Origin of the sequence: Palleronia marisminoris (assembly GCF_900172315.1) — a bacterium.
Classification (GTDB): domain Bacteria; phylum Pseudomonadota; class Alphaproteobacteria; order Rhodobacterales; family Rhodobacteraceae; genus Palleronia; species Palleronia marisminoris.
Genome location: NZ_FWFV01000003.1, coordinates 224,308 through 336,421, shown reverse-complemented (window position 1 = coordinate 336,421; position 112,114 = coordinate 224,308). Strand labels below are relative to the sequence as shown.

The following is a 112,114-nucleotide window of genomic DNA, read 5'->3' as shown; positions in this document are numbered from 1 at the left end:
TCGATCCCGATACCGCAGCCGAATTCGACAGACTTGCGGAAGAGGAGGGCATTGTTCCGCCATTTGACTGAAGCCGCGCGGAAAGCCGCGCCGATGAAGGGGGAGGAGACCCGACATGCAGACCAGAGAACTCGTACTTCACACAGGTGCCGCGGCGCTCGCGCTGGGCCTGATGGCCACGACCGCCGACGCGCAGGAAAGCTACAACCTGCGGTTCAACCACGTGCTCGGGCCGAACGAGCCGTTCCACCAGGGCTTCCTGGACTGGGCCGAGCGCGTGGAGGAGCGCACGGATGGCCAGTTGACGATCGACGTGTTCCACTCGTCGCAGCTTGGCGTGGAAGAGGACATCATCGAGCAGATCCGCCAGGGCGCCAATGTCGGGCAGAACACCGACGCTGCGCGCCTCGGCAACTACGTGCCCGGCATCGCCGTCGTGAACGGGCCGTACTTCCTCGAGGACAAGGAGCAGGCCTTCCAGCTGTCGGAATCGGAAACGATGCAAGGCTGGATGGATGAGCTTGCCAGCGAGCATGGCATCCAGGTCGTGTGCTTCGACTGGGTCCAGGGTAACCGCCACTTCTTCACCAATACCGACGTGCGCACACCCGAGGATCTCGGCGGGTTGCGGATCCGGACGCCCCCGGCGCCGATCTGGCAGGAATCGATCCGCGCTCTCGGAGCGGCACCGACGGCGATGAATTTCGGCGACATCTATACCGGCCTGCAGAGCCGCGCGGTCGACGGGGCCGAGCTCGTCTATCCCAACATCACGGCGGCGAACCTCAACGAGGTTCTCGACTACGCGATCGAGACCGGTCACATCCTGCTGACCAACTTCCAGGTCGTCAGTTCCGAGTGGTTCGAGGGCCTGCCGGACGACGTGCAGACCGCGCTGGTCGAGGAGTGCCGGACCGCAGGGCAGGAAACGTCCGAGGTTATCGCGCAGGCGGTCGAAGAGGCGAAGTCGCAACTTCAGGACGCAGGCATGACCGTGATCGAGGACGTCGACATCGACGCGTTCCGCGAGGCCGGCATGGGCGCCTACGAAGCGCTCGGGCTCACGGATGCGTACGAGACCGTCCGCGGCGAACTTGACGCCATGGGCGAGTGATCCCGCGAGACGGGTAGTGGAGGACGTGGTGGTGCGAAGGTTCGAACGGATCGAGGTCGCCGTGGCCGGAACCTTCCTGGTTCTGATGGTCGCGATGATCTTCACCGGCGGCGTCGCGCGGATGATGCGCATGCCGCTGAACATGACCATCGACCTCGCCACCTGCTTCTTCGCCTGGGCCACCTTTCTCGCCGCCGACATCGCCTGGCGGCGGGACGGGCTGATCGCCATCCGGATGCTTCCCGACAACCTGCCGCCGCGGGCGGCCTTCTGGCTCGGCATGGTGAACTTCGGGATCGTCCTCGCGATCCTGGCCTACGGCATGTACGCGGGGTGCTGGCTGGCCTGGGTCAGCCGCGCGCGCAGCTTCCAGGGGATGCCGAACGTGTCCTATTCGTGGGTGACGCTATCGCTACCGGTCGGCTCCGCACTGATGTTCGGAACCACCCTGACCAAGATCCGCGACCACTGGCGGGCGCGACCGTGATCCTGGTCACCATCGCTTTCGTCATCCTGCTGATCTGCGGCCTGCCTGTCGCATTCGCCATGGCCGCTGCCGGAGCGGTCTTCTTCATGCAGCACCCCGAGCTGCCGTTCACCCAGCCGGCGCAGCAGACGATTTCCCAGACCCAGAACTTCACCCTTCTCGCGGTGCCGCTTTTCATCCTCGCGGGAAGCTTGCTGAACCGGTCGGGCATCACCCAACGCCTGCTGGACCTTGCAACAATCCTGACTGGGCGCATGCGCGGCGGGCTCGCGCAAGCGTCGCTCGCGCTGTCGGCCCTGATCGGCGGGGTCTCGGGATCGGCCATCGCCGACGCGGCGATGCAGTCGCGCATGATCGGGGGAGAGATGATCGCGCGCGGCATGCCCCGTGGCTTCGTCGCCGCCATCCTGTCCTTCGGCGCGGTCCTTACCCCGATCATTCCGCCGGGCATCGGCATGATCCTGTTCGGGACGATCGGGCAGGTTTCGATCGGGCGCCTTTTTGCCGCGGGCCTCGTGCCCGCTCTGCTTCTCTGGATCGCACTGGGGATGGCGACGGCGATCACCGCGCGCCGCAACGACTGGAAGCCCGAGCGCAAGGTCCGACCGACGGCGAAGGAGACCGTTCGGGCACTGGGCGCGGGTTTCTGGGCGCTTCTGTTCCCCGTGGTGCTTCTCTTCGGCCTTCGGAGCGGCTTGTTCACGCCGTCCGAGATCGGCGCGTTCGCCGTGGTCTACGGCATGATCGTGGGTTTCGTCATCTACCGCGAACTGGATCTGCGGGGCTTCGGCGACAGCGTGGCGATCTCGTTGGGTGACATCGGCGCCGTCATGCTTCTGATCGCGATGAGCGCGGCGCTGAGCTACGGCATCGTGCTGGAGCGCGTGCCCGAAGCGGTTGCGAATGCCGTTCTCGGAGTGACCGAGAACCTTCAGCTCATCATGGTCATGGTGGCGTTGCTGGTTCTGATTGCCGGCTTCTTCATCGACGCGACCGTCCTGATCATCATGCTGACCCCCATCGTCCTGCCATTGGTGCGCGCCCAGGGCGGTGATCCGGTGCATTTCGGGATCGTCTTCATCGTCGCCGCGACGCTGGGGAACTTCACGCCGCCAGTGGGCGCGGCGATGTACGCGGTTTGCACGATCCTGAAGGTTCCCGTCGGGGCTTATACCCGCGCCTCGATCCCCTTGCTGATCGCCGTCACGCTGGCGCTGATCGTGATGATTTTCGTCCCGGGCCTGATCCTGTTTCTTCCGAACCTGATCTTCTGAAGCGACGCGCATGGGGAGCCGGATCTGGAGCATCCTTGCGCTATCGCCTCGCGCGCGGCTTTCGCCTTTACCCTGCAGGAACCAGGCGCCAAGATGGCATGAGGTCGAGGCGGGCCGCCCCTCTCGTGCGATGAATTGCATCGCTGCGGTCGAGTTCGCCCAAGGAAGTATCGGAGCAGTTCATGGACTTTTTGGCACGAGCGACGTCCCTCGTCGGCGGCACGATGGTCGCGCTCAGGCGCGTCGGCGCACCCAAAGCGCAGGCGGTTGGCACGTCGCCTACCATTCCCGACGCCAAGAAGCAGGGGATCATGACCCTGAAGATGCCGACGGCGCGGGGCTGGGAAGCGGGACACGTCCCCGAGGCGGCGCCGGGCCTGAAGGTGAATGCCTTCGCGTCCGAGCTCGAGCATCCGCGCTGGATCGAGGTTCTGCCGAATGGCGACGTCCTCGTGGCCGAGTCGAAGGAGCAGCCGGGCCCCCCGAAGACACTGTTCGACCGCGCCGCACAGGCGACCATGCGGCGCGCCCGCGCGATCGGGGATAGCGCGAACCGCATCTCCCTCTGGCGTGACGAGGACGGCGACGGCGTGGCCGAGCGTCGCGAGGTCTTCCTCGAGGGGCAGAACCAGCCGTTCGGGATGGCGCTGGTCGATGGCACCTTCTACGTCGGCAACACGGACGGGATCGTTGCCTTCCCGTATCAGGACGGTGCGACCCGCCTCGACGGGCCGGGCCGCAAGCTCGTCGACTTCAAGCCGCACGGCCACTGGACGCGCAGCCTGATCGTCTCGCCCGACCGGACGAAAATCTACGCCGGCGTCGGATCGCTCAGCAACATCGGCGATGCCGGCATGGCGGCAGAAGAGGGGCGGGCGGCGATCTGGGAACTCGACCTCGCCTCGGGCAAATCCCGCATCTTCGCCAGCGGCCTGCGCAACCCGGTGGGCCTGGCGTGGGAGCCGACGACCGAGGCCCTTTGGACGGTGGTGAACGAGCGCGACGGCCTGGGGGACGAGACGCCGCCCGACTACCTCACCTCGGTTCAGGATGGCGGCTTCTACGGCTGGCCCTATTGCTACTGGGGCAAGATCGTGGACGACCGCGTCGACCAGGATGCGTCGCTGGTCTCGCGCGCGATCAAACCGGACTTCGCGCTCGGCGGTCACACGGCCTCGCTGGGGCTGTGCTGGATGCCGGAGGGCACGCTGCCCGGCTTCCCGGACGGCATGGTCATCGGCCAGCACGGGTCGTGGAACCGCTCGACGCTGAGCGGCTATAAACTGATCTTCGTGCCATTCCAGAACGGCCGCCCTGCGGGACAGCCGCGGGACATCCTGTCGGGCTTCTTGTCCGAAGACGAAAAGACCTGCTTCGGACGTCCGGTCGGCGTCACGATCGGGCCGGACAAGAAGTCGCTTCTGATGGCGGATGACGTCGGCGACGTGATCTGGCGGGTGACCGGGGATACGTGACGCTGGAGTTGGCGGACTTGGCTTCGCGCCGACGGGCACTATCCCCGACGCGCTGAAGCGACGTCGGTGTCGCCGGGCAGCCGGTGAAGGCCGCGCCGCAGGCCTCGGGCATCACGGACGATGTGCGAGACTGTATTCGCCGCAGGACGGCCTCGCATGGACCCGCGAGGCGCAGTTTTCTGCGACGCGCCATTCTCTGTTCAGCCGTCCCGGGTCGCAGCGCCCGTCTCGCGGTCGATCCACGCCATGAGCAACGCCACGACCTGCCCCTCTTCGGTTTCCGTCAACTCGCGGCCGCGTCCGATGTCGTGCCACTTCTGCAGGCATCCACGACAGCAGGTGGCGGTGGCGTGCTGTGCCACGAAGACGGGGTGCCCGCGCATCGGCGTCTGTCGTCCGTCGTTGCGCGGCGAGGCGGGGGCCAGCCTTTGCCGGATGAAGTCGCGGGCATGCTCTTCGATGGTGCCACGGCCCTTTGCTTCAGCGTAGGCACGCTCGCGCTCGCCGAGGCGGAAGCGGGCTCGAAAGCGCGAGGTCGCCAGCCTCGCGAAGATGTGGGAGTGCTCGCCCATCCGTGGCCTTCCCGGACCTCTGTTCCGAAGGGCTTTGGGTTACCATGTAGAGTTCTGCAACACCACCGACGCCCTTACCGGCCAGCGGCAAGTGGGAACTGACGATGAAGGAACGACCGATGACCATCTTCGAAATCGCGATCGAGACGCGTTTCGCGGCAGCGGACGAATGCGGAGGCGTGGGGTGCGTCGTCTACGGGATGTTCGACGACGACATCGCGCCAGAATACGACCTGGAGTTCGCGGCGCACCTGCCCGAGCCGGTCGGAGCGTTCGGCACGTTGGCGGTATGCGTCGAGGCCCTTGCAGCGCTGCGCGGTGACGTCAGGCCTGGGGATCACATCGACATCGCGCTGCCCACCAGCATCGCGGCGATCACCGTCGACACGCTCGGTGCCGCAGACGCCGCCGAGATGCTGGACGAGTTCTCCGACGCGGTCGCCGACCTGCGGCGATCGGGCATCGGCGTCCGTGTCACCCGCCACGATCGCGCGAACGAGGACTCGCTCGCGCGCGCCGCGGCGCTGGCCGAGCTTGCCGTCGACGTGACCGCGCTGGCCGCCTTCGAGGCAAAGCGGGACTGAACCACCGGCGCCGGCTCAAGGCGCGAGGTTGGGCTCTCTCAACCATCCCGGCGCGTGGACCACCCGGTCGCAGCGGGCCAATCGCGCCAGCCGCAGGAGTTCGGCGTCGAGACGCCCGAGCCGCCGGTTCGGCATCGTCACACCGGGTTCCGGCCAGAAGGCCGTGACATGCAGGGCGCCCTCTGCTCGCCGCGCGCGCGCATCGAGGCGCCCGATCAGCCGGTCTCCCTCGAGAACCGGAAACACGCAATATCCATACCTGCGGCGCGGTTCCGGCACGAAGACCTCGATGCGGTAGTGGAATCCGAAGAGCCGCTGCGCGCGCGCGCGGTCGCGTAGCATCGGATCGAAGGGCGACAGGATGCGAACCCGGTTCGGCGGCGGGGAAATGTCGGCAGCTGCCTCGGCGAGGCCGGGCCGGGCGACATGGCGGCGGAGGGTGCCGTCCGCGCCCTCGACCTCCACCGGCTCGACCTCTCCGCGCTTCAGAGCCGTGGCGGCCCAGGCCTTGGCTTCCTCCGGACGGACCATGCCCCAGAATGCTGCGATCTCCCCCGATGTGGCAAAGCCCAGGCGGTCGAGCGCGGCGTTGCAGGCCCAGGCGATCGTCGCCTGCACGGACGGAGGTTCCACATCGGGATAAACGCGCTCGGCGAGATCGTAGATCTTGGCGAACCCGTCGCGCCGCGCGATCGCGAGGCGGCCGGACCGCCACAGGAATTCCAGCGCGGTCTTCGATGGGTGCCAGTCCCACCAGCCAGCGCGACGCGGCTCGTCCCGCTCGCCAATCTCGCCGCTGCCGACCGGGCCCTGCTCGGCAATGTGGCGGATCACGTCTTCCAGCACCACTTCGAACTCCGGGCCCTGCCATCCGCGGTAGCGGGCGCGAAGGCGTTCGGCGTCGCGGGCGAAGCGCAGGTGCCAGTATGGCAGGAACTCCATCGGGATGATCGAGGCGTCGTGGGTCCAGTGCTCGAAGACGTCCCGGTCCCGCGCGTGCAGCAGCCCCAGCGCCTTCGGCCGGTAGGTCTGGCGACGCGACCACAGGATCATGTGGTGCGCCCGCTCGACCGTGTTGATGCTGTCCACCTGCACGAAGCCGAGCCGACGGATCAGGTTCAGCAGTTCCTCGCCCCGGGCGGCACCGACCGGGGGTTCTCCCAAAGCGTGACGGTCGAGGAAAATTCGCCTCGCCGCAGGGTTGGCTATGCGCGGACGGCTCATCGTGACACGTCCAGTCGGAGCTTTGTCAGGCGGAGAGGCATCGTCATCCGCGAGACGATAGCAAGCCGCGTCCGAGTGTCACAAGGGTCGATGAGCCCGGGCGTAGAGACGAAGCAAGCCCTGCTCAACGCTTGTTCGCGACGGGACCGGCGGTGGGATCGTCGGCAGGCGGATGGCGTCATACCGGCCGTTCTAAGTCCAGCCTTCGGCGCCGATCAGCGGGACGAAGTTCACCGCGCCCAGCTCTTCCTCGTCCCACGCATCGTCTGCGGTGCGGCGGATCCGCGTCAGGGTCTGGTGCCGGTCGCCATGCTGCACGGGGATCACCAGCGCCCCGCCGATGGCGAGCTGGTGCTTGAGCGACTCCGGTGCGGTGGGGGCGCCGGCGGCCACGAGGATCGCGTCGAAGGGGCCGGCCTCGGCCCAGCCGCGCGTGCCGTCGCCAGTGCGGATCGTCACGTTGTCGTAGCCAAGCCGGGCAAGGCGTGCCTCGGCCTTCCGGGTGAGAGCTTCGTGCCGTTCGATCGCATGCACGCTGGTCGCGATCCGGCTGAGCACCGCCGCGGCGTAGCCCGAGCCTGCGCCGATCTCGAGCACCCGGTCGCCCGGGCGCAGTTCGGCCGCCTCGATCATCAAGCCGACGATGTAGGGTTGCGAGATCGTCTGCCCGTCGCCGATCGGCAGGGGTCTGTCCTCGTAGGCGAATTCCTCCATGCCCGGATCGACGAACACCTCGCGCGGGACCGTGCGCATCGCCTCGAGCACATGGCGATCCCGCACGCCACGGCGCTCGATCTGGCGCGTGACCATTGCTTCTCTGTCCGTCGTTCTGTCGGTCATGGTGTCTGCCGTTCGGATAGTCGGGCCGGGCCGGATGGCGTCGCGGGGGTCGATGGTAGACCGTATCGCTTCCCGGCGTAACGTGGGGTCAACCTTCGTGAGCGCCTGCTGTTCCGCCCGTGATCCCTCACCGCTCGGCGGTCAGCACGAAGAAATAGGGGGGTGCCAGGGGCGTCTGCATCAGGCCCAGCAGGCGGGTCTCGTCGATGCGGCGGAAGTGGTCCACGATCGGCTGTCGGTCATAGATCATCGCGGTGCCGAGACAGCCGCGGAACTCGACCCTCGCGAGACTTGCCGCCGGTCCACGCGCACGCAGGGCCCCGCGGACGAGGCCGAAGCCGGCGCGCACCGGAACGCTTCGCGCAAGGCGGGGCCAGCGAAGGGCGACCGTCAGGGGCATGAGCGCGGGATCGAGCGCGAGACCGGGGTGGAAGACCAGGGGATCGGCGCGCCCGTCGCCGTCGAAGCGCTTTCCCCGCCAGCCGAGGCGCTCGAGCAGGCCGTCGAGCGGGTGACCTGTCGGCATGCCGTCACCCCGCCACGCGCCGGCCATCTCGTCGGGCGTGACGACTGGCAGCCCGTCGAAGCGGGCGAGCGCGGCCTTGGTCGAGGCACCGTTCCGACGCCACCGGCGCACCCAGTTCGGCTCGACGTCGGGGTCCGTGGGGGCACCCATCTCCTCGCCGGGCGCCTCGGGGTCCAGCGCGGCGGCGAGCTGGGCGGGAATCTCGCTCGGCGCGCCGCCATAGCGGGCCGAGTGGTGGAAGCCGGTGACGCGGCGGGCGCCTGTGGCGTGCGCGATCTCTCCGGCGGCGCGGGCCGTCAGGTGCGATGTGGCCGTGGCGCGGCCCCGGTCGGCCTCGGCGAAGGCGGCTTCTATGAACAGGTGGTCGGCGCCGCGCGCGAGGTCCACGATCCTTTCCCGGTTGCCAGGGGTGTCTGCGGCGTCGGTGACATAGGCGACCCGCTGGCCCGGCCCGACCTGGAAGACGCGCTCGCGGAGTTTGCCGAGGTGCATCGCGTCGTGGCCGGGGATCGCGACGCGCTGTTCGTCGGGCGCGCCCGCGCGGATGGCGGCTTTGGCGACGTCGAGCCAGGATCCCACCGGCAGGCCCAGATCGTCGAGTCCCGTGCGCCACACATTGACGCGCAGGCTCTCCTGCAGGGCGAAGGCGAGCGAGGGGATGCCGTGGTCGAGCGCCACCGCCTCGACGGCCAGGTCATCCTCGGCATGGGCGACGCCATCGCCGAAGGCAGGGGGTGACAGGTCGCGGCGGCGAAACGCCTCGCGGGCGCGAAACTCGGCGGCGGCCGCGATGCGCCGGCCGTCGAACTCGTGGACCGCGAGGCGGAAATCAACCGACGTCTCATCCAGAAGGTTCCAGCTGAAGCCGCCGAGCCGGCTCTCGGTCTGGCGCAGGAACCCCTCCGGCCCGATCAGGGTGAGGGGGCGCGGTCGGTTGAGGCGCAGGCGCAGCAGCGGGTCGAAGCCCGCGACGTGATCCATGTGGGCGTGGGAGACGAAGACGTGGCTGACGCGCAGAAGCTCCCGAGGCGATAGGGGTCCGAGGTCGCCGAGGTCGAACAGCATGGCGCGCCGGCCGAAGCGGAAGTCGAGATAGATTCCGGGATCGCCATCGGGCGGATTGACGAGGCGAGGCTGGACGAACTGGCTCATCTCGGCACCTTCACGGAGGGACCCTTTCGGCCGGGTCGGAAGCGGTCGTTGCAGGTTCGGGGGGTCACCGCCGCTCGCGGCCGAGCCTGAACCAGCGGTAGCCACTGCCTTCGAGCGTCAGGGTGCCGTGCGTCCGTTCCTCTTCCTCTGCCGACGACAACAGCGTGATCGCGTGACCTTCACCAAGGTCCGCGGGCATGACCTCGATCGCTTCGTCTCCGAGATTGTGCAGCGTCAGGACCGCGGCGCCGCGCCATTCGCAGATCAGCCCCAGAACGGGTTCGGGCAACCCGTCGAGAGGTCGCCACTTGCCCCATCCGATCCCGGGGCAGGCCCGGCGCGTGCGGATCATGCCCTGGATCTCTTTCAGCAGCGAGTTCGGACGCCTGCTCTGCTGCTCGACATTGGTTTCGCAGTACCCCAGAGGGCCGTCCGCGACGACCGGGCGGACGGTGGCGCCGTCGGTGTGCGAGAACCCCCCATGTTCCTCGTCGTTCCACTGCATCGGCGTTCGCACCGGACGACGCTCGGGCAGCGACAGGTCCTCGCCCATCCCGATCTCGTCGCCATACCACATCACCGGCGTTCCCGGCAGCGCGAAGAGCAGCGAATGCGCCAGCGCCACGCGTCGCGCGTCGCCACCCAGCATCGGGGCGAGGCGGCGCCGGATGCCGCGGCCGTAGATCCGCATGTCCTCTTCGGGGGCGAAGGCATCGAACACCTCCTGCCGCTCCGCCTCGCTCAGCTTGTCGAGGCTCAGCTCGTCGTGGTTGCGCAGGAAGTTCGCCCATTGCGCCTGTTGTGGCGGTCTGTCGGGGCGGGAGCTCAGGGCCTGCGCGATCGGACGCGCATCCTGCCGCGCGAGGGCGAGCCAGAGCATCTGGTTGAGCGGAAAGTCGAAGATCAGGTGCATCCGCTCGTCCGAGCCGAAGGTTTGGCCCCCGAAGTAGCTGCTGGACTGGTCCCGCGTCACGTTTGCCTCGGCCAGCAGGATCGCCTCGGCACGCCGCCAGGACAGGAAGTCGCGCATCTCGGAGAGAAGGAGCAGCGGGTCCCGCTCGGGCTCTTCCTTCAGGCCCTTGTACTCGACCAGGAACGGCACGGCGTCGATCCGGAAGCCCGAGACGCCCAGCTCGAGCCAGAAGCCCATGATCCGCTGGATCTCTTCGCGGACCTCGGGATTGGCGATGTTGAGATCGGGCTGATGCGCGTAGAAGCGGTGCATGTACCACGATTGCGTCGCCTCGCAGTAGGTCCACACGGCATCCTGAACGCCCGGGAAGATGATCCCCTCGGTGATGTCCTCGGGTTTTTCGTCGCTCCAGACGTACCAGTCCCGGTAGGGCGAGTCCCGCGAGGCACTGGCGGACTTGAACCAGGGATGGTCCTTTGAGGTGTGATTGACGACGAGGTCGAGGATGACCCGAAGCCCCTTGTCCCGCGCCGCCCGGCAGAAGGCCACGAAATCGCCGGGGCTGCCGAAGACGGCATCCACGCCGTAGAAATCGGTGATGTCGTAGCCGTTGTCGCGATTGGGCGAGGGGTAGAACGGGTTGAGCCACACGGCTGTCGCCCCGAGCGCCTCGAGGTGGTCCAGCCGGTCGGTCAGGCCGCGGAAGTCGCCGATGCCGTCGGCGTTCGAGTCCACGTAGGTTTCGACATCGAGGCAGTAGATGATCGCGTTCTTGTACCACAGGTCGAGCATTGGTGCGTTCTCCGTGCCGGGTCGCGCTGGATGCCCGGCGTTTGGCCTGCTCAGACCGTAGTGCCCGGGCGGAGATCTCCAAGGCGCGTCTTCGGAAACATCGGGCGCGTTCGGCAGTTGGAAACAGGCGCATGGCCGCGCGGGATGGGAGAGCAGGATGAGCGCAATCGAAACCACGGAACCGCGTCCGCTGAACGTCGTCATCACCGGGGCGTCCGCCGGCGTCGGTCGGGCAACTGCACGGTGCTTCGCCGAACGCGACGGTGCCAATATCGGCCTGATCGCCCGCGGGCGAGGGCGGTTGGACAGCGCGGCCGAGGATGTCCGATCCCGCGGTGGGACGCCGCTCGTGCTGCCCTGCGACGTCTCGGACTGGGAGGCGGTCGACGCGGCCGCAAACCGTTTCGAAGATCAGTTCGGACCTATCGATGTCTGGATCAACTGCGCCATGGTCACCATGCTGGCGCCGTTCGAGCAGATCGAACCCGCAGAGTTCCGACGTATCACCGAGGTCACATACCTTGGTTACGTGCACGGCACACTCGCGGCGCTGCGGCGGATGCGGCCGCATGACCGGGGCGTGATCGTGCAGGTGGGCTCTGCGCTCGCCTACCGCTCGATCCCGTTGCAGTCCGCCTATTGCGGCGCGAAGCACGCGATCGTCGGCTTCACCGATTCGATCCGGTCCGAATTGATCCATGACGGCTCGGTGGTGCAGATTTCGGCGGTTCACCTTCCGGCCGTGAACACGCCGCAATTCGACTGGATGCGCAACCGGATGCCGAACCGGCCGCAACCCGTGCCGCCGATCTACCAGCCCGAGGTTCCGGCAGACGCCATCCACCACGTCGCGCACCACCCGCAACGCGAGCTGTGGGTCGGCCGGTCGGCCGTGATGACGATCCTTGGCCAGAAGCTCGCGCCGGAGCTTCTTGACGAAAAGCTTGCGGATGCCGCCTATTCCGGGCAGCAGACGGACGAGCGTGCGAGTGAGCGGCCCGACAACCTGTTCGATCCTGTCGAGGGCGATTATTCAGCGCATGGCCGCTTCGACGACAGGGCGACCTACCACGCTCCGGCCCTCGCGGCGGCCAAGCAGCGGCCCGGTCCGCTCGTCGCGGGCCTAGCCGCGCTGGGCGGGGTCGCACTGGCGGCATATCTTCTGAGCGGGCGCGGCCGGGACTCCTGAAGCGGCATCACGAGGTGAAGTAGCGCTTGAAGGCGTTCTTGATGATCGCGCCTTCGTCGGGGTCGCCTTTCATCAGCGTGCTGAAGTAATTCTTCCGCTGCTGGGACGTGATCTTCGGCGGAAGCGTCGGAATCGTCGCGTCGCAGACGCAGTCGATCACGACCGGCCGGTCTGCCGCGAAGGCCTGGTCCCACGCCGGTCCGACCTGGTCGGGATGCTCGACCCGAAGGCCGATAAGCCCCAGTGACGCGGCATAGGCGGCGTAGTCGAAGGGCGGCACCTTCTGGGTTTCCTCAAGCTGCGGGAAGCCGCCCATGGCGCGCATCTCCCAGGTGACCTGGTTGAGGTCCTCGTTGTTGACGACGGCGATCACGCAGCGCGGATCCTCCCAGACCCGCCAGTATTTCGCGATGGTGATGAGCGCCGCATTCCCGAGCATCTGCATCGCCCCGTCGCCGACGAAGCTGACAGCGACCCGGTCGGGATGGGTGAACTTGGCCGCCGTGGCGTAGGGCACGCCGGGGCACATCGTGGCCAGCGTTCCCGACAGCGACGCCTTCATCCCTTCACGAATCCTGATGGCGCGGGCGTACCAGTTCGCCGAGGTTCCACTGTCGGCCGAGATGATCGCGCCGTCCGGCAACCGCGGCGAGCATTCCCAGAACAGGCGCTGCGGGTTCACCGGGTTGCCCTCGTGCATGGCCCGCTTCTCGACGCCCTCCCACCACTTGGCGACGTTCTTCTCGATCTTCTCGCGCCAGGATCGGTCGGACTTGTGCTCGAGGTAGGGCAGCAGGGCGGCCAGCGTGTCGCGGCTGTCGCCGACGAGGTTGACCTCCATCGGGTAGCGGATCGACAGCATGCCGGGGTCGATGTCGATCTGGATGCCCCGCGCCTTGCCCTCTTCGGGCAGGAACTCGGAATAGGGAAAGCCCGAGCCGACCATCAGGAAGGCGTCGCACTCCATCATCAGGTCCCAGGAGGGCGACGTGCCCAGAAGGCCCATCTGCCCCGTGACGTAAGGCAGGTCGTCCGGCAGCGCGGCCTTGCCGAGCAGCGCCTTGCATACGCCCGCCCCCAGCGTCTCGGCCACGGCCTTGACCTCTTCGCCCGCGCCCATTGCGCCGGCGCCGATCATGATCGCCGGCCTCTTCGCGTCGTTCAGGATGGCAGCGGCGCGACGTAGCTCTTCCTCAGGCGGGAAGCTGCGGGGCTTGGCCGGGTAGCCGACGCCGGAATGGACGGTGCCATGCTCGTGCGGGGGGCTCTCGACGGCGTCTTCCTCGCCGACATCGTCGGGCAGGATGATCGCGGTCACGCAGCGCTTGGCCTTAGCGATGCGGAAGGCGCGGTCGATCAGGTGGCGCATCTGCGCCGGCGACTGGCAGTAGTGGACGTAGTTGTGCGCCACGTCCTTGAAGAGGGTTAGCAGGTCGACCTCCTGCTGGTAGCTCCCGCCCAGGGCCGCGCGGTCCTGCTGGCCGACGATGGCCACCACCGGCTGATGGTCGAGCTTGGCATCGTAGAGCCCGTTCAGCAGGTGGATTGCTCCGGGACCCGAGGTGGCGAGGCATACGCCCGGCTCGCCCGTCCACTTGGCGTGGGCGCAGGCCATGAACGCCGCCTCTTCCTCGTGGCGGGCCTGAACGAAGGTGAAGCGGTCGATCGCCTTCTCCAGCGCCTCGAGGGTCGAGCTGATGCCGTCCCCCGGAAAGCCGTAGATGTTCCGAACGCCCCAGTCGGTCAGGCGCTCCAGCATGAAGTCGGCGGTTGTCTTGGCCATGTCGCTCTCCCTTGGGTGCCTGGGGGACAGCTTGCCGTGCGTTCGTCGAAGGTTTCCCCCGTGTCGAACGAACGACGAGATGGCCCGTGCGTTCCGGCCGTTGATGAAGGCAGGGGATGCGGCGCGGTGAACGTGCGCGTACAGCAAGCGCGGGTAACCCATGCATGCGAGGTCGCCGCCACAGGCTTCAGGCGTGGCATCCGCGCGCCCGTGTTCCCCGGGCTTTTCGACCGGAACCACCAGTCGGATGTGACGGTTTTTGAAACACCGTCGCGGATCAAGCGGCGTACCTGTTCTACGAGGAGAAGCGGCATGAAGGAAGAAGAAGGCGCGCTCACCGACGTCGTCGACGAACTGGAGAAATGCGCTCAGGATGCGGGTGGCGACCATGTTCGCGTGGGTCACCTGATCGACGCGCTCGATCACCGTGGCTATGGCCCCGCGCTCGCCGTGCTGCCGCTGATCGAGCTCTCGCCCATCGGCGGCATTCCGGGGTTTCCGACGCTCCTCTCCGTGTTGCTCGCCATCCTGACGGTGCGCCTGCTCATGGGGTATGAACATCTCTGGGCCCCTGACTGGCTGCGCCGGCGCAAGCTCGACTCGGGGCGGGTGATCAAGTCGATGGAATGGCTGAAGCCCGTGTCGCTGCGGATCGACGCGAAGCTCCACAAGCGCCTGTCGCGCTTCGCAGGACCGGCGGGGCGGCGCGCGGCCTGCATCGTGATCCTGTGCCTGCTTCTCACGGTCCCGCCGCTCGAATTCGTGCCCTTCGCGAGTTCGGGACCCATGATCGTCATCGCGATCTTCGGACTGGGCCTCCTGTTCCGCGACGGGCTTTTGATGCTGCTGGGCTTCTTCGGCGCCGCGATCGCGGTCGTCGGAGGGATATGGGCCCTCGTCGGATCGGGCGGCTCGTCGGGCTGACGTTCCACAGACCGCCGCCATGCAGCGAGATCACCCGACCCTGCAGGGCTTGTCGGCCCGCGATCTCGCGGCTAGTGTTTCCGAAGAATCCGTTGGGGTGCCCCGTCTGGGGCTGAGAGGCGCGAGCTAACCCATCGAACCTGATCCGGGCAATACCGGCGTAGGGAACGGAGCACGATCTGGCGCGGCCGATGGCTGCCGCCTTTTCTTTCTCCTCCCGGCGTCGGTGGAGAAAGCGAATGACGCCGCACGTATCCGCACTGACCATTGCAGGCTCCGACAGCGGCGGAGGTGCGGGCGTTCAGGCCGACCTCAAGACGTTCTCGGCCCTCGGGGTCTATGGCACCAGCGCGATCACAGCCATCACCGCACAAAACACGCGCGGCGTCTTCGCGGTCGAGGCGGTGTCGCCCGCCATGGTCTCGGCCCAGATCGCCGCCGTGCTCGACGACATCGCGCCGCAGGCGATCAAGATCGGGATGCTGGCTTCGGCCGAGATCATCGCCGCGGTTGCCGCCGCGCTCCGGGGCTACGGCGGCCCGGTGGTGCTCGACCCGGTGATGGTGGCGAAGTCGGGCGACCCGCTGCTGGCGGAAGAGGCCGAGGCGGCGCTGATAGAAAGCCTGCTGCCCCGCGCGGACGTCCTGACGCCGAACCTTCCCGAAGCCGCGCGCCTGCTGGGCCGCGATCCGGCCCGGACCCCAGAGGAGGCCGAGGCGCAGGGCAGGGCGCTGCTTGGTCTCGGCGCTGGCGCGGTCGTGATGAAGGGCGGCCATGCGGCGGGGCCGACCTGCATCGACCGGCTCGTGACGGCCTCCGGCGTCCTGGCGATGGAACAACCACGGCTCGCCACGCGCAATACCCACGGTACGGGATGCAGTCTGTCGTCAGCCATCGCAGCCGCACTGGCAAAGGGAGCCACCCTGGAGGCGGCGGTGCGGCAGGCACAGTCCTGGCTGCACGGCGCGATCCGCGCGGCGGACGGGCTGGGGATCGGCAGCGGCCACGGCCCGGTCCACCACTTCCACGAGGTCTGGACCTGATGCGGGCGACGGTCCTTGGCGCCGGCGTAGCCGGGCTTTGCGTAGCGACGGAACTGGTCGCGCGGGGCTGCGAGGTGACGGTCTTCGATCCTTCGCCCCGCCCGGGACCGCACGGCTGCTCGTGGTGGGCCGGCGGGATGCTGGCCCCCTTCTGCGAGGGCGAAACGGCAGAAGAGCCGGTCGTGCGGCTGGGTCAGGAAGCGGCGGACTGGTGGGAACGGCAAGGGGTCAATGTCGAACGGCGCGGGACCGTCGTGGTGACGCTCGGGCGTGACCGGAATGAGCTGGACCGGTTCGCGCGGCGCGTCCAGGGGCACGAGAGGCTCGACGCGGCCGCCCTCGCCGCGCTCGAGCCGGACCTGAGCGGCCGCTTCGATCGCGCCCTGCACGTTCCGGGCGAAGCGTATCTGGACCCCAGGGCCGCGCTGGAACATCTGCGCGACCGGCTCGAGCATTCGGGCGCCACGTTCGTGGCCGAACCCGGTCCCACGACGGGCGTGACCTTCGACTGTCGCGGGTTGGCGGCGCGGGATGCCCTGCGGGACCTGCGCGGGGTGAAGGGTGAGATGGCGGTGCTGCGCAGCGCGGACATCCACCTGACGCGCCCGGTCCGGCTGCTGCACCCGCGCTTCCCGCTTTACGTCGTGCCGCGGCCGGGGGGCCTTTTCATGCTCGGCGCGACGCAGATCGAAAGCGACGACCGCCGGCGCAGCGTACGCTCGGTCCTCGAACTGCTGTCCGCCGCCTACGCGCTGCACCCCGCATTCGGCGAGGCGGAGCTGGTCGAGATCGGCGCCGACGCCCGCCCCGCTTTCCCCGATAACCTGCCCCGCCTCGTGCGACGGGGCGAGACGATCCACGTCAACGGCTTGTTCCGCCACGGATTCCTGCTCGCGCCCGCCCTCGCGCGGATGGCGGCAGAGGCGGCCTGCGACGGCACCAGACCGGAGCTTTACCATGAAGATCATGATTAACGGCACTGCAACCGAGGTGCAGGCCGAGACGCTGGGCGCCGTTCTGGACGAGCTTGGCTACGGCGACGCCAAGGTCGCCACCGCCGTCAACGAGGACTTCGTCCCGGCATCGGCGCGCGGGCAGACGGCGCTGTCCCCCGGCGACCGTGTCGAGATCGTCGCCCCCCGGCAGGGAGGCTGAGATGCAGCTTTATGGAACCGAGATCGGGTCGCGCCTGATGCTCGGGACGGCGCAGTATCCTTCGCCCGCAGTGCTGGCAGAGGCGTTCCGCCGCTCCGGCGCCGGCATTGCCACCGTCTCGGTCCGTCGCGAAGCGGGCGGCGAGCGGGCCGGCGCCGCCTTTTGGGACCTGGTGCGCGACCTCGGCGTGACGGTGCTGCCCAACACCGCCGGCTGCCATTCCGTCCGCGAAGCGGTCACCACGGCCCACATGGCGCGCGAGCTCTTCGACACGCCCTGGATCAAGCTCGAGGTCATCGGTCATGCCGACACGCTCCAGCCCGACCCGTTCGGACTGGTCGATGCCGCGCGCATCCTGGACGAGGACGGCTTCCAGGTGTTCCCCTACACGACCGAAGACGCGGTGCTGGCCGACCGCCTGCTCTCGGCCGGGTGCGAGGTGCTGATGCCATGGGGCGCACCCATCGGTACCGGGCTGGGCCTGACCAACATCTACGGACTGCGCACGCTCCGGGCGCAATTTCCGGACGTCCCGATGGTCGTCGATGCGGGCCTCGGCCTGCCCAGCCAGGCGGCGATGGCGATGGAGATGGGCTTCGATGCCGTGCTCTTGAACACGGCCGTCTCCAAGGCGGGCGATCCGGCGGCGATGGCCGAGGGCTTCGCGCGGGCGGTCGAGGCCGGGCGGCTCGCCTACGAGGCGGACCCGATGGAGCCGCGCGACATGGCCGCGCCCTCGACCCCGGTGATCGGCAAGGCCTTCCTGACATGATCCTCGACCGCTTCTACCCCATCTTCGACAGCCTCGACTGGCTTCACCGCACCCTGCCGCTTGGGGTGAAGCTGGTTCAGCTGCGCATCAAGGAGATGCCCGAGGCAGAGTTGCGGCCGCTGGTGGAGCAGGCACAGACACTCTGCTGCTCGCACGACGCGGTGCTCGTGGTGAACGACCATTGGCGCATCGCGATCGATGCGGGCTGTGACTGGATTCACCTGGGACAGGAGGATCTCGACACTGCCGATCTGCCCGCGATCCGCCGGGCCGGCCTGAAGCTGGGGATCAGCACCCACGACTACGCCGAGCTTGACCGGGCGCTGTCGCTGGCGCCGGATTACGTGGCGCTCGGGCCGGTCTATCCGACGATCCTGAAGAAGATGCGGTGGCATCGGCAGGGGCTTCCTCGGGTTGCCGAATGGAAGCGGTTGGTCGGCGACATCCCCCTCGTCGCCATCGGCGGGATGAGCGTCGAACGGGCAGCGGGTGCCTTCGAGGCCGGGGCCGACATCGTCGCCGCCGTCACAGACATCACCCTGCGCGACGATCCCGAAGCGCGGGTGCGCGCGTGGCTGGAGACGACGCGGTGAACCTCTATGCCCGTCAGATCGCTGTTCCCGAATTCGGCGCAGGCGGACAAGCTCGGCTGCAGGAGGCGCATGTGCTGGTGGTGGGCGCGGGCGGGCTGGCGGCGCCGGTGCTGCAATATCTGGGTGGGGCGGGGGTCGGGCGCATCCGGCTGGTCGATCCCGACCGGGTGGACGTGACGAACCTTCACCGCCAGACGCTGTTCCGCAAAGCCGATATCGGGCGGGCCAAGGCAGAAGCCGCGGCCGACGCGGTCGCGGCGCTCAACGCCGACTGCTGCGTCGAAACCGTCGTCACGTTTCTCGATCCGTCCAATGCCGGAGCACTCTGCGAGGGCGTAGATCTGGTGCTCGACTGCGCCGACAGCTTCGCGGCAAGCTACATCCTGTCCGATACCTGCCGCGCCGCCCGACTGCCGCTGGTCAGCGCCTCGGTGATCGGGCTCGAGGGATACGTCGGCGCCTTCTGCGGCGGCGCGGCCAGCCTGCGGGCGGTCTTTCCCGACTTGCCGCAGCGCGCGGGCTCCTGCGCCGAGGACGGCGTTCTGGGGCCAGTCGTGGGCGTCGTGGGCGCGCTTCAGGCGCAGATGGCCGTCGCGCTGCTGGCGGGGATCGATCCCTCGCCACTGGGCCAGCTCGTCACCTTCGACGGGCGCAGCTTCCGCTTCGGTGGCTTCCGCTTCACCGGCGCGCCCGAGCCTGCACATCAGCCGCGGTTCCTCGCCGCATCCCAGATCGTCGGCTCCGACTTCCTCGTGGACCTGCGGGCCGAGGACGAGGCGCCGCTGGTGCGCCCCGATGCCCGCCGCCTGCCGGTCTCGGCCTTCGGGCCAACCGGTCCTACCCCCGCACCCGGCCAGCGCGCCGTACTCTGCTGCCGGTCCGGCCTGCGGTCCTGGGCCGCCGCCGAGCGGCTTGCGGCCGTCTGGGACGGAGACATCTGCCTCGTCGCCCTCGGCGACCCCATCGGAGAGACACCATGAAAGCCGGATTGACCGCCCTTGCCCTTTTCGTCGCTACGCCTGCCATTGCGCAGGACCAGATGACTGTCATGCTCGACTGGTTCGTGAACCCCGATCACGGACCCATCGTCATCGCCGAGGAGCTGGGCTACTTCGCCGAAGCCGGGCTGGACGTCGAGGTGATCGCCCCCGCCGACCCGGCCGATCCGCCCAAGATGGCCGCCGCCGGACGCGCCGACCTGGCGATCTCGTACCAGCCGCAGCTGCATCTTCAGGTGGCCGAGGGGATGCCGCTGATCCGGGTCGGCACGCTGGTGGCCACGCCGCTCAACTGCCTGCTGGTGCTAAAGGACGGGCCGATTGACGAGATCGCGGACCTCGAAGGACGCAAGGTCGGCTTTTCGGTTGCCGGCGTCGAAGAGGCGCTGCTGTCGGCGATGCTGGGCCAGGCCGACCTCGACACGGGGGACATCGAGCTGGTCAACGTCAACTGGTCGCTCTCGCCCGCACTCATGTCCGGGCAGGTCGACGCCGTCATCGGCGCCTTCCGCAACTTCGAGCTCAACCAGATGGAGATCGAGGGCGTCTCGGGCCGGTGCTTCTATCCCGAAGAGGAAGGCGTTCCGACCTATGACGAATTGATCTACGTCGCCAACCCCGAGACGATGGACACCGACCTGATCCGCCGCTTCCTCGCCGCGACGGAGAAAGCCACGCAGTTCATCGTCAACCACCCGCGGGAGAGCTGGGAGGTTTTCGCCTCCACCTCGGCCGAGTTGCAGGACGAGTTGAACGAACGGGCCTGGGCCGACACGATTCCGCGCTTCGCCCTGCGCCCCGAGGCGCTGGACCAGGGCCGCTACGCCCGGTTCGAGTCGTTCCTGAACGAGGCGGGGCTGGTCGAGGGCACGCGCACCGTCTCGGACCTTGCGGTCGATCTGGGCGCGCAATGAGTTACGGCGCGACCTTCCCCCTCTGGCGCGCGGCCGCCGGCGACACCTGGCGGGCCTACACGCAGCATGCCTTCGTCGAGGGGCTGCGGGACGGCACGCTGCCGCGCGAGGCGTTCCTGCGCTACCTCGTGCAGGACTACCAGTTCCTCGTCCACTTCTCCCGCGCCTGGGCGCTGGCCGTGACCAAGGCCGAGACGCTGGACGAGATGCGCGCCTGCGCCGCCACCGTCCACGCGCTGCTCGACCACGAGATGCGCCTGCATATAGAGACCTGCGCCGCCGAGGGAATCCCCGAGGCGGACCTGTTCGCCGCGCGCGAGGCGCCGCAGAACATCGCCTATACGCGCTACGTTCTCGACGCAGGCCATTCCGGAGACTTCCTCGACCTGATGGCCGCGCTCGCACCGTGCGTCCTGGGCTACGGCGAGATCGGCACGCGGCTGGCGGCCGATGCCGGGCAAACGCCCTATGCCGACTGGATCGCGACCTATTCCGGGGCCGACTACCAGCACACCTGCCGCGAGGTCGGAGGGCTGATCGATGCGGCAGTCGCCCGTCGCCTCGGCTCGACGCCCGGAGACAGCCCCCGCTGGCCCCGCCTATGCGCCCGGTTCGAGATGGCGACGCGGCTCGAGGTCGACTTCTGGAGCATGGGCCTTTCCGCATGAGTGCCGCGCCCGCGCTGCATCTGTCCGGGCGCGCGACGATCGACGGCATGCCGATCTTCGGCCCGGTGTCTGTCGAGGCTCCTGCCGGCGAATGGACGTGCCTGCTCGGCCCTTCGGGCGTGGGCAAGTCGACCGTCCTGCGGCTGCTCGCCGGCGTCGGTGACGAGTTGGCCTTCGAGGGCGAGGTGGCGGCGGGCGACGGGTCGTCGCTGGACAACCGGGTCGCGCTGATGGCGCAGAGCGACCTGCTGATGCCCTGGCTGGACGTGACCGCGAACGTCACCCTGGGCGCGCGGCTGCGGGGCGACGCGCCGCCGCGGGACCGGGCGCGCGACGTGCTGGAGCGCGTCGGCCTCGCCGCGCATTCCGCCAAACGGCCGCATGCCCTGTCGGGCGGACAGCGGCAGCGCGCGGCGCTGGCCCGGACCCTGATGGAGGATCGGCCGGTCGTGCTTCTGGACGAGCCGTTCTCGGCCCTCGACGCGCGGTCGCGTGCCCTGATGCAGGATCTCGCGGCCGAGCTGCTGGCGGGGCGCACCGTCCTGCATGTCACCCATGATGCCGCCGAGGCGGCACGGTTGGGGCACCACGTCCTGCTGATGACGCGTGAAGGGATCGCCTCCGTGACCCCGCCAGCCGGTCCCACCCCTCGCGTCTACGACGCGCCCGAGACCCTGGCCTTCCAGGGCCGCCTTCTGCGCCTGCTCATGGAAGCACGATGAAACGGGCGGTTCGTATCGCCGGCGTCGCCATTCTTGGTCTGCTGGCTTGGCAGGCGGTCGTCACGCTCGCCGAACTGCCCCGCTTCATCCTGCCCGGCCCGGTACTGGTCTTCGGGACGCTGTGGACCAGCAAGGCACTTGTCGCCGAGCACGCGGTGGTAACCGCCATCGAAGTCCTCGTCGGGCTCGGGCTTGGCGGGATCCTCGGTTTCGCCTCTGCGATCCTGCTGGCCGTCTCACCGCTCGCGCGCTCGCTCCTGCGCCCGATGTTCGTCTTCACCCAAGCGGTGCCGGTCTTTGCATTGGCGCCGATCCTGACGCTCTGGCTCGGCTACGGGCTCTGGTCGAAGGTCGCGATGGCGATGCTGATCATCTACTTCCCGGTCACCTCGGCCTTCTTCGATGCGTTGATGCGAACCCCTCCCGGCTGGCTGGACCTCGCCCGCGTGATGACGGCCACGCCGGGCCGAACCCTGTGGCGCATCCGGGTGCCCGCCGCGATGCCCGGCTTTGCCTCGGGCCTGCGCCTCGCCGCCGTCTATGCGCCCATCGGCGCGATCATCGGCGAGTGGGTCGGGGCGTCGAAGGGGCTGGGCTACCTCATGCTGCTGGCGAACGGCCGCGCGAAGATCGACCTGATGTTCGCGGCGCTGATCGTCCTGGCCGTCCTGACGCTACTCCTCCATGCCGCCGTCGACGCAGCCTGCCGGCGCCTGTGGGGAAGCTGAGAGACGGCGGGACAAGGAGGCACGCCTCACGCTGGCCGTGGCTCTCGGATCATCGTGGACCTGGTCAGGCGTCCGCCCGCTCGACCCGTGCGGCGCAGACCTTGAACTCGGGGATCTTGCCGTAGGGGTCGAGCTTCGGGTTCGTCAGCACGTTCGCGGGCGCTTCGACCCAGCAGAACGGGGTGAAGACCATGCCTTCGGGAACGTCCCGGTCGGCGCGAGCGATCATCGAGATCTCGCCCCGGCGGGTCATCACCGTGACCGCGTCGCCGGCAGCCAGCCCGAGACGCGTCAGGTCGCGCGGATGCAGCATCGCCTGCGCCTCGGGCTCGATCGCGTCGAGCGCCTTGGCCCGGCGTGTCATCGCGCCGGTATGCCAGTGCTCGAGCAGGCGTCCCGTCGTCAGCACGAACGGGTACTCGGCATCCGGCAGCTCGTCGGGCGGCACGAGGTCGGCGGGCACCAGCTTGCCGCGCCCGTCCTTCGTGGGGAAGCCGTCGGTGAAGATGATCGCTTCGCCGGGCATGTCCTCGGCCTTGGCCGGGTAGGTGACGGCGCCTTCGCGTTCGACCCGGCTCCAGGAGATGTTGTCGAGCGACGGCATCAGCGCGCGCATCTCTTCATACACCTCGGCCGGCCCGTCGTAACGCCAGTCGAGGCCCAGCCGGTTGGCGAGGTCGATGATGATCCCGAGATCCTGCCGCGCCTCGCCCGGCAGCGGGATTGCCGGCCGCCCGATCTGCACCTCGCGATTGGTGTTGGTATAGGTGCCGAGCTTTTCGGCATGGGCCGACGCCGGCAGCACCACGTCGGCATGCCACGCGGTTTCGGTCAGGAAGATGTCCTGCACCACCAGGCAGTCGAGCTTGGCCAGTGCCTCGCGCGCATGCGTCTGGTCCGGGTCCGACATCGCCGGATTCTCGCCCATGACGTACATGCCGCGGATCTCGCCCTCCATCACCGCGTCCATGATCTCGACCACGGTCAGGCCGCGCTGCGGGTCGAGCTGGCGACCCCAGGCATCTTCGTACATGCCTCGCACGTCCGGGTTCTCGACCGACTTGTAGTCGGCGAAGTACATCGGGATCAGGCCCGCATCCGAGGCGCCCTGCACGTTGTTCTGCCCGCGCAAGGGGTGCAGCCCGGTGCCCGGACGACCAATGTGGCCAGTAATCAGCGCCAGCGCGATCAGGCAGCGCGAGTTGTCGGTGCCGTGGACGTGCTGGCTGATGCCCATGCCCCAGAAGATGATCGAGCGCTCGGACTTCGCATATAGACGCGCGACCTCGCGGATCGTCTGGGCGTCGATGCCGCAGACCGCTTCCATCGCCTCGGGGGGGAAGTCGCGAACCTTTGCGGCCAGCGCCTCGAACCCGTCGACATGGGCCTGCACGTATTGCTGGTCGTAGAGCTTCTCCTCGACGATGACGTTCAGCATCGCGTTCAGCAGGGCGACGTCGGTGCCCGGCTTGAATTGCAGCGCGTATTCCGCAAACCGGTTCATTTCCTGTCCGCGGGGGTCGATGACGATCAGCTTGGTGCCGCGCTTGGCCGCCTGCTTGAAATAGGTCGCCGCGACGGGATGGTTCTGGTTCGGCCGCGCGCCGATGATGATCACGCAATCCGCGTCATCGACCGCGCCGAACGGGGCCGAGACCGCGCCCGAGCCCACACCCTCCATCAGCGCCGCGACGGACGAGGCGTGACAGAGGCGCGTGCAGTGATCGACGTTGTTGGTGCCGAAGCCGGCGCGGACGAGCTTCTGGAACAGGTAGGCCTCTTCGTTCGATCCCTTGGCCGAACCGAAGCCCGAAAGGGCGCCGCCGCCATGCGTGTCGCGGATCGAGCCGAGCCCGCCTGCCGCGCGCTCCATCGCCTCTTCCCACGTCGCCTCGCGGAAGACGTCCCACGGGTTCAGCGGGTCGACGCGGATGTCGCCGCGCTTGGGCGCGTCGTCGCGCCGCACGAGGGGCTTGGTCAGCCGCTCGGGGCTCATGACGTAGTCGTAGCCGAAGCGGCCCTTGACGCACAGCCGGTTCTCGTTCGCGGGGCCGTCGCGGCCGTCGACCTGCACGATCCGGTCGTCCTTGACCGCGACGCGGGTCTGGCAGCCGACGCCGCAATAAGGGCAGACGCTGTCGACGTAGCGGTCGGGCTCGACCTCGCGCGTGCGCCAGTCCTCGTCCATCAGCGACTTCTCGAAGAGGGCGCCGGTGGGGCAGGCCTGCACGCATTCGCCGCAGGCCACGCAGGTCGAGTCGCCCATCGGGTCGGCGAAGTCGAAGATCGGCAAGGCGTGGTCGCCGCGCTCGCCCATGCCGATGACGTCGTTGACCTGCACCTCACGGCAGGCGCGCACGCAGAGACCGCAGCGAATGCAGGCGTCCAGGTTCACCGCCATTGCCGGGTGGGTGACATCGCGCAGCGGAATCTGCGAAGCATGGCTGTGCCCGTGCTGGTCGCCCTGATCCTGCGCGGGCTCGTGCGGCCCCTCTGCGTAGCGGCGGTTCTGCTTGACGCCCATCCGGTCCATCCAGGTCCAGAACTGGGCCTTGTCGTCGGGCGAGGCCTCGCGAGCGGGCATGTCGGCGGCCAGCAGCTCGAATACCATCTCGCGGGCCTTGCGGGACCGGTCACCGGCGGTGTCGACGACCATGCCTTCGGTCGGGCGACGGATGCACGAGGCCGCCAGCACCCGCTCGCCCTCGATCTCGACCATGCAGGCGCGGCAGTTGCCGTCCGGGCGATAGCCGGGCTGGTCGAGGTGGCACAGATGCGGGATCATCGTGCCCGTGCGCTTGGCGACCGTCCAGATCGTCTCGCCCTCTTGCGCCTCGACCTCGCGACCGTCGAGCGTGAATGTCACGGGACCACTCATGGCGTGTCCTCCGGGAAGAGATCCAGCAGGTGCCGGACCGGGTTGGGTGCAGCCTGGCCGAGGCCGCAGATCGAGGCGTCGCGCATCACCTGTTCGAGGTCGGCGATCGCCTCGCGGTCGATCCGGTCCGCCGAGATCAGCGACAGCATCTTGCCGGTGCCCTCGCGACAGGGCGTGCACTGGCCGCAGCTCTCGTGGCGGAAGAAGCGCATCAGGTTCTTCACGACCTCGCGCATGTCGTCCTTGTCCGAGAAGATGACGACCGCATGGCTGCCGATGAACGCGCCCTGCTCGGCCAGTTCGCCGCCGAAGTCGAGCGGGACGTCCCCCAGCCGCGCCGGCAGCAGGCCGCCCGAGGCACCGCCGGGAAGGTAGGCGCGGAACTCGTGGCCGTCGGCCATGCCGCCGCAATACTCGTCGATCAACTCGCGCACGGTGATGCCGGCGGGGGCGGTGCGGACGCCCGGCTTGCGCACCCGGCCCGAGACCGAGAACGAGCGCAGGCCCTTCGCGCCGCGTCTTCCCTGCTTCGCGAACCACTCGGCGCCGTTCTCGGCGATATCGCGCAGCCACCACAGGGTTTCCACGTTGTGGTTCAGCGTCGGGCGCCCGAAGAGGCCCTTCTGCGCGATGTAGGGCGGGCGGTTGCGGGGATAGCCGCGCTTGCCTTCGAGGCTTTCGACCATGGCCGATTCCTCGCCGCAGATATAGGCGCCGGCGCCGCGGCGGAGCTCGACGAAGCCGTGCGGCGCGATGCCCGACGCCTCGAGCGCGGCGATCTCGGTCCGCAGGATCCCCAGCGCGGCGGGGTATTCGTCGCGCATGTAGATATAGAGCCGCTCGGCCTCGACGGCGTGGGCGGCGATCAGCGCGCCTTCCAGCATCCGGTGCGGATCGGTCTCGAGCAGCAGGCGGTCCTTGAAGGTGCCCGGCTCGCCCTCGTCGGCGTTGACCGTCATCAGGCGGGGGTGGGGCTGTTGCCGGACGGCGCGCCACTTTGTCGCCAGCGGGAAGCCCGCGCCACCAAGGCCGCGCAGCCCGGCGGCCTCCATCGTGTCGAGGAAGTCGTCGATGGCGTGCTCGCCCGTGCGCATCCGTTCGAGCAGCGCGTATCCGCCCCGCTCACGGTAGGCGCGCAGGTCGATGTAGTCGTGCTGGAGCGGGCCGAGGTCTTGCCGCGCGATCAGATCGGCGATGCCGTCGGGCGTCGCCTTGTCGACTTCCCGGTCACCCACGCGGGCCACCGGCGCCTGGTCGCAGCGGCCCATGCAGGGCGCGCGCACGATCCGCACCTCCGCCGGGTCGAGCTGCGCCCCGAGCTCGGACAGCAACGCCTCGGCCCCTTCCAGCATGCACGAGATCGAGTCGCAGACCCTGAGCGTCAGCGGCGCCGGCGCGGGTTCCCCCTCCTTCACGACGTCGAAATGGTGGTAGAACGTGGCGACCTCGAAGATCTCGGCCTGGGCGAGGCGCATACGCTCGGCGAGAGCCCGCAGGTGCCGCGCCGAGAGGTGGCCGAAATGCTCCTGCAGGCGGTGCAGTTCCTCGATCAGGCGGTCGCGCGACGCGACCTCCGGGCCCAGCACCGCTTCAACCTCGAGCAGCGCCTCGGGGTCGGTCTGACGCCCCTTCGGCGTCGCGCGCGGACGCTTTGCTACGGCCTCTGCCATGGTCTGCCATCCTCCCCAAGCAAGCGAACTTTCGTCCCACGCTGCCGATGGAAGCTTAGGCACTCGCGCGGGCGGAACGCAATATCTTGCCGCCCCGTCAAGCGACGGCCAGTCCGGGGAAGCGCCGCGCCAGTTCGGCGGCGAAGCGCGACACGGCCTCGGGATCGCGGCCGTCGCGCGGCAGCTCGACCTCGGCCACGCCGGCGACGCGGGCGGGGCGCTCGGTCAGGAACACGATGCGGTCGGCCAGGCGCACCGCCTCGCGCAGGTTGTGCGTCACCATGAGGACCTTCATCGGCCGGCGCTGCCAGAGCGCGATCAGCAGGTCGCGCAACCGTCCGGCCGAGGCCTCGTCCAGCGAGACGAAGGGTTCGTCCAGGAACAGCACTTCGGGTTCGGTCGCGAAGGCCCGCGCCAGCGCCACCCGCCGCGCCTGTCCCAGCGAAAGCTGCGCCGGATAGCGGTCGGCCATCCCCTCGAGCCCGACGGAGGCGAGCGCCGCCTCGACCCGTGGCAGGTCGGGCCGGGGCAGGGCGAGAAGGACGTTCTGCGCCACGGTCCGCCAGGGAAGCAGCCGCGGCTCCTGGAATACGGTCGCGATCCGAGCCTCCCGCAGGGCGGGGTCGAGCTCGCCGTCGAACTCGTCGTCGAGGCCCATCAGGATCCGCAGCGTCGTGGTCTTGCCGCAGCCGGACGGCCCGATCAGGCAGGTGAAGGTTCCCGGCGCCAGGCGCAGTTCCAGCCCGTCGAGCACGACCAGGCGGTCGCCGTCGGCGCCGATATGCTCCTTCCGGTCGATCCGTGCTGTCAGATCGCGCGTGGGCAGGGACCGCTCCATCCGCATCTCAGACCTGCTTCGGGCGCCAGCGCTGCGCCCGCCTGTCGAGCGGCTGCAGCGCCAGGAATTCGACCGCCAGCATCACCGCGACGAAGGCCAGCGTATAGCCCATGATCGCGCGCACGTCGAAGAGCTGGAAGTAGAGGTGGATCTGGAAACCGACGCCGTTCGACCGGCCCAGCAGCTCGACCACCAGCACGATCTTCCAGACCAGCGCGATACCCGACCGCGCAGCCGCAGCGAAATAGGGCTGAAGCTGCGGCGCGATCACGTCGCGGTAAATCTTCACGCGCGAGAAGCGATAGACGCGCGCCATCTCCATGTAAGTGGGGTCCATCGCCCGGGCGCCCTCGCGGATGGTGACGGCGACGTTCGGGATCTTGTTGAGCGCGACGGCGGTGATCGCCGCCGTCTCGGTCATGCCGATCCAGATGTAGGACAGGATGATCACCACCAGCGCCGGGATGTTCAGCGTCAGGATCAGCCACGGCTGAAGCACCACGTCGGCCCCGCGCGAGCGGCCCATCAGGAACCCCAGCGCCGACCCCACCGCCATCGCCAGCACGAAGGCCGCGAGCACCCGCAGCAGCGTGATCGACAGGTGGTAGGGCAGCACGCCGCTCTCGGTTTCGCGCAGGACGAAGGTCGCCACCTGCCACGGCGACGGGAAGAGCCGGGGCGAGACATAAAGCGAGACGACGTGCCACAGCAGGAAGAAGAGCGCGACCGACAGCAATCGCGCCGCGGTCGCGCTTCGGCTCCGGGACATGGCCGACGCGGCGCTTTTACGAGCCACTCTCGAGGCCGGACCAGAAGGTGCCGGGCGCCATCTCGGTTGCGGGGCCGACCAATTGCTCGCCGCCGATCTTGGCGAGTTCATTGTAGACGATCGCGGTGTCGTCACGCTCCTGCGTGGGCGTGCTGGTCGGGATACCCTCGCGGAACCGCTGCTTGAGCATCTGGAAGACCTCTTCGTTCTCGGCGCCGGTCATCTCGCGCAGCCGCTCCCACGCCTCGTCGCTTTCGGCCAGCACCTCCTTGGCGTCGCGGCTGGCGTCGACGAAACCGCGGGCAAGATCGGGGTTTTCCTCGGCCCATTCCTCGTTCATGACGTAACCCACCGCCGAAACGGCACCTTCGGCGCCGAAGCTGCGTGCCGCTTCCTGCGCCGAGATCACCTCGCAATACCCTTCGGTTTCAAGCCGCGCGTTGTAGTGCCAGTAGTTCAGCACGGCGTCGAGTTCGCCCTGGCGCAGTTTCTCGGTCAGCAGCGGCGGCGCGCCGAAGACGGGCGTGGTCGCGGCGGCCAGGTCCATCCCGCTTTCGCTGGCCATCCCCCGCAGCATCAGCCAGCTCTTGTCGAGCGGTCCGCCGGCGACGCCGATCGTCTTGCCCTCGAGGTCCTCGAGCGACTGGATGTCCCCCTCGCAGGGCGCCATGACCGCGCCGATCGACGTGGAGTAGGGGATGAAGACCAGCGGATCGCCCATGGCGCGCTGGCGCGAGACCATCAGCCAGTCGTCCGTGGTGACGTCGACATTGCCCGCCATCAGCGCGACCTTCGTGGCGTCACCACCAGCGAAGGGCACGATCTCCAACTCGAAGCCGTACTTCTCGTCCAGCCCCTCGTCGACGATCGTCTTCGCTTCCCAGTTGACCGTGCCGTATTGCAGCAGGCCCAGCCGGACAATCGGCAGGTCCTGCTCCTGCGCGACCGCAGCGGCGGCGCCCAAGAGGCTGGCGACGATGGCCGCCGTTCCGAAAACTCTCGCAATCATGACGTTCTCCTCCCTTGCCGGCGCATCCGCGTCCGCGTGCCCGGCGACCCCTGACCTGCCGTCCCGTGGATCTCATTCTCCCGCCGGACCGGCTCGTGCCCGCAGGCCGCGCGACGTATCGTAACCCCAAAGCGCGAGCACAAGAAACAGAATCAAGACCGCCGTGACAACGCCGCAGGCGAACAGGTTCAGCTGCCCGTGGATCGCAAAGCGGATCGCCTCGACCGCATGCGTGAACGGGTTGGCTGCCGAGATGCGCCAGAGGATCTCGCTCGACTCGCGCATCCGCCAGAGCGGGTAGAGCGCCGAGGACAGGAAGAAGGCCGGGAAGATCACGAAGTTCATCACGCCCGCGAAGTTCTCGAGCTGCCGGATCGCCGAGGACAGGAACATGCCGACGGACCCCAGCATCAATCCGGTCAGCATCAGCACCGGCAGAACCAGGAGGTAGCCGGCGAGCGGGAAGGTGATCCCGAACGCGGCCGCGATGGCGAGGAAGGCCAGCACCTGCAGGATCGAGACCACGGTGCCGGCGACGAGCTTGGCGAACAGAAGGAACCAGCGCGGCTGGGGCGAGGTCAGCAGGACCCGCATCGACCCCATCTCGCGGTCGTAGACCATCGAAAGCGACGACTGCATCCCGTTGAACAGCTGGATCATCGCGATCAGCCCCGGCGCGATGTAGACGTCGTAGGTGATGTAGGTCGCGTAAGGCGGCTGGATCGCGACGCCGAGGATCGAGCGGAAGCCGGCGGCGAACACGATCAGCCAGACGAGCGGCCGAACCAGCGCCGCCAGCAGCCGCCCGCGCTGCTGCAGGAAGCGCAGGATCTCGCGGGCGATCACGCCGCGCGCGGCGCGCAGCTTGCGCCTCATGCGGGGGCCCGCCGGGTAAGGCGGGTGAAGGCGTCAGACAGGTTGTCGGCACCTGCGGCCGCGACGACCTCTTCCGACCGGCCTGCGGCGGCAATGCCACCCTGGTGAAGCACCACCAGATCGTCGTCGGCCCGCACCTCGTCGATCAGGTGCGTGGCCCATAGTACCGCCACCCGCCGTTCCCGCGCAAGGTCGTGGACATAGGCGACGATGCGATGGCGCGATTCGATGTCCAAGCCAACCGTCGGCTCGTCCAGCAGGAGGAGGCGCGGCTCGTGCAGCAACGCGCGCGCCAGTTCGACCCGGCGGCGGTGCCCGCCATTCAGGTCGCGCACCCGCTCGCCCGCACGCTCGGCCATGTCGAGGCGGGCCAGCTCGTCCTCGGCCCGCTGCCGCCCGTCACGGCGGCTCAGCCCCCGGAGCGCGGCGAAATAGGCGAGGTTCTGCGAGACGGTCAGGTCGAGGTCCAGCGTCGGTTGCTGGAAGACAAGGCCCAGCGGCTCCAGCGCTGCCGCCCCGTCGCGTGAAGGTTCGGCGCCGCAGATGGCGATGCGCCCCGACTGCACCCCGAGCAGCCCGGTGACGAGGGCGAAGAGCGTCGTCTTGCCCGCCCCGTTCGGACCGAGCAGCGCGGTGAAGCTGCCCTTGGCCACCGAAAGCGACACGTCGTCGAGCGCGCGGCGCTTGCCGTAGGCATGGCTGACGGACTGGACGGACAGGGCAGGGGGAGCCGGCGTCGCAGCTCGGTCGGGCACCGGGCGAGTGGGCGCGTCAGGCGCCAAGGTCCAGCCGGTTGCGGATCAGCCAGTCCATCCCGCGCTGCCACGACTCGTCCGTGTTGCCGCGGATGTCGGCACTCATCGCCCGGAGCGTCTCGCCGGTCTCCACGTCGCGGATGTAGATGTTGATGTTCAGGATCAGGTTCGAGACCTTCTGCACGGTCCCCGTCACCGCCAACTCTGCGCCGACCTGCCCGGCCAGCGTCACGTCGCACCCGCCGCAGCGTTGGAGGCTCCGCCGCGATGCCTCGTCAGCGACCGGAGCGATGTCGATCACCTCGAAGCCGTCCGCCTCATCGAAGGCCTGCCTCAGCTGCGCGCCAAGCGCGGCGGTGCGCCGCGTCTCGTCGGGGTTCTCACCCATCATCTCGCCTTCGAGGCTGCTGTCGATCAGCTCGAAGTCGAACACGGCGACATCGACGGGCGCGCCGTCCTGGGCCGTGGCCGGCAGGGCAGCGAGGCAAGCGACTGCGATCAGAACGACGGCGATCTTCTTCATGACTCCGACACTAGAGGCCAGTCGCGCGATCACGCAAGCGGCTTCGATTCAGCACGCTTGCCGGACGCATCTGGTTCTGCTTAGCATGAGTCATGAAGCGAATTCTGAGTGTTTTGATCACCACCTTCGCCGCCAGCATTTCTGCGTCTGCGCAGGAAGCCGACAACATCACGATCGGTTATCTTCATCCGGCTGAGCGCCTGCAGACGCTGTCGCTGCTCGACCGCCCGACCGAGGATCTGGGCATCTCGGGCGCGCGGCTCGGGCTCGACGACAACAACACGACGGGGCAGTTCACGGGGCAGGTCTACACGCTCGAGACGGCGCCGGTATCGGGCGCGGCGGATGCCGAGGCCGCGGTGCAGCAGGTGGCCGATGCGGGTGCGGGCTGGATCGTCGCGGACCTCGAGGCCGAGGCCCTGCTTGCCGTCGCCGATGCCGCGGCGGCGCGCGACATGCTGGTCCTGAACACCGGCGCGCCCGACGATGCCCTACGCGGCGAGATGTGCCGCGCCAACGTCATCCACGTGGCGCCGAGCCGGGCGATGCTGGCCGATGCGCTGGCACAGTACCTCGCGTGGAAGAAGTGGCCGCGCTGGTTCCTGCTGAAGGGCTCGCATCCCGAGGACGAGGCCTTCGCCCAAGCGCTCGGGCGCGCGGCCGACCGCTTCGGCGGCCGCATCGTCGAGGAACGGATCTACGAGGATACGGGCGGCGCCCGGACGACCGACAGCGGCCACATCCAGGTCCAGCAGCGGATGCCGGTCTTCACGCAAGGCGCACCCGACCACGACGTCGTCCTCGTCGCAGACGAGAACGAGGTTTTCGGCACCTACGTACCCTACCATACCTGGGACCCGCGGCCCGTCATGGGCACGGCGGGGCTCGAACCCACGGTCTGGAGCCCGGCGCACGAGCAGTGGGCCGGCATCCAGGTGCAGAACCGCTTCGTCGACGGCTACGGCCGCCGCATGCAGGCCGAAGACATGCTGGCCTGGATGGCGGTACGGATGATCGGCGAGGCGGCGACGCGCACCAACAGCGCGGAGCCCGAGGCGATCCGTTCCTATCTTCTGGGCCCCGATTTCACGCTGGCGGCCTTCAAGGGCGAGGCGCTGAGCCTGCGCGACTGGGACCTGCAGCTGCGCCAGCCCATCCTGCTGGCCGACGACAAGACCGTGGTCTCGGTGTCGCCGCAGGAGGGGTTCCTGCACCCGACCTCGTTCCTCGATACGCTCGGCTATGACCGGGCCGAGAGCGAGTGCGAGTTGTAGCGGACGTGGAAGCGTCCTGACGAGGAGGAAGCGGCCGACGCGCCGCGAGGGAGGATACCGATGGGAGTGACGTCACGCGGCTTCGCCGTGCTGTTTCTGGCTGGCTTCGCTGCCCAGCCGGCCTTCGCCTACAAGATCTTCGTGTCGAACGAGAAGAGCAACGACGTGACGGTGCTCGACGGCGACACGCTCGAAGTGATCGACACGTTCGAGGTTGGCCAGCGCCCGCGCGGCATCACGGTTGCCAACGACGGCAACCACCTGCTGGTGGCGGTCGGCGACGACGACACGGTCGAGGTCTACGACACCGAAACCTACGAGCGGCTCCACACGCTGCCGTCCGGACCCGACCCCGAGCTGTTCGTCCTGCACCCCTCGGGCAACCCGCTTTATATCGCGAACGAGGACGACAACCTCGTCACCGTCGTCGACCTCGAGAACCGCTCGATGATTGCCGAGATCCCCGTCGGCGTGGAGCCGGAGGGGATGGGCGTCTCGCCCGACGGGTCGGTGATCGTGAACACGTCCGAGACGACGAACATGGCGCATTTCATCGACACCGAAAGCCACGAGATCGTGGCCAACGTCCTGGTCGACCAGCGCCCGCGCTTCGCCGAGTTCAAGTCCGACGGCTCCGAGGTCTGGGTCTCGTCCGAGATCGGCGGGACGGTCAGCGTGATCGACCCCGCGACGCACGAGATCAAGCACAAGATCGAGTTCGACATCCCCGGCCTGCGCCCCGAGGCGATCCAGCCGGTCGGCGTCCGCATCACCGAAGACATGGAGACGGCCTTCGTCGCACTCGGGCCCGCGAACCGTGTCGCCGTGGTCGACCCGGAAACCTACGAGGTGCTGGACTACCTGCTCGTCGGACAGCGGGTCTGGCAGCTTGGCTTCTCGCCCGACGAGTCGCTGCTGTTTTCGACCAACGGCGTCTCGAATGACATCTCGGTGATCGACGTCGAGGATCGCGAGGTCACCAAGTCCGTCCAGGTCGGCGAGTTTCCGTGGGGCGTCGTCACGACGCCGGACTGATCAGAAATACGAGGGAGGATCACATGAGCATCATACGTATCACCGCCGCAGCCGCCGTTGCCGCGTCACTCGGTGGGGCTGCCGTCGCGCAATCTGGCCTGCTGACGCGCGAGATCGACCTCGAGCCGATCACGCTGGCTTCGGGGCAGCCGCTGGCCGAAGCGCCGTACGAGCTCGAGGCCGGCAAGCACTACATGCTGGCGATCGAGGCGGACGGCTCGGCCGAACTCGCCATCGGCGGGGCGGCGTTCTTCCGCAACATGTGGATCAACGAGGTGGTCATCAACGATATCGAGGTGCGTCCGCTCGGCCTCGACTCGCTGGAGTTCGATGCCGCGGGTCGGGCCGAGATCACCTTCATCCCGATCCGCCCCGGCCAGTTCGAGCTGCGCATCCCCGGAACGACGGGCGAGACGCAGCGCGCCGTCTTCAACGTCAGCGGATGATGCCCGCGCGGTTCCTTCTGGCGGCGGCTTTTGCCGTCGCGGCGGGCGGCGCGGCGGCGCAGGAGGCCGCGCGCCTCGACCCCGACTGGCCCTGCGTGCAGCGCAAGGTGCCGACCTTGACGCCTGCGGCGATCTGGACCGGCCCCGCGATAGAAGAGGCGGGCGACTGGCGCGACGACGAAGAGGTGCGCGAACTCGTCAACCTCCTGAGCCAGCGCCGCGTGCCGCAGGACGAGGCCGAGGCCACCATCGAAAGCTTCGCGGAAGGACTGCCGGCCGAGGAACGCTCTGCCCGGCTGACCCTGTTGTTCGCCGGGTTGTTCGACACGATGAACGCCGAACGCAGCGAAATCATCGAGGGAATCGAGCGCTACGCCAGGCATCAGAAGGCGCTGGTCGAGACGATCCGCGAGCAGAAGGAGACGGTCGAGGTCAGCCCCGTCGGCACCGGCTCGGAGGCCGAACAGCAGCTTTTCTGGAACCTGCGCATCTTCGAGGAGCGGCGGCAGTCGCTGCCCTATATCTGCGAGGTGCCGCGGCTGGTCGAGCAGCGGCTGTTCGCCCTCGGGCGCGCGATCGGCACCGTGGTGTCAGAGTGACCTAGTCGCTGGTCTCGGGCACCCAGGGCTTCAGCGGTTCGAGCGGGAGGTCCCGCTCGACCCAGCCATTGGTTCCGTCGGGGAACCAGTGGACGTCCTCCAGCCCCAGCTCGATCGCGCGCTTTGCTGCGTTCCACGACATCCAGCAATCCTTCAGGCAATAGAACACGGCGGGCGTCGTTGCCTCGCCGATGGATGCCAGGCCTGCCTCGAAATAGGCTTGCACTTCGGGCGCAAGCACTCCGTAGCCGGTATTCGGAAGCCAGGTGCTGCCGGGAATGGCGAGCCGTTCGGCTGCGCGCCAGTAGGTGTCTGGCGGCAACTCCGCCGGACGCTCGGGGCGGGGGAGGACGTCGACGAAGACCGCCGCGCCCTCACGCCAGAGCCGCTCGGCCTCCGCGGCGTCGATCACCGTTGCGCCCGCCAGCGTCTCGGGCACCGCCGCGCGGTAGTCGGACATGCGAAAGTCGGGCGGCTCCGGCACCGTCTGCGCCGCCCCGCCTCCGCAGATCAGCAGGACGACGCCTGCGGCAGCACCGAGCGGCCGCAGGATCATCGGGTAATCGGCTGGCCCTGCTCGTCAAGCAGCGGCACGCCGTAGTCGAGAAGAAGCGCGTCGATTTCCGCCTGGTTCTCGCGGATCAGGTCGTTCAGCTCGCGCTTCCATTCCTGGTCCGACGGACGGACGCCCATCGTGATCCGGTATGTCATCCGCGGTCCGTCCACCTCGGAGGTCAGGGGGATCACCTTGAGCGGCGGCGTCTGCTGCTGGGCGTAGTAGCCTGCCATGGGCCCCCATGCGAGGGCAGCGTCGATCTCGTCCGCGGCCAGATCGGTGATCATGTCGTGCACGGGGGACGAGGCGCGCGTGTCGACCATCAGGTGGTACGGGCGCGCCGTCCCCATCAGCCCGTACTTGGCGAGGCTGGTAGCCGGTGGAGTTCCCGCGACGACCCCGATCCGCTTGCCCTGAAGCCGTGGATCGTCCAGCCGCGTGACGTCGGCCAGCTCGGACTCGGGCGGCACGATCAGCGCATAGGCTGACTGGTAGTAGGGGTTGGTGTTCTGGACCAGTTCGTCGCCCTGCGCGTAGCCCATGATGATGTCGCACCGGAAGGCCTGCAGCGTGTTGCGAACGAAGCCGACGCCTTGGGGAAAGAACGTGTAGTCGACGCTGGGCCGCCCGAGCTTTTCGGCCACGAGTTCGGCCAGCGCGTTCTCGAACCCCTCGCCGGCCTCGTCCGAGAAGGGCAGGTTGCGCGGGTCGGCGCAGACCCGCAGCGTGTCCGGGTCGACAAGTTCGAATGCATCGCCGACGCCGGTCTCCTGACCGACGGCGGCGTGAGGTGCGGCGACCGCGATGGCGATTGCCAGCAGGGCGTGCCGCGCCTGCTCAACCCATGCAGGAATCTTCCATCTCGGCAAACACATCGCTTTTCGCTTCCTTCTTGGCGGGACGGCCACGGGGCAGGTCGCCCTCGCCACGTGCGCGCAGGTAGATGTATATGTCATCCAGGTAGCACATGATGTTGGGATTGGTGCCGAACGCGGGCATCACGTTCTGATTGCCTGACCCGACGTTCTCGCGGCCGCCGGCGACCACGGCGACGAAATCCTCGTAGCTCATGTCCTGCACGCTCTCGACGAGGGCCGGCGCGAATGTGGAGCCGACGCCGTCCGGTCCGTGGCAGACATGGCATTCCGAGTTGAAGCGGCGAAAGCCCGAGTAGGTGTGGAAATCGACCGTCCCGTCCTCGGCGATGTTGAACGTGGGATAGCCTTCGGCGTCGAAGTACTTGCCGGCATCGTTCTCGACGGCGGTTGGATCGGCGGCCTGGGCCGAGGCGAAGCCTGCGGTGCAGGCCGCCAGGACGACACCACGGATTGCGTGCTTCAGCATCATCGGATGTTCCTATTCAGCAGAGACTGGTAAATCCGGTCGCGCGCGGGCGCCGAGTCTCCTCGGTGCCGGGCGGTCCGGGAAAATGAACGCGGAGGCATAGGCTGCCTCCGCGCCGCCCCGTTCCCGAGGCATGTGCACGTTCTATTCCGACGAGGCGACTTCCTCGGGCAGCTTGAAGACCGTCAACTGGCCGCCGAGGTTGGTGTAGTCGGACAGGGACGCGTAGCCGCCGACCGCGCCGAGGCCCGCAGCGGGGTCGGTCAGACCGGCCGCAAGGCCGATGCCGGCCCATCCGCCGACACCCGACAGCACGGCGATATATTGCTCGCCCTCATGCTCGTAGGTCATGACGTTGCCGATCACGCCCGAGCCGGTCTTGAAGCGATAGAGCTCCTCGCCCGTCTCCATGTCGACCGCCTTCAGGTATCCTTCGAGCGTGCCGTAGAACACCACGTCGCCCGCTGTCGCCAGCGCGCCCGACCAGACCGAGAACTGCTCGGGGATCGACCAGACGATTTCGCCGTTGACGGCGTCCCACGCGATGAAGTTGCCCATTCCGCCGTGGCTTTCCGGCGTCGGGTACATCGACAGGGTGGCGCCGACATAGGGTTGGCCGGCCGTGTAGCTCACGCGGAACGGCTCGTAGTCCATGCAGACGTGGTTGGTCGGGATGTAGAACAGCTTGGTCTCGGGCGAGTAGGCCGAAGGCTGCTGGTCCTTGGTGCCGAGCGCGGCCGGGCAGATGCCGGCCGTGTTGGTGTCTTCGCCGCCTTGCTCGGTCGAGTATTCGGCGACGACCTGCGGACGCCCGTACTGGTCGCTTTCGGGGTCCATCTCGACATGGGTGGCCCAGTTCACGAACGGGTCGTACTTCTCGGCCACCAGAAGCTCGCCCGTTTCGCGGTCGAGCGTGTAGGCGAAGCCGTTCCGGTCGGGGTGAACCACCACCTTCCGCTCCTCGCCCTCGAAGTCGAGATCCGCGAGGATCATCTCGTTCACGCCGTCGTAGTCCCACTCGTCATGCGGGGTCATCTGGTAGAGCCACTTGGCCATCCCGTCGTCGGGGTCGCGGGCCATGATGGTCATCGACCAGCGGTTGTCGCCCGGACGCTGCGCAGGGTTCCAGGTCGAGGGGTTGCCGGTGCCGTAATAGACCAGATCCAGCTCGGGATCGTACGAGATCCAGCCCCAGGTGGTGCCGCCGCCGATCTGCCACTGGTCGCCTTCCCAGGTCGCCGTGCCCGAGTCCACGCCCACAGGCTCGCCCAGATGGGTGGTGTTCTCGGGGTCGAGCAGCGTCATGTCGTCCGGACCGGCCGAGAAGGCCCGCCATGCGACTTCGCCGGTGGCGATGTCATAGGCCGTCATGTGGCCCAGAACGCCGTATTCACCGCCCGAGTTGCCGACGAGAACCTTGTCCTTCACGACCTGCGGCGCCATCGTCGCCGTCTCGCCCTTGCCGGGATCGCCGTTCTGGACTTCCCACAGCACCTGGCCGGTGTCGGCGGACAACGCGACGACCGTCGTGTCGGCCTGGTTCAGGATGATCGTCGCCGGATAGGCATCCGTTTCGGGCGCGTAGGCCACGCCCCGGTTTACCGTGTCGCAGCACATCACGCCGATGACCTGCGGGTCCTGCTGCGGCTCGTATTTCCACTTGATGATGCCGTCATTCGCAAGGTCGACGGCAAAGACGTTGTTCGGGAACGGCGTCGAGAAGTACATCGTGTCGCCGATCACGAGGGGGTTGCCCTCGTGGCCCCGCAGGACGCCGGTCGACATGCTCCAGGCAACCTGGAGCTGGTCGACGTTGTCCTTGTCGATCTGGTCGAGTTCCGAGTAGCGCCAGTTGGCATAGTTGCCGGTCGGCATGACCCATTCGCCTGGCTGTTCCTCAGCCATGGTTTGAAGCTGTTCATTGGCTGACGCCGACCAGGCGACAGCAGTCACCGCAGCGATAGACACTGCGCCGAGCAATCCACTTTTCATTCTATTTCCTCCTCCACGGCCGTCTCGCGCGGGATCGAAAGGATCCCGCGTCGCACCTCGCTTCCCCGCCAACGCCGCAAAAGCGGTGTTCAGATGTGCTCGAAATAGCCTCCCCCCGAGCAGTCAAATGCGTTGCTTTAACGGCAGCCGCGGTGGAATAAATCAGACTAGGCACAGGATTTACGTTGAGGCAAGCAGCAAATATTCGTGCCGGCGACGGCCGCCTGTCCGCGACTTCGGACGGGCTGTGGCGCTCTGGATTCTTGTGTTCGCCGGTTGGTCCACAGCGTTCGGGAAGGGGGAGCGAAATGCCCGCGACGGACCGCACATTTGCAGCAGCGGCAGCGTTCTGGCTGTTCGCCTGGCCCGCTGCGGCGTTGGACCCAAAGGAGGTCGCTCCGGGGGTCTACGTGATCGCGGGCGCGGTCGCCCTCGCGTCACCCGAAAACGAGGGCGCGATCGCGAACATAGGCTTCGTCGTCGGCCGTAAGGCGGTCGCCGCGATCGATCCCGGCGGCAGCGCAACCGTCGGCGCGTCGCTGGTCGAGGCGGTCCGGAGCATCACGGACCAGCCGATCCGTTATGTCATCTACACGCATATGCACCCGGACCACGTGCTGGGCGCGGCACCTGTCGTGGCCGCCTCGGGGGCAGAGGTCGTGGGCCACGCCAAGCTCGCTTCCGCGCTCGCCGCCCGGGCCGAGCACTACCTGGCGGGCGCTCGGGACGCGCTCGGCGACGAGGCGACGGACGGGCTTGAGGTGGTCCTGCCGGACCGTGAGGTCGCGGCCATCGCGACGCTCGACCTGGGGGACCGGCCGCTTTCGCTTCGGGCATGGCCGACGGCGCACACGGACAACGACCTCACCGTGCTCGACGAGCGGACCGGAACGCTCTTCGCAGGCGACCTGCTGTTCACCGAGCATCTGCCGGTCATCGACGGCAGCATCACGGGCTGGCTCGCGCTCGAGGCAGAGCTGACATCCCTGCCAGCCGCCCGAGCGGTGCCGGGTCACGGGCCGGCAACCGTCGACTGGCCCGCGGCGGCCGCGGCCCAGTTCGGCTATCTGGCCAGCCTGGCCGACTCGGTCCGGGCCCAGATCGCAAAGGGCGCGGGCCTCGCCGAGGCCGTCGAGGCGGTCCCCCCGCCCGCCGGGAACTGGGCCCTCGTCGAAACCTTCCATCGGCGAAACGTGACCGCCGCCTTCACCGAGTTGGAGTGGGAATGAGGCCGCGGATCTGCTATATACTATCCAGCAGGCGCAGATCGGGAGGGGTTGAGCGATGCTGAGGACGCACATGGCCGTAGCGGCCGGTCTGCTCGTTGCGACGGCCGGGCTGGCGCAGGCAGAGTCGGATGCGTGGTCGGACATCGTTGCCGATGTCTTCGACGGACGCGCGATGCAGCAGAGCGACATCGTGACGCTCGAGACGCCGTATCGGGCCGAGGATGCGGCGACGGTGCCGGTGACGATGCACTTCGCGCCGCCCGAAGACGCCGGCCTGCGGGTCGAGCGCGTGACGTTGGTCATCGACGAGAACCCCGCGCCGATTGCCGCCGTGTTTGAACTGGGCGCGGATGCCGGCGTCTCGCGGATCGACACGCGGGTGCGGGTACAGTCCTACACGAACGTGCACCTGGTGGCCGAGCTGTCGGATGGCTCGCTGCACATGACCGAGACTTTCGTCAAGGCTTCGGGCGGCTGTTCGGCGCCGATGGGCAAGGACCCCGAGGCGGCGATGGCGAATCTTGGCCTGATGAAGCTACGGCAGTTCGACGGCGCAAATCCCGAGGCGCAGTTGATGATCCGGCACCCGAACAACTCGGGCCTGCAGATGGATCAGCTGACCCGCCACTACATCCCGGCGCACTTCATCCACAGCCTGACGATCGCCCAGGGCGACGCGCCGATCCTGAAGATGGAGGGCGGCATCTCGCTATCCGAGGATCCGAGCGTCCGGTTCGAGTTCGAGCCGAACGGCGAGCCGATCGCGGTCGAGGCGCAGGATACCGAGGGCAACGTCTTCAGCGAGAACTGGCCGATCGAGGTCGGACGCTCGGGCACCTGAGGGCTCAGAAACAGCGAAGCTCGGCTTCGATCTGGGCGCGGCGAAGGGCGTCGGTGGCCTCCTTCGACTGCTCGCTCTCGCGGAAGAGGACCCCGCGCTCGCCCGTCACCCGGCCGAGGCTCATGAAGGCTTCGGCCTCCTCGTAGGCCTCGTAGGGCAGGATCGTCGAGATCACGTCGATCGAGCACGAGCAGTTCCGCAGCGCCTCGGGCGTGTTGCCGTTCGCGGCCATGCAGCCGAGCACGTAGTCCGCGACCGCGACGGTGGGGTAGACGTTGCCGGTGCCGTCGCGCACCTGCGCGGCGCCGGCCGTGGCACTCGCGCCCAGAAGAAGCGTCAGAAGCGTCAGTCTCATCCTACCCTCCCACGTCCTCTTGAACCTGCTGCTTGCAACGTCGCCCGCCGCTTGTAAAGATTCGCGGCACACAGGGGGGAGGACCCGAAGATGGATACACGCGCCGCGGTCGCATTCAAGGCGGGAGAGCCGTTGGAGATCGCCACAGTCAGCCTGGAGGGCCCGAGGGAGGGCGAGGTCCTCGTCGAGATCAAGGCGACCGGCATCTGCCACACCGACGAATTCACCCGGTCGGGCGAGGACCCCGAGGGGATCTTCCCGGCCATCCTCGGCCACGAGGGCGCGGGCGTCGTCGTCGATATCGGCCCCGGCGTCACCAGCGTGAAGAAGGGCGACCACGTCATCCCGCTTTACACGCCCGAGTGCCGCGAGTGCCCGTCCTGCCTGTCGCAGAAGACGAACCTGTGCACTGCTATCCGCTCGACCCAGGGACAGGGCCTGATGCCCGACGGCACCTCGCGCTTCAGCCTCGATGGTCAGCCGATCCACCACTACATGGGTTGCTCGACGTTTTCGAACTTCACCGTCCTGCCCGAGATCGCGGTCGCCAAGGTGCGCGAGGACGCGCCCTTCGACAAGATCTGCTACATCGGCTGCGGCGTGACGACGGGCATCGGCGCCGTGGTCAACACCGCCAATGTCGAGCCCGGCTCGACCGCGGTGGTCTTCGGACTCGGCGGGATCGGCCTGAACGTGATCCAGGGCCTGCGCATGGTGGGCGCCGACATGATCATCGGCGTGGACATCAACGACAGCAAGAAGTCGATGGCCGAGCAGTTCGGGATGACCCATTTCGTCAACCCGAAGGAGATCGGCGAGGACATCGTGCCCTACCTCGTGAACCTGACGAAGCGGCGCGGCGACCAGATCGGCGGGGCGGACTACACGTTCGATTGCACCGGCAACGTCACCGTGATGCGCCAGGCGCTCGAATGCGCGCATCGCGGCTGGGGCCAGTCCATCGTCATCGGCGTGGCGCCGGCGGGGGCCGAGATCGCGACGCGCCCGTTCCAGCTGGTCACCGGCCGGGTCTGGAAGGGCACCGCCTTCGGTGGCGCCAGGGGCCGTACCGACGTGCCGAAGATCGTCGACTGGTACATGGACGGCAAGATCGACATCGACAGCCTGATCACGCACACCATGCCGCTCGAGGACATCAACAAGGGCTTCGACCTGATGCACAAGGGCGAGAGCATCCGTTCGGTGGTCCTCTACTGATGCGGGTCGCATCATGGTCGTTGGTGGTTGCGACAGCTGTTGCGACTGCGGCGAGCGCCGACCCGCAATCGCTTTCCTTCTCGGCCGGCGAGGATCGTCACGTGGTCCCGCCGGCAGGGCTCACGTCGCTCGAAGCCGGCGAGGAAGGCGGCCTGACGCTCTGTTTCAGCGACACGCAGCAGGAGGCGCTGCGCGAGTTCACGGGAGATCACATCGGCGACACGGTCACGGTCGCGATCGGCGAGGCGAAGGTGTTCTTCCTTCAGGTCGTCGAGCCCTATGACGGCGGTTGCATCGACTGGCCCCTGCACCCGCGCGTGGCCGAAAGCTATCGCGCGCGGCTGACCGGAACCTCGGGAGGGGAATGATGCGGGTCGTACGGGGTTGGGCGGCCCGTGGTGGCCGGCGGGTCTGCGGTCACCAGTCGGACGCCGAACTGACGCTCAGGCGACATAGCGGGCACGAGCATTCGTACTATCTCGTTTCGACGTGCATGGCCGAGCATGTCGCGTGGCATGACGAACGGTCGGGCTGAGGATACCAGGGAGAGAGACCAATGATGAAAGTACTACCCGTTTTCGCAGTAGCAGTGACGGCATTCTCCGCGCAGGCGCAGGACTTCACCGGCGGAGACCCCGAGGCCGGCGAGCGTGTGTTTCGCCGCTGCGCCGCCTGTCACGCCGTCGGAGAGGATGCCCAAAGCCGTGTCGGACCCGAGCTGAACCAGCTTTTCGGTCGCGTGCCCGCCTCCGTCGAGGGCTTCTCGTACTCGACGGCGATGCAGGAATTCGGCGAGACCAACGTCTGGGACACCGAGACGCTTCACGCCTACCTGCAGGCGCCGCGCGACGTTGTCCCCGGGACGAAGATGGCGTTCCCCGGCCTGCGCAAGGATGAAGAAGTGGTCGATCTTCTGGCCTACCTGGCCCAGTATGACGACGAGGGCTTGACCGTCGAATGATCGGCGCGCGGCGGACCGTCCGCCCTTGATGGAGGAGTGTCCGGGTCCCGGGCACTCCTTTTGCATTTATGGCGCCTCAACTTCGGGGGCGCGTTCCTGCCCCTCTTGGTTGATGATTCGCTCCTGCACGAATGTCTTGTGCTGTGCGCGGTTCGGCAGCATGCTCGGCTTACGTGGGCCCTGCGGAGGAGACGGGCATGAGCATTCTTTCTGGACTTTTCGGCGGCAAGACCGTCAGCACCCCGCCGACATCCGGCGTAAAGATCCATCCGGCTGTGGATGACGGGGTACCTGGCGGCAAAAAAGGGTTCAGCGGCGGCACGCTGACCTGCAAGTGCAAGACCGACCCGGTGAAGGTACGCGTGTCGGCGCAGACGGCACACAATCACGTCTGCGGCTGCACCAAGTGCTGGAAACCCGCGGGTGCGGTCTTTGCGCAGATCGCGGTGGTCGGGCGCGACCATGTCGCCATTGTCGAGCACGGCGAAAAGCTGGAGGTCGTCGATCCCAGCGCGACGATCCAGCGCCACGCCTGCAAGGCCTGCGGCACGCATATGTTCGGGCGCATCGAGAACGAAGGCCATCCGTTCCACGGTCTCGATTTCGTCCATACCGAGCTAAGCAATCAGGATGGCTGGTCGCCCCCCGAATTCGCCGCGTTCGTGTCATCGATCATCGAGTCCGGCACGCCGCCCGACCAGATGCCGGCGATCCGCGCGAGGCTGGACGAACTCGGCCTGCCGCCATACGACGCGCTCTCGCCGGCGCTGATGGACGTGATTTCGACGCATGTGGCGAAGCAGAAGGGCCTAATCTAGCCTGGCTTGGTCCCGAACCACGCGCCTGGCCAGCGGGGCATGGCGACGGCGGTGTCGAGATCGGGCACCGTCGACGCCCGGCGCCGAGGATCGAGTCGCTCTCGACGAAGCCATGCCTGACCCCCCGACGTGGTGCGCGAACCATTGCCGCATCCGCTGAAAGACGTTCTTCGCTAGTGCGAGCCCGGCCCGTGATGATCTCGACGCCCTCCGTCGGGGACAGCCCAGAGTGGCTTCCTCACGCGGATGCGGTCGGAGGGCGGTGTCGCGAAGCTCGGATCCTCACACCTCTTCGGAACCGGCTTGCCCGGCGCGCCCGGGTGGATCAACGAGGCCTCGGCCGTCGCGAATGCGTCGGTCGCGTCCGTCAGCCGGGCGCGATGCGGCCGCGTGGGAGGGCATGATTTGTCCGTCGGGGGCGATCACCAGCCGGTCGAGCCCCAGCCACCCATGCAGCGCTTTGGGATAGTTCGACCCCTCCGCGCGCGGCGGCCGTCAGCTGGACAAGGTCCCTGCGCAAGGCCGGCTCGCCGCCCGAATGGTGCAGTTGCAGGGCACCCAGCTTCGCCGCCTGCGCGAACACCCTCTCCCACTCGTCCGTGGGCAGCTCGCTCGCCTGAAGTGCCAGGTCGATCGGGGTGGAGCAGTACGGACACGCCAGCGGGCAACGGTGGGTCATCTTCGCGGGCATCGCGATCGTCGGGGACACCTTGTCGGTGGCGTGGGTCATCATCCCAACTCCAGGAAGCGCCGGTCTTGCAGGGCCTTCAGGAAGCCCGCCCGATTTGCTGCGATCTCTTCGGAGTGGGGCGGAAGGCCGCGCGGCAAGATCGTCGACGATCTGTCCGAACCTGCGGTCGTCGCCGATTGCGGACAGGACGGCGTGGGCCACCGGGTCGAGGGTCACCCAGCACGCTCGGGCGCCGGCAGCACCCTTCGATCTCGCTCGTCGTCGCGGTGGATGCGCACGCCCGGGGGCACGTTGAGGAGGGCATCGCGCTCCATCAGGCGGCCTTCGCGTCGGCGAGGCGGGTGCCAGGCTGCCAGGCGCCGGGGGGATGTGGCCGGGCTGCGTGAAGCCCGCCGAGTTGCGACCAGAGCACGTCTGTCTTGAAGACCAGCGCATCCTGCTTCTCGACCGTGTCGGCGTGGTCGAGAACCCAGCCGAGGCCGAAGGCGGCGTCCTTCGGGGCTTCCTTCAGCCGGTTCACGAAATAGGACAGCGAAGCTCGTCCGCGAATGGGTAGTTCTTCGTAAATCCCGCGATCCGCTCCTCGTGGATCTTCGGCGCGAACAGCTCGGTGAGACTTGCCGCGACGGCTTCGAGCAGTGTCTTTTGCCGTACGAAGCGCACATTGGCGTGGACGGTGAAGCGTTTGGCGGAAAGCACGCCTCGGGTCGAGGCGACGAAGTCTGGATCGAGCCCCACCGCCTCGGCCAGCCTCGGCCAGTGTCGGATGCTCCCCTCGTTCATATCGGTGACGTTGTGGTCCTCGATGCGGCTTCGTCACGTGCGGCGAAGCGCCGGGTCCCCGACCCGAGACATGTAGGCGGCGTCCGTCATGGGGATCGAGTGCTGGTAGTAGTGCCGGTTGATCACCCACGCGCCCACCTGGTCCGGCATACAGCCGCGCAGGACGGGGTTGGTGTTGTTCATGTGGATGTAGACCTTGCGTCCCAGGACGAACTGGTGGGCGGCGATGGACCCCTCTCGCCCGCACATCGACATATGCCCCATCCGCGCGCCGGTCGTCTGCCCGAGGCCTTCGCGGATCATCGCGTCGTCGCGCCACAGCGTGCCGTCGAAGAACACCGCCGCCGCGCCCTCGAGCCGACCCCGCAGCGCGTCCGTCAGCCGGGCGCAGCCGGGGATGTATTAGGCCCGGGTGGACCCGGCTGTCAGTTCCACCCCGACCGTCTGTTCGCCCAGCAATCCGGTGTCGACCGTCTCGCCCACATGTAGAGAGGGACCTTTCCCGGAGATGCATCGAGATCGCTCGGTGTACTCGGCGATTGAAGCCTCGGGTGTTGCCTGGCATCAAATTGTTTCAGAGGAAAATCAAGGGCGGTCCGGCCGCGCTGCCGACCTCGCAAGTGCAGCCGACGATAGGAGTGAGGAGTGGCCTGCAACGGGCCGGAAGTGCTGAGAGCGAGCTTCCGCCATCAGATCGAACGGCTTTCCATCCGCCGTCATGGCAGACGGCCCTGATGCTACGGCGCCGTCGCCGCTGGGCCTCAGGATCGGCTTTCGCCTTCGGTGGGGCCGGCCTCGGCATATTCACGATCAAGGACCTCGACGGTCGCGGTCGCGGTCAAGCCGTGTATGACCGTGGACGCGAAGATGGTGAACGCGACCAGTGCCCAGAGCGGCCCCTCGTCGATGAACTCGACATGGGTAGAGGCGTAGCCCAGGTAGTAGAGGGATCCGATGCCGCGCACGCCGTACAAGGCGACCACGGACCGCGCCCGCAGACCGAGTTCGGTCCCGACCAGTCCGATCATCCCCGCCAGTGGCCTGATCACCAGGATGAGGCCGAAGCCGATGATCGTGTGGCCCCAGTCGAGATGCGTCCAGAGCGAGGGCATCACGCTGCCGAGAAGCACCAGCAGGATTGCTGTGATGGCGTTTTCGACCGAGCTCGCGAAACTGTGGAGCCGCTGGTGGAACTTGTGTTTCGCCTCAGCCCGCCGGCATACCAGACCGGCGACGAAGGCCGCGATGAAGCCATAGCCCTCTGCAAGCTCCACAATCCCGTAGGCGAGGAACACGCCCGCCAGGACGAGGATCCCGGGCCCGGCGGCAGCGACCTGGTTCCAGGCGGGAACCGCGATCAGGATGCGCCCCAGCACCCACCCGATCGCGGCGCCGAGCACGGTGCCGACCGTGATACGGTAGAGGACGTCCCAGGTGATCCACTCGACCAGCCACACGGAGGGGTCGGTCCCCGCCGAGGCAACATGGAGCGCCAGGTAGACGAAGGGGAAGGCCAGGCCGTCGTTCAACCCGGCCTCGGTCGTCAGCGCGAAGCGCACCGGATGCTCCTTGCCCTCGAGCGGCGGGCCGATCTGGAGGTCCCCGGCAAGCACCGGGTCGGTCGGTGCAAGCACCGCCCCCAGCAGGATCGCCCCACCGACCGTCATTCCCGCGACGCTCCACCCCAGAAGCGCGACGGCCGCGATGGTCAGCGGCATGGTGATGGCCAGCAGCCTGACCGTCGGCCGCCAGAGCCGCAAGCCGCCCAGGTCGTCGATCCGCAAGCCGGTCGCGAAGAGCACCACGATCACGACGATCTCGGCGGCGAGTTCCCAGATCTCCGGGTGCTCGGTCGGGTCGATCCCGGCGACGACGTCGGGGAACAGCAGCGAGCCGGTCATCCCGCAGACCATGAGCAGAGCAGTCGCCGCGGGTGCCCGCCGGAAGAAGAGGTGCGGCAGCCAATACGAGACGAGCAGGCTTCCGCCCAGGGCCACGAGCAGGATGTGATAGGCATCAAAGCCGAAGCGGGCGTCTTCCATGGCCCTGCATCTATCTCGCCAAAGGTCGGCTGCAATCGGTGATGGACGTTTGGAACGGCGTGAGGGATCACGGAACGCATGATCGACGTGTTGTTCTTCGCTGGTGGCAGCCTTCTGGTCGTCGCCATCCTGTTCGGTATCGCGACCTGCTCGTGGCAGGTCCGCGCAGGCGTCGGCCGGACCCGATCCATCCTGGCCATCGCGCTTGGCGCGACGGTCCTGTGGTCGGGCGCGAACGCGCAGGACGAGGGGGAAGGCGCGGAAACCTTCGCCTTCGAGGTCGAACAGATCAACGAAGGTCTGCCGCCGATCGACGCGCCCCTTCGCCTCGACACACCGCGGGCTGCGCTGGAATCCTTCCTCGATGCCATACGCCAGGACGAGTTCGGACGTGCAGCCTATGCGCTCAACCTGAGCGCCGTCCCGGCAGAACAGCAGGCGGAGCGTGCGCCCGAGCTTGCCCTGATGCTGGCCTTCGTGCTGCGTCGATACGACCTGATCGACTGGTCCGAGATTCCGGACCAGCCCGACGCACGCGTGCTTCCCGGTTTGCAGCAGTCGACCGCCCCCTACACCCGCCGGTCGGTGGAACTGGGCGAGGTCGAGGTCGGCGGACGACCGGTTCCGATCAGCCTCCAGCGTTTCCGGACCGAGGATGACGAGGCGGTCTGGCTGTTCTCGCCCTATGCCGTCGAGCGGGTCACCGAGATCTTCGCCGAGACCCGGCCGGGCCTGCTCAGCCGCTGGGTTCCCCTTCAACAGCGGCTGGATACGCTGGGGCAGCCGTCATTGGCGGAATGGGTTGCCGCCGCGATCCTGCTGGCCGCGACGATCCTGGTCTGGCTGGCGGTCTATTACGCGATCCGCGTCGCGGCCCGGCATCTGCGCCCGACCCGGGCGAGGGCCGCGCGGAAGCTGTCCCTGCCGCTTGCCACGTTGACGGCCGCCCTCGCGCTTCGCGTCGGGATCAACAGCCTGATCCTTCTCACGGGGCCGATCGCATCGAAAATGGTTCTGGGCTCGGAAGCGATCGCACTCGCCGCGGGCGCGTGGCTTCTGATCCAGGGTGTGTCGGCCGGGACGCTGAGCCTCAGCGAGCGGTATGTCGTCCCGCTTGCCGCCGACGACCCCGAGAACCGGCGGATCAAGACGACCGTCTACGTGGCAAGGCGGATGGCGCTGGTCGCCGCCGCCCTTCTGAGCGTCGGCTACATCCTCGTGAGGGTCGGGCTCTTCGAGAGTTTCGGCGTATCCGTGCTGGCGTCGGCGGGTGCCCTGGGCGTCCTCGTCGCCATCGCGGCACGGCCCTTGCTGGGCAACATGGTGGCCGGCTTGCAGATCGCGCTGACCGATCCCCTCCGGATCGGGGATGTGGTGGTCTATGACGGGCATTGGGCAACGGTCGAGGATATCTCGTTCGCCCATACGGTCCTTCGGACCTGGACCGAAACGCGCCTGATCGTGCCGCATGCGGACTTCCTGTCGCGCCCCTTCGAGAACTGGTCGAAAGAGGGCGACGCGGTGCGCCGGATCGTGAAGATCCCGGTCGATTTCCGCATCGACGTGGACGTCGTCCGGCGGAAGGTCCGGGAGATCGTCGAGGGCGATCCGCGCTCTGTCGAGGCCCCCCTCGTGGAACTGGTCGAGGTCAACGCGGAAACGGCGGTCATATGGATCTGGCTCACCGGCACCACTGCCTTCACCTCGTGGTACCTGCACAACGACGTCCGCGAGAAGCTCATGGCGTTTCTGAAGGATCACGACGATGGCGCCTTCCTTCCGCGCCGCCGCTATATCCTCGTGCAGGACGACCCTCCCGCGCCGGGACCCGTCCCGCCATCCGAGCAGGGCTGAGCCGGATGGCGGCGGAGCCGGGTCGATCCTGAACGTGCGCCATCCTATGTAGCGGTCGAACGAGCGCACGCGCCAGGCACAAGTACAGGCAAGGAAGTCATCATGTTCAAGAAGGTCCTCAGCAGTCTCGGTTTCGGCTGCGCCACCATCGATACCGTCATCGGCGAACAGGAGGTCGTGGCGGGCCAGCCGCTTCATGCCGAGCTGCAGGTCCGTGGCGGCGATACCGAGCAGGACATCCAGGCCGTCATTCTCGAGCTCGTCACGGAGTGCCGGGTCGAGATGACCGAGAATGCAAGCCGGCGCGGCGAAGTCGTCGTGGCCTCTTCCCGCATCGAGGTCGGCCGGATCGGTGCGAACGAAGAACGGACGATCCCGCTCCGGCTAGATGTGCCGGCCGGAGCCCCGGTCACCGACGGCTCGACGAAGTCCGAGCTGCGCACCCGCCTGGAAATTCTCGGCGGCATCGACCCGCGGGATTCCGACCAGGTCAAGATCCTGCCGACGCCGGTCGTCGCGGCGATCCTGCAGGGCATGAAGAAGGCCGGCTTCCTGCTGGTCGACACGGAAGTGGAGCACCGCCCGGACGACCCGTCGCATCCGGTCGTGCAGGAATTCGACTTCCGTCCCGTTCCTGCGGTCGATTTCGGGGTCGACGACGTGGAGCTCTCTTTCTTTCCCATCGAGGGGGGCGTGGAGGTTCTGGTCATGGCCGACAGCCGCGCCGGCATCCGGGGGGGGCAGCACGCCGAACCGATCCGCCTCGAGGTGATGGAGACCGACATCGCGGGGCTCGACTTCGCCGCGAAACTTCGCGCGGCCATCGGCGAGACGGGATAGGCGCGACCCTCGATATCTCTCTCGGACTTCAGCCGCGGCAGGCTTGTCCTGCCTCGGTCCGAGTCATGGGCGCTTTCGCTCGTAGAACAGGATGAGTCCGCCGGTCCTGAGGGGGCGGCTCTCCCGCAGGGTGAAATGGGTGCGGCCGCCGGCGGGCTTGAACAGCGGCGTCCCTTCGCCCCAAACTACGGGCGCAAGGCAGAGACGGTACTCGTCCACCAGATCCTCGGCCATCAGCGTCGCCAGCAGATCGGCACTGCCGAACACGTAAACGTCCCGACCGTCCTCGTGCTTGAGCGCCCTTGCCGTTTCGGCGGCCTCGCCTTGCAGGAGGCGGCTGTTCGCCCAGTCGGCGGTCATGGACGAGCGGGACGCGACCGCCTTGTCTAGGCCGTTCATCATGCTGGCGATCGGACCCTCTTCCTTCGTCCAGTAGTCGCGCATGCCTTCATAGGTGCGCCGCCCGAACAGAAGCGTGCCGATCTCTCGACCCTGATCCAGAGAGAACTCCTCCAGCTCCTCGCCCCAGACCGTTCCGTGCATATCGAGCTGCCAAGGGGCGGAACCTTCGAAATAGCCGTCCAGCGTCATGACGTTCCAGGCGATCAGCTTTCTCATGTCCGATCCTTCCGAGACGGTGTCCGACTACATGTTGCGCGTGGCTGTCATTCGCGGATCCTACGTCCGACCGGTCGCCTGATCCAGCGCCTCGTGGCTCACCCCGCCACGGCGTTCACCAGCATGTTTCCCGCCAGAAGCAGGACTGTCAGCGCGAAGACCAGCCGCAGGCGCGCCGCGCTCAGCCTGTGGGCCAGCGCGACGCCCAGCGGGACTGTCAGAAGAGAGGTCACCATGATCAGCGCCACGGCCGGCAGGTTGACGTAGCCGACGGTCAGGGGCGGCTTGCCGGTGACCGACCAGCCCGTGGCGAGGAACGCCAGGAACCCCGGCACGGCGATGAACAGGCCGAAGCCCGGTGAGGTGCCGACCGCGCGGTGCGAGGGCACGCCGTAGGCGGTCAGAAGCGGCACGGTGAAGCTGCCGCCGCCGATCCCCATCAGCGCCGAGAAGAACCCGATGCCGCCGCCATAGACGGCCCCCAGCGGCCGCCCCGGCAGCGTGTCCGAGATCCGCCAGGTCGGCCGGCCGAGCAGCATGTAGAGACCAAGCGTGACCCCGATGCCGCCGAAGATGAACTGCAGTTCGCGGCTCTTGAGGCTGGCCGCGGCAAGGACGCCCAGGACCGAACCGACGGCGATGAAGGGACCCCACTTGCGCATCAGCTCCAGGCTGACCGCGCCGCGCTTGTGGTGACTGGTGACGGACCGCAGCGACGTGACGATGATCGTCCCGGTCGAGGTCGCCACGCAGATCTGCATCAGCTGCGGGGGCTCGTAGCCGAGGCCCGAGAACACGTGGTAGAAGGCCGGAACCAGGATGATGCCGCCGCCGACGCCCAGAAGGCCCGAGATGATGCCGGCGACCGCGCCGGCGGCCGAGAGGATGGTGAACAGGATGAACAGGTCCATCGATCAGGCCTCTGGTGTCGGTTGACGGCGTGCGGGCAGTGCCGGGAGTGGTGCCCGTTCGGCACCGACAGATCAAGGCGCGAACGACGGCGCGGAAGCTGCGCGGCCAGATGGGAAAGCCATTCCCGAGCCGCCGCTTGCGCGGTATGATTTTCTGAGGGGAGGGCTTGCCGTGGCCACTGGAGCATTGACGCGTCGGCGGCGCGGGATGGCGCGGCCCATGGGGCTTGCGCTTGCGGTGCTGCTCGTTGCCGGGGGCGCGGCGTTCCACGTCCTGTCCGGCCTGGTCGTGGACCAGGCCCGCGAGGATGCCGGGGCGTTCCTGTCCCAGGCCGAGGCGACCATCGACGACTGGCTGGACCGCTACCGCGCCTTGCCGCGCCTTTACGCCCGCGACCCGCGCATCGTCTCGGCCATGGCCGGCGATCCGCGCCCCGGCGCGCTGGACGATCTGAGCCGCGAGCTGGCCGAGTGGAATGGCATCGCCGGCACCTCGGACACCTACGTGATGGCTGCGGACGGAACGACGGTGGCCGCTTCGAACTGGGACTCGGACATCAGCTTCGTCGGCCGGAATTTCGGCTTCCGCCCCTATTTCAGCGACGCGATGCAGGGCGAAAACGGCCGGTTCTTCGGCCTCGGGACCACGTCTGGCCTCCGGGGCTATTACCTCTCGGCACCGATCCGGCAGAACGGGGCGATCCTCGGCGTCATCGTCGTGAAGGTGTCGATCCCCGCGCTCGAGAGTGTTCTGGCCGAAAGCTCGCACCCGATCTTCATCAGCGACGATGCGGGGGTGGTCATCCTCTCGACGCTGCCCGAGTTCCGCCTGACCACCCTGCGTCCGATCCCCGAGGACCGCCAGGCCCTGATCGACCGCACCCGGCGCTACGATCTGGCGCGGCTCGACCCTGCGCCCCTATCGGACATGCGTGGCGCGGGTGGCGACTGGCCGCTGGTCTCGGCGCCGGTGCGAGGGCCGGCGGAGGCGCGGCGTACCTACCTTCAAACCGACCGCGCCCTGACCGGAGAGACGTGGCGCCTGCACCTGCTTTACGATGTCGGAGCGGTGCGCCAGCAGCTCTGGACCATGGGCGTCGCGATCGTGGCGGCGGGGATCGCCATCGCGGCCCTTGCAGCGCTGGGGCTCCAGCGGCGCGAGCGGCTGATCCAGCGGTTGGCCGATCGCGAGCGGGATCGGCTGCGGCTGGAACGCCGCGTGGCCCTGCGCACGGTCGCGCTTTCGGAAGCCAACGCCCGGCTCGAGATCGAGGTGGACGAGCGGCGCGCGGCGGAACAGACGCTGCGCCAGACCCAGAACGAGCTGGTCCAGGCAGGCAAACTCGCCGCGCTCGGCCAGATGTCGGCGGCGCTCAGCCACGAGTTCAACCAGCCCCTGACCGCGATCCGCACCTATTCCGAGAACGCCGCCGCCTTCTACGAGGCCGGGCGGGGGGACCGCGCGGCCGAGAATATCGGTCGGGTCCTGCGCCTGACCGAGAAGATGGCGCAACTGTCCAAGCGACTCACCCGGTTCGCGCGTCGGTCCGGGGACGATGTGGGCCCCGTCGATCTGGACCAGGTGCTGTCCGAGGCGCTCGCCCTCGTCGCCGCGAGGGTCGATCGGTCCGAGGCGCGGATCGAGATCACGGGCGACAGGGGCCTTCTGGTCCAGGGCGGCGCGACGCGCCTCATGCACGTGGCGATGAACCTGATCGGAAACGCGCTCGACGCGGTGCCTCCGGGTCGCCCGCCGCGCATCGCCATTCATATCGCCGCGCGAGGCGGAAAGGTGTCGATGGAGGTGACGGATAATGGCACCGGCGTTCCGGAAGACGCCCTGCCGCACATCTTCGACCCATTCTTCACGACGAAGGAGGTCGGGAAGGGCCTCGGGCTGGGCCTGTCGATCTGCTACAATATCGTGCGGGACTTTGGCGGCACGATGGAGGCGCGCAACCGCCCGGAAGGCGGGGCGGCCTTCACCGTCACGCTCGAGGCCGCGGAACGGCTGCCGGTGGCGGCGGAATGAGCGGCGAGGTCCTTCTCGTCGACGATGACGAGGATATCCGCGAGTCCCTGACCCAGACGCTGGAGCTGAAGGGCTTCGATGTCACGGCGCTGGCACGGGCGGACCGCGCGCTTGAACGGATCGGGCCCGGGTTCCGGGGCGTCGTCGTGTCCGACATCCGGATGCCGCGCATGGACGGGGTAGCGTTCCTCGAGGCGGCGCTGGCGCGTGACCCGGACCTGCCGGTGATCCTCATCACCGGGCACGGCGACGTGCCGCTTGCGGTCGAGGCGCTGGGGAAGGGCGCCTACGACTTCATCGAGAAGCCCTTCGCCGCCGAACGCCTGACTTCCGCAATCGCGCGTGCGCTGGAAAAGCGCGCGTTGTGCCTGGAGTTGCGCGACCTGCGCGAGACGAAGGCGACGGACGATCCCCTCGAGGCGCTGATCCTGGGGCAGGGCGCCGCCATGACCGACATCCGGCGCAAAATTCGCACCATCGCGGCGAGCGCCCTGGACGTGCTGGTGGTCGGCGAAACCGGCACCGGCAAGGAGCACGTCGCGCGCGCGATCCACCTCACCTCGGACCGCGCCGACCGGCCTTTCGTGACGATCAACCTGGCCGCCCTGCCTCCCGACCAGATCGAGGCGGAACTCTTCGGCCATGTCGCCGGCGCACTTCCCGGCACCCCGCGCGGGCGCACCGGGCGGCTGGAGCACGGGCGGGGCGGGACGATCTTCCTCGATGAAATCAGCTCGGCGCCGCTGGCCGTTCAGGCCAAGCTGCTGCGGGTGATCGAGGATCGGGCGATCCAGCCGATCGGGGCGAGCGATCTCGTCCCGCTCGAGGCGCGCTTCGTTGCGTCGAGCCGCGTGCCCCTGGAGGACCGTGTGGCCGAGGGAAGCTTTCGCGACGATCTTCTCTATCGCATCAACACCGTCACGTTGCGCTTGCCCCTGCTGCGCGAGCGGGCCGAGGATGTGCCCCGCCTGTTCCTGACCTTTCTCGACATGGCCGCGCGCCGGTCCGAGCGCAAAGCCCCCGACGTAGATCCCGATACGCTGATGCAGATCGTCGCGCGGGACTGGCCGGGCAACATGCGCGAACTCAGGAACGCGGCCGAGCTGTTCCTGCTGGGCCTCGACGACGCGCCGGCCCCCGACGCCGCCCCCCTGACACTGGCCGAGCGGGTCGAGAGATTCGAGCGTGAGGCCATCGCCGCGTCGCTTGCCGCCAACGGTGGAAGCCTGAAGGCGACCTACGAGTCGCTCGGGCTGGGGCGAAAGACACTCTATGAGAAGATGCAGAAGCACGGACTCAACCGTGAGGATTTCGAGGCCGACGGCTGATCGGGACCGGGCGGCGACGTGGGTGGAGATCCACACGCTGTCCCGCCCCGCGGGGGAGGATCGGGTGACATCGGCCGCGTTTTCTTCCGGCGCCACGCGCAGGTCCGCTTTGCGCCGGTTGCATATCTCGTGACTGTCGTGTGTGCTTCGTGTCTGGATCGGTCCGATCGCGGGCGAAATGCCCGCGTCGTGCCGACCCGATTTATTGAGGAGGATAGATCCATGAAGAACCGCGTAGCCACGGCCACGACCATCGGGGCCACCGCGCTTGCGATCCTTGCCCTGCCGGCCTCGGCCCAGGACGAACCGGACCGCTCGGACTGGCCCAGCAGCTTCACCGTGGGCACCGCCAGCCAGGGCGGCACCTATTTCGCCTATGGCTCGGGCTGGGCGAACCTCGTGGGCGAGGAACTTGGCCTTTCCGGCGGCGGCGAAGTCACCGGCGGGCCGATGCAGAACATGGCGCTGGTGCATAACGGCGACGCTGCCTTCGGCCTGACGACCATGGGTCCGGCCGCCGAAAGCATCGCCGGCCAGAACCCCATCGCGCCGGGTCTCGAGATGACCAACGCCTGCGCCATCTTCCCGATGTACCAGACGCCGTTCAGCGTCACCACGCTGTCCTCGTCCGGGATCGAGAGCATCGAGGACATCCCCGACGGCAGCCGCATCGGGTTCGGGCCCGCAGGTTCGACCTCGGACACGTACTTCCCGCGGATGATGGACACGCTCGGGGTGAACTACGAGCGTCGCAACGGCGGCTGGGAAGACCTCGGCGGTCAGCTTCAGGACGGCCTGATCGACGTGATCGCCTTCGCCGCCGGCGTGCCGATCCCGACGGTCAGCCAGCTCGAGGTGCAGACCGACATCAACATCATCGACTTCACCGAAGAGCAGCAGGCCACGATCGCCGAAGAATTTCCGGTTTCGGATTTCGAGATTCCGGCCGACACCTACCAGACGCTGGAAGAGCCCGCGCGCTCGGTCGCGATGTGGAACTTCGCGATCGCCGATTGCGGTTTGCCCGCCAGCTTCGTGAACGAGGTGGTCGACATCGTCATGTCCGACAACGAGCGCATGGTGGGCATCCACCAGGCCGCCGAGGAAACGCTGCCCGAGAACTGGGACAAGAACAAGGTCCTCAAGTGGCATCCCGGCGCGGCCGAGTGGTTCCGCGAGAACGCCGACGCCGACATCCCGGAAGACATGGTCTTCGGCAACTGAAGCAATAGACCGGGGCCGCTTTCGGGCGGCTCCGGCATCCTGACCGCATGCGACCGAGGGTGGAGCAACCGGAATGAGTGACCGCGCTGATCAAGTGGCCGACGAGGATGTCGTCGTAGCCCAGGACGTCGACGAGGAACCGATCGAGGCCAATCGCCGGCTGTTCGAAGGCTGGCGGCTGACGACGATCTCGGTCTTCGCGGGCCTCTACGCCTTCTTCCACATGGCGGCCCTGAACGGGCTGTCGATCGAGCGCTGGACCGGGATCGAACTCCCGCTGCTGCCCAGCTTTCCGATGGAGACGTGGAACTTCCGCATCGTCCACGTCGCGGGCGCGCTGATCATCGGCTTCCTTCTTTTCGCGGCCTCGAGCTTCGTGCGCGAGCGGCGCGAGACGCCGGCGCTCGAACGGGTGGCGATGGTCCTGCTGATCCCGGCGCTGTTTTCTCTTGGCGTCGCCATTTGGTTCGCCATGCAGATCGCGGGCGGGACGATGTGGAACGGCATCGACGAGACGATCCGCTTCCGCGAAATCTGGCTGTTCGGCGCGCCACTGTGGTTCGCCACTGTGGGGGGCATCGTGGTCGGCTGGTTCAGCAGCCGCCACCGCGCGGGCTTCGCGATGCCGGACATCGTGCTGTCCGTCTGCGCCGTGACCGTCGCAGCCTACCTCATCACCATCTACGGCACGCTGATGCGCAACTCGACCGGGACGCCCTTCGCGCCCATCGGCATCTCGATGGCCGCCGTCGCCGGTACTGTGCTGATCATGGAGATGACGCGGCGGGTGGCTGGTCTGGCCCTCGTCGTCATCTCGGTCGTGTTCCTTGCCTACGTCTTCATCGGCCCGACCCTGCCGGGCTTCCTGAACGCGCCGGCCGTCACGTGGGAACGCTTCTTCAGCCAGGTCTACACGGATGCCGGCATCCTCGGCCCGACCACCGCCGTGTCCTCGACCTACATCATTCTCTTCATCATCTTCGCGGCGTTCCTGCAGGCCTCGAAGGTGGGCGACTACTTCGTGAACTTCGCCTTCGCCGTCGCCGGCCGCTCGCGCGGGGGCCCCGCCAAGGTCGCGATCTTCGCGTCCGGCCTGATGGGGATGATCAACGGGACATCCGCCGGCAACGTCGTCGCCACCGGGTCGCTGACGATCCCGCTGATGAAGAAGGTCGGCTACAAGAAGCAGACGGCCGGAGCGGTCGAGGCCGCGGCCTCCACCGGCGGGCAGATCATGCCGCCGATCATGGGCGCCGGCGCCTTCATCATGGCCGAGATCACGGGCATCCCCTATACCGACATCGCCCTGGCCGCCGTCATCCCGGCACTGCTCTACTTCGTCTCGGTCTACTTCATGGTGGATTTCGAGGCGGCAAAGCTCGGCATGCGCGGCATGTCGAAGGACGAGATCCCCAACATCGTGAAGATGGCCAAGCGGGTCTACCTGTTCCTGCCAATCGTCATGCTGATCGTGGCGCTGTTCATGGGCTATTCGGTGATCCGCGCCGGCACTCTTGCCACGATCGCGGCGGCGGTGGTCAGCTGGGTCACGCCCTATCCCATGGGTCTGCGCAAGACGGGGCAGGCGTTCGAGATCGCGGGCATCATGTCGATCCAGATCATCGCGGTCTGTGCCTGCGCGGGCATCATCGTGGGCGTCATCAGCCTGACCGGCGTCGGCGCGCGGTTTTCATCGCTGCTGCTGGGGATCGCCGACACGTCGCAGCTTCTGGCGCTGTTCTTCGCCATGTGCATCGCGATCCTGCTGGGGATGGGGATGCCGACGACGGCCGCCTACGCGGTCGCGGCCTCGGTCGTGGCGCCGGGGTTGGTGCAGCTGGGGATTCCGCTGCTGACCGCGCACTTCTTCGTCTTCTACTTCGCGGTTCTCTCGGCCATCACGCCACCCGTGGCGCTGGCGAGCTACGCCGCGGCGGGCATCTCGGGCGCCAACCCGATGGCGACGTCGGTCACGTCGTTCAAGATCGGCATCGCCGCCTTCATCGTGCCGTTCATGTTCTTCTACAATGGCGCCCTTCTGATGGACGGCACCTGGGCACAGGTGATCCGCGCCGGCATCACCGCAACGATCGGCGTGTTCCTTCTGTCCGCGGGCGTGCAGGGTTGGTTTCTGGGGGGCCGCACGGTGTGGTTCAACCGGGTGCTGCTGATCCTCGCCGCGCTCTTCATGATCGAGGGCGGGTGGTCCACCGACCTCATCGGCGTGGCGCTGGCGGCCGCCGTCTACCTCGTCCAACGGTTCTTGCGGCCCGATCCCTCGATGACTTTCGACGTGAGGGGAGCCGACTGAGGGGCGACTGAAGCAACCGTCATCCGGGAAGGGAGACGGCCCGGTGCAACGGCGGGTTTGAGATTTCTTCCCGGAACAACGACAGCGGCATCCTGTTGGAAACACGTAACGGCGGGGGAGCGACCCCGCGGCGCGCCTGAACCAGCAGGAAGGAAACATGTCCTACATCCGCTTCGGTCTCATGATCCTCACCTCGACGGTGGTGATGTTCATTCTCATGTATCTGAATACCTACGCGTGGGAGCATGTCTTCTATTCCGAGACGCGCACCTACATGGCGATCGTCATGGGGGCCACGATGGCAGTCATCATGCTGGCCTTCATGCTTGGCATGTACTCGAACAAGGGCCTCAACATCGCGATCTTCGCGGGGGCGGTCGTGGTGTTCGGCCTTTTCCTTTGGCTGGTCCGCAGCCAGGCTACCGTCTCGGGGCCGAGCTACATGCGGGCGATGATCCCCCACCACTCGATCGCCATCATGACGTCCGAGCGCGCGCAGATCCGCGACCCCCGCGTCGAGAAGCTCGCCCACGAGATCATCGCGGCGCAACGGCGCGAGATCGCCGAGATGCGCTACCTGATCGCCGAGGTCACGGCCGGCGATACCGTCGAGAGCATCTACCAGGATCCCCCCGCCGAGCCCGGGACGATCGAGGACGCGCTGTCCAACACGCTCATCAGCGAACTCGACCTGGCGCCGCTGCCGGCATCCGAGGCCGACCAGGTGCTCGGGGACAATCTGCGATGCGCCTTCAACCGCAGCCCCGAGGACGACCCGATCCTCTGGATCGCAGAGGATGGCGAGGCGGCCGCGATGAAGCTGAACGGAGTGCTCGTCGACCTCGAGGCGGCTGGCGAACAGGACGGCGCCATTCGGTTCACGGCCCCCGGCACCACGATCCGCGTCGATGCGCTTGGCGAAGACGAGGAGGACTGGCGGCAGGAAGCCGAGCTGATCTTCGAGCTCGAGCAAGGGCTGACCGTCGGCTACCGCGGCTTCTACGGCTGCGAGGCTGCCTGAGGATCACGCGATTCCGAAAGGAGGACAGATGGCCCTGGATCAGAACGCAAAGACTGCAAGTCTCTACCGGATGGTGATGCCCAGTCACATTTGTCCCTACGGGCTCAAGTCCAAGGATCTGCTCGAGCGCAACGGATTCAGGGTCGACGATCACCACCTGACCACGCGCGAAGAGACCGACGCCTTCAAGACCGAGCACGGCGTCGACACGACCCCGCAGACCTTCATCGACGGCGACCGGATCGGCGGCTACGACGACCTGCGCGCGCATTTCGGAAAAGAGGTCAAATCCGAGGACGAGACGAGCTATCAGCCCGTCATCGCGATCTTCTCGGTGGCCTTCCTCATGGCGCTGGCCGTCAGCTGGTACGTCTTCGGCAATCCGTTCACGCTCCGTGCCTTCGAATGGTTCATCGCGATCAGCATGTGCATCCTCGCGATCCAGAAGCTGCAGGACGTCGAGAGCTTCTCGACCATGTTCCTGAACTATGACCTGCTGGCCCGCCGCTGGGTGCGCTACGGCTACGTCTACCCGTTCGGCGAGGCTTTTGCCGGCATCCTGATGATCGCGGGCGCCCTGATCTGGATCGCGGCCCCCGTCGCGCTTTTCATCGGGACGGTCGGCGCGGTGTCGGTCTTCAAGGCGGTCTACATCGACAAGCGCGAGCTCAAATGCGCATGCGTCGGCGGGTCGAGCAACGTGCCCCTGGGTTTCGTTTCCTTGACGGAGAACCTGATGATGATCGCGATGGGTCTCTGGATGCCGATCCGAATGTTTTGGCTGGGCTGATCGTCCGGCCGTGCATCAGGTGTTCCGCTGATCCCGATGAGTGGTGCTACCAGCCTGCACCGCTTGCCACGGCTTCCGTCCCGACGTCCGTGCGCGGCAAGTCGAGGCCGGCCGGTGGCGGCCCGAAGAGCCGCGTCGCAAGAGACACCATCTCGGGGTCGAAGATCGCCCGGTAGATCGGGTCATGGGCGTAGGCCCTCCATCGATCCCGGGTCGCCATCTCGGCCGCGCGACCGTCGAAGGCCGTCCCATCGAACGAGCTTCCGCCCATGGTCTGCGGAACATCGCTGGCGCCTGCGTCCGTGAAGGTCAGGCCCAGCCGCGCAGCAAGGTCGCGCCGGTAGTCCTTCTGAGTGGCCCAGCGGTTGTACAGGACGACGACCTTGTCCTCGACCCTGCGCGTGTCGCCCAGGGCCTCGCGTGCGTGCTGCTTCCACATCGTCCGCGAGACATGCGTGGACAGTGCTGCGCCCATCTTCAGCCGGCTGGCGAACAGGTTGTAAGGGTCGCGCAGGATCAGAAGCCGCACCCTGCGCCGTGACGCCCCCAGCCATGCGTCGTGGTGCGTCTCGAGTTCGCGGCTGAAGGCGTGCGCGAACCAGCTGTCTTCGTAGCTGTGCATCACGAGCGCCCTGCGTGCCCCCGGTTCCGGGGCCGTACCGGGGTCCGGCACCCCGCGCCAGCCCGGCTCGCCGGTCGAAAACGGGCGACAGGTCGCGAAGGGGTCGGTCTTGCCCTCCGCGCAGTTGAGCAGGAGCTTCGGCTCGTCCGCCTGGGCGAAAATCCAGTTGCAGACGGCATGGTTGCCGCTTCGGGACATGCCCAGAACCTGAATCTCTCGCTCGTTCATCGCAAGCCCCCTTGTTCGATGCCGCGCAAGGTGTGCAACGAGGCCCGAAGGGTCAACCGATGCTCCTGCTCCTTCAGGTGGCGGCCCGAGCGTAGACAGCGTCGATGGCAGCGGCGAGCTCTGCAAGGCTTTCGCAATCCGGGTCGAAGCGCTCGCCCTCGGCCAGCCGGCGCGCCCAGTGCGCGGCGGCCCGGCCGCCCCAGGCGTCGGGCGGGGCGACGCGCTGCTCGCTTTGGGTGCCGTGGTGCCGATGGGCCGAGAAGTCGTAGAAGCTGCCGTTCTCGTTACGGACAGAGAAGCCGCCTTGCGTGCCGAAGGCATCGACGCCGATCACCGCGTCGCGGCCGGCGGGCAGGTTCCACGAGCAGGCGATGCGGATCACGCCACCCTCGGGCGTTTCCAGCGTGGCGGCGGCATAGTCCTCGACCGCGTCGGCGACGGCATCACCCGTTAGGCGCTGTCCGCCGGCATAGAGATGCGCCGAGGTGCAGCGAAGATCGTGCGACCCCAGGGCCCAGGCCGCCATGTCCAGAAGATGCGCGCCGAGGTCGATCAGGCAGCCCCCGCCCGACAGCGCCCGGTCGCGGAACCACGGTTTGTCGGGGCCGTAGGCGTTGTGGAACGTCAGGTCGAGCGCGTGGACCGGCCCCAGCTCGCCTGCCTCGACGGCCTCGCGCAGGGCGAGGAAGGCGGCGGCGTGGCGGTAGCTGAGATCGGCGGCCAGCAGCAGGTCGGCGGCGCGGGCGGCGTCGATACAGGCGCGGGCCTCGGCCTCGGTCCGGCCCAGCGGCTTCTGGCAGAACACGGCCGCGCCGGCGTTCAGCGCGGCGATGGTCTGTTCGGCGTGAAGGGCCGAGGGCGATGCGATCACCACCCCATCGGGCTTCGTCGCCAGCAGTTCCTCAAGCCCGTCGCAGCGTTCCGCGTCGGAGGCGACGCTCGCCGCCTCGTTCATGGCCTCGGCCGAAGGGTCCGAGACGGCGACGATCTCGGCGATTTCCTCGGCCGCGATGGCTTCCATTCGGTTCCGGCCGATCCAGCCGAGGCCGAGGAAGGCGAGGCGGGGGCGGCGGGTCGTGGCGGTGTTCAGGGTCAAGGTGTCGCTCATGCCGCGTCCTCCGGCGCGACCCAGGCCTTCACGAAGCCCCCCGGCTTATCGCGGGTGGCGTCGAGCGCCTGGTCCAGCTGCGACAGCGGGTAGCGATGGGTGATCAGCGCATCGAGGTCGAGCCGCCCGTCGGCCGCCGCCGCGATTCCGTCACGCATGCCGCGCAGCTGCACCTCGGGGTTGCGCTCATGCGCGCTGACGATGTCGATGCCCTTCCAGTTCCACATCTGCATGTTCACCTGGCGCGGGCCGTTCTGGTGGTAGCCGGCGATGACCAGCCGGCCACCCTCGCGCACCAGTTCCCCCGCCAGGTCGAGCGGCCATTGCAGGCCGACCGCCTCGATCACCACGTCGGCCAGCCGGTCCTCGGTCAGCCGTCCGAGTTCGCGCATGATCTCCCAATGGTCCTCCATCGGGATCGTGTCGGCGGCGCCCATCCGGCGGGCGAGATCCAGCGACTCCTGCCGCCGCGAGATCGCGATGACCCGCGCGCCGGCTTGCGCGGCAAGGGCGGTCAGCGCGGCACCGATGAACCCGATGCCGATGATCGCGACGGTCTGGCCCGAGGTGATCTGTGCACGGCGGAAGATGTTCATCGCGCAGCCCAGGGGCTCGGCCGGCACGGGCCGGCCCGCCAGTGCGTCGGGCAGGGGCAACGTGGTTTCGGCGGCGACGATCTCGTGGCTGGCATATCCGTGGTTGCCGGACCATGCGATCCGCTGGCCTTCACGCAGACCGCTGACCCCGTCCCCAAGCGCCTCGACCACGCCCCAGGCCTCGTGGCCCATCACGCCTGGCTCCATCGGAAACTCCTGCCACTCCGGGCCCGCCCACGGTTCGAGGTTCGAGGCGCAGACGCCGCAGCCCTCGATCCGTACGCGGATCTGGCCGGCGCCGGGGCGGGGGAGGGTCGCCTCGACCATCTCGATCTGCCCGGGCGCCACCACCTGTGCCGCCTTGACAGGTGCGGCGGCGGGATCGGGCCGGAGGGCGGTGGCGGTACTGCTGATTTCTGACATCGTTTCTCCTTGGTGGCGGCGGGCGCGGGCGCCCGTCACCGCTCGTCGCGCGTGGTGGACACGGCCAACTCACGAGCATTTGATCCGTTCCGGAAGAAGCTGCGGATGTCTCTGATGATGCTGCTGCCGCCCGGGGAAGACTGAAATGCAAGGGATTATCGGGAACCTTTGCTTATTCCGGCTACTTTGGCTCGAAAGATGGATAAGAGTCGAGGGACGGGAACCATGGTCAAAACGCTGGTGACGGGCGGGTGCGGTTTCATCGGGCGGCAGGTCGCTGCCGAGCTGCTTTCGCGTGGCCGCAAGGTGATCCTGTACGATGCGATGATCGAACAAGTGCACGGCGATGCCGCTGCCGAACCGCCAGCCGAGGCGGAGGTGGTCAAGGGTGACATGCGCGACATCGACACGCTGCGCGCCGCGCTGAAGGGCGTGGACGAGGTCGTGCACCTCGCGGCCGAAGTCGGCGTCGGCCAGTCGATGTACGAGATCGCCCGCTACGTCAGCGCCAACGACCTGGGAACCGCCGTCCTGCTCGAGGCGATCGCCGCCGATCCGGTTCGCCGCCTCGTCGTCGCCTCGTCGATGAGCGTCTACGGCGAGGGCTATTATGCCGATGCAGACGGCCAGCTGCACGAGAGGGTGCGCCGACGCACCGCGGACCTGAAGGAAGGGAAGTGGGAGCCGCAGGGCCCCGATGGCGCCGCGCTGACGCCGCGCCCGACCACCGAGGACAAGCGGGTCGATCTCGCCTCGATCTACGCCCTGACCAAGTACCAGCAGGAACAGGCCTGCCTGATCTTCGGCGAGGCCTACAACGTCCCGACCACGGCGCTGCGCCTCTTCAACGTGTTCGGTGCGGGGCAGGCGCTGTCGAATCCCTACACGGGCGTTCTGGCCAATTTCGCCTCGCGCCTCGCGGCCGGACAGCGCCCCACCATCTTCGAAGACGGCCAGCAGAAGCGCGATTTCGTGCACGTCAACGACGTCGCCCGCGCCTTCGCGCTGGCGCTCGAGCATGACGAAGCCGCGGGGCACGTCATCAATGTCGGCTCGGGCAACTCTTATACCGTCGTCCAAGTGGCCGAGTTGCTGGCCGAGGCGATGGGCTGCCCCGAGCTTGGGCCGGAAGTGCTGGGCAAGTTCCGCTCGGGCGACATCCGCAACTGCTTCGCGGATATCAGCAAGGCGCAGGACCTGCTGGGCTTTGCGCCCGAGCAGCGGCTCGAGGACAGCCTGGGACCCTTCGTCGAGTGGGTGCGCAACGCGCCCGACACCGGCAAGAAGGATCGCGGTGACGAGATGCGGCGCCAGCTCGAGGCGCGGGGTCTGGTGTCGTGAGCGATGAATTCGGTTTCGTCGAGTGGTTTCGCCCCGGCGAGTACGACAGGGTCGAAGAGGTGCTGCCGAAGCTGCTGGCCTCGGGCGCGACTTACCTCCGCACGCATCTGAGTTGGGCCGAGTACCACGCGCCCGGTGGGCAGGAGTGGTACGACTGGCTGCTTCCGCGGCTGGCCCGCGACATCGAGCTGCTGCCCTGCGTGCACTACACGCCGCCTTCGCTGTCGCGCACGGGGCGCAGCTCGGGGGCGCCGAAGGTGCTGAAGGACTTCGCGGATTTCCTCGACATGGTGCTGACCCGGCATGGCGAGCATTTCGAACATGTCGAGCTGTGGAACGAGCCCAACAACCTCCTGGACTGGGACTGGCGCGAAGACCCGGAATGCGACCTCTTCTGCGAGATGGTCGGGAACGCGGCCCACTGGGTGAAGAAGCGCGGCTGGAAGCCGGTTCTAGGCGGCCCGGCCCCGTTCGACGCCTATTGGCTGAACCTGATGGGCGAGCGCGGCGTGTTGAACGAGGTCGACGCCGCCGGTATTCACGGCTTTCCCGGCACGTGGGACAGCGAGGAAGGCTCGTGGAACGGCTGGGACACGCACCTGGCCGAGATGCGCGAGATCCTCGACCGCTGGAACCCGGACTGCAAGATCTGGATCACCGAGACCGGTTATTCCACCTGGCGCCGCGACGACATGGAGCAGGCGCGGCGGTTCCTCGGCGCACTCGATGCAGGTGCCGACCGTTTGTACTGGTACGCCTGGCGCGACCTGCCCGAGGAGGTCGCGGTGCAGGAGGGGCATTGGTTCGACCCCCGCCACTATCACCTCGGCGCGGTCGAGGCGGACGGCACGCCCAAGCTGCTGGCGCGGCTGCTCGAGGCCGGCGGCCCGGGCCAGGTGCGCGAGGTGGCGCGGCTGGCGGCGCCCGCGGTGGCAAAGCAGGCCCGTCCGATCGCCATCACCGGCGGTGCGGGCTTCATCGGCTGTAACCTGGCCGAGAGCTTCCTTGCCGAGGGGCGCGACGTCGTGGTCATCGACAACCTCAGCCGGCCGGGCGTTGAACGGAACCTGCACTGGTTGGCCGAGCGTCACGGCCCGCGCCTTCACGCCGTCCCCGCCGACCTGCGCGACGAACTGGCGCTGCGCGAGGCGGTGCGCGACGCCGACGCGGTGCTGCACATGGCGGCGCAGACGGCGGTGACGACCTCGCTGGTGTCGCCCGTGGCCGATTTCGACGTGAACGCGCGCGGCACGCTCAACGTGCTCGAGGCGATCCGCGCGACGGGCCGCAAGGTGCCGGTGGTCTTCGCCTCGACCAACAAGGTCTACGGCGCGCTGGCCGATCTGGAGGTCGCCGACACCAACGACGCCTGCGCCCCCATGGATGAAGAGATGCGCGCGCATGGCGTGGGCGAGGGGCGGCCGCTGGATTTCTGCACGCCTTACGGGTGCTCAAAGGGGGTCGCGGACCAGTACGTCCTCGACTACGCGAAAAGCTACGGCCTGCCCGCCGCGGTCCTGCGGATGAGCTGCATCTACGGTCCGCGCCAGTTCGGCACCGAGGATCAGGGCTGGGTGGCGCATTTCCTGATCCAGGCGCTTGCCGGACGGCCGATCACGGTCTTCGGGACGGGGCGGCAGGTGCGCGACGTGCTCGACGTGTCGGACGCGGTGCGAGCCTACCGCGAGGTGCTCGGCAAGATCGACGTGCTGTCGGGCCGGGCCTTCAACCTGGGCGGCGGGCCGTCCAACACGGTCAGCCTGATCCAGGTGCTACGCGAGATCGAGTCGATCACCGGCCGCAGCATCGACGTCACCTTCGAGGATTGGCGCCAGGGCGACCAGCCGTGGTTCGTCGCCGATACCCGCGCGCTGGAGGCCGCGAGCGGGTGGCACGCGCAGGTCGGCTGGCGCGACGGGCTGCGCAACCTCGCCGATTGGCTGTCGCAGAACAGCTCTCGCCTGCCCGAGCGTCAGCGGATCCCGGCATGACGGCACCCGTCCTCATCACGCTGGACGCGGTGGGTGGGGTTTGGCGTTATGCCATCGACCTTGCGGCGGGCCTGAGGCAGCTCGGCCGCCCGGTCTGCTTCGCCGGCTTCGGCCCCAAGCCCACGGAGGCGCAGCGCGTCGAGGCCGAGGCGCTCGGGCCTCTCGACTGGGGCACGCAGGCGCTCGACTGGATGGCGCAGGGGCCGGACGAGGTTGCGGGCGCCGGGCGCTGGCTGGCAGAGGTCGCCGCCCGTCGCGGCGCTGGCGTGATCCAGTGCAACCTGCCCAGCCTCGCCGCCGAGATCCCCGAGGGGGTGCCGGTGGTGGCCGTCTCGCACTCCTGCCTCGCCAGCTGGTTCGAGGCCGTGCGAGGCGAGCCCGTCCCGCAGGACATGCGCTGGATCCACGACCTGACCGCCGCCGGGCTGGCGCGGGCGGACGTGGTGACCGCGCCCTCGGCCAGCCACGCGGCGGCGATAGAGCGGCTGTACGGCGGGCTGGAGGTGGACGTCGTGCACAACGCCAGCAGCGGCGCTGTCACACGGGTGGAACGGTCGCGCACCATCGTTGCCGCCGGGCGCTGGTGGGACGAGAGCAAGGGCGGCGCGACGCTCGACCAGGCGGCGCGGAATTGCGACTGGCCGGTGCTGATGCTGGGCGCGGATCGGGGGCCGAACGGGGCGCAGATCGACATCCGTTCGGCCGACCATCGCGGGCAACTGGACCACGACGTGGCGGCGAAGCTCATCGCGGGGGCGGGCATCTTCGTCTCGCCCTCGATCTACGAACCGTTCGGACTGGCGGTGCTTGAGGCGGCGCGCGCCGGCGTGCCGCTGGTGCTGGCCGACATCCCCACCTTCCGCGAGCTTTGGGACGGGGCCGCGGTCTTCTTCCCCCCGCGCGACGCCGATGCGCTGGCAGGCGTGCTGAACGATCTCGCCGCCGCCGACGCTCGCCGCGATGCGCTCGGCCAGGCGGCAGAGGAGCGGGCAGGGCGATATTCCGCCGCAGCGCAGGCGCAGGCGATGGCGGTGATCCACGACCGGGTCCGCGCACGGAACTTGACGACAGAGGGAACTGCATGAGGTTCGTTTTCTACACCCACTCATTGGCTTCGGACTGGAACCACGGGAACGCCCACTTCCTGCGCGGCGTCATGCGCGCGCTGCAGGCGCGCGGCCACCAGACCCACGCGATGGAACCCGAGGGCTCGTGGAGCCGCGAGAACCTGATCGCCGATCGCGGCCCCGGCGCCATAGCCGATTTCGAGCGCGCCTTCCCCGACCTGAGCTACGAGATCTACGCCGACTGCTTCGACCACGAGGCGGCGCTTACGACTGCCGACGTGGTGGTCGTGCACGAATGGACGGACCCGGCGCTGGTCGCGCGGCTGGGGCAAGCACGGGCACAAGGCGCGCGCTTCACGCTGCTGTTCCATGACACGCACCACCGCGCCGTCAGTGCCGAGGGCGAGATCGGCGGAATGGACCTGTCGGGCTATGACGGCGTGCTGGCCTTCGGCGAGACGCTGCGCGAAACCTACCTCGCGGCGGGCTGGGGGCGGCAGGTCTTCACCTGGCACGAGGCCGCCGATACCAGCATCTTCCACCCGCACCCCGAGACCGCGCCCGAGGGCGACCTGATCTGGGTCGGCAACTGGGGCGACGACGAGCGCAGCGAAGAGCTCGAGACGTTCCTCGTCGGCCCTGCCGAGAAGCTGGGCCTAAGGACCCTGATCCACGGCGTTCGCTATCCGAATCACGCGCTGAAGCGGCTGTCCGAGGCGGGCATCACCTATGGCGGCAGCATCGCCAACGCCGATGTGCCGAAGGCCTTCGCCCGGCACCGGGTGACGGTGCATGTCCCCCGCCGGCCCTATGTCGAAAGCCTGCCCGGCATCCCCACCATCCGCCCCTTCGAGGCGCTCGCCTGCGGCATCCCGCTGGTCAGCGCCCCCTGGAACGACGCCGAAGGACTGTTCCGCCCCGGCGACTTCCGCTTCGCCGCCAACGGCGACGAGATGACCGCCCACCTGCGCGAGCTGCTCTCGGACCCCGACGCGGCACGCGAACAGGCCGAGCGGGGCCTCGAGACGATTCACGCCCGCCACACCTGCGGCCACCGGGGCGACGAACTGCTCGAGGTGCTGACGCGCCTCGGCGTGACCACACACGAGATGGAGCCCGGCCAATGACCCGCATCGCCTTCTACGGATCGAGCCTGTTGTCGAGCTACTGGAACGGGGCCGCGACCTATTATCGGGGCATCATCCAGGCCCTCGCCGCGCACGGGCACCACATCACCTTCTACGAGCCCGACGTATACGACCGTCAGGCCAACCGCGACATCGACCCGCCCGACTGGTGCGACGTCGTGGTCTACGAGGGCACCCCCGAGGCGCTGAAGCGCGTCGCGGCCGAGGCGGCGAAGGCCGACGTGGTGGTCAAGGCCAGCGGAGTCGGCTTCGAGGACGACGTGCTGCTGCGCGAGGTGATGGCGAATGCCGCGCCGGGTGCGCTCAAGATCTTCTGGGATGTCGATGCGCCGGCCACGCTGGCGGCGATGCAGGCCAACCCCGACGACGTGCTGCGGCGGATGCTGCCGGACCAGATCGACCTGGTGCTGACCTATGGCGGCGGCGACCCGGTGATCGACGCCTATCGCGGATTGGGCGCGCGGGAATGTGTGCCGATCTACAATGCGCTGGATGCCTCGACCCACCACCCGGTGCCGCCAGATCCGCGCTTCGACTGCGACCTCGCGTTCCTCGGCAACCGCCTGCCCGACCGCGAGGCGCGGGTGGACCAGTTCTTCTTCGCGCCCGCGCGAGAGCTCCCGTCGCTCAGCTTCCTGCTGGGCGGCTCGGGCTGGGATGCGGGGGCCGTGCCCGAGAACGTGCGCTGCCTTGGCCATGTCCGCACCGCCGACCACAACGCCTTCAACGTCACGCCGCGGGTCGTGCTGAACATCGCCCGCGAGTCCATGGCCGCGATCGGGTTCTCGCCCGCCACCCGCGTCTTCGAGGCCGCCGGCGCCGGCGCCTGCCTGATGACCGACTATTGGGAGGGGATCGAGCTGTTCCTGAAGCCCGGCGAAGAGGTGCTCGTGGCCCGCGACGGGCAGGACGTCACCGACTGCCTGCGCGCGCTGCCCCCCGGCCGGGACGAGGCCATCGGCGAGCGCGCCCGCGCCCGCATCCTGTCCGAGCACACCTATGCCCACCGGGCCCGCCAGCTCGACGCGCTGCTGGGCGAAAGGGTTCGGGGTGCGGAGGCGCCCGCATGAGCCGGCCGATGGATATTGTCATCCTGGGCCTGTCGCTCGCCTCCTCCTGGGGCAACGGCCACGCCACGACCTTCCGCGCGCTGATCAAGGGCCTCGCCGCCGAAGGCCACCGGGTGCTGTTCCTCGAACGCGAAGTGCCGTGGTACGCAGGGTCGAACCGCGACCTGCCGGACCCGGATTTCTGCGAACTGGTCTTCTACCACTCCCTCGACGAGGTTCAGGAGCGGCACGGGGACCGGCTGCGCACGGCGGATGCGGTGATCGTCGGCAGCTACGTCCCCGAAGGGGCCGCGCTGATCGACCGGCTGGCAGCGATGGACCTCAAGCGCCTCTGCTTCTACGACATCGATACGCCAGTGACGATGGATCTGCTCGACAAGGGCGAAGAGGCGCATCTGGCGCGGCGGCAGGTGCCGGTCTTCGACCTCTATTTCAGCTTCTCGGGCGGCAAGGTGCTCGACCGGCTGTCCGAGGTCTACGGCGCGCGGGCGCCGAGGGCGCTGTACTGCTCGGTCGACGAAAGCCGCTACACCCGTGCCGATGTGCCCATGAGGTGGGACATGGGCTACCTTGGCACCTATAGCGATGACCGCCAGCCGGGGCTGGAGGCGCTGATGCTGGAGCCCGCACGCCGCCTGCCGCACATGAAGTTCGTTGTCGCGGGGGCGCAATATCCCGACGGCATCGACTGGCCCGACAATGTCGAGCGGATCGAGCACCTGCCCCCGCGCGAGCACGCGGCCTTCTACAGCGCCCAGCGGTTCACCCTCAACATCACCCGCGTGGCGATGCGCCGCCTAGGCTGGTCGCCCAGTGTGCGGCTGTTCGAAGCGGCCGCCGTGGGCACCCCGATCCTCTCGGATCGGTGGGAGGGGCTGGGCGAACTGCTGCCGGAGGGGGAGGCCATCGTGATCGCCGATGGCACCGATGCTGCTGTTGCTGCGTTGACGGGAGAAGACGGCACCAGGCCCGAGGCACTGGCGGCGCGCGCCCACGAGATCGTGCTGGCCGACCACACCGGTCGCGCCCGCGCCGCCGAACTTGCGCACATGCTGCAGGAATGTCCCGGCCGTGAGCGCCGACGCGAGAGAGAGGAGACGACCGAATGGACATGAGACCCGTGTCGAGGACGATCCTAGTCGCCGGCGGAGCCGGCTTCATCGGATCCCATCTTTGCACTGCCTTGCTGGCCCAGGGCCACAAGGTGATTTGCCTGGACAGCTTCCAGACCGGACGGCACGAGAACGTGGCCGCCTTGACGGAGCACCCGAATTTCCAGCTGATCGAGGCCGATGTCGAGCAGTTGCCAGAAGTTCGCGAGCGGCTGGACAGGGTCTACAACCTCGCCTCACCGGCGTCCCCGCCTGCCTATCAGGCCGATCCCGTGCGCACGATGATGACCAACGTGGTCGGCACCAACAACCTGCTGGCACTGGCCGAAGCCAAGGGCGCGCGGCTGCTTCAGGCCTCGACCAGCGAGGTCTATGGCGACCCCGAGGTCCATCCCCAGCCCGAAGGCTATACCGGCCACGTCAACTGCAACGGCCCGCGGGCGTGCTACGACGAGGGCAAACGCGCCGCCGAGGCGCTGTGCTACGACTATCTGCGGGCCGACCGCGTCGATGTGCGCGTGGCGCGGATCTTCAACACCTACGGCCCCCACATGCAGTGCGACGACGGGCGCATCGTCTCGAACTTCATCTGCCAGGCATTGTCGGACCAGCCGATGACGATCTACGGCACCGGCGAGCAGACGCGATCCTTCTGCTATGTCACCGACATGGTCGATGGCCTGATGGCGCTGATGGAACTGGGCGAGACGCCCGATGCGCCGGTGAATATCGGCAACCCCGGCGAATTCACCATCCTGAAGCTGGCCGAGTTGATCCGGAAGGTGGCGCCCACCGATGCGCGCCCCGAATTCCACCCCTTGCCCAAGGACGACCCAAAGCGCCGGCGCCCCGACATCACCCGCGCCAAGGCGCTGCTGGGATGGGCGCCTCGGGTGCCGCTGGAGGAGGGCCTGAAGAAGACCGTCCCCTGGTTCGCCGAGGCGCTGGGCCGGACCGAGCCGGCCTCGAACCGTGTCGTGGAGGCGCAGCGATGACAGCGGACTCCCGCGACGCCACCGCCCGCCGCATCGCCGAACTGGGACCCTGGTTCCACAACCTGACCATCGACGGGATCGAGACGGCGCCCGACCACTTCCTGGGCGACTACCCGCGCTTCAAGTTCGAGGGCTTCCGCCACGCGCTGCCCGAGGATCTGCAGGGCGCAAGCGTGCTCGACATCGGCTGCAACGCGGGGTTCTACAGCCTCGAGATGGCGCGCCGCGGCGCCGGGCGCGTCGTCGGCATCGACAGCGATCCGCATTACCTCGCGCAGGCCCGATTCGCGGCCGAGCGCGAGGGGGTCGACCTCGACCTGCGGCAGATGGATGTCTACGACGTCGGCGCGCTGGGCGAGAAGTTCGACCTCGTGATCTTCATGGGCGTGCTCTACCACCTGCGCCACCCGCTGCTGGCGCTGGACCTGCTGTGGGAGCATGTCGTCGGCGACATGATGCTGTTCCAGTGCATGCAGCGCGGCCCCGAGATGCAGGCCGCACCCGTCGCCCCCGATTACGACTTCAACGACCCCGAGCCCTTCACCCGCGAAGACTGGCCGCAGCTGTGGTTCATCGAAAAGCGCTTCTCGGCCGACCCCACCAACTGGTTCATCCCGAACCAGCCGGGGATGGAGGCAATGCTGCGGTCCTCGGGCTTCACCATAGAGGAGCAGATGGAACGCGAGGTCTATCTCTGCCGCCGTGGCGATCGGGGCGAGATGGTCGCACCTCCGCCGCGGATCGTTCCCAACGACTGACGCAGGATCGCCGCCGACTTCCCAGAGTCTTGAATGGCTTGTCGCGGAACCCCGCACCGCGCCTGCCGGTTGCACGCTTGCCATGAAGCACATCCGCGACCTCGTCTATTACCCCGACAGCTATCCCGGCATCTCGCGCAAGCGCGCCGGCCGGGGCTGGTCCTATACCTCGCCCGACGGCACGCGGATCGGTGACGCGGTCGAGCGCAAGCGGCTCGACTCGCTGGCGGTCCCGCCCGCCTACACCGACGTATGGATCTGTCCCCGGCCCGATGGCCACCTTCAGGCCACGGGGCGCGACGTGAAGGGTCGCAAGCAGTACCGCTATCACGAGAACTGGACAGCCTACCGCGCCAAGCGCAAATACGCGGACCTGCCCTCGTTCGGCACCCACCTTCCCGCGATCCGCCGCCGCATCCGCCGCGACCTGCACAACGACGCCGGAGACCGCGCCTTCGCCATTGCCGCCGTGCTGGCGATGATTGACCGGCTGTCGCTGCGCGTGGGCCACCCCGAATACGCCGAGAACGGGGCCTTCGGCGCCACCACCCTGCGTCAACGCCATGTCGAACTGCGGCAGGACAGCCTGCGCCTCGACTTTCACGGCAAGGGCGGCACGCGGATCAGGCGGACCTTGCGGGACAAACGGCTGGCCCAGGTGCTCCACCGGCTCGACGATCTGCCGGGCGCGACCTTCGTGAAGTGGGTCGACGCCTGCGGGCAGATGCACGAGGTCACCTCGACCCAGGTGAACGAGCTGCTGCACGAGATCACGGGCGAGGATGGCTACACCGCCAAGACCTTTCGCACCTGGAACGGCACCGTCTCGGCGATGGAAACGGCGTTGCGGGAAGAGAGCCTGACCATCAAGGCCATGGCCGAGGCCGCCGCCGAAACGCTCGGGAACACGCCCACCATCGCGCGCAACAGCTACATCCACCCCGACGTGATCGACCTGGTCGACACGCCCTTGCCCGACCGCAAGCGCATCGCCGAGAAGGCCCCGGAATGCAGGGGATTGCGCATCGGCGAGCGGGCCGTCCTGTCGTTCCTGTCGCGCTAGGCGGCGGTCCGGCTGCCTCGGTTGTCCGGTGACCCGGGCCGTATACGCTTCGGCCCGAAAGAATTCACTCCCGCGCGCCTCGACGCTCGATATCGCCGGCGATCCGGCGCATAAGGCGGGCGGACGACCGCAGGAGGCGACCCATGCGACGCGACGATCTGGGCGCGCGGCCCGACTGGAAAGAGAAGGCCGACGAGGCCGGCTTCGGCTACACCTTCGTGGACGGCGCGCTCTACTGGGACGAGGCAAAGGCCTACGCCTTCACGCTCGAAGAGATCGAGGAGGGGCTGGAGCGTCCCGCCGAAGAGCTCCACCAGATGTGCCGCGACGCGGTGGCCGAGGTCGTCGACTCGGAAGAACTGTTGGAGCGCCTGCAGATCCCCGAGGCGCATCGCGACCTGGTGGCGGACAGCTGGCGCGCGGGCGAGCCCGAGCTCTACGGGCGGATGGATTTCTCGTGGGGCGGCGAGGGGCCGGCGAAGCTGCTGGAATACAACGCCGACACGCCGACGACGCTGTACGAGACCTCGGGCTTCCAGTGGCACTGGCTCGAGGACATGATCGCCGCCGGGCGCCTGCCCGAGGGCGCCGACCAGTTCAACGGCATCCACGAGGCGCTCGTCGCCCGCTTCGCCGAGATCTGCGACCCGAACACCGAGATCCACTTCGCCGCCTTCGCCGACGCGGTCGAGGATTACGCCACGGTCGAGGCGATCGCCTGGGCCGCGCGCGAGGCCGGGATGGGCGCGCATTTCACCGACATCCGCAAGATCGGCGTGACCGACACGGGCCAGTTCGCCGATGCCGAGGATCAGGCGATCGGCACGCTCTTCAAGCTCTACCCGTGGGAGGACATGCTGCGCGACGATTTCGCCGATGCGATTGCCGGCGCGAATGTCCGCATCATCGAACCCGCGTGGAAGGCGATCCTGTCGAACAAGGGCATCCTGCCGGTCCTGTGGCGCATGTTCCCTGGCCACCCGAACCTTCTGCCGGCCGTCTTCGCGGACGAGGATGCCGAGACGGTCGGCCCCGATGTGGTCGAGAAGCCCATCTTCTCGCGCGAAGGTGCCGGCGTCCGCATCCGCGCCGGCGCCGACAGCGAGGCGTCCTCGGACACCGCCTACGACGCGCATCCCCGCATCCTGCAGAGCTACGCGCCCCTGCCCCGCTTCGGCGACGACTACGTCATGTGCGGCATCTGGATGATCGGTGCCGAGGCACACGGTCTTGGCCTGCGCGAAGATGTGTCGCGCATCACGCAGGATACATCCCGCTTTCGTCCGCACTATATAGAGCCGTGACATGACCCAGATTCGCCCCCGCAAACGCGCCCGCGCCACCCGCCTCGTCCTTCTTGGCTCGGCCGCCTTCGGGCTTGCCGCCTGCCAGGAAGAGCAGGTCGAAGCGACCGTCTTCCCCTCGGTCGAGGAATGCCGGGCGCTTGCCGACCTGCCCGAGAACGACTTCACCGCGGAAGAGTGCGCGCAAGGCTTCGACGAGGCGCAGGCCATCCACGCCGAAAGCGCCCCCCGCTACGAGGACCAGGCGCTTTGCGAGGAACAGCATGGCGGCGAGTGCGTGGCCGAACAGAGCGCGGGCGGAGGCTCGATCTTCCTGCCGCTGCTGGCGGGCTACATGATCGGCAACATGCTGGGCGGCCGGGGAATGGCCGCCCAACCGCTCTACCGCACGGGCGGCGGCCGCTATGCCACGCCGAGCGGAGGGACCTCGGTCTCGGGCCTGCGGGGCACGACGCAGGTGCGTCCCGCCTCCTTCGCGGCCAGCCCCAGCACCCGGACCGCCGCGCCGCTCACGCGGTCAACCGTCAACAGCCGCGGCGGCTTCGGCGCTTCGCGCACCGGCGGGGGCTTCGGCAGCCGCAGCTTTGGCGGCTGATGACGATGACGCTGCCATCCGCTCGGCGCAGCGCGTGACCCAGTCGCGAATGGCGGGAACGTCCGGTGTCAGGTCCGGGAACCAGTGGAACGGTGAACTGCACAACATGTCGGCGGCGCTGAACCGGTCGCCCAGAAGGTAGGGGCCCGCCTCCAGCGCCTCGGCCAGTCGGTCGACCATGGTGTCGAAGTCGCGCAGCGAGGCGGTCAGGGCAGGGTGGTTCAGCCCGGTCCAGTGCAGGATGATCAGCGGCTCCATGATGCCCTGGTAGTAGAACAGCCACGACAGGTAGGCACCGCGACCCGGCTCGCCGGGCAGGGGGCCGAGCTTTGCCTGCGGATAGGCGTCGGTAAGATAGACGATGATGGCGCCGCGTTCGCGCACCGCCTCGTCGCCATCGACGAGGTACGGCACCTTCTTCTCGGGGTGCGGGTTCTCGGGGTCCGGCCCGCCAGAGCCGTCCTCCCGGGGGATCGTGACCTCGCGGATCTCGACATCCGCGTTCAGCATGCGGACCAGCACCGCGATGGTGTCGGAGCGGGATTGGGGGGAGTGGTAGAGAACGGGCATGACGGCCTCCTTTCGGTTCTGATGATCCAGCAGTAGACTGGCCTTACTGACAGTTCGGGGCAGCAGAGAATGGCGCGGCAGGACCGGTTGATGCGTCTGATGGATGCTCTGAGGCGGCTGCCGGCGCCGGTGACGGCCGCGCGGCTAGCAGCCGAGACCGAGATCTCGCTGCGCCAGCTCTACCGCGATATCGCCACGCTCCGCGCCGGGGGCGCGCTGATCGACGGAGCGGCCGGGGTCGGCTATGCGCTGACCGAGGATCCCGTGCTGCCGCCGCAGAGCTTTTCCCGGATCGAGATCGAGGCGCTGATGCTGGGGATCGGCAGCCTCGACCATCTGGACGACCCCACGCTGTCGCGGGCGGGGCGCGACGCGGTGGCGCGGATCATCGCCACGCTGCCGGACCGCCAGGCGCGTCAGGCGATGCACACGGTCCTGCGCACCTGGCGGCCGACCGACACCCGCCCCGAGGTGGCCGTCGACATGGACCTGCTGCGGCAGGCCTGCTGGGAGGAAACCAGCGTGTGGATCCGCTACCGCGACCTGAAGGACAGGCGGACCGAGCGCGAAGTCTGGCCGCTGGGCCTTTCGTACAGTCCCGAGGCGCTGATGCTGCTGGCGTTCTGCCAGGTCCGGCAGGACTACCGCCTGTTCCACGTCGCGCGGATCGAGGACCTGCGCCTGGCGGGCACCAGCTTCCGCCCGCGCCGGACCCAGCTCCTTCGCACCTATGTCGCGCATCGCGCCGCGGAAGCCGGGGAGTCGCCGCCCGTGCTTGACGGACCCTTGCAGAATGGACATTGCTCCGCTGGCAAAACCGGGAGGAGATAATCCGATGCTGAGACGCTCATTCTTCGCGACCGCCGCGGCGGCCACCTTCGCCACGGCCGTCGGCGCCGCGCCCGAGGATTTCGCCGACATGGATCCCGTCACCCTGCGCCTGGCTCACGTGGTCAACGAGCAGGACGGCTTCCACGTCGCCGCCGAGCAGTTCCGCGACCTCGTGGCCGAACGCACCGGCGGCAAGGTCACCGTCGAGATCTTCCCGAATGCCACGCTCGGCGACGAGCGCACGCTGCTCGAAGGGATGCAGATCGGCAGCATCGACATGGGCGTGATCACCAACGGCCCCGTCTCGAACTTCCTGCCCGAGATGGCGGTGTTCGAACTGCCCTTCCTCTTTCCCTCGAACGAGGTGGCCTACGAAGTCCTTGACGGCGAGGTCGGGCAAGAGCTGCTGGACCGGCTCGAGAACGTGAACCTCAAGGGTCTCGCCTATGCCGAGCGCGGCTTCCGCAATCTGACCAACTCGGTCCGTCCCGTTGCCAGCCCCGCCGACATGGACGGCCTGCGCATCCGCGTGATGGAGAACCCGGTCTATATCGACACGTTCCGCGAGCTTGGTGCCAACGCCATCCCGATGGCATGGACCGAGGCCCTGACGGCCATGCAGCAGGACACGATCGACGGGCAGGAAAACCCGGTCGGCGTCGTCCACAGCTTCAAGCTGGACGAGACGCAGGACTACATGACCATGACGCGGCACAGCTATGCTCCCGCAATCTTCGTGATGGGCATGGCCGCCTGGAACAAGGTGCCCGAAGAGGCGCAGGACGTGCTGATCCAGTCCGCGCAGGACGCCGCCGCCTACGAGCGTCAGTTCAACGCCGACATGGAGACCCAGCTGCTCGACGAACTGCGTGAGCGCGGGATGGAGATCGACACCGATCCCGACCTGACCTCGTTCAAGGAGCAGATCGCCCCGGTCTACGAGCAATACGGCGACCAGTTCGGCGACCTGCTCGAGCGGATCCAGGCGCAGACGAACTGAGTGATACGCCTCGCGAACAATCTGGAGCGTGCGCTCGCGGCGGTGCTGCGACCGGTCGTCTTTGCCGGCATGGCCGCGCTCGCCGTGGTCATCACGCTTCAGATCGTCTCGCGGGTGCTCTTCACCGCGGTCAGCTGGACGGAGGAAATGGCGCGCTTCCTCCTCGTCTGGCTGACCTTCCTGGGCGCGACACTCGCGCTGGCCGAGAAGCGCCATATCGCCGTGACGCTTCTGACCGACCGAATGCCCCCCGCGCTGGGCCGGGCAGCGGCGATCGCCGGGCTCGTCACCATGACCGCCTTCCTGATCGCCCTGACCTGGATCGGTTGGAGCTACATGTCGATGCAGAGCTTTCAGCGGTCCGCCTCGCTGCAGATGCCGATGATGTATGTCTATGCGGTCATCCCCGTCAGCGGCGCGCTGATGTCCGTGCTGTGCCTTGCGGACCTCGCGGCGACCGTCGCGGGGCGTAGCAGCCGGGCCGAGCCATGAGCCTTCTTCTCTTCGGAATATTCGCCGGCCTGATGGTGATCGGCGTTCCGGTGGCCATCGCCATCGGCGCGGGCACATTGGTTGCAGTCTGGGCCAGCGGCGTGCCGGTCCTCGTCGTGCCGCAGCAGATGTTCTCGGGCGTGAACAGTTTCGCGCTGGTGGCGGTGCCGATGTTCATCCTGGCGGGGGACATCATGGCTGCCGGCAAGATCAGCACAAGGCTGGTCCAGCTCGCCGACGCGCTGATCGGGTTCGTGAAGGGCGGGCTGTCCATCGTGTCGATCCTCGCCGCGATGTTCTTCGCCGCCATCTCGGGTTCGGGTGCGGCCACGACGGCCGCGGTCAGCGCGACGCTGGTCCCCGAGCTGAAGGCGAAGGGCTATGATCCCGCCTCGGCCGCTGCCCTGATTGCGGCGGGCGGAACCATCGGAGTGGTGATCCCGCCCTCGGTGCCGATGATCCTCTACGCGGTTATCGCGCAGGAATCCGTGGCCAAGCTGTTCCTGAACGGCTTCCTGCCGGGCGTCGCCATGGGTCTCGGGCTCATGGGGATCGCGCTGCTGCAAGGCTATCGCCGGGCCTATCCGCGCGGCAGCGCCCTGTCGCTGCGCACGATCGGACGCAGCTTCCTGTCGGCCTTCTGGGGGCTGATGACCCCGGTCATCATCCTCGGCGGCATCTTCTCGGGCATCTTCACGCCCAGCGAGGCCGCCGTGGTCGCGGTCGACTACGCGATCTTCGTCTCGCTCTTCATCTATCGCGACCTGACCTTGCGCGACATCTACCGCATCGTCGTCCGCTCGGGCGTCACCACGGCGGTCGTGATGTTCGTGATCGCGGCGTCGGCCGCGCTCAGCTGGGCGCTATCGAACTGGCAGGTGCCGTCCGCCATCGCCTCGGCCGTTTTGTCGCTGTCGCAAGAGCCGATGGTGGTGATCGCGATGATCCTGGTCGTGGTCCTCGTGACCGGCATCTTCATCGAGACGGCCTCGGCGCTCATCATCCTCACACCGATCCTGTTGCCGCTGGTCAGCCAACTCGGCATCGACACGGTGCATTTCGGGATCATCATGGTGGTCGGGCTGTCGATCGGGATGATCACGCCGCCCGTGGCGATCAACCTCTATGTCGCGGCCTCGGTGACCGGCATCAGCCTCGAGCGGATCGCTGCGGCGGTCCTGCCCTACCTCGCGGTCCTGATCGGCGTCCTCATCGCAGTAGCGTACCTTCCCCTGCTTCTCTGAGCATTCGCAGGGGCGGTGCGGCGGCCCGCCTTGACGGGCCGCCGGCGGGCGTCAGTCCTTGCGTCGCTTCGGTGCACCGCCCGGTTTGGAACCCGAGCCGCCGGCCGGTTTCGCACGCTTCGCACCGCCCGGCGGCGTAAACCGCTTCGATGTGTCCGAGGCCGAAGCCGCCGGCCGGCTGGTCGAGCCGGGGCCGGTCTTGTGCTTGCCCCCGGCGCCCTTCCTGGGGCCGTCGCCCGGCTTCTCCCACCGCTTGGCCGGTCCGGTCGGCTTGTCGTCCTTCTTCCACGCCGGCTTGGCACGCCCGGCGGAAGGCTTCGACGGCGCGGGCTTGGCAGCGGGTGCCCGGTCGGCCTTCTTGGCGTACGAGGCTTCACGCGGTTTCGCTTGGGGTGCGGGTGCGGCCGGTGCAGACTTGGCGGGGGGCTTCGGCGCAGGCCGTTCGGCAGGCTTCGGGGCGGGCGCCGCTCTCGGCGCAGGCCGCGGGGCCGGGGCCGACTCCTGCGGGCCGTCGATCCGCCGGACGGCCACGCCTTTCTCCAACGTGGCATCCGGTCCCAATGCAGCCATGAAGCTGTCGATCAGGGGGGCGGACAGTTCCACGAAGGTCTCGGTCTGTTGCACCCGGATCGCGCCGATCGCGTCCTTGTCGAGGTTCCCCGAGCGGCACAGCAGCGGCAGGATCCAGCGCGCCTCGGCCCGGTCGTCGCGACCTACCGAAAGGGCGATCCACGCGCTGTCGCCGAACGGCACGCGCTCTTTCGGGGCCGAACGCGCGTCCGGCTCGCTCAGATCCTCGGGCGCGGAATGTTGCGTGCGGTAAAGCCGCAGGTAGGCCGCCGCGACCTTGCGCGGATCGTGCATCGCCAGCAGGCGCTCGGCGAAATCCGCCTCGTTCTCCGTGATCGCTTCGGACCACGAGGGCGCGTTCAGAAGCCGGTCCTCGTCGCGACGCAGGATTTCCTCGGCGCCGGGCGCGGTGGTCCATTCGGCGGTGATGCGGGCGCTTTGCAACAGGCGCTCGGCGCGCTTGATCGCCTTTGGCGGCACGACCAGCGCCGACGTCCCCTTGCGTCCCGCTCGCCCGGTCCGCCCGGATCGGTGCAGCAGCCCCTCGGCGTTCGAGGGCAGCTCGGCATGGATCACCAGCTCCAGGTTCGGCAGGTCGATCCCGCGCGCGGCGACATCGGTGGCCACGCAGACCCGCGCCCGGCCGTCGCGCATGGCCTGAAGGGCGTGGCTCCGCTCGGTCTGGCTCAGCTCGCCGGACAGGGAGACGACCGCGAAGCCGCGATTGGCGAAGCGGGCGGTCAGCCGGCTGACCGTGGCACGGGTATTGGCGAAGACGATGGCGTTCTGCGCGTCGTGGAAGCGCAGCACGTTGATGATGGCGTTTTCCGCATCCTGCTGCGCGACGCGCAGCGCCTGATAGGTGATGTCGGCGTGCTGGGACCGCTCGGACACGGTCGTGACGCGCACGGCGTCACGCTGGTATCGTTGCGCCAGCGTCGCGATCGCCTTCGGCACGGTGGCCGAGAACATCAGCGTGCGGCGCGAGGCCGGTGCCTCGCCCAACATGAACTCCAGATCTTCGCGAAAGCCGAGATCGAGCATCTCGTCCGCTTCGTCCAGAACCACGGCGCGGAGGCTGCCCATCTCGAGCGAATTGCGCTGGATGTGGTCCTTCAGCCGCCCTGGCGTGCCGACGACGATATGCGCGCCGCGATCCAGCGCCCGGCGCTCGTCGCGCATGTCCATCCCGCCGACGCAAGATACGACCCGCGCTCCGGCCTTGGCGTAAAGCCAGTCCAGCTCGCGCGTCACCTGGAACGCCAGTTCGCGCGTCGGTGCCACGATCAGCGCCAGCGGCGCGGCGGCCCGTTCGAACATGCCGTTCTCGTCCAGCAGGGTCGGACCGATCGCAAGGCCGAAGCCGACGGTCTTGCCGGATCCGGTCTGGGCCGAAACGAGAAGGTCCGCCTCGTCGAGCGCAGGATCGGTGACCGCCTCCTGCACGGGGGTCAGAGTATCGTAGCCGCGCTCGGTGAGCGCATCGAGGAGGGTCTGGATCATCAAGGGGGGCCGATCTGCGGATAGCATGCGACGCCGCGCGCGCGGTCGGTCGGTGGGGTAGTTGAGAAGGGTCGCCCATACCGTGTTCGGGGGGTGCTGTATACTCCGCAAATTGCCCTGCGCGACAACTCGCCCCGCTTCCCGACATTCGTTTGCGGCATCGCCGTGGCGACCGCGTGCCTTCCGCTCGGCAGGCGTTGCCTCTAAGCAAGGCCAAGGACGCAACCTTTCAGGGAGATCGCGCATGATTTGGGCTCTCGCACTGGCGGTTGCGATCTGGATCATCGGCGGGCGGATCGGTTGGCCGCGCCAGGCGCGTGTGCTGGCGCTGGGGCTTTTCTACGTGGTCGTGCTCGCGCTCTCGATCCTGCTGCCGGCCGGTTCGCCCCTCGGGGGGGACGTGGGCGAATGGCTGGTCCTCGGCGGCCTCGGCGTGCTGGTCTGGGCCTATGCCGAGGGGCTGAAGCTGCTGCGCCGTCGCGTGCGCCCCGAGAACCGCCCGCCCGAGCCGCGCGCCGACACCTTCGCCCCCGGCGAGGTCGAGCGCTACGCCCGCCACATCGTCCTGCGCGAGCTTGGCGGGCCGGGGCAGAAGCGTCTGAAGACCGCCCGCGTTCTGGTGGTCGGGGCAGGGGGGCTCGGCTCGCCCGCGATGCTGTATCTCGCCGCCGCCGGGGTCGGCACCATCGGCGTGATCGACGACGACACCGTCGAGGCGACGAATCTTCAGCGTCAGGTCATCCACTCGGATGCCCGCATCGGGATGGCAAAGGTCTTTTCCGCCGAGGCTGCGATGAAGGCCCTCAACCCCTTCGTCAACGTCCGACCCTATCACCGCCGCCTCACCGCCGAGATCGCGGGCGAGCTGGTCGCCGAATACGACCTCGTCCTCGACGGCTGCGACGACCTGGACACCCGCTACGTGCTGAACGCGGCTTGCACAAAGGCGCAGGTTCCGCTGGTCTCGGGCGCGCTCAGCCAGTGGGAGGGGCAGTTGACCACCTACGCGCCTTGGGCGGGAACGCCCTGCTACGCCTGCATCTTTCCCGAAAAGCCCGCCCCGGGCCTCGCGTCGACCTGCGCCGAGGCCGGCGTTCTGGGCCCGCTCCCCGGCATCCTCGGCACCATGATGGCGGCCGAGGCGGTGAAGGAGCTGACCGGCGCGGGGCAGGGGCATCGCGGACGTATGGCGATCCACGATGCGCTCTGGGGCGAGAACCGCACGATCACCCTGGCCCGGCGCCCCGACTGCCCCGTCTGCGGCGGCGCGTGACGCGTGGGGTTCGCCTCGGGCGAGAAGGGGGCTAGGGTAACAGGGGCCAAAACAGGAGACCACCGTGACCAACCCGCTGCTCGAGCCCTGGGATACCCCGTTCGACATGCCGCCCTTCGACCGCATCGAGGACGGACATTTCATGAAGGCGGTCGAGACGGCGCTGGTCCAGGCGCGCGAGGCGGTCGCGGCCATCGCCGACAATCCCGACACGCCGACCTTCACGAACACGATCGAGGCGCTGGAAACCGCGGATGAAACGCTGGGCCGGGTGCTGGGCGTCTTCTACAACGTCGCAGGCGCCGATACGAACGACGAACGCCAGGCGCTCAGCCGCGACTTCTCGCCGATGCTGTCCGCCTATTCCTCGGATGTCGCGATGAACGCCGAGCTCTTCGCCCGGATCGAGGCGCTCTGGCAGTCGCGCGACACGCTCGACCTTACTGACGAGCAGCAGCGCCTGCTGTACCTCACCCGCCGCCGTTTCGTTCGTGCCGGGGCCGAGCTGGAAGGGATTGCCAAGGACCGCCTGCGCAGCGTGACCGAACGGCTGTCGTCGCTCGGCGTCGATTTCACCCAGAACCTGCTCGCCGACGAGCGCGACTGGATGATGGAGCTGACCGAGGACGAGCTTGAGGGCCTGCCCGATTTCGTCATCGACGCCGCCCGCGCCGCCGGGGCCGAGCGTGGCGTGAAAGGCCCCGTCATCACGCTGTCCCGCTCGATCATCGTGCCGTTCCTGCAGTTCAGCCCGCGCCGCGACCTGCGCGAGCGTGCCCATGCCGCCTGGACCGCTCGCGGCGCCAACGGGGGCGAGACCGACAACCGCGCCATCGCCGCCGAGATCCTGGAACTGCGCGAGGAACGCGCCGGGCTTCTGGGCTATGACGACTTCGCCGAGTTCAAGCTCGAAACCGAGATGGCCAAGACCCCCGAGGCCGTGCGCGAGCTTCTGATGAAGGTGTGGGAGCCCGCCCGCGACCGCGCCATCGAGGACGGCCTGCGCCTGTCTGCCATGATGCACAATGACGGCGTCAACGGCGACCTCGAACCCTGGGACTGGCGCTACTACTCCGAAAAGCGCCGCATGGCCGAGCACGACCTGAACGAGTCCGAGATCAAGCCATACCTCCAGCTCGACCGCATGATCGAGGCCGCCTTCGACTGCGCCAACCGCCTCTTCGGGCTGGAGTTCAAGCCCGTGGACGTGCCGCTCTACCACCCGGACGTGCGCGCGTGGGAGGTCACCCGCAACGGCGAACATCTCGCCGTCTTCCTCGGCGACTACTTCGCCCGCGGCGCCAAGCGGTCGGGTGCGTGGTGCTCGACCATCCGTTCGCAGAAGGACGGCGTGCGGCCTGTCGCGGTCAACGTCTGCAACTTCGCGAAACCCTCGAAGGGCAAGCCGGCGCTCCTGTCCTATGACGACGCGCGCACGCTGTTTCACGAGTTCGGCCACGCGCTGCACCAGATGCTTTCGAACGTGACCTACGAGTCGATTTCGGGAACCAGCGTCGCCCGCGACTTCGTGGAGCTGCCCTCGCAGCTTTTCGAACATTGGCTCGAAGTGCCCGAAGTGCTGACCAAATACGCCACCCACGCCGAAACCGGCGCACCCATGCCGGACGAGATGCGCGACCGCCTGCTTGCCGCCTCGACCTACGACATGGGCTTCCAGACGGTTGAATACCTGGGCAGCGCTATCGTCGACCTCGAGTTCCATACGGGCGAGGCCCCCGAAGATCCCATCGCCCGCCAGCAGGAGATCCTCGACGGGATCGAGATGCCCAAGGCGGTCGGCATGCGCCACGCCACGCCGCATTTCGCCCACATCTTCTCGGGCGACGGTTACTCCAGTGGCTACTACAGCTACATGTGGTCCGAGGTGATGGACGCCGACGCCTTCGCCGCCTTCCAGGAGGCCGGCGGCCCCTTCGATCCCGAGATGGCCGAAAAGCTGGAACGCCACATCCTCAGCGCCGGCGGCAGCCAGGAGGCGGCGGATGCCTACATCGCCTTCCGCGGCCGGATGCCGGGGCCCGAGGCGCTTCTGAAGGGCAGGGGGCTCGATGGCGCGGCTTGACCGGCCGGGATTCGAAACCTCCCGATCCAGCCGGATCGGGAGGTTATTCGTAGTAGCTACTGCGCTGCCTCGACCGGGGCGCCATAGCCCAGCGGCTCGCGCTCGTCGCGGCCCTCGTCCTGGCCCTGCTCGGCCAGCCAGCGCTCGGCTTCGAGCGCGGCCATGCAGCCCATTCCGGCGCTGGTGACGGCCTGCCGGTAGACGTGGTCAGTCAGATCGCCCGCTGCGAAGACACCGGGAACGCTCGTCTCGGTCGTGCCCGGCTTGGTCACCACATAGCCGCCGAGTTCGGTCTCCAGCTGGTCCTTCACCAGGTCCGAGGCCGGCGCATGGCCGATCGCGATGAACACGCCGGTTACGGGCAGGTCCGTGATCTCGCCCGTATCGACATGGCGGGCGCGCAGGCCCTCGACACCCTTGGGATTGTCGCTGCCGTAGATGTTCTCGATCGCGTGGTTCCAAAGAACCTCGATCTTCGGGTGCTCGAACAGGCGCTTTTGCAGGATCTTCTCGGCCCGCAGCTCGTCGCGGCGATGGATCAGCGTGACCTTCGACGCGAAGTTCGTCAGGAACAGCGCTTCTTCGACCGCCGTGTTGCCACCGCCGACCACGGCGATTTCCTGCCCGCGATAGAAGAACCCGTCGCAGGTCGCGCAGGCCGAGACGCCGAAGCCCTTGAACGCCTCTTCGGAGGGAAGGCCCATCCATTTCGCCTGCGCGCCCGTCGCCAGGATCACCGCGTCGGCCGTGTAGGTCGTGCCGCTGTCGGCTGTCGCCGTGAAGGGGCGCTTGGACAGGTCCAGCGCGGAGACGTGGTCCGACACGATCTCGGCCCCCATCTCGCGGGCGTGGGCCTCCATCCGGACCATCAGGTCCGGGCCCATGATCGACGTCTCGCCGGGCCAGTTCTCGACATCCGTGGTGATGGTCAGCTGTCCGCCGGGCTGGATGCCCTGGATCAGCACGGGCTCGAGCATGGCCCGGGCGGCATAGACGGCGGCCGTGTACCCCGCAGGCCCCGAGCCGATGATGAGAAGCTTGACGTGACGGGCGTCTGCCATGATGACCTCCTGCGATTTCGGGCCGCATATAAGCCGTGCGGGCGCGGGCCGAAACCCCGTAACAAAATTGCGCAGATGCGAAACATTATTGCGGCTGTTTCCGTTCGCGCATAGGTATCGCGCACCACATCCCGAGGATGACATGCCCGGACAGAAACTCGACGCCATCGACCGCAAGATACTCGCCGAACTGCAGCGGAACGGGCGCATGACCAACGTCGACCTGGCGAAGCGCGTCGGCATATCGGCGCCGCCCTGCCTGCGCCGCGTCCGCACGCTGGAAGAGCAGGGCTTCATCCGCGGCTACCACGCCCGCGTCGAACCGCGTCAGCTGGGATTCGAGGTGCAGGTCTTCGCCATGGTCGGCTTGCAGAGCCAGGCCGAAGCCGATCTTTCGACCTTCGAGGCGCGCTGCCGCGACTGGCCCCTCGTCCGCGAGTGCCACATGCTGAACGGCGAGGTCGATTTCATCCTGAAATGCGTGGCCCCCGACCTGTCCAGCTTCCAGACCTTCCTCACGTCCGAGCTTCTGACCGCCCCGAATGTCGGCAGCGTCAAGACGTCGCTGGTGATCCGCGCAGCCAAGGAGGCGCCGGGCGTGCCGTTCGACGTGCTCGAAGCGCGCGTGACCTCGACTCCCTGAGCCGTCAGGCGGCCGTCGCGCGGTCGGGCGTCTCTCCCTCCAGCCGCGGCAGGACCAGGTCGCCGAACTCCTTTATCCGCCGGAGATGGGGGAACATCGGCAGGTCGAGCGCCGCCTCCTAGGGCGCCAGTGCGCCCGGATGCACGCTGCCCAACTCGACGTCCGGCGTCTGCACCAGCGTGCTGCGGCACAAGGCGGTGCAGATCGCGAGGCTCGGGCACATGCGAATGCGCTCGCCGATCGCGCTGTCCAGATCATTAAAAGCGAAGCTTTGGGACGTGCGCGTATCGTTTCCCGGTGCAGGGCTGCAGACCGCCCAAGGGCACGAGGCTGGCGGCGCCGCCGCAGGGTTGCTCCGTCATGCGCGGGGCGGGCTCAGCCTTTGCGGTCGCGTTGGAAGGGCAGCGCCGGCACGGGTTTGACGGATTGGGCAATGGCGGCGGCGAGCCAGCGGCGATGGGTCATCCTCACGTTCCTTCGGATGCGCTACATGTCGCAGGCTCGGCTTCGAATGGGGCGCTTCGGTGGCGTGGGGCAGGAGTTTCGGCGGCGCCTCTAGCGAGTTCGCTCAGTCCAGCCGGATGACCGAGATCAGCCGCCCGTAGTCACTCTCGAGCCGGTGCGTCGCGCGGCGATAGGAGAAGAACGCCTCGGGCTCGCGATAGGTGCAGCGGCCGATCCACTCGGCCTCGACTCCGGCGGCGCGCAGGCGGCTCAAGCCAAAGCCCGGCAGGTCGAACATCAGCCGGTCGCCCTTGCCCTGCGCGAAGTGTCGCGAGGCCTCGGGGTTCTCGACGATGAAGTCGTCGAGCATCTCCGGCCCGACCTCGTAGGCCGCCTGGCTGATCGACGGCCCAATCGCCGCGCGGATCCGCGACCGTCCGGCCCCGAGGTCCACCATCGCCTCGACCGTGTTCTCGATGACCCCGCCGAGCGCTCCCTTCCAGCCCGCATGCGCGGCGCCGACGACGCCCGCCTCGGCATCGGCCAGAAGGATCGGCATGCAATCGGCGGTCAGGATCCCCAGCGCGACGCCGGGCACACGCGTGACCATCGCGTCGGCCGGACGCTCGCCGGCCCCGCCGTGTTCGATCACCGACACGTCGGCGGAGTGGATCTGCGGCACGGTCGCCAGCGCCTCGCGCGGCACTCCCATCTCGTCAGCCACGCGGGCGCGATTGATGCGCACCACGTGGGCCTGATCGCTCGAACTGAGCCCGCAGTTCAGCCCGGCGAAAACGCCGGACGAGGCGCCGCCGCGGCGCGTGAAGAATCCGTGTCGGATGGGCGACAGCAGGTCCGAAGTCAGAAAGGCGAGGCTCACCTTGCCTCCAATCCCGGCGGAGGGCCGATTTCATCGTGGAAAGACATCACCTTGAAAAGATGTCCCATTTCCTCGGGGTGCGTCAATCGCCGATGCGCGGCCACATGGGTTTCGAGTTCGGTTCCGGTCAGCCCCCGCGCCAGCGTCCGGGCGCGGTCGGTGATGCCCAGCCGTTCCAGCCACACGCCCTGCGGGGTGACGGTGCTCGCGGCACAGGGGGCGGCCTCGGCCAGAGCGCCGAAATCAACATGCGCGGTCAAGTCAGCCTGACCGGGTCGGGCGAGGGGGTTTTCCTTCTCGTGACCTCGAACCGCCTGAAACGTGTCCCCCAGCAGGCCGTCCTGCCCATAATCGAACATCAGCGCCACGCCGCCCCGGCTGGCGATCCGATCGCCGATCGTCGCGGCAACGGCACGCGCCGCGCCGCTCGTCTCGATCATATGGCCCGGCCCGGTGTCGGCAAGGCGCGGCTCGAGCTCGGCGTAGCGGGTGACCTCGGCCAGCGCGAAACCCAGGGCGCCGTCCTGCAGGCCGACCATCCGCTCGCGCCAACCCTCACCGTCGCGCAGGAACTGGCGGACAGGCAGCGCGTCGAAGAACTCGTTGGCGATCAGGAACAGCGGCCCCGCGTCGGGCAGAGCCTCGACCGTGTCGCAGAAGGTCGGAGCGTATCCCGCCAGCGCCCTGGCCTGCGCCACGCGCAGGGGCGGAGATACCTCGACCAGCGCCAGCCGCATCGCGCCATGGAACCCGGGTACCGCCCGCGTCGCGCGCAGAGCGTCGGCCATCAACGTCCCGCGCCCGGAGCCAAGCTCGGCCAGCGCGAAGGGATCGGGCCTATCGCGTTCGATCCAGGACTGCGCGAGCGCCAGCCCGATCAGCTCGCCGAACATCTGGCTGATCTCGGGGGCGGTGATGAAATCCCCCGCTGCGCCCAAGGGATCGCGGGTGGTATAGTAGCCGTGGCGCGGGTGCATCAGGCAGGCGGCCATGTATTCGGCCACTGTCATCGGCCCCGTCGCCGCGATCTGCCGGGCGAGGATCTCGGCCAGCGGCGTCATCGCCGCCGGCGTGCGTTGAGGACAAGGGCCGCCCCGATCGCCAGCATCGGCAGCGACAGAAGCTGCCCCATCGACAGCCCGGCCCCGCCGATCTGCACGACGTAGCCCATCGGGTTGCTGTCGGTGATGAACTGCGGATCGGCCTGGCGCACCAGCTCGACCAGCATCCGCGACACGGCGTAGCCCATCAGGAACACGCCGGTCAGCGCGCCGGGACGTTTGAACCAGCCCCGTCGGAACGCCAGCACGATCAGCAGCGCGCCCAGCACCAGCCCTTCAAGCGCGGCCTCGTAAAGCTGCGAGGGGTGGCGGGCGCACAGCCCCTCGATCCCCGGGCAATGCTGCGCTGCGGGCCCGGGAAAGATCACGCCCCACGGCGCGTCCGTCGGTCGCCCCCAGAGCTCAGCGTTGATGAAATTCGCGATCCGCCCCAGCAGCAGCCCCGGCGGCGTCGCCAGCGCCATGAGGTCCAGCATCGACAGAACCCGGATCCCGCGCGTCCGGGCGAACCACAGACCCGCGGCTGCGACGCCGATCATTCCGCCATGGAACGCCATGCCACCCTGCCAGATCGCGGGGATTTGCAACGGGTTCTCGAAGTAATAGGCGGGCTGGTAGAACAGCACGAATCCCAGCCGCCCGCCGATCAGGATGCCGAGGATCACCGCGGTCATCAGGTCCTCGACATCCTTCGCCGTGAAGGGCGACAGGTCGCCGGGCCACAGCGCCGGGCGCCGCACGGCCATCGTGGCGAGGCGCCAGCCCAGCAGGATGCCCACGATATAGGCCAGCGCATACCAGCGCAGGGCTAGCGTGAAGCCGCCCAGATTGATCGAGAAGATCTCGGGGGTGATGTCGGGGAAGGGGATGGCCAGCAGCATGCGGCGGAGAAAGCGGTCGGGTGCGGCGGAAGTCAACCTTGAGATTCGCGGTTGCGGCACTCATATCTGTGGTAAGCACACCAAGGGGGCCACGATGCAGACGCGCAACAAGATGTTCGATGACCTGAGCCAGTTGATGACCAACGCCATGGGCGTCGCGCAAGGTGCGCGGTCCGAGGCCGAGACCGCCATGAAGGGCATGATCGATCGCTGGCTTGCTGACCGCGACTTCGTCACCCGCGAGGAATTCGACGCGGTGCGCGCCATGGCGCAGAAGGCCCGCGAAGAGAACGAGGCGCTGAAGGCCCGCCTCGACGCGCTCGAAGGGCAGAACCAGCCCTCCTGAGCGCACCGCCTTTTATCCTGCCGAAAGGATCTCGGGGTGCGGGGCAGGGTCCTGACCCCCGAACACCTCTTCGAAGGTCTGCCGCAGCGCGACATCCACATCGCCCAGCGTGACCGGCAGGCCCAGATCGACCAGGCTCGTCACGCCGTGCTCGCGGATCCCGCAGGGCACGATGCCGCCGAAATGCGACAGGTCGGGCTCCACGTTGATCGCCAGCCCGTGCATCGACACCCACTTCTTCAGGCGCACGCCGATCGCCGCGACCTTGTCCTCGCGAGGGGCACCGTCCGGCCCCGGCGCCTTCTCGGGGCGCACCACCCAAACCCCCACGCGGCCTTCCCGAATCTCTCCGCTCACGTTGAACCGGTCGAGCGTGGCGATCACCCACGCCTCCATCTGTGCGACGAAGCGGCGCACGTCACGCCCCCGCGCGGCCACGTCGAGCATGACATAGACGACCCGCTGCCCCGGCCCGTGATAGGTGTATTGCCCGCCCCGCCGCGTCTCGAACACCGGGAAGCGGTCCGGATCGACCAGATCTTCCGCCCTCGCCGAGGTTCCGGCGGTATAAAGCGGCGGATGCTCCAGCAGCCAGATCAGCTCGTCAGCCTCACCCTCGCGGATCGCGGCGGCGCGGGCTTCCATCTCGGCCACGGCGGCCTCGTAGGCCACCGGGGCCTCGCTCACGCGCCATTCGACCATCGTTTTCTCCTTGCGAGTCGCTGCTCGTAAATTTCGCGAAAAAAACCGCTTTTCAACCGCGAACGTGTCGGCTAAACCCCCGCCACCCGGTCGCGGGAGCACTTGCGGTCGTGGCGGAATGGTAGACGCGCAGCGTTGAGGTCGCTGTGGGGTAACACCCGTGGAGGTTCAAGTCCTCTCGACCGCACCACTCCCCGGCCGGGTCATTCAGACATCGTCGAACTGCCAAAGGCGCGTGCAAGGCGCCCGGCAAAGCTGCGTCGCATCCCGGACGGCCCACATATACAGGCGTTTCGGCAAATCGGCGGACACTTGCTTGCATTACCGGTGACCGTTTGCTTTGCTTCGGCCAAACGAACCGCGGACGACAATGCGGGAACAGGGGAGATGCTGGTGCTGGACACCCGAAGCGAACAAGCGTTCGTCGAATTCGATCGCGTGCAAAAGAGCTATGACGGCGAAACGCTCGTCGTGAAGGACCTCAACCTGGCCATCGGGAAGGGCGAGTTCCTGACCATGCTCGGGCCGTCGGGTTCGGGCAAGACCACCTGCCTGATGATGCTCGCGGGGTTCGAGACCGCCACCCACGGCGAGATCAGGCTCGACGGCAAAGAGATCAACAACATCCCGCCGCACAAGCGCGGGATCGGGATGGTCTTTCAGAACTACGCCCTGTTTCCGCACATGACGGTGGCCGAGAACCTCGCCTTCCCGCTAGAAGTGCGCAACATCGGCAAGTCCGAGCGCGAAACCAAGATCAAGCGCGCGCTCGACATGGTGCAGATGGGCGATTTCGGCGGACGCCGTCCCGCCCAGCTTTCGGGCGGCCAGCAGCAGCGGATCGCCCTGGCCCGCGCGCTGGTCTTCGAGCCTGAGCTGGTGCTGATGGACGAACCCTTGGGCGCGCTCGACAAGCAGCTGCGCGAGACGCTCCAGTTCGAGATCACGCGCCTGGCCCACGACCTCGGCATCACCGTGGTCTACGTGACCCACGACCAGACCGAGGCGCTGACCATGTCGGACCGGGTCGCGGTCTTCGACGATGGCCGCATTCAGCAGCTCGCCGCGCCGGACGAACTGTACGAGCGCCCGGAAAACAGCTTCGTCGCCCAGTTCATCGGCGAGAACAACACGCTCGAAGGCACCGTCACCAAGCTCTCCGGCGACCGCTGCATCGTGAAGCTGGACCAGACGGGCGAGCATATCGACGCGCTGCCGGTCAACGTGAAGAAAGAGGGCGACCGCACCCTCGTGTCGATCCGCCCCGAGCGGGTGGAGTTCGACCCCCAGCTTGGTCCCGACGCCCATACGCTCGACGCCGAGGTCCTCGAATTCATCTACATGGGAGACGTCTTCCGCACCCGCCTCAGGGTCGCCGGACGGGACGACTTCATCGTCAAGACACGCAACCGCGCCGATCAGAAGCGCCTGTCGCCCGGCGACAGGATCAAGATCGGCTGGCTGCCGCAGGATTGCCGCGCGCTCGACACCTGAGCCGTGGCCAAGCCGCGCCCCTCGGGCCCGAAGGCGCGGCGCGATTTTCAAACGGGCGATCCAACAAGGAGAGATTACGTGAAACTCAAGACAACCCTTCTGGCCAGCGCCGCGCTCTGCGTCGCGACTGGCGCTGTGGCTCAAGAGCAGGCGTCCGAAAGCCCCGTTGCCGGCGAGCCGATGGCCGACGAGATGACCATCGTCTCCTGGGGCGGCGCCTATCAGGACAGCCAGCTCAAGGCCTATGTCGAGCCCTATCTCGAGATGAATCCCGACGTCAGCGTGACGTGGGATGAATCCTCGGCCGAGGCCGTGGCCCAGCTGCGCGCCATGAGCGAAGCCAACAACATGACGTGGGACCTCGTCGACGTCACCGCCGCCGACGCGATGCGCCTGTGCGACGAAGGCCTCGCGATGGAAGTCGACATCGACGACCTTGCGGCCCCGGCGCCTGACGGCACCCCGGCCTCCGAGGATTTCGGCGATGAGATGCTGGTCTCGGACTGCTTCATCCCGCAGATCGCCTATTCCTACACCTTCGGCTATCGCAACGACGTCGCGGAATGGGACGGCGAAACGCCCACCGAAATCTGCGACATCTTCGACACCGAGACGTTCCCGGGTCAGCGCAGCCTCGAAAAGCGTCCGCACAACAACCTCGAATGGGCCCTGATGTGCGATGGCGTCCCGCAGGACGAGATCTACGAGACGCTCGAAACCGACGAGGGCGTCGATCGCGCGCTTGCCAAGCTCGACGAGATCAAAGACCAGACGGTCTGGTGGACCTCGGGCGCCGATACGCCGCAGCTTCTGGCCGACGGCGAGATCGTGATGGGGTCGTCCTACAACGGCCGTCTCTTCTCGCTGATCGTCGAACAGGACCAGCCGGTGTCGATGATGTGGGACGCGCAGTCCTATGACCTCGACGGCTGGATCATCCCCGAGGGCCTGTCCGACGAAGAAGAGAACCGCGTGCGTGACTTCCTGTGGTTCGCCACGGACACCCAGCGCCTGGCCGATCAGGCCAAGTACATCTCGTACGGCCCGGCCCGTGCCAGCTCGGCCCCGATGGTAGGCGAGCATGCCGAGCTCGGCGTCGACATGGCGCCGCACATGCCGACCAACCCGGACAACGCCTCGAACGCGTTCGTCCAGAACTACGAGTGGTGGGCCGACTACCGCGACGACCTGGACTCGCGCTTCCAGGCGTGGCTCGCGCAGTAAGACCTGCGATCCTCGATCGTCTTGCGGGACCGTTCCTGACGGTCCCGCCCCCTGTCCCGGCCTTTCGTGGCGCGGGGCAGGGGATCGGTCGCGGCCTTGGCGCCGCGTTCAGAGACCGATGGAAGTTGTACCGAACTCTCACGGGAGTCAGACCATGCCGAAAGGCTACATCATCGGCCATATCCGGGTCACGGATCCCGAAGGCTATCCCGAATACGTCCAGAAGGACACGCCCATCCTCGAGGCACACGGCGCCCGCTTCATCGTCCGCGGTGGCCGCTCGGAGACGCCGGAAGGGGAAGAGATGGGCCGCCACGTCGTGATCGAGTTCGACAGCTACGAGAAGGCCCGCGAGGCCTATTTCGACCCCGAATACCAAGCGGTTGCGGATATCCGGCGCGCCTGCGCCGAGTCCACGATCATCCTCGTGGAGGGCGCGGAATGAGATCCGGCGCACTTTCGCACCGCCCCGCAAGCCACTGGAATCGCGGCACGTATCGCACGGCCGCCGCCCGCGCAGACGAGGCCACACGATGAGCTCAGCGACCGATCCCGACGCCTTCACAGGCGCGACCCCGGACAACGCCCTTCGCGACGCCGACCGCGCAGCCGGACCCATGTTGGCAGCCGACGGCACGCCGCTGAAGCGGTCGTTGAACCGGGCGCTACGGGCCCAGAAGCTGCGTGCGCTCGGCCTGATCGCGCCGCTTCTGCTTTTCATCATCATCACCTTCATCGCGCCGATCGCGGACATGCTGTTCCGCTCGGTCGAGAACGACATCGTCAGCCAGACGCTGCCCCGCACCGTCGTCGCCCTCGAAGACTGGAACGGCGAAGGCGCCCCCGACGAAGAGACCTTTCGTGCCCTCGGCGCCGACCTCGTCGTCGCAGCCGAGCTAAAGAACCACACCCGCCTCGGCTCGCGGCTGAACTACGAAACGGTGGGGATGTCGTCGCTGTTCCGGCAGTCGGGGCGCGATGTGGACGATATCGGCGAGGTCTATGCCGACCAGTTCATCGTCCTGAGCGAGGCCTGGGAAGAGCCGGCCACGTGGGTCGCCCTCATGGCTGATCCCGATTGGGTCGCGGAGCAGTCTGAATGGGCCGCCCAGGAAGACCCGATCGGCCCCGAGCCCGCATTCGCGCTGTCGGAGCAGGCCCAGGAGGCGCTGCCCCGCACTGCGCGCAGCTACGCCCAGTTCGCGCAGATCATCCAGTCCGAAGACGAGGACTCGCCGACCGAGGAAGAGCCCTGGAACATCGTCTACCAGGCCCTCTACGAGGACCTGTCGCAGGGCTACGTCACCGGCATCTATTCGGGCGAACTGGCCCAGCTTCTCGACAATGCCGCCAGCGCGGTCGGCGGGTTCGAGCAGATGTCCGTGCGCGACTTCTTCCTCGAGGAGGTCGACGACGATTGGGCCGACCCCGAGGTCTGGGGTACGATCAAGGCGTTCTCGTCGCCCTACACGGCCGGTTACTTCCTGTCGTCGGTCGACATGCAACTGACCCCGCAGGGGATCGAGTCCCAGCCCGAGGACCAGCAGATCTACATGCTGCTGTTCCAGCGCACCATGTTCATGTCGCTGACGATCATGTTCTCGTGCATCCTGCTGGGCTATCCGATCGCGTTCCTGCTGTCGAACCTGCCCCTGCGCACGTCGAACCTATTGCTGATCCTCGTCCTGCTGCCCTTCTGGACCTCGCTTCTGGTCCGCACCTCGGCGTGGAAGGTGCTGCTTCAACAGGAGGGGGTCATCAACGACATCCTCGTCTGGATCGGGCTGATCGGGGATGGCAGTCGATTGCAGCTCATCAACAACCAGACCGGCACGATCATCGCGATGACGCATATCCTCCTGCCGTTCATGATCCTGCCGCTCTATTCGGTGATGAAGACGATCCCGCCCCACTACGTCCGCGCTGCCAAATCCCTTGGCGCGACGCCGTGGACGGCTTTCTGGCGGGTCTACTTCCCGCAATCGGTGCCGGGCATCGGCGCGGGCAGCATCCTCGTGTTCATCCTGTCGATCGGCTACTACATCACCCCCGAGATCGTCGGCGGCACCACCGGCACGTTCATCTCGAACCGGATCGCCTATCACATCTCGTCCTCGCTCAACTGGGGTCTTGCCGCGGCCCTGGGCTCGATCCTGCTCGCGCTCGTTCTGGTGCTCTACTACCTCTACGACCGCATCGTGGGCATCGACAACGTGAGCCTCGGCTAAAGGAGATCGGAATCATGGAACTCCCCCCCTATGCCTCGCTGGGCGAAAAGATCTGGCACTACACCTATCTGGTGCTCTGCGGTCTGATCTTCTTCTTCCTGATCGCGCCGATCCTCACGATCATCCCGCTGTCGTTCAACGCCGAGAACTTCTTCACCTTCACGCCCGGGATGCTGGCGCTCGATCCCGACGCTTATTCGCTGAAGCACTACAGGGACTTCTTCACGAACTCGCAGTGGCAGGACGCGATGTGGAACTCGATCAAGATCGCGCCGGTGGCGACGCTGATCTCGGTCGGGTTGGGCACGCTGGCGGCGGTGGGGCTGTCGCAGTCCCACGTCCCGTTCCGGCGGGCGATCATGGCGATCCTGATCTCGCCGATGATCGTGCCGCTCATCATCTCGGCGGCGGGGATGTACTTCTTCTATTCGCGCCTCGGGATGCAAGGCACCTATTGGGGCGTCGTCCTGGCGCACGCCGCCCTCGGCATTCCCTTCGTCATCATCACTGTGACGGCGACGCTGGTGGGCTTCGACCGGTCGCTGACGCGCGCCTCGGCCAACCTCGGCGCGGGGCCGGTGCGCACGTTCTTCAAGGTGCAGATGCCGTTGATCCTGCCGGGCGTGATCTCGGGCGGCCTGTTCGCCTTCATCACGTCCTTCGACGAGGTCGTGGTGGTGCTGTTCGTCGGCTCGGCGGGGCAGAAGACGCTGCCGTGGCAGATGTTCATCGGCCTGCGCGAACAGATCTCGCCCACGATCCTGGCCGTCGCGACGATCCTCGTGACGATCTCGATCCTGCTGCTGACCGGGGTCGAGCTGCTCCGCCGCCGCTCGGAAAAGATGCGGGGCATGTCGCCGGGCTGATCCGGCACGGCATTGCGAACCCGGACGGGGAGGGCGCAGGCCCTCCTCGTCTTCATTCCGGGGGTCAGGGCAGTATCAGCAGCCAGACCCAGACGCTGAGGATCGAGAACGCGGTTCCCATCAGCACCCCGGAAGCCGCCGATCGCTGCGCCCTCCCATAGATGTTCGCGAAGATGTAGGTGTTGACGCCGGGCGCCATCGCCGCGGTCAGCACCGCTGCGCGCAACTGGTCGACGGACAGGTCCAGAAGCTCGCCGATGACCCATGCGACGCCCGGATGAAGGATCAGCGACGCCGTGCAGATCAGCGCGATGATCCTGACGTCGCCCTCGATCTTGTAGCGGAAAAGGATGCCACCCAGCCCGAACAGCGCTGCGGGCAGGGCCGAGCGGATGATCAGGTCCAGCGCGTCGTTGGCGACCTCGGGCAGGGTGATGCCGGTGAGGTTCACGATGAAGCCAAGGGCGATGCCGATGACCAGCGAGTTGTGGAACATCGCGCGCATGACCTTGCGCGGCAACCCCGACAACGGCTCGCCCCGGGCGCGGACGAACTCCATCGCGGTGACGCCGACGAGGTAGCAGAAAGGCGCGTGGATCGCGATGATCGCGTAGTTGAAGCGAAGATTTTCGGTCCCGAAGGCTCGTTCGGCAATCGGCAGGCCCAACAGGACCGAGTTCGAGAAGAGCCCGCAGAACCCGATCGCGATGGCGTCCTCCCAGCTCCGACCGAAGAGGCGGGCGCCCAGCAGGCCCGCGGCGAATCCGGTGATCGCGCCGGCGTAGAAGGAGAGCAGCAGCGGCCATGTGAACTCGTCGCCGAGGTCGATCTCGACGATGCCGCGGAACAGCAGGCAGGGGATCGCGAAGCCCTGCGTGTAGGACATCAGGCCCTCGACACCCGTATCCGCGAAAAGCCCCCGCCAGACCGCGACGTAGCCCACCCCGATCAGCAGAAAGACCGGCAGCAGGACCTCGAGCATGGCGCTCATGCGTCGTCCAGTTCGAGCACCATCATGTCATGTGCAGGTTCGACATGGTCCGGGGTTTCGACCCGCAGCGTCTCGTAATCCAGGTCGGTATGCAGGTTGGTCAGCACCGCCCGTTTCGGCCGCGCCCGATCGATCCAGCCGAGGGTCTGGGCCAGGTGCGAATGGCTCGGGTGCGGCTGGCGGCGCAGCGCGTCCACCACCCAGATGTCGAGGCCTTCGAGCCGGGGCCAGGCGGCCGCGGGGATGTCGCTGACGTCGGGCAGGTAGGCGAGTCCGCCGACGCGGAAGCCGAGCGAGGTGATCCTGCCGTGCTCGACCTCGAACGGGTGCAGGGTCAGGGGACCTCCGGCGCCGTCGATCTCGATCGTGCCCTCGATGCGGCGATGTTCGAGGATCGGGGGGTAGTCCGATCCCGCAGGTCTCTCGAACGCATAGGCAAAGCGGGTGCGGATGTCGTGCGCGGCACTGTCGGTCATCCAGACGTCGATCCGGTGACCCTTGTTCATCACCACCATCCGCAGATCATCCATGCCGTGGCAGTGGTCCGCGTGCTCGTGCGTCATCACGACGGCGTCGAGGCTGCCCACGCCGGCGTCGAGAAGCTGCGCCCGCATGTCGGGCGAGCAGTCGATCAGGACGCGGGTGGTGCCGGTCCCGCTGGTCCGTTCGACCAGCATCGAGCATCGGCGGCGGGTGTTCTTCGGGTTGCCGGGGTCGCAATTGCCCCAATGCCCGCCGAGGCGCGGTACGCCGCCGGACGATCCGCAGCCGAGGATCGTGAAGCGCAGGCTCATGCGGCCTTCCAGAAAAGGCGCTCGAAATTCTCTTCGGTGCGGGCGGCGAAGGTCTCGAAGTCGAGGCCGAAGGTCTCGGCCGCGGCCCGCGCCGTATGGGCGGTATAGGCGGGCTCGTTGCGCTTGCCGCGATAGGGCGGCGGCGCGAGGTAGGGGCTGTCCGTCTCGACCAGGATCCGGTCGAGCGGCGCCTCGCGGAAGATGTCGCGCAGGTCTTGCGACTTCTTGAAGGCGGTGATCCCCGACATCGACAGGTAGAACCCGAGGTCGAGCGCCACGCGCGCCAGCTCGGCCGAGGACGAGAAGCAGTGCATCACGCAAGGGTAGGGGCCGTTCGCGTACTCTTCCGAAAGGATGCGGGCCATGTCCTCGTCCGCGTCGCGCGAATGGATGATGAGGGGCAGGTTGGTCCGCCGCGCAGCCTCGATATGCAGGCGCAGGCTTTGCTGCTGCAGATCGGCGCTTTCCGCGGTGTAGTGGTAGTCGAGGCCCGTCTCGCCGATCCCGACCATCTTGGGATGCTCGGAAAGCGCGACAAGCTCGTCCACCGTCGCCATCGGTTCGTCAGCGACGCTCATCGGGTGCGTGCCGGCGGCCCAGAACACGCCAAGGTGCTCTTCGGCTATGGCGCGGACGGAGGGGGCGTTCTTCAACCTGGTGCAGATCGTCACCATGCGGTGGACGCCGGCCTCGCGGGCGCGGGCGACGACATCTGCGCGCTCGTCGGCGAAATCCGGGAAATCCAGGTGGCAGTGGCTGTCGGTGATCTGGGGCATATCCTAGCCGCGCAGGATCTGGCGGCCCGTCTCGTTGATCTTGAGGCCGGTATCTAGAACCAGCGCAGAGGGGTCAAGGTTGACTGCCCGCCCGTGGCCCAACCGGGCCGAGACCTCCTGGCTGAGATGCGCCCATGCCCGTCCCGCGGCGGGGTGCGGCGCGAGGCGGGCCAACATCTCGGCCTCGCCCTTCGTCGCCTCTGCCTCGGGGGAAAGGCCGGCACCGGCGCGGGCAAGTCGAGCCAGCAGCAGCTCGATCAGCCGGACGAGCGTGTCCATCCGGTTCCGACCGGCCGCGCCCGCCAGCCCGTTCGCCAGCTTCAGAAGTCGTCCGCGGTCCATGTCCGGCAGCGTCCTGGCCAGCGCCACGAGGTCGGCATAGATCGCCGGCCCATCCTCTTGCAGAAGGCGCGCAGCCTCGCCGACCGAGCCCGAGGCGAGTTGTTGCAGCGCCGGCGGTTCGATCTGCGGGTCCAGCCCGGCGGCGGCGATCGCCTCGGCCAGGTCGGCGCCGCCAAGGGGATGGCAAGCGAGGGTGCGGCAGCGCGAGCGGATTGTGGGCAGAAGTCGGGCAGGGGCGTGGCAGACCAGCAGGAAGGTCGTGCGGGCGGGCGGTTCCTCGACCTGCTTGAGGATCGCGTTGGCGGCCTGAGTGTTCAGCTGGTCAGCGGCGTCCACGATCACCACGCGCCGCCCGCCGTCGGTCGAGGACAGGTGCAGGAAATCCCGCAGCCCCCGCGCCACGTCGACGGTGATGTCGCGCCGCTCGGTCCCCGTGTCCGAGCGGGTTGGGCGCATGAGGAACAGCTGCGGCTCGGACAAGGCCGCCACGCGCGCGGCAACCGGGTGATCGGGCGGGAGGTCGAGGGTTTCCGGCCCGCCGAACATGCCACCGGCCGCGGGGTCGGCGATCAGGAACCGGGCGATGCGCCAGGCCAGCGTCGCCTTGCCCACACCCCGCGGCCCGGTCAGAAGCCAGGCGTGGTGCATCTTTTCCGACGCGTAAGCATCGAGCAGGGCGCGCTCTGCGGCCTCCTGCCCGTATAGGCGGTGCGTGTGGCGCGGGTGGGGAACGCCCTCGACACGGTCGGGCTCGTAGGGGTCCGGGTCGCTCATGGCAGGGCGGCGATCACGTCGCGGGCGATGCTGTCGGCGTCGCGGTTGCCGTCGATAACGACGAAGCGCTCCGGAGACTGTTCGGCAAGGTCGAGGAACGCGGACCGCATCTGCTGCTGCATTTCGACGCCGAAGCTCTCGAACCGCTCTTCTTGTCCGCGCCGGGCGAGCGCGCGGTGCAGTCCCACCTCGGGGTCGATGTCGATCAGGAAGGTCCGGTCGGGCTCGACCCCGATGATCGCGTCGTGCAGCGCATCCACGGTTCCGCGCAGATCGCCCCGCGTCACCCCCTGATAGACACGGGTGCTGTCGGCGAACCGGTCCGAGATCACCACCGCCCCCCGCGCGACCGCCGGGCGGATCAACCGCTCGAGATGGTCGCGGCGTGCGGCGGTGAAGAGCAGAAGCTCGGTCTCGGCCGACCAGCGGTCGGGGTTGCCTTCAAGGACGAGGCGCCGGATCTCTTCGGCGCCGGGCGAGCCGCCGGGCTCGCGCGTGAGCACAACGTCGCGGCCCAGATCCTCGAGGTGGCTGGCCAGGCGCCGGGCCTGGGTCGATTTGCCGGACCCGTCGATCCCCTCGAAACTGAGGAAGAGTCCCGTCACTCGGCCTGCGTCTCGGCGATCGGTTCCTCGGTGGTCGAACCGTCGCCGGTGGCCCGATCCATCGCCCGGGCGAACAGAACCGACGCTGCAACCTGGAGGCGCGGGCCGAAGCCACCCTCGGCCACGTCCGAGGCGGCAAGCAGCGGCACTTGCTGATTGGGCAGACCTTCGATCTGGATGGTCAGGCTGCCGACCTCGTCCCCCTTAGAGACAGGGGCGACCAACGGCTCGACGAAGGTCGCGATGGCCTCGATCTGGTCCTGCTCGAGCGCGGGGACCAGCATCGACTGCCCGCTGGCGGTCACGAGGTTCACGCTCTTGGCCTCGCCCATCCAGACATCGGCGGTGGCGACCGTTTCACCCTCTTCCACGATGGTCTTCTGCACGAACTGGCGGAAGGCCCAGTTGACGATGCGCTCGGCCTCGTCGGCCCGCGCCTCGGTGCTGCCGAGCCCGGTGATGACGAACACGATGCGGCGGTCGCCCTGGGCGGCCGACCCGACAAGGCCATAGCCAGCCTCGGACGTGTGGCCGGTCTTCAGTCCGTCAGCTCCGATCCCGAGGTCGAGCAACGGGTTGCGGTTGAAGCGGTTCGAAGGGGCGCGGTTGTCGAAGGCGAACTCCTTCTGTGCGAAGTAGCCGTAATATTCGGGGAAGTGCTCGATCAGCCGCTCCGCGAGGATGCCAAGATCGTGCACGGACATCCGATGGTTCGGATCCGGCCAGCCCGACGAGTTGGCGAAGGTCGAGTTCATCATGCCGAGATCGCGCGCACGGTCGGTCATCTGCTGCGCGAACGCCTCTTCGGACCCGGCGAGCCCTTCGGCCACGACCACGCAGGCATCGTTGCCCGACATCACGACGATACCCTGGATCAGTTCTTCGACCGTCGGCCGGTCGCGCTCGTTCAGGAACATGGTCGAGCCGCCCATGCTCTTGGCACGGGTCGACACGCCGAACCGCGTGTCCATGTCGACACGGCCATCCTCGAGCGCCTCGAACAGCATGTTGAGCGTCATCAGCTTGGACATGGACGCGGGCGGCAAGGGTTCGTCCTGGTTCTTTCCAAGCAGGACGGTGTCGGTGGTCAGGTCGTAGACATAGGCTGCGGTGGCCTGAGTCTCGAACGCGGCTGCAGGCATCGCGACAAGCAGGGCGAGGCAGGCGTAGAGGCAGCGGATAATCAGCATCGAAGGGTCTCCGGCAGGAATTTGGTCGGGTCTATCACTGGCCGATGAAATACGCATCAGAGAAGCCCATTTCCTTCACTTTCGCGAGAAGGGCGTCGCGTTCCGTCTCGTTCGCGGCCGGTCCCACGATCACTCGGTAGAACGTGTTGCCCGAACTGGTCTGCCTCTCGACGGACGGCGCGACGCCGATATCGCGAAACGCCTCGGCGGTGTCGTTGGCATTCGACTCCTGACTGAAGATGCCGATCTGGATGAACGGTCTGTCCAGCGTCGATGGCTGTGGAGGTGGTGCGACGGGGGCGGGCTCGACGATCGCCGCGGGCGTGTCTTCGGTTGCTGGGCGAGGCGTCTCCACGGCGGGATCCTCGCGGCGCAAGGCAGTCACGTTCAGCGTCGCCGGCTCACCCGCCCGCATCCCGAGCGCCTCGGCTGCGTCCGAGCTGACCTGCAGGGCCGGGCCGGCGGCATCTCGGTCCCTCCGGAACAATGCGCCGATGACGAACCTGCCGGTGTCCTCGTTGCGGATCACCACGCGTTCGGGATCCTGCGTGTCGGGGTGCGCCACCCAGACGCCCCCCAGCGAGGGCCTGCCGTCCCACAGCCCGCGCTCGGTGGTCTGGAAGATCTCGGGAGCCTCCACGTCGCGTTCGACCAGGCGTTGCGTCGCAATGGGGCCCGAGTCTGCCGCGTCATCCCCGCCCCGAATGCAGCCTGCTGCGAGCACGCCCAGGCACAGGAGGAGTACGCGTGCGGCAAGGTGCGTCGCTCGTCCGGGATGTGTCATCTACCTGCCTCGTCCTGCCCACCGGCGCGCGCCGGTTCGGTCTTGCCCGGAACATCTTGCCGGGAACATATAGAAGGCACCTGCTCCTGAAAAGCGCCGCTTCCCGCCTTGCGCCCGGTTCCCCAAGCTCTTTTCACCGCCGCCCGAGGGCTGTAAGCCGGATTCGCCGGAGGAGTGGCAGAGTGGTCGATTGCGGCGGTCTTGAAAACCGTTGGGCGTGAGAGCGTCCCGTGGGTTCGAATCCCACCTCCTCCGCCAGCGCATAAGTGATTGATTTTACAGTGAGAATCATTCAGGCGCGGCGGCTTATTGGACACGTTATTGGAGTCGCTGCTGGACAGAATCTCTTTCCTGCTGGTCACCCGCTACGCGGGCCGTCACCATGACGGGGAAGAGGCAGGGCACCCGCCAGCGAATCCGGCAAGGCAGCCGGGCGAGGTCAGAAACATGGTCGGGAAGTGCGTACCGGGTCAGGCTGCAGGTAGCGCTCTAGCTTGTGGGCTTGCCACGTGTGAGTGGGTTGATTGATCCGCCGTCCCGTGGTCGTTTGGGCCTCCCACCCTCTTCAGAATATTCGAGCGAAGAGCCGGAGGCCGCTAGATCCAGTGCCAGATCAGACCACCAAAGATCGTAAGCAGCAAGAGCCGAGTAGATGCCAAGCTTTTCATCGGTAAGGAAGCGGATCTATCGGTCCCCGAGCATGAAAACCCTTATCTCACTCGGACTGTCTATCTGTGGTGGGTTTTTTACGAGCACGCTTGCCACGGAGATTTCTAAACCGGAGGGGATGGCGTGGCTTGAGATCCCTTCCACCGTTTCGTTTTGGCTCCTGCTGGGCGTGCTCGTCCTCACCTTCCTTTTTCACCGTTATATGCACTCCTACGAAACGAGCGTCAGCGCCTTCCAAGACGCCGAGTACTGTATGGCATACGCACGCAGTGAACTGATTCCGGCGCAAATCGAAGCCAGCAAGAGGGAGATTGACAACGGGAACTATGAGCAATTTGATGCCGCAATGCAGAAGATCAAGGACGCCCTAAAATGAGATATGTGGCTACTCCTGAATTCAGCGAAAAGGTTTCGACTCTAGATTCCGAAGAGCTTCAATCTCTCGCTTCAGTGCTTGAAAGACTGAAAGACGGATCTCGCTCTGCGCTGGAGAAAGAACTGACTTCACTCTCCGGTTTGGAGGGGAACTTACACGTGATCAAACAGGGCGATCTAAGGGTCTTTCTCTCTTTCGGGAGCAACAAAGATGGTGAATATGCGCTCTTAGTAGACCTAGCGGTTCGCCAGAATAGTCGAACAGGTCACTCAGCGGCCGGATTCCGCGCAGTGTCCCCTAATCTTGATCCCCGGAAAAATAGGATGATCAATCCGCGACAAAACTCGATAATTGATCCGAAGCGGAACATGATGATCGATCCAAACCGGAATATGATAATCGACCCGCGCAGAAATACGATGATTGATCCGCGCCGCAACATGATGATTGATCCTAATCGGAACATGATGATCGATCCGCTCCGCAATAGCATGCTGGACCCAAATAAAAATTCTCTGATCAATCCGGCGAGAAACAGTGCGTGGAATGGCGCGTTCTTATATAACTTGGATGCACGTCCCGAAGGATTTTTTGTGCGCGCGGGGGAAAAGGTCTCATTGCAATTTGACCCTGACGCGAACTTCGTAGGATTCTGTGTGCCGGCGGGTGATAACTTTAACATGTTTAACCCGAATGGGCGGTGGGTCGCGTTCTTCGCGAAGTCAGGCGCAAATGGGTATAACCAGTTTGATACTTCATGTAATTGGATTGGCTTCACAACAAAGAGTCTACTCCCAAGGCAGGATGATTGATGGGAAGTTGACAAGCTGTCGAAGACTTACGCCGAGGCGGCGAGATTGTGGATAACAAGGCGCATCTCACTTAGCCAGACATCGCGGCCCCGTTCGGAGCCGTACTGTAGGCGACGGTGGATTTCGGTACGACTGCTGCTGGCTTGCTATTCGCGCCAAACGGCGATGCTTCCGTAGTCCTTGTTGCTGGGCAGTTGCCCTACCCGGGCGGCAGTAGCTTCTGTGGCGCCGACCGAGCGCCATGGCCGAGCTAATCATACCCGGACTAGCAGCTGGCTGTAGGTCGTAGATTACATCCTACCAAACATGAACAAAATTATCGACAATGATGCGGGGCTTGTGCTTAGCTTTCAATGAAGAGAAGGGTGTTCTGGCGTACCATAAGTGGGAACTATCAATGGCCAACGACGACCACGCAATGTGGCTGAGGGAAGGAGTGAAAAAGTGGAACTACAGGAGGAAGAAGATTGAATTTTCACCGGACCTATCGGGGCTAAATTTTTTCGCCTACCTCCCCCCCGACTTTAGGGACTCCCCAAAAACGTCTAGATACTTCGAGGGGATTGACCTCTCCGGGGCAAACCTTTCGAGGGCGAACCTTTCTGGCCTGAATTTTTACAAGGCCAAGTTTGGTGGCGCCGATATGGCCGAATCTAATTTATCTCTTTCGAATTTTTCCGAGGCCGATTTCAAAGACGCTAACCTTCGCGGGGCGAACGCCGAAAATTCGTTCTTCCGAAATAGTTTGTTCGAGAACACAGTCATGATTGGGTTGCGGCTAGACGGTGCCGATGTTGGGGGCGCGATCATAATTTCGATTCAAGCTTCGGAGAGTGAGATCCAAGGTTTGCGGGCGCAGCGAGCAGATGTATTCGCGAGCCGGAGCGACTACCTGTCGCGAGAGGTGATTAGTGGCCGAGACCGGGATACTAGCACGTTTAGGGAGATGAAACCGCAAGGATCCACGGTAAAGAAAACCAGAAAGAATCGATACGACGTTTTTTTCGCGACGAACAGAGGGCCACTCTATAATAGAGGTGAGTTGACTGGATTTGGGGGTGAGCTTGCGAAGGAGATTTCTCATGGGGTTTGCGAGGTTATCGTTCCAGAGGGGCATAGGATCGGCTCGCTGGGCTCACCCTTGTGGAAAAGGCTGATCAATAGGCAGGATGACCGATTGCGCCTTGATCACCTGATTTCCCTCGATGCCGATCTCTTCTGGCGTTACGTCCGAGATACTGCAAGATCCATGAAAGATCGCACACACCTCACGATTTTCATTCATGGGTTCAACACCGACTTTGAAGAAGCTGTCCTGCGATCAGCTCAAATTGGATATGATCTGGGGCTCGGGCAGGGGATGGGACTGTTTAGCTGGCCTTCTAAGGGAAGTCCTTTCAAGTATACCGTGGACGAAGCCTCTGCTGAAGCCAGCAAATATCATCTGGCGGAGTTCATCGGCGAGGCTGCGGAACAGTCTGCCACCGGCCGACTGAACGTAATAGCTCACAGTATGGGATGTAGGTGTCTAATCGGTGCTCTTGAAGTTTTGGCGAACGGGAAAACCTCGACTTTGAAAAAGATAAATCAGGTCGTCATGGCCGCAGCCGACGTTGATACTGCCATAATGCCGCATCAAGGAAAATACGCAGTCAAGCACTGCAAGCGAGTCACATCGTATGTTTCTGACATGGACGACGCTTTGAAAGCCTCTGGATGGCTTCACGGCTACCCCAGAGTTGGGATCACGCCTCCCACTTTCGTACTGAAGGGGATGGATACCGTTCTAGTAAACGATCTAGAGCTAGGGGGGTTCGCACATGGATACTTATCAAGTAGCCGTGTGGTGCTCACTGACATCTACTCGATATTGAAACGGAATCTGGCTCCGGAAGAGCGCCATGCTCTTGTGGCTATGTCCGAGGGTACATCCAAGTTTTGGCGGATTAAAAACTAATCAGTTTTCGAAGCGTATGAGCTTCACTGGGTGGTAGGGTGCCTCCGCAAAGTGCGCAGCGCGCAATCCGGAGCAGTAGATTTAGATGATTTTCTTAGTGGGCGTGAATCAACGTCCGCGAGGGTGTAGGAGCTAACTTGGGCCTAAGCTTGAGCAAGTACTGCGGTCGATTTTCTCGTTTATCTTGCGCGCAGCGCAGGTCGTATCTACTGCCCTTGGGCTGCGGGGTCTCGCTCCAATCTCTGTCGTGGCTTTGCGACTTCATCAGCGTCATCGGATAAATTTTTCCCCCGGATAAGGGTTTTCACCTAAGGTTTCGTGCGACGAGACGCCGAGCTGGTCGCGGTGATGCTGGCGGTAGTGATGGTCGTCTCCTTCGTGCAGGTGGTTTACAAGCCGAAGAATTGCTCGAGAGTGCATCCATATCGCGTTCTAGGACTTTGGCCGCAGTCGTTCGCGACGTCACGACGCCCGCAAAGGCAATGGCGCCATGCTTCGCGGCTGCTGCATCGATTTCGACGCGTAGGAAATGTGCGACGGCTATCATCTACTCTGCCCGGTTTCTTAATGAGGGCGGTCAGATGAATGGGGGCGCCGCTAGGAAAGCACGCCGCCCCCACAAATGCGGTTCCGAGAATGGCAACACACCCGGTTCGCACTACCCGCGCCTCCCCGGAAAGGATAACAAGAGGCGCGACGAGGACTGAGGGAGTGACCAGCTCCCTACGATATAGTCTCACAATCAAGAACTTGTGTCAATAATTCTGCCCTAAACGGGTCACAGATGGTATCCGCTATTGATAATTGGCAGGAATCCAATGAGACTCGCCTACAGATACCCGCTATCTAGCCGATTCTCCGGTAGGAAATTCTGCCAAATTTTGAATTTTTTGTGCGGCGACTTGAGAATCGAGAAGGGGATACCCCCTTTCTGTCGGAAACATGGTTTTCCTTTGGGATTGCAACCTGATTGCAACTTTCGGGAATGCGTCAGTGCAACTATTTTTTGCGAGTTGCTCCCGTCTATGCTTGAGGCCACTGGGCCGAATCCCGGCCCCACCCGGGTACTCTGGTCTGGGTCCCAGCCCATGGATTTATAGGGGTTTTCTTGGTTTCCGCCTACAATGATGATACCATCGACCGCTAACGCGCGCATCGACTGACTCTCCCGAGTCCCTGTCTCCGCCGATGTAGATGGAATCCCGGCTTGCAGTGGATTTCGGCGGTAAATTAACAGAATCCAGTTAATGCCGTACAGGCTCAGAGCGGGGCAGAGACGGGCAAGTCCGTGTCGGCAATGGTGGGCCTGCTGACGCAGGCCTTCAGCGGTCCTGTACGGTCCTGTGTCGGTGTCAGGGCGAGCTGGTGTGGTGGTGGCGTTCCCGGGTCGGGGTGGTGCCCCCGTTAGGGGGTCGTCTGTGCCTCCCGTAGGATGCGGTACACGCTATCCCTACTGATACCCAGCGCCCGGGCTGCTGCGGCCTTGTTGCCGTGCTTCTCGACCGCTGCGGCGACCTCTTCCGGCTTGATGCTAGGCGGACGTCCCTTGAATGGCGAGTCGTCGCCCTTGGCCAGCGCGGCGTCGATACCTTCACGCTGGCGAGCCTTCCGGATGGACGTTTCAAACTCGGCAACAGCTCCAAGAATCTGATACGTCATACGCCCCTCGGGGGTGGTCGTGTCTATCGCCTGATCCAGACAGCGGAGCTGCACGCCCTTCTGTTCAAGGGTTTCAGTGATCTTGAGCAGGTCAGGAAGCGACCTCGCGAGGCGGTCGAGCTTGGTACAGACGAGCACGTCACCTTCGCGGACGTAGTCGAGCATGCGGCTTAGTTCCTTCCGCCCATCGGTGCGGGTGCCGCTGATCTTTTCCGCGAATATCTTCTCACAACCCGCGCCCGTCAGGGCGGTGGTCTGAATAGTGAGGTCCTGAGTCCGGCTTGAGACTCTCGCGTACCCGATGTGGGCCATGTTGCCTCCATATGTCAGATAAGGTGTCTGATAAATTGGTACCGTACGATAACCATGATTCGCAACTCTAATCGTACACATTTAGGCGCTTTTTCGGTGTCTGGCGCGAGTTTACTCAATCCGGACAGGTTCGAAATGCCTTGCCGCGCCGGTCTTGTGGCGCGAAAAGAACGCATGGTGAACGTGCTCTACATCTACTGTCCCTGTGGCCACGTGGGCGAGAGACGTGGTGACATACCCGACTTGCCGGGTCGTGCTGATCTGCACCGGATGCGGTGCCGTGTCTGCGGCGCGAAGGGGTTCGTGGATATCAGACTAGGGTGGGATGCCGAAGCCGACCCTTTCGCCGGATTTCGCCCACGGGATAGCTAAATCAACTTCGTTTACATATAGGCAACAAAAGTGAACCAATCGGTTTAGTTACATAGCGCCTCGTCGGTGGCCGCTGTGGTGCCGATCTTGCACCGCCTCGGTTGTGGTGCCCCGTCCTCTAACGGATACTCCTACGGCAACAGATAGAGGGGCGTTGATGGACGATACTAACAGAGGCAAGGGCGACGACGCCGACGACGAGCAACCCGCCTATGCGAGGTCGGCGGCGGATCCGATGCCTGAAGATTTGGCGGCAGAGATTGACGCCATGCAGGAAGCAATAGACGAGAACCGCGCGCAGGTTTCTGGGGTAATGGGCTGGGACGATCCGGATGTAGCAAGGGCGATGGCTGAGGGGCTATCGTGGGAACGTGAGCGCAACAGCTTGGCTGAAGAGGACATCACGTCTAGAGCCGCTAGAGAGGCGCTTCAGGACGCGCTGGCGAAAGCGAACTGGGCACCTGACTTCTCGGCAGACGTTGACAATGTGTTGGGTGACCTGTCTGGACAGAAAGCGCGCCTATATCCCCGACCACCCGACCCCCCGCAGATCGATTTTCCGGACCTTCACGCGAACTTCACGCCTCCTTTCGAGGAGACGAACCAGCGTCTGGAACAGATTGAGGGCGTTTTGCGTGAGAATGTGACCACGCAGCTTACGCTACAGGAACTCGCGGGGAGGTTTCTCAGGGATTTTCAAGCTGCTGCTGCGTCGAATGATGTTACCTCGAAGAGAGGTATCTGGATGGCGGGCGCTGCGGTCATCATTTCTTTACTGACGCTTATCGCGACCATACTGGTCCCGCTGATGACCCCTGACCGTGAAGCTGAAGCCCTGCGCGAAAGTATCGAGGCGCTCACGCAGGAAGTGACGAGCCAGCGGGAGGTGCCGGTCCCTACAGAGGCTGACGAACCCCCAGCAGCAACTTTAGTTGAGTAAGGCCATGGATAATCAATTAAATCGCTTGCAGAAAAGGCTAATGGGAGATGGTTCCGCAGAGCGCCAAATCCTGTTGATGAAGCTATTGCACGAATTCGAAACAGCACCATCCTTCGGCGACAGATATGTTGCAGATGCTAGCTCTCCGCAGCAACGGTGGATTGCGCGGATCGGTGCGCTTCTCGCAAGGACGGGACTAGAGCATGAAATAGCATTCAAGAGCAGCCGGGGGACGTCCGTCCAGTTTTGGAGAGCTTCACGAGAGTCCTTTCGTCAGAAGCTCTTGGCCGCAGCAGAGGAAATCAGGCTTGAGCTAGAGCTTGATGGGCACGAAGAGATTGGCCAAGTCTATCAGGCCCAGCAGCAATACGATTTCCTCCGGGACCTGAAAGAGATCATCTTAGGCGCGCAGAGCGAAGTGTTCGTCGTTGATCCGTATTTCGACGGCGTTTCCTTCGATACTTACCTCGGACCGCTCGGCGGCAACTGTTCTATAAGGGTTCTTTGCAGTAAGTACTCCATGGACCTTGCCGGTCACGCTCGAACATTTGAATCTCAATACGGGGTGAAGCCTGAGCTGCGGAAGAGCCGTGATTTACATGATAGGCTCGTGATCGTGGACGGCGCTGATTGTTGGATTGTTGGCGGCTCAATAAAGGACGCTGGCAAAAAGCCTACTTACCTAGTGCCGCTTCAGCCGGGCATCGCGCCGACAAAGATTGGCATCTACGAAAGTGCATGGCAAGAGGCGCAGCCGGTTTGACTGGACGCCGGTGAAGGCGCTCGCAGCCCCCTGACGGGGGCGCGCAGTGCGGTGATGGGTCGGCAGTGTGCCACATAGCAAGACCGGTCCTGCGGCGGTGTGCTGCTTCAGATTGCTTTTGTTGTAAATGTTGTTGTTGTTGAAAAGAATAGAACCAAGACCAAAGCCATTTGCGCGCATCCCTCCTCCGGAGTGTGCGCGCGCTGGAATGCTCCCGACCACGCTCCGGGCCGCAACACAACAACATCTACAACAAAGAAGAGAAAACAACATCTTAGAAAAAGTGACGCTGCAACAGCCACAACAGA

The 112,114-nt window shown here is 66.9% G+C and carries 105 protein-coding genes, 2 tRNA genes, 4 pseudogenes and 1 riboswitch (1 of these 112 cut by a window edge); of the genes and pseudogenes, 68 read left to right on the top strand and 43 right to left on the bottom strand.

What is annotated here, in order from left to right:
• From PAM7066_RS07895 to PAM7066_RS07875, 5 genes are all read left to right on the top strand, one after another.
• Window positions 1–71, top strand: partial view of an Ldh family oxidoreductase gene (locus PAM7066_RS07895; protein ID WP_085853597.1) — the 3' portion only. The gene continues 985 nt to the left of window position 1, outside the view; the window shows 71 of its 1,056 coding nt (coding positions 986–1,056); the start codon falls outside the window, past its left edge; its stop codon occupies window positions 69–71.
• Window positions 72–115: 44 nt separating this feature from the next.
• A complete protein-coding gene (locus PAM7066_RS07890; RefSeq protein WP_085853596.1) occupies window positions 116–1,114 on the top strand; it encodes a C4-dicarboxylate TRAP transporter substrate-binding protein in 999 nt (332 codons plus the stop codon).
• A gap of 31 nt (window positions 1,115–1,145) precedes the next feature.
• Window positions 1,146–1,601 carry a TRAP transporter small permease gene (locus tag PAM7066_RS07885; protein WP_245749624.1) on the top strand — a complete coding sequence of 152 codons (456 nt, stop codon included), beginning with the start codon at window positions 1,146–1,148 and terminating at the stop codon, window positions 1,599–1,601.
• Window positions 1,598–2,875 carry a TRAP transporter large permease gene (locus tag PAM7066_RS07880; protein ID WP_085853594.1) on the top strand — a complete coding sequence of 426 codons (1,278 nt, stop codon included), beginning with the start codon at window positions 1,598–1,600 and terminating at the stop codon, window positions 2,873–2,875. Before PAM7066_RS07885 ends, PAM7066_RS07880 begins: the two co-directional genes overlap by 4 nt.
• A 182-nt stretch (window positions 2,876–3,057) precedes the next feature.
• Entirely contained in the window at window positions 3,058–4,350 is a 1,293-nt protein-coding gene (locus tag PAM7066_RS07875; RefSeq protein ID WP_085853593.1) for a PQQ-dependent sugar dehydrogenase, read from the top strand.
• Between the two features lie 200 nt (window positions 4,351–4,550).
• Here the strand turns inward: PAM7066_RS07875 and PAM7066_RS07870 are convergent, their stop codons facing one another.
• Entirely contained in the window at window positions 4,551–4,922 is a 372-nt protein-coding gene (locus PAM7066_RS07870; protein ID WP_085853592.1) for a DUF4186 domain-containing protein, read from the bottom strand.
• A gap of 119 nt (window positions 4,923–5,041) precedes the next feature.
• Between PAM7066_RS07870 and PAM7066_RS07865 the strand changes: the two genes are divergently transcribed.
• Window positions 5,042–5,506 carry a hypothetical protein gene (locus tag PAM7066_RS07865; protein WP_085853591.1) on the top strand — a complete coding sequence of 155 codons (465 nt, stop codon included), beginning with the start codon at window positions 5,042–5,044 and terminating at the stop codon, window positions 5,504–5,506.
• A gap of 15 nt (window positions 5,507–5,521) precedes the next feature.
• Here the strand turns inward: PAM7066_RS07865 and PAM7066_RS07860 are convergent, their stop codons facing one another.
• From PAM7066_RS07860 to PAM7066_RS07840, 4 genes are all read right to left on the bottom strand, one after another.
• Complete coding sequence (locus PAM7066_RS07860; RefSeq protein ID WP_085853590.1) at window positions 5,522–6,730, bottom strand: winged helix-turn-helix domain-containing protein; 1,209 nt, start codon at window positions 6,728–6,730, stop codon at window positions 5,522–5,524.
• A gap of 192 nt (window positions 6,731–6,922) precedes the next feature.
• Window positions 6,923–7,570 carry a protein-L-isoaspartate(D-aspartate) O-methyltransferase gene (locus PAM7066_RS07855; RefSeq protein WP_085853589.1) on the bottom strand — a complete coding sequence of 216 codons (648 nt, stop codon included), beginning with the start codon at window positions 7,568–7,570 and terminating at the stop codon, window positions 6,923–6,925.
• Window positions 7,571–7,697: 127 nt separating this feature from the next.
• Window positions 7,698–9,248, bottom strand: coding sequence for a DUF4334 domain-containing protein (locus tag PAM7066_RS19160; RefSeq protein ID WP_217639941.1), 1,551 nt, complete (start codon window positions 9,246–9,248; stop codon window positions 7,698–7,700).
• Between the two features lie 64 nt (window positions 9,249–9,312).
• A complete protein-coding gene (locus PAM7066_RS07840; protein ID WP_085853588.1) occupies window positions 9,313–10,953 on the bottom strand; it encodes an alpha-amylase family protein in 1,641 nt (546 codons plus the stop codon).
• A gap of 157 nt (window positions 10,954–11,110) precedes the next feature.
• On the opposite strand from PAM7066_RS07840, the gene PAM7066_RS07835 reads away from it, so the two are divergent.
• Window positions 11,111–12,142, top strand: coding sequence for an SDR family oxidoreductase (locus PAM7066_RS07835; RefSeq protein ID WP_085853587.1), 1,032 nt, complete (start codon window positions 11,111–11,113; stop codon window positions 12,140–12,142).
• A 7-nt stretch (window positions 12,143–12,149) separates the two neighbouring features.
• Here the strand turns inward: PAM7066_RS07835 and PAM7066_RS07830 are convergent, their stop codons facing one another.
• A complete protein-coding gene (locus PAM7066_RS07830) occupies window positions 12,150–13,925 on the bottom strand; it encodes a thiamine pyrophosphate-requiring protein (protein ID WP_085853586.1) in 1,776 nt (591 codons plus the stop codon).
• Between the two features lie 36 nt (window positions 13,926–13,961).
• On the opposite strand from PAM7066_RS07830, the gene PAM7066_RS07825 reads away from it, so the two are divergent.
• From PAM7066_RS07825 to PAM7066_RS07775, 11 genes are all read left to right on the top strand, one after another.
• Window positions 13,962–14,849, top strand: coding sequence for an exopolysaccharide biosynthesis protein (locus PAM7066_RS07825; protein WP_246799782.1), 888 nt, complete (start codon window positions 13,962–13,964; stop codon window positions 14,847–14,849).
• 83 nt (window positions 14,850–14,932) lie between these two features.
• Window positions 14,933–15,033: riboswitch (TPP riboswitch) on the top strand.
• A gap of 55 nt (window positions 15,034–15,088) precedes the next feature.
• Window positions 15,089–15,892 carry a bifunctional hydroxymethylpyrimidine kinase/phosphomethylpyrimidine kinase gene (thiD, locus tag PAM7066_RS07820; protein WP_085853584.1) on the top strand — a complete coding sequence of 268 codons (804 nt, stop codon included), beginning with the start codon at window positions 15,089–15,091 and terminating at the stop codon, window positions 15,890–15,892.
• Window positions 15,892–16,866, top strand: a complete 975-nt coding sequence (locus PAM7066_RS07815; protein ID WP_085853583.1) for an FAD-dependent oxidoreductase — start codon at window positions 15,892–15,894, stop codon at window positions 16,864–16,866. The genes thiD and PAM7066_RS07815 overlap by 1 nt, the downstream gene beginning before the upstream one ends.
• Window positions 16,850–17,047 (top strand): sulfur carrier protein ThiS, encoded by a 198-nt coding sequence (gene thiS / locus PAM7066_RS07810; protein WP_085853582.1) that lies wholly within the window; start codon window positions 16,850–16,852, stop codon window positions 17,045–17,047. Before PAM7066_RS07815 ends, thiS begins: the two co-directional genes overlap by 17 nt.
• A gap of 1 nt (window position 17,048) precedes the next feature.
• Window positions 17,049–17,819, top strand: coding sequence for a thiazole synthase (locus tag PAM7066_RS07805; protein ID WP_085853581.1), 771 nt, complete (start codon window positions 17,049–17,051; stop codon window positions 17,817–17,819).
• Window positions 17,816–18,412: a thiamine phosphate synthase gene (locus PAM7066_RS07800; RefSeq protein WP_085853580.1), complete on the top strand. Its 597-nt coding sequence runs from the start codon at window positions 17,816–17,818 to the stop codon at window positions 18,410–18,412. Before PAM7066_RS07805 ends, PAM7066_RS07800 begins: the two co-directional genes overlap by 4 nt.
• A complete protein-coding gene (locus tag PAM7066_RS07795) occupies window positions 18,409–19,392 on the top strand; it encodes a HesA/MoeB/ThiF family protein (RefSeq protein ID WP_085853579.1) in 984 nt (327 codons plus the stop codon). The genes PAM7066_RS07800 and PAM7066_RS07795 overlap by 4 nt, the downstream gene beginning before the upstream one ends.
• On the top strand, window positions 19,389–20,324 hold the full coding sequence (locus PAM7066_RS07790) for an ABC transporter substrate-binding protein (RefSeq protein ID WP_085853578.1): 936 nt from the start codon (window positions 19,389–19,391) through the stop codon (window positions 20,322–20,324). The genes PAM7066_RS07795 and PAM7066_RS07790 overlap by 4 nt, the downstream gene beginning before the upstream one ends.
• A complete protein-coding gene (locus tag PAM7066_RS07785; protein ID WP_085853577.1) occupies window positions 20,321–20,992 on the top strand; it encodes a TenA family protein in 672 nt (223 codons plus the stop codon). The genes PAM7066_RS07790 and PAM7066_RS07785 overlap by 4 nt, the downstream gene beginning before the upstream one ends.
• Window positions 20,989–21,714 carry an ABC transporter ATP-binding protein gene (locus PAM7066_RS07780; RefSeq protein ID WP_085853576.1) on the top strand — a complete coding sequence of 242 codons (726 nt, stop codon included), beginning with the start codon at window positions 20,989–20,991 and terminating at the stop codon, window positions 21,712–21,714. The genes PAM7066_RS07785 and PAM7066_RS07780 overlap by 4 nt, the downstream gene beginning before the upstream one ends.
• On the top strand, window positions 21,711–22,442 hold the full coding sequence (locus tag PAM7066_RS07775) for an ABC transporter permease (RefSeq protein ID WP_085853575.1): 732 nt from the start codon (window positions 21,711–21,713) through the stop codon (window positions 22,440–22,442). Before PAM7066_RS07780 ends, PAM7066_RS07775 begins: the two co-directional genes overlap by 4 nt.
• A 64-nt stretch (window positions 22,443–22,506) precedes the next feature.
• Here PAM7066_RS07775 and fdhF read toward each other — a convergent pair whose 3' ends face one another.
• The 8 genes from fdhF to PAM7066_RS07735 all read right to left on the bottom strand — a co-directional run bounded on the left by fdhF (window position 22,507) and on the right by PAM7066_RS07735 (window position 31,760).
• Window positions 22,507–25,320 (bottom strand): formate dehydrogenase subunit alpha, encoded by a 2,814-nt coding sequence (gene fdhF / locus PAM7066_RS07770; protein ID WP_085853574.1) that lies wholly within the window; start codon window positions 25,318–25,320, stop codon window positions 22,507–22,509.
• Window positions 25,317–26,990: an NAD(P)H-dependent oxidoreductase subunit E gene (locus tag PAM7066_RS07765; RefSeq protein WP_085853573.1), complete on the bottom strand. Its 1,674-nt coding sequence runs from the start codon at window positions 26,988–26,990 to the stop codon at window positions 25,317–25,319. The genes fdhF and PAM7066_RS07765 overlap by 4 nt, the downstream gene beginning before the upstream one ends.
• Window positions 26,991–27,087: 97 nt before the next feature.
• Window positions 27,088–27,828 carry an ABC transporter ATP-binding protein gene (locus PAM7066_RS07760; RefSeq protein WP_085853636.1) on the bottom strand — a complete coding sequence of 247 codons (741 nt, stop codon included), beginning with the start codon at window positions 27,826–27,828 and terminating at the stop codon, window positions 27,088–27,090.
• Window positions 27,829–27,835: 7 nt separating this feature from the next.
• A complete protein-coding gene (locus tag PAM7066_RS07755) occupies window positions 27,836–28,597 on the bottom strand; it encodes an ABC transporter permease (RefSeq protein WP_085853572.1) in 762 nt (253 codons plus the stop codon).
• Between the two features lie 16 nt (window positions 28,598–28,613).
• Window positions 28,614–29,606 carry an ABC transporter substrate-binding protein gene (locus PAM7066_RS07750; RefSeq protein WP_085853571.1) on the bottom strand — a complete coding sequence of 331 codons (993 nt, stop codon included), beginning with the start codon at window positions 29,604–29,606 and terminating at the stop codon, window positions 28,614–28,616.
• 72 nt (window positions 29,607–29,678) lie between these two features.
• The gene (locus PAM7066_RS07745) at window positions 29,679–30,482 is read right to left on the bottom strand and encodes a lanthanide ABC transporter permease protein PedC (protein ID WP_085853570.1); all 804 of its coding nucleotides are present in this window, start codon (window positions 30,480–30,482) and stop codon (window positions 29,679–29,681) included.
• Window positions 30,479–31,237, bottom strand: a complete 759-nt coding sequence (locus tag PAM7066_RS07740; protein ID WP_090928820.1) for a lanthanide ABC transporter ATP-binding protein PedB/LutE — start codon at window positions 31,235–31,237, stop codon at window positions 30,479–30,481. The genes PAM7066_RS07745 and PAM7066_RS07740 overlap by 4 nt, the downstream gene beginning before the upstream one ends.
• Before the next feature lie 16 nt (window positions 31,238–31,253).
• A complete protein-coding gene (locus PAM7066_RS07735) occupies window positions 31,254–31,760 on the bottom strand; it encodes a DUF3280 domain-containing protein (protein ID WP_090928817.1) in 507 nt (168 codons plus the stop codon).
• Window positions 31,761–31,852: 92 nt separating this feature from the next.
• Between PAM7066_RS07735 and PAM7066_RS07730 the strand changes: the two genes are divergently transcribed.
• Genes PAM7066_RS07730 through PAM7066_RS07715 form a run of 4 tightly spaced genes read left to right on the top strand, consistent with a single transcriptional unit; the run spans window position 31,853 to window position 35,114 of the window.
• Window positions 31,853–33,034 (top strand): lanthanide ABC transporter ABC transporter substrate-binding protein PedA1, encoded by a 1,182-nt coding sequence (locus tag PAM7066_RS07730; protein ID WP_085853568.1) that lies wholly within the window; start codon window positions 31,853–31,855, stop codon window positions 33,032–33,034.
• A 60-nt stretch (window positions 33,035–33,094) separates the two neighbouring features.
• Window positions 33,095–34,069 carry a YVTN family beta-propeller repeat protein gene (locus PAM7066_RS07725; protein ID WP_085853567.1) on the top strand — a complete coding sequence of 325 codons (975 nt, stop codon included), beginning with the start codon at window positions 33,095–33,097 and terminating at the stop codon, window positions 34,067–34,069.
• Between the two features lie 23 nt (window positions 34,070–34,092).
• Entirely contained in the window at window positions 34,093–34,515 is a 423-nt protein-coding gene (locus PAM7066_RS07720) for a cupredoxin domain-containing protein (protein ID WP_085853566.1), read from the top strand.
• A complete protein-coding gene (locus PAM7066_RS07715) occupies window positions 34,515–35,114 on the top strand; it encodes a hypothetical protein (RefSeq protein WP_085853565.1) in 600 nt (199 codons plus the stop codon). The genes PAM7066_RS07720 and PAM7066_RS07715 overlap by 1 nt, the downstream gene beginning before the upstream one ends.
• Window position 35,115: 1 nt before the next feature.
• Here the strand turns inward: PAM7066_RS07715 and PAM7066_RS07710 are convergent, their stop codons facing one another.
• The 4 genes from PAM7066_RS07710 to PAM7066_RS07695 form a co-directional block, all read right to left on the bottom strand.
• Window positions 35,116–35,670 carry a PQQ-dependent catabolism-associated CXXCW motif protein gene (locus PAM7066_RS07710; RefSeq protein ID WP_085853564.1) on the bottom strand — a complete coding sequence of 185 codons (555 nt, stop codon included), beginning with the start codon at window positions 35,668–35,670 and terminating at the stop codon, window positions 35,116–35,118.
• Window positions 35,667–36,545 (bottom strand): substrate-binding domain-containing protein, encoded by an 879-nt coding sequence (locus PAM7066_RS07705; protein ID WP_085853563.1) that lies wholly within the window; start codon window positions 36,543–36,545, stop codon window positions 35,667–35,669. Before PAM7066_RS07705 ends, PAM7066_RS07710 begins: the two co-directional genes overlap by 4 nt.
• On the bottom strand, window positions 36,508–37,017 hold the full coding sequence (locus PAM7066_RS07700) for a c-type cytochrome, methanol metabolism-related (RefSeq protein WP_090928814.1): 510 nt from the start codon (window positions 37,015–37,017) through the stop codon (window positions 36,508–36,510). The genes PAM7066_RS07705 and PAM7066_RS07700 overlap by 38 nt, the downstream gene beginning before the upstream one ends.
• A gap of 141 nt (window positions 37,018–37,158) precedes the next feature.
• Window positions 37,159–39,006 carry a methanol/ethanol family PQQ-dependent dehydrogenase gene (locus tag PAM7066_RS07695; protein WP_085853562.1) on the bottom strand — a complete coding sequence of 616 codons (1,848 nt, stop codon included), beginning with the start codon at window positions 39,004–39,006 and terminating at the stop codon, window positions 37,159–37,161.
• A 308-nt stretch (window positions 39,007–39,314) separates the two neighbouring features.
• Here PAM7066_RS07695 and PAM7066_RS07690 point away from each other — a divergent pair, with 308 nt between their 5' ends.
• On the top strand, window positions 39,315–40,235 hold the full coding sequence (locus PAM7066_RS07690) for a quinoprotein relay system zinc metallohydrolase 2 (RefSeq protein WP_085853561.1): 921 nt from the start codon (window positions 39,315–39,317) through the stop codon (window positions 40,233–40,235).
• 55 nt (window positions 40,236–40,290) lie between these two features.
• The gene (locus PAM7066_RS07685) at window positions 40,291–41,076 is read left to right on the top strand and encodes a quinoprotein dehydrogenase-associated SoxYZ-like carrier (RefSeq protein ID WP_085853560.1); all 786 of its coding nucleotides are present in this window, start codon (window positions 40,291–40,293) and stop codon (window positions 41,074–41,076) included.
• Window positions 41,077–41,080: 4 nt separating this feature from the next.
• Here PAM7066_RS07685 and PAM7066_RS07680 read toward each other — a convergent pair whose 3' ends face one another.
• Window positions 41,081–41,431: a hypothetical protein gene (locus PAM7066_RS07680; RefSeq protein WP_085853559.1), complete on the bottom strand. Its 351-nt coding sequence runs from the start codon at window positions 41,429–41,431 to the stop codon at window positions 41,081–41,083.
• Between the two features lie 90 nt (window positions 41,432–41,521).
• On the opposite strand from PAM7066_RS07680, the gene PAM7066_RS07675 reads away from it, so the two are divergent.
• The 5 genes from PAM7066_RS07675 to gfa all read left to right on the top strand — a co-directional run bounded on the left by PAM7066_RS07675 (window position 41,522) and on the right by gfa (window position 44,428).
• Window positions 41,522–42,649, top strand: a complete 1,128-nt coding sequence (locus tag PAM7066_RS07675) for an S-(hydroxymethyl)glutathione dehydrogenase/class III alcohol dehydrogenase (RefSeq protein ID WP_085853558.1) — start codon at window positions 41,522–41,524, stop codon at window positions 42,647–42,649.
• Window positions 42,650–42,750: 101 nt separating this feature from the next.
• Window positions 42,751–43,017, top strand: coding sequence for a hypothetical protein (locus tag PAM7066_RS07670; RefSeq protein ID WP_085853557.1), 267 nt, complete (start codon window positions 42,751–42,753; stop codon window positions 43,015–43,017).
• Complete coding sequence (locus tag PAM7066_RS18905) at window positions 43,017–43,184, top strand: hypothetical protein (protein WP_175484594.1); 168 nt, start codon at window positions 43,017–43,019, stop codon at window positions 43,182–43,184. Before PAM7066_RS07670 ends, PAM7066_RS18905 begins: the two co-directional genes overlap by 1 nt.
• A 21-nt stretch (window positions 43,185–43,205) precedes the next feature.
• Window positions 43,206–43,610, top strand: a complete 405-nt coding sequence (locus tag PAM7066_RS07665; RefSeq protein WP_085853556.1) for a c-type cytochrome — start codon at window positions 43,206–43,208, stop codon at window positions 43,608–43,610.
• Between the two features lie 197 nt (window positions 43,611–43,807).
• The gene (gfa, locus tag PAM7066_RS07660; protein WP_085853555.1) at window positions 43,808–44,428 is read left to right on the top strand and encodes an S-(hydroxymethyl)glutathione synthase; all 621 of its coding nucleotides are present in this window, start codon (window positions 43,808–43,810) and stop codon (window positions 44,426–44,428) included.
• A 481-nt stretch (window positions 44,429–44,909) separates the two neighbouring features.
• Here the strand turns inward: gfa and PAM7066_RS07655 are convergent.
• The 4 genes and pseudogenes from PAM7066_RS07655 to PAM7066_RS07635 all read right to left on the bottom strand — a co-directional run.
• A pseudogene (locus PAM7066_RS07655) lies at window positions 44,910–45,158 on the bottom strand (radical SAM protein); the annotation flags it as partial.
• A gap of 274 nt (window positions 45,159–45,432) precedes the next feature.
• Window positions 45,433–46,151: pseudogene (pqqC, locus tag PAM7066_RS19155) on the bottom strand (pyrroloquinoline-quinone synthase PqqC).
• Window positions 46,143–46,271: pseudogene (locus tag PAM7066_RS19300) on the bottom strand (pyrroloquinoline quinone biosynthesis protein B); the annotation flags it as partial. The pseudogenes pqqC and PAM7066_RS19300, both read right to left, overlap by 9 nt.
• A gap of 392 nt (window positions 46,272–46,663) precedes the next feature.
• A complete protein-coding gene (locus PAM7066_RS07635; protein WP_085853551.1) occupies window positions 46,664–47,944 on the bottom strand; it encodes a cation:proton antiporter in 1,281 nt (426 codons plus the stop codon).
• 78 nt (window positions 47,945–48,022) lie between these two features.
• On the opposite strand from PAM7066_RS07635, the gene PAM7066_RS07630 reads away from it, so the two are divergent.
• Entirely contained in the window at window positions 48,023–49,798 is a 1,776-nt protein-coding gene (locus tag PAM7066_RS07630; protein WP_085853550.1) for a mechanosensitive ion channel family protein, read from the top strand.
• A gap of 102 nt (window positions 49,799–49,900) precedes the next feature.
• Entirely contained in the window at window positions 49,901–50,638 is a 738-nt protein-coding gene (locus PAM7066_RS07625) for a sporulation protein (RefSeq protein WP_085853549.1), read from the top strand.
• A 63-nt stretch (window positions 50,639–50,701) separates the two neighbouring features.
• Here the strand turns inward: PAM7066_RS07625 and PAM7066_RS07620 are convergent, their stop codons facing one another.
• Together PAM7066_RS07620 and PAM7066_RS07615 are read right to left on the bottom strand one after the other, a co-directional pair.
• Complete coding sequence (locus PAM7066_RS07620) at window positions 50,702–51,256, bottom strand: dihydrofolate reductase family protein (RefSeq protein ID WP_085853548.1); 555 nt, start codon at window positions 51,254–51,256, stop codon at window positions 50,702–50,704.
• Window positions 51,257–51,354: 98 nt separating this feature from the next.
• Window positions 51,355–52,167, bottom strand: a complete 813-nt coding sequence (locus PAM7066_RS07615; protein WP_085853547.1) for a sulfite exporter TauE/SafE family protein — start codon at window positions 52,165–52,167, stop codon at window positions 51,355–51,357.
• 208 nt (window positions 52,168–52,375) lie between these two features.
• Here PAM7066_RS07615 and PAM7066_RS07610 point away from each other — a divergent pair, with 208 nt between their 5' ends.
• From PAM7066_RS07610 to PAM7066_RS07585, 6 genes are all read left to right on the top strand, one after another.
• Window positions 52,376–54,199 carry a sensor histidine kinase gene (locus PAM7066_RS07610; protein ID WP_085853546.1) on the top strand — a complete coding sequence of 608 codons (1,824 nt, stop codon included), beginning with the start codon at window positions 52,376–52,378 and terminating at the stop codon, window positions 54,197–54,199.
• Entirely contained in the window at window positions 54,196–55,527 is a 1,332-nt protein-coding gene (locus PAM7066_RS07605) for a sigma-54-dependent transcriptional regulator (protein WP_085853545.1), read from the top strand. Before PAM7066_RS07610 ends, PAM7066_RS07605 begins: the two co-directional genes overlap by 4 nt.
• Window positions 55,528–55,749: 222 nt before the next feature.
• Complete coding sequence (locus PAM7066_RS07600) at window positions 55,750–56,751, top strand: TAXI family TRAP transporter solute-binding subunit (protein ID WP_085853544.1); 1,002 nt, start codon at window positions 55,750–55,752, stop codon at window positions 56,749–56,751.
• A 73-nt stretch (window positions 56,752–56,824) separates the two neighbouring features.
• A complete protein-coding gene (locus tag PAM7066_RS07595; protein WP_085853543.1) occupies window positions 56,825–59,062 on the top strand; it encodes a TRAP transporter permease in 2,238 nt (745 codons plus the stop codon).
• Window positions 59,063–59,219: 157 nt separating this feature from the next.
• Window positions 59,220–60,083, top strand: a complete 864-nt coding sequence (locus PAM7066_RS07590) for a DUF305 domain-containing protein (RefSeq protein ID WP_085853542.1) — start codon at window positions 59,220–59,222, stop codon at window positions 60,081–60,083.
• Window positions 60,084–60,111: 28 nt separating this feature from the next.
• Window positions 60,112–60,873, top strand: coding sequence for a glutaredoxin family protein (locus PAM7066_RS07585; protein WP_085853541.1), 762 nt, complete (start codon window positions 60,112–60,114; stop codon window positions 60,871–60,873).
• A 46-nt stretch (window positions 60,874–60,919) separates the two neighbouring features.
• Here the strand turns inward: PAM7066_RS07585 and PAM7066_RS07580 are convergent, their stop codons facing one another.
• From PAM7066_RS07580 to PAM7066_RS07570, 3 genes are all read right to left on the bottom strand, one after another.
• Window positions 60,920–61,723, bottom strand: a complete 804-nt coding sequence (locus tag PAM7066_RS07580; RefSeq protein ID WP_085853540.1) for a hypothetical protein — start codon at window positions 61,721–61,723, stop codon at window positions 60,920–60,922.
• Between the two features lie 73 nt (window positions 61,724–61,796).
• Window positions 61,797–62,831, bottom strand: a complete 1,035-nt coding sequence (locus PAM7066_RS07575) for a Gfo/Idh/MocA family protein (protein WP_085853539.1) — start codon at window positions 62,829–62,831, stop codon at window positions 61,797–61,799.
• Window positions 62,828–63,850, bottom strand: a complete 1,023-nt coding sequence (locus PAM7066_RS07570; RefSeq protein ID WP_085853538.1) for an MDR/zinc-dependent alcohol dehydrogenase-like family protein — start codon at window positions 63,848–63,850, stop codon at window positions 62,828–62,830. Before PAM7066_RS07570 ends, PAM7066_RS07575 begins: the two co-directional genes overlap by 4 nt.
• Window positions 63,851–64,075: 225 nt before the next feature.
• Here PAM7066_RS07570 and PAM7066_RS07565 point away from each other — a divergent pair, with 225 nt between their 5' ends.
• The 11 genes from PAM7066_RS07565 to PAM7066_RS07515 all read left to right on the top strand — a co-directional run bounded on the left by PAM7066_RS07565 (window position 64,076) and on the right by PAM7066_RS07515 (window position 76,294).
• Window positions 64,076–65,191: an NAD-dependent epimerase/dehydratase family protein gene (locus PAM7066_RS07565; protein ID WP_085853537.1), complete on the top strand. Its 1,116-nt coding sequence runs from the start codon at window positions 64,076–64,078 to the stop codon at window positions 65,189–65,191.
• A complete protein-coding gene (locus tag PAM7066_RS07560) occupies window positions 65,188–67,182 on the top strand; it encodes an NAD-dependent epimerase/dehydratase family protein (protein WP_085853536.1) in 1,995 nt (664 codons plus the stop codon). The genes PAM7066_RS07565 and PAM7066_RS07560 overlap by 4 nt, the downstream gene beginning before the upstream one ends.
• On the top strand, window positions 67,179–68,267 hold the full coding sequence (locus PAM7066_RS07555; RefSeq protein ID WP_085853535.1) for a glycosyltransferase: 1,089 nt from the start codon (window positions 67,179–67,181) through the stop codon (window positions 68,265–68,267). Before PAM7066_RS07560 ends, PAM7066_RS07555 begins: the two co-directional genes overlap by 4 nt.
• Window positions 68,264–69,376, top strand: coding sequence for a CgeB family protein (locus PAM7066_RS07550; RefSeq protein WP_085853534.1), 1,113 nt, complete (start codon window positions 68,264–68,266; stop codon window positions 69,374–69,376). The genes PAM7066_RS07555 and PAM7066_RS07550 overlap by 4 nt, the downstream gene beginning before the upstream one ends.
• Window positions 69,373–70,467 carry a CgeB family protein gene (locus PAM7066_RS07545; RefSeq protein WP_085853533.1) on the top strand — a complete coding sequence of 365 codons (1,095 nt, stop codon included), beginning with the start codon at window positions 69,373–69,375 and terminating at the stop codon, window positions 70,465–70,467. The genes PAM7066_RS07550 and PAM7066_RS07545 overlap by 4 nt, the downstream gene beginning before the upstream one ends.
• Window positions 70,468–70,475: 8 nt before the next feature.
• On the top strand, window positions 70,476–71,582 hold the full coding sequence (locus PAM7066_RS07540; RefSeq protein ID WP_245749621.1) for a CgeB family protein: 1,107 nt from the start codon (window positions 70,476–70,478) through the stop codon (window positions 71,580–71,582).
• Window positions 71,573–72,574, top strand: a complete 1,002-nt coding sequence (locus PAM7066_RS07535; RefSeq protein WP_085853531.1) for a UDP-glucuronic acid decarboxylase family protein — start codon at window positions 71,573–71,575, stop codon at window positions 72,572–72,574. Before PAM7066_RS07540 ends, PAM7066_RS07535 begins: the two co-directional genes overlap by 10 nt.
• The gene (locus PAM7066_RS07530) at window positions 72,571–73,332 is read left to right on the top strand and encodes a TIGR04290 family methyltransferase (protein WP_085853530.1); all 762 of its coding nucleotides are present in this window, start codon (window positions 72,571–72,573) and stop codon (window positions 73,330–73,332) included. Before PAM7066_RS07535 ends, PAM7066_RS07530 begins: the two co-directional genes overlap by 4 nt.
• A gap of 82 nt (window positions 73,333–73,414) precedes the next feature.
• Window positions 73,415–74,395: a DNA topoisomerase IB gene (locus tag PAM7066_RS07525; RefSeq protein ID WP_085853529.1), complete on the top strand. Its 981-nt coding sequence runs from the start codon at window positions 73,415–73,417 to the stop codon at window positions 74,393–74,395.
• 143 nt (window positions 74,396–74,538) lie between these two features.
• Window positions 74,539–75,699: a glutathionylspermidine synthase family protein gene (locus tag PAM7066_RS07520; protein WP_085853528.1), complete on the top strand. Its 1,161-nt coding sequence runs from the start codon at window positions 74,539–74,541 to the stop codon at window positions 75,697–75,699.
• A 1-nt stretch (window position 75,700) separates the two neighbouring features.
• Window positions 75,701–76,294, top strand: coding sequence for a DUF1190 domain-containing protein (locus PAM7066_RS07515; RefSeq protein WP_085853527.1), 594 nt, complete (start codon window positions 75,701–75,703; stop codon window positions 76,292–76,294).
• Here PAM7066_RS07515 and PAM7066_RS07510 read toward each other — a convergent pair.
• Window positions 76,217–76,864 carry a glutathione S-transferase family protein gene (locus tag PAM7066_RS07510; protein WP_085853526.1) on the bottom strand — a complete coding sequence of 216 codons (648 nt, stop codon included), beginning with the start codon at window positions 76,862–76,864 and terminating at the stop codon, window positions 76,217–76,219. The genes PAM7066_RS07515 and PAM7066_RS07510 overlap by 78 nt on opposite strands.
• Window positions 76,865–76,933: 69 nt before the next feature.
• Between PAM7066_RS07510 and PAM7066_RS07505 the strand changes: the two genes are divergently transcribed.
• The 4 genes from PAM7066_RS07505 to PAM7066_RS07490 are packed head-to-tail and all read left to right on the top strand — an operon-like array spanning window position 76,934 to window position 80,431.
• Window positions 76,934–77,695 carry a helix-turn-helix transcriptional regulator gene (locus PAM7066_RS07505; RefSeq protein ID WP_085853525.1) on the top strand — a complete coding sequence of 254 codons (762 nt, stop codon included), beginning with the start codon at window positions 76,934–76,936 and terminating at the stop codon, window positions 77,693–77,695.
• Between the two features lie 4 nt (window positions 77,696–77,699).
• Window positions 77,700–78,695: a TRAP transporter substrate-binding protein gene (locus PAM7066_RS07500; protein ID WP_085853524.1), complete on the top strand. Its 996-nt coding sequence runs from the start codon at window positions 77,700–77,702 to the stop codon at window positions 78,693–78,695.
• Window positions 78,696–79,187 (top strand): TRAP transporter small permease, encoded by a 492-nt coding sequence (locus tag PAM7066_RS07495; protein WP_217639938.1) that lies wholly within the window; start codon window positions 78,696–78,698, stop codon window positions 79,185–79,187.
• Window positions 79,184–80,431, top strand: a complete 1,248-nt coding sequence (locus tag PAM7066_RS07490) for a TRAP transporter large permease (RefSeq protein WP_085853523.1) — start codon at window positions 79,184–79,186, stop codon at window positions 80,429–80,431. Before PAM7066_RS07495 ends, PAM7066_RS07490 begins: the two co-directional genes overlap by 4 nt.
• A gap of 51 nt (window positions 80,432–80,482) precedes the next feature.
• On the opposite strand, the gene PAM7066_RS07485 is transcribed toward PAM7066_RS07490, so the two are convergent.
• The gene (locus PAM7066_RS07485) at window positions 80,483–82,504 is read right to left on the bottom strand and encodes a DEAD/DEAH box helicase (RefSeq protein ID WP_085853522.1); all 2,022 of its coding nucleotides are present in this window, start codon (window positions 82,502–82,504) and stop codon (window positions 80,483–80,485) included.
• A gap of 244 nt (window positions 82,505–82,748) precedes the next feature.
• Here PAM7066_RS07485 and PAM7066_RS07480 point away from each other — a divergent pair, with 244 nt between their 5' ends.
• Window positions 82,749–83,777, top strand: a complete 1,029-nt coding sequence (locus tag PAM7066_RS07480; protein ID WP_085853521.1) for a HesA/MoeB/ThiF family protein — start codon at window positions 82,749–82,751, stop codon at window positions 83,775–83,777.
• 64 nt (window positions 83,778–83,841) lie between these two features.
• A complete protein-coding gene (locus PAM7066_RS07475; RefSeq protein ID WP_085853520.1) occupies window positions 83,842–85,860 on the top strand; it encodes a M3 family metallopeptidase in 2,019 nt (672 codons plus the stop codon).
• A 56-nt stretch (window positions 85,861–85,916) separates the two neighbouring features.
• On the opposite strand, the gene trxB is transcribed toward PAM7066_RS07475, so the two are convergent.
• Entirely contained in the window at window positions 85,917–86,921 is a 1,005-nt protein-coding gene (gene trxB, locus PAM7066_RS07470; RefSeq protein ID WP_085853519.1) for a thioredoxin-disulfide reductase, read from the bottom strand.
• A gap of 142 nt (window positions 86,922–87,063) precedes the next feature.
• On the opposite strand from trxB, the gene PAM7066_RS07465 reads away from it, so the two are divergent.
• Window positions 87,064–87,564, top strand: a complete 501-nt coding sequence (locus tag PAM7066_RS07465; RefSeq protein ID WP_085853518.1) for an Lrp/AsnC family transcriptional regulator — start codon at window positions 87,064–87,066, stop codon at window positions 87,562–87,564.
• Between the two features lie 568 nt (window positions 87,565–88,132).
• Here PAM7066_RS07465 and pgeF read toward each other — a convergent pair.
• From pgeF to lgt, 3 genes are read right to left on the bottom strand one after another with little or no spacing between them, the layout of a single operon-like run.
• Window positions 88,133–88,888 carry a peptidoglycan editing factor PgeF gene (pgeF, locus tag PAM7066_RS07460; protein ID WP_085853517.1) on the bottom strand — a complete coding sequence of 252 codons (756 nt, stop codon included), beginning with the start codon at window positions 88,886–88,888 and terminating at the stop codon, window positions 88,133–88,135.
• Entirely contained in the window at window positions 88,885–89,949 is a 1,065-nt protein-coding gene (locus PAM7066_RS07455) for a class I SAM-dependent methyltransferase (RefSeq protein ID WP_085853516.1), read from the bottom strand. The genes pgeF and PAM7066_RS07455 overlap by 4 nt, the downstream gene beginning before the upstream one ends.
• Window positions 89,946–90,830: a prolipoprotein diacylglyceryl transferase gene (lgt, locus tag PAM7066_RS07450; RefSeq protein WP_085853515.1), complete on the bottom strand. Its 885-nt coding sequence runs from the start codon at window positions 90,828–90,830 to the stop codon at window positions 89,946–89,948. Before lgt ends, PAM7066_RS07455 begins: the two co-directional genes overlap by 4 nt.
• A gap of 94 nt (window positions 90,831–90,924) precedes the next feature.
• Here lgt and PAM7066_RS07445 point away from each other — a divergent pair, with 94 nt between their 5' ends.
• On the top strand, window positions 90,925–91,176 hold the full coding sequence (locus tag PAM7066_RS07445; RefSeq protein WP_085853514.1) for an accessory factor UbiK family protein: 252 nt from the start codon (window positions 90,925–90,927) through the stop codon (window positions 91,174–91,176).
• Window positions 91,177–91,188: 12 nt separating this feature from the next.
• Here the strand turns inward: PAM7066_RS07445 and lipB are convergent, their stop codons facing one another.
• Entirely contained in the window at window positions 91,189–91,980 is a 792-nt protein-coding gene (lipB, locus tag PAM7066_RS07440) for a lipoyl(octanoyl) transferase LipB (RefSeq protein WP_276326065.1), read from the bottom strand.
• 2 nt (window positions 91,981–91,982) lie between these two features.
• Between lipB and PAM7066_RS07435 the strand changes: the two genes are divergently transcribed.
• The 6 genes and pseudogenes from PAM7066_RS07435 to PAM7066_RS07410 all read left to right on the top strand — a co-directional run.
• Window positions 91,983–92,068: transfer RNA gene (locus PAM7066_RS07435), tRNA-Leu, on the top strand.
• Between the two features lie 197 nt (window positions 92,069–92,265).
• On the top strand, window positions 92,266–93,372 hold the full coding sequence (locus PAM7066_RS07430) for an ABC transporter ATP-binding protein (protein WP_370738084.1): 1,107 nt from the start codon (window positions 92,266–92,268) through the stop codon (window positions 93,370–93,372).
• A 78-nt stretch (window positions 93,373–93,450) separates the two neighbouring features.
• Window positions 93,451–94,596 (top strand): extracellular solute-binding protein, encoded by a 1,146-nt coding sequence (locus PAM7066_RS07425; protein WP_085853512.1) that lies wholly within the window; start codon window positions 93,451–93,453, stop codon window positions 94,594–94,596.
• Between the two features lie 154 nt (window positions 94,597–94,750).
• Window positions 94,751–95,041, top strand: coding sequence for a DUF1330 domain-containing protein (locus PAM7066_RS07420; RefSeq protein WP_085853511.1), 291 nt, complete (start codon window positions 94,751–94,753; stop codon window positions 95,039–95,041).
• An 88-nt stretch (window positions 95,042–95,129) separates the two neighbouring features.
• Entirely contained in the window at window positions 95,130–96,824 is a 1,695-nt protein-coding gene (locus tag PAM7066_RS07415) for an ABC transporter permease (RefSeq protein ID WP_085853510.1), read from the top strand.
• A gap of 14 nt (window positions 96,825–96,838) precedes the next feature.
• Window positions 96,839–97,690 (top strand): annotated as a pseudogene (locus PAM7066_RS07410) (ABC transporter permease); the annotation flags it as partial.
• A gap of 64 nt (window positions 97,691–97,754) precedes the next feature.
• Here the strand turns inward: PAM7066_RS07410 and PAM7066_RS07405 are convergent.
• Genes PAM7066_RS07405 through PAM7066_RS07375 form a run of 7 tightly spaced genes read right to left on the bottom strand, consistent with a single transcriptional unit; the run spans window position 97,755 to window position 103,946 of the window.
• Complete coding sequence (locus tag PAM7066_RS07405) at window positions 97,755–98,681, bottom strand: AEC family transporter (RefSeq protein WP_085853508.1); 927 nt, start codon at window positions 98,679–98,681, stop codon at window positions 97,755–97,757.
• On the bottom strand, window positions 98,678–99,475 hold the full coding sequence (locus PAM7066_RS07400) for an MBL fold metallo-hydrolase (RefSeq protein ID WP_085853507.1): 798 nt from the start codon (window positions 99,473–99,475) through the stop codon (window positions 98,678–98,680). Before PAM7066_RS07400 ends, PAM7066_RS07405 begins: the two co-directional genes overlap by 4 nt.
• Entirely contained in the window at window positions 99,472–100,251 is a 780-nt protein-coding gene (locus PAM7066_RS07395; protein ID WP_085853506.1) for a TatD family hydrolase, read from the bottom strand. Before PAM7066_RS07395 ends, PAM7066_RS07400 begins: the two co-directional genes overlap by 4 nt.
• Window positions 100,252–100,254: 3 nt before the next feature.
• Window positions 100,255–101,367, bottom strand: a complete 1,113-nt coding sequence (locus PAM7066_RS07390; RefSeq protein ID WP_085853505.1) for a DNA polymerase III subunit delta' — start codon at window positions 101,365–101,367, stop codon at window positions 100,255–100,257.
• Window positions 101,364–101,972 carry a dTMP kinase gene (tmk, locus tag PAM7066_RS07385; protein WP_085853504.1) on the bottom strand — a complete coding sequence of 203 codons (609 nt, stop codon included), beginning with the start codon at window positions 101,970–101,972 and terminating at the stop codon, window positions 101,364–101,366. Before tmk ends, PAM7066_RS07390 begins: the two co-directional genes overlap by 4 nt.
• Window positions 101,969–103,162 (bottom strand): D-alanyl-D-alanine carboxypeptidase family protein, encoded by a 1,194-nt coding sequence (locus PAM7066_RS07380; RefSeq protein ID WP_085853503.1) that lies wholly within the window; start codon window positions 103,160–103,162, stop codon window positions 101,969–101,971. Before PAM7066_RS07380 ends, tmk begins: the two co-directional genes overlap by 4 nt.
• 34 nt (window positions 103,163–103,196) lie before the next feature.
• Window positions 103,197–103,946, bottom strand: coding sequence for an SPOR domain-containing protein (locus PAM7066_RS07375; RefSeq protein WP_085853502.1), 750 nt, complete (start codon window positions 103,944–103,946; stop codon window positions 103,197–103,199).
• Window positions 103,947–104,114: 168 nt separating this feature from the next.
• Here PAM7066_RS07375 and PAM7066_RS07370 point away from each other — a divergent pair.
• The 4 genes from PAM7066_RS07370 (at window position 104,115) to PAM7066_RS07360 (ending at window position 107,760) form a co-directional block, all read left to right on the top strand.
• A tRNA-Ser gene (locus PAM7066_RS07370) sits at window positions 104,115–104,204 on the top strand.
• Window positions 104,205–104,646: 442 nt separating this feature from the next.
• The gene (locus PAM7066_RS07365; RefSeq protein WP_085853501.1) at window positions 104,647–104,991 is read left to right on the top strand and encodes a hypothetical protein; all 345 of its coding nucleotides are present in this window, start codon (window positions 104,647–104,649) and stop codon (window positions 104,989–104,991) included.
• Window positions 104,988–105,803: a hypothetical protein gene (locus PAM7066_RS18570; RefSeq protein WP_139214963.1), complete on the top strand. Its 816-nt coding sequence runs from the start codon at window positions 104,988–104,990 to the stop codon at window positions 105,801–105,803. Before PAM7066_RS07365 ends, PAM7066_RS18570 begins: the two co-directional genes overlap by 4 nt.
• 397 nt (window positions 105,804–106,200) lie before the next feature.
• Window positions 106,201–107,760 carry an alpha/beta hydrolase gene (locus PAM7066_RS07360; RefSeq protein WP_175484593.1) on the top strand — a complete coding sequence of 520 codons (1,560 nt, stop codon included), beginning with the start codon at window positions 106,201–106,203 and terminating at the stop codon, window positions 107,758–107,760.
• 1,404 nt (window positions 107,761–109,164) lie between these two features.
• Here PAM7066_RS07360 and PAM7066_RS07355 read toward each other — a convergent pair.
• The gene (locus PAM7066_RS07355) at window positions 109,165–109,731 is read right to left on the bottom strand and encodes a recombinase family protein (protein ID WP_085853499.1); all 567 of its coding nucleotides are present in this window, start codon (window positions 109,729–109,731) and stop codon (window positions 109,165–109,167) included.
• Between the two features lie 529 nt (window positions 109,732–110,260).
• Between PAM7066_RS07355 and PAM7066_RS07350 the strand changes: the two genes are divergently transcribed.
• Window positions 110,261–111,043: a hypothetical protein gene (locus PAM7066_RS07350; protein WP_085853498.1), complete on the top strand. Its 783-nt coding sequence runs from the start codon at window positions 110,261–110,263 to the stop codon at window positions 111,041–111,043.
• A 4-nt stretch (window positions 111,044–111,047) separates the two neighbouring features.
• A complete protein-coding gene (locus PAM7066_RS07345) occupies window positions 111,048–111,806 on the top strand; it encodes a hypothetical protein (protein WP_139214962.1) in 759 nt (252 codons plus the stop codon).
• Window positions 111,807–112,114: the final 308 nt, after the last annotated feature.

Coding starts and splice junctions, on each gene's coding strand:
- PAM7066_RS07685 (WP_085853560.1), top strand. CDS start 40,291: ATGCTGAGGACGCACATGGCCGTAGCGGCCGGTCTGCTCGTTGCGACG.
- PAM7066_RS07715 (WP_085853565.1), top strand. CDS start 34,515: ATGCCCGCGCGGTTCCTTCTGGCGGCGGCTTTTGCCGTCGCGGCGGGC.
- PAM7066_RS07720 (WP_085853566.1), top strand. CDS start 34,093: ATGAGCATCATACGTATCACCGCCGCAGCCGCCGTTGCCGCGTCACTC.
- PAM7066_RS07555 (WP_085853535.1), top strand. CDS start 67,179: ATGACGGCACCCGTCCTCATCACGCTGGACGCGGTGGGTGGGGTTTGG.
- PAM7066_RS07755 (WP_085853572.1), bottom strand. CDS start 28,597: ATGTCCCGGAGCCGAAGCGCGACCGCGGCGCGATTGCTGTCGGTCGCG.
- PAM7066_RS07420 (WP_085853511.1), top strand. CDS start 94,751: ATGCCGAAAGGCTACATCATCGGCCATATCCGGGTCACGGATCCCGAA.
- PAM7066_RS07515 (WP_085853527.1), top strand. CDS start 75,701: ATGACCCAGATTCGCCCCCGCAAACGCGCCCGCGCCACCCGCCTCGTC.
- lgt (WP_085853515.1), bottom strand. CDS start 90,830: ATGCTGCTGGCCATCCCCTTCCCCGACATCACCCCCGAGATCTTCTCG.
- PAM7066_RS07565 (WP_085853537.1), top strand. CDS start 64,076: ATGGTCAAAACGCTGGTGACGGGCGGGTGCGGTTTCATCGGGCGGCAG.
- PAM7066_RS07590 (WP_085853542.1), top strand. CDS start 59,220: ATGTCCTACATCCGCTTCGGTCTCATGATCCTCACCTCGACGGTGGTG.
- PAM7066_RS07860 (WP_085853590.1), bottom strand. CDS start 6,730: ATGAGCCGTCCGCGCATAGCCAACCCTGCGGCGAGGCGAATTTTCCTC.
- PAM7066_RS07805 (WP_085853581.1), top strand. CDS start 17,049: ATGCAGCTTTATGGAACCGAGATCGGGTCGCGCCTGATGCTCGGGACG.
- PAM7066_RS07830 (WP_085853586.1), bottom strand. CDS start 13,925: ATGGCCAAGACAACCGCCGACTTCATGCTGGAGCGCCTGACCGACTGG.
- PAM7066_RS07635 (WP_085853551.1), bottom strand. CDS start 47,944: ATGGAAGACGCCCGCTTCGGCTTTGATGCCTATCACATCCTGCTCGTG.
- PAM7066_RS07430 (WP_370738084.1), top strand. CDS start 92,266: ATGCTGGTGCTGGACACCCGAAGCGAACAAGCGTTCGTCGAATTCGAT.
- PAM7066_RS07535 (WP_085853531.1), top strand. CDS start 71,573: ATGGACATGAGACCCGTGTCGAGGACGATCCTAGTCGCCGGCGGAGCC.
- PAM7066_RS07675 (WP_085853558.1), top strand. CDS start 41,522: ATGGATACACGCGCCGCGGTCGCATTCAAGGCGGGAGAGCCGTTGGAG.
- thiD (WP_085853584.1), top strand. CDS start 15,089: ATGACGCCGCACGTATCCGCACTGACCATTGCAGGCTCCGACAGCGGC.
- thiS (WP_085853582.1), top strand. CDS start 16,850: ATGAAGATCATGATTAACGGCACTGCAACCGAGGTGCAGGCCGAGACG.
- PAM7066_RS07530 (WP_085853530.1), top strand. CDS start 72,571: ATGACAGCGGACTCCCGCGACGCCACCGCCCGCCGCATCGCCGAACTG.
- PAM7066_RS07735 (WP_090928817.1), bottom strand. CDS start 31,760: ATGAAGAAGATCGCCGTCGTTCTGATCGCAGTCGCTTGCCTCGCTGCC.
- PAM7066_RS07665 (WP_085853556.1), top strand. CDS start 43,206: ATGATGAAAGTACTACCCGTTTTCGCAGTAGCAGTGACGGCATTCTCC.
- PAM7066_RS07490 (WP_085853523.1), top strand. CDS start 79,184: ATGAGCCTTCTTCTCTTCGGAATATTCGCCGGCCTGATGGTGATCGGC.
- PAM7066_RS07840 (WP_085853588.1), bottom strand. CDS start 10,953: ATGCTCGACCTGTGGTACAAGAACGCGATCATCTACTGCCTCGATGTC.
- PAM7066_RS07445 (WP_085853514.1), top strand. CDS start 90,925: ATGCAGACGCGCAACAAGATGTTCGATGACCTGAGCCAGTTGATGACC.
- PAM7066_RS07375 (WP_085853502.1), bottom strand. CDS start 103,946: ATGACACATCCCGGACGAGCGACGCACCTTGCCGCACGCGTACTCCTC.
- PAM7066_RS07415 (WP_085853510.1), top strand. CDS start 95,130: ATGAGCTCAGCGACCGATCCCGACGCCTTCACAGGCGCGACCCCGGAC.
- PAM7066_RS07730 (WP_085853568.1), top strand. CDS start 31,853: ATGAAGCGAATTCTGAGTGTTTTGATCACCACCTTCGCCGCCAGCATT.
- PAM7066_RS07780 (WP_085853576.1), top strand. CDS start 20,989: ATGAGTGCCGCGCCCGCGCTGCATCTGTCCGGGCGCGCGACGATCGAC.
- PAM7066_RS07700 (WP_090928814.1), bottom strand. CDS start 37,017: ATGATGCTGAAGCACGCAATCCGTGGTGTCGTCCTGGCGGCCTGCACC.
- PAM7066_RS07610 (WP_085853546.1), top strand. CDS start 52,376: ATGGCGCGGCCCATGGGGCTTGCGCTTGCGGTGCTGCTCGTTGCCGGG.
- PAM7066_RS18905 (WP_175484594.1), top strand. CDS start 43,017: ATGCGGGTCGTACGGGGTTGGGCGGCCCGTGGTGGCCGGCGGGTCTGC.
- PAM7066_RS07605 (WP_085853545.1), top strand. CDS start 54,196: ATGAGCGGCGAGGTCCTTCTCGTCGACGATGACGAGGATATCCGCGAG.
- PAM7066_RS07815 (WP_085853583.1), top strand. CDS start 15,892: ATGCGGGCGACGGTCCTTGGCGCCGGCGTAGCCGGGCTTTGCGTAGCG.
- PAM7066_RS07680 (WP_085853559.1), bottom strand. CDS start 41,431: ATGAGACTGACGCTTCTGACGCTTCTTCTGGGCGCGAGTGCCACGGCC.
- PAM7066_RS07400 (WP_085853507.1), bottom strand. CDS start 99,475: ATGAGCCTGCGCTTCACGATCCTCGGCTGCGGATCGTCCGGCGGCGTA.
- PAM7066_RS07360 (WP_175484593.1), top strand. CDS start 106,201: ATGGCCAACGACGACCACGCAATGTGGCTGAGGGAAGGAGTGAAAAAG.
- PAM7066_RS07380 (WP_085853503.1), bottom strand. CDS start 103,162: ATGCTGATTATCCGCTGCCTCTACGCCTGCCTCGCCCTGCTTGTCGCG.
- PAM7066_RS07890 (WP_085853596.1), top strand. CDS start 116: ATGCAGACCAGAGAACTCGTACTTCACACAGGTGCCGCGGCGCTCGCG.
- PAM7066_RS07710 (WP_085853564.1), bottom strand. CDS start 35,670: ATGATCCTGCGGCCGCTCGGTGCTGCCGCAGGCGTCGTCCTGCTGATC.
- PAM7066_RS07775 (WP_085853575.1), top strand. CDS start 21,711: ATGAAACGGGCGGTTCGTATCGCCGGCGTCGCCATTCTTGGTCTGCTG.
- PAM7066_RS07455 (WP_085853516.1), bottom strand. CDS start 89,949: ATGACGCCGCTGGCCGAGATCCTCGCCCGGCAGATCGCGGCGACGGGG.
- PAM7066_RS07395 (WP_085853506.1), bottom strand. CDS start 100,251: ATGCCCCAGATCACCGACAGCCACTGCCACCTGGATTTCCCGGATTTC.
- PAM7066_RS07630 (WP_085853550.1), top strand. CDS start 48,023: ATGATCGACGTGTTGTTCTTCGCTGGTGGCAGCCTTCTGGTCGTCGCC.
- trxB (WP_085853519.1), bottom strand. CDS start 86,921: ATGGCAGACGCCCGTCACGTCAAGCTTCTCATCATCGGCTCGGGGCCT.
- PAM7066_RS07390 (WP_085853505.1), bottom strand. CDS start 101,367: ATGAGCGACCCGGACCCCTACGAGCCCGACCGTGTCGAGGGCGTTCCC.
- PAM7066_RS07690 (WP_085853561.1), top strand. CDS start 39,315: ATGCCCGCGACGGACCGCACATTTGCAGCAGCGGCAGCGTTCTGGCTG.
- PAM7066_RS07695 (WP_085853562.1), bottom strand. CDS start 39,006: ATGAAAAGTGGATTGCTCGGCGCAGTGTCTATCGCTGCGGTGACTGCT.
- PAM7066_RS07345 (WP_139214962.1), top strand. CDS start 111,048: ATGGATAATCAATTAAATCGCTTGCAGAAAAGGCTAATGGGAGATGGT.
- PAM7066_RS07365 (WP_085853501.1), top strand. CDS start 104,647: ATGAAAACCCTTATCTCACTCGGACTGTCTATCTGTGGTGGGTTTTTT.
- PAM7066_RS07465 (WP_085853518.1), top strand. CDS start 87,064: ATGCCCGGACAGAAACTCGACGCCATCGACCGCAAGATACTCGCCGAA.
- PAM7066_RS07870 (WP_085853592.1), bottom strand. CDS start 4,922: ATGGGCGAGCACTCCCACATCTTCGCGAGGCTGGCGACCTCGCGCTTT.
- PAM7066_RS07505 (WP_085853525.1), top strand. CDS start 76,934: ATGGCGCGGCAGGACCGGTTGATGCGTCTGATGGATGCTCTGAGGCGG.
- PAM7066_RS07520 (WP_085853528.1), top strand. CDS start 74,539: ATGCGACGCGACGATCTGGGCGCGCGGCCCGACTGGAAAGAGAAGGCC.
- PAM7066_RS07855 (WP_085853589.1), bottom strand. CDS start 7,570: ATGACCGACAGAACGACGGACAGAGAAGCAATGGTCACGCGCCAGATC.
- PAM7066_RS07705 (WP_085853563.1), bottom strand. CDS start 36,545: ATGTGTTTGCCGAGATGGAAGATTCCTGCATGGGTTGAGCAGGCGCGG.
- PAM7066_RS07355 (WP_085853499.1), bottom strand. CDS start 109,731: ATGGCCCACATCGGGTACGCGAGAGTCTCAAGCCGGACTCAGGACCTC.
- PAM7066_RS07620 (WP_085853548.1), bottom strand. CDS start 51,256: ATGAGAAAGCTGATCGCCTGGAACGTCATGACGCTGGACGGCTATTTC.
- PAM7066_RS07525 (WP_085853529.1), top strand. CDS start 73,415: ATGAAGCACATCCGCGACCTCGTCTATTACCCCGACAGCTATCCCGGC.
- PAM7066_RS07570 (WP_085853538.1), bottom strand. CDS start 63,850: ATGTCAGAAATCAGCAGTACCGCCACCGCCCTCCGGCCCGATCCCGCC.
- PAM7066_RS07750 (WP_085853571.1), bottom strand. CDS start 29,606: ATGATTGCGAGAGTTTTCGGAACGGCGGCCATCGTCGCCAGCCTCTTG.
- PAM7066_RS07480 (WP_085853521.1), top strand. CDS start 82,749: ATGATTTGGGCTCTCGCACTGGCGGTTGCGATCTGGATCATCGGCGGG.
- PAM7066_RS07575 (WP_085853539.1), bottom strand. CDS start 62,831: ATGAGCGACACCTTGACCCTGAACACCGCCACGACCCGCCGCCCCCGC.
- PAM7066_RS18570 (WP_139214963.1), top strand. CDS start 104,988: ATGAGATATGTGGCTACTCCTGAATTCAGCGAAAAGGTTTCGACTCTA.
- PAM7066_RS07765 (WP_085853573.1), bottom strand. CDS start 26,990: ATGGCAGAGGCCGTAGCAAAGCGTCCGCGCGCGACGCCGAAGGGGCGT.
- PAM7066_RS07585 (WP_085853541.1), top strand. CDS start 60,112: ATGGCCCTGGATCAGAACGCAAAGACTGCAAGTCTCTACCGGATGGTG.
- PAM7066_RS07350 (WP_085853498.1), top strand. CDS start 110,261: ATGGACGATACTAACAGAGGCAAGGGCGACGACGCCGACGACGAGCAA.
- gfa (WP_085853555.1), top strand. CDS start 43,808: ATGAGCATTCTTTCTGGACTTTTCGGCGGCAAGACCGTCAGCACCCCG.
- PAM7066_RS07580 (WP_085853540.1), bottom strand. CDS start 61,723: ATGAACGAGCGAGAGATTCAGGTTCTGGGCATGTCCCGAAGCGGCAAC.
- PAM7066_RS07785 (WP_085853577.1), top strand. CDS start 20,321: ATGAGTTACGGCGCGACCTTCCCCCTCTGGCGCGCGGCCGCCGGCGAC.
- PAM7066_RS07760 (WP_085853636.1), bottom strand. CDS start 27,828: ATGGAGCGGTCCCTGCCCACGCGCGATCTGACAGCACGGATCGACCGG.
- PAM7066_RS07625 (WP_085853549.1), top strand. CDS start 49,901: ATGTTCAAGAAGGTCCTCAGCAGTCTCGGTTTCGGCTGCGCCACCATC.
- PAM7066_RS07725 (WP_085853567.1), top strand. CDS start 33,095: ATGGGAGTGACGTCACGCGGCTTCGCCGTGCTGTTTCTGGCTGGCTTC.
- PAM7066_RS07545 (WP_085853533.1), top strand. CDS start 69,373: ATGACCCGCATCGCCTTCTACGGATCGAGCCTGTTGTCGAGCTACTGG.
- PAM7066_RS07540 (WP_245749621.1), top strand. CDS start 70,476: ATGGATATTGTCATCCTGGGCCTGTCGCTCGCCTCCTCCTGGGGCAAC.
- PAM7066_RS07790 (WP_085853578.1), top strand. CDS start 19,389: ATGAAAGCCGGATTGACCGCCCTTGCCCTTTTCGTCGCTACGCCTGCC.
- PAM7066_RS07835 (WP_085853587.1), top strand. CDS start 11,111: ATGAGCGCAATCGAAACCACGGAACCGCGTCCGCTGAACGTCGTCATC.
- PAM7066_RS07745 (WP_085853570.1), bottom strand. CDS start 30,482: ATGAGGCGCAAGCTGCGCGCCGCGCGCGGCGTGATCGCCCGCGAGATC.
- PAM7066_RS07485 (WP_085853522.1), bottom strand. CDS start 82,504: ATGATCCAGACCCTCCTCGATGCGCTCACCGAGCGCGGCTACGATACT.
- fdhF (WP_085853574.1), bottom strand. CDS start 25,320: ATGAGTGGTCCCGTGACATTCACGCTCGACGGTCGCGAGGTCGAGGCG.
- PAM7066_RS07510 (WP_085853526.1), bottom strand. CDS start 76,864: ATGCCCGTTCTCTACCACTCCCCCCAATCCCGCTCCGACACCATCGCG.
- PAM7066_RS07800 (WP_085853580.1), top strand. CDS start 17,816: ATGATCCTCGACCGCTTCTACCCCATCTTCGACAGCCTCGACTGGCTT.
- PAM7066_RS07405 (WP_085853508.1), bottom strand. CDS start 98,681: ATGAGCGCCATGCTCGAGGTCCTGCTGCCGGTCTTTCTGCTGATCGGG.
- PAM7066_RS07615 (WP_085853547.1), bottom strand. CDS start 52,167: ATGGACCTGTTCATCCTGTTCACCATCCTCTCGGCCGCCGGCGCGGTC.
- PAM7066_RS07875 (WP_085853593.1), top strand. CDS start 3,058: ATGGACTTTTTGGCACGAGCGACGTCCCTCGTCGGCGGCACGATGGTC.
- PAM7066_RS07550 (WP_085853534.1), top strand. CDS start 68,264: ATGAGGTTCGTTTTCTACACCCACTCATTGGCTTCGGACTGGAACCAC.
- PAM7066_RS07595 (WP_085853543.1), top strand. CDS start 56,825: ATGAGTGACCGCGCTGATCAAGTGGCCGACGAGGATGTCGTCGTAGCC.
- PAM7066_RS07865 (WP_085853591.1), top strand. CDS start 5,042: ATGACCATCTTCGAAATCGCGATCGAGACGCGTTTCGCGGCAGCGGAC.
- PAM7066_RS19160 (WP_217639941.1), bottom strand. CDS start 9,248: ATGAGCCAGTTCGTCCAGCCTCGCCTCGTCAATCCGCCCGATGGCGAT.
- PAM7066_RS07600 (WP_085853544.1), top strand. CDS start 55,750: ATGAAGAACCGCGTAGCCACGGCCACGACCATCGGGGCCACCGCGCTT.
- PAM7066_RS07500 (WP_085853524.1), top strand. CDS start 77,700: ATGCTGAGACGCTCATTCTTCGCGACCGCCGCGGCGGCCACCTTCGCC.